The organism is Pseudomonas sp. NPDC077408 (genome assembly GCF_050269105.1).
In the GTDB taxonomy this organism is placed as follows: Bacteria; Pseudomonadota; Gammaproteobacteria; order Pseudomonadales; family Pseudomonadaceae; genus Stutzerimonas.
On sequence record NZ_JBNNHS010000007.1, the window covers coordinates 1 to 115343 of the forward strand.

96 protein-coding genes and 2 pseudogenes are annotated in these 115343 nt (G+C 61.8%); 47 read left to right on the forward strand and 51 right to left on the reverse strand.

Annotated features, from left to right (window positions below):
* The 4 genes and pseudogenes from prpB to ACQKEK_RS17000 form a co-directional block, all read left to right on the forward strand.
* Positions 1–858, forward strand: an 858-nt coding sequence (gene prpB, locus ACQKEK_RS16985; protein WP_499167655.1) for a methylisocitrate lyase, incomplete at its 5' end; no start/stop codon positions are given.
* Positions 859–951: 93 nt separating this feature from the next.
* Positions 952–2079 carry a bifunctional 2-methylcitrate synthase/citrate synthase gene (gene prpC / locus ACQKEK_RS16990; RefSeq protein ID WP_148926106.1) on the forward strand — a complete coding sequence of 376 codons (1128 nt, stop codon included), beginning with the start codon at positions 952–954 and terminating at the stop codon, positions 2077–2079.
* 75 nt (positions 2080–2154) lie between these two features.
* Positions 2155–4758, forward strand: a complete 2604-nt coding sequence (gene acnD, locus ACQKEK_RS16995; protein WP_499143969.1) for a Fe/S-dependent 2-methylisocitrate dehydratase AcnD — start codon at positions 2155–2157, stop codon at positions 4756–4758.
* Positions 4759–4874: 116 nt separating this feature from the next.
* A pseudogene (locus ACQKEK_RS17000) lies at positions 4875–5255 on the forward strand (PrpF domain-containing protein); the annotation flags it as partial.
* Positions 5256–5613: 358 nt separating this feature from the next.
* Here ACQKEK_RS17000 and ACQKEK_RS17005 read toward each other — a convergent pair.
* Both ACQKEK_RS17005 and ACQKEK_RS17010 read right to left on the reverse strand, forming a co-directional pair.
* Positions 5614–6666: a GGDEF domain-containing protein gene (locus ACQKEK_RS17005; RefSeq protein ID WP_128118963.1), complete on the reverse strand. Its 1053-nt coding sequence runs from the start codon at positions 6664–6666 to the stop codon at positions 5614–5616.
* Positions 6667–7301: 635 nt separating this feature from the next.
* Positions 7302–8132, reverse strand: a complete 831-nt coding sequence (locus tag ACQKEK_RS17010) for a DUF1206 domain-containing protein (protein ID WP_499143968.1) — start codon at positions 8130–8132, stop codon at positions 7302–7304.
* Positions 8133–8334: 202 nt separating this feature from the next.
* Here ACQKEK_RS17010 and ACQKEK_RS17015 point away from each other — a divergent pair, with 202 nt between their 5' ends.
* A complete protein-coding gene (locus tag ACQKEK_RS17015) occupies positions 8335–9705 on the forward strand; it encodes a multicopper oxidase family protein (RefSeq protein WP_499143967.1) in 1371 nt (456 codons plus the stop codon).
* Positions 9706–9730: 25 nt separating this feature from the next.
* Positions 9731–10249 carry a tRNA adenosine(34) deaminase TadA gene (tadA, locus tag ACQKEK_RS17020; protein ID WP_499143966.1) on the forward strand — a complete coding sequence of 173 codons (519 nt, stop codon included), beginning with the start codon at positions 9731–9733 and terminating at the stop codon, positions 10247–10249.
* A 19-nt stretch (positions 10250–10268) separates the two neighbouring features.
* On the opposite strand, the gene ACQKEK_RS17025 is transcribed toward tadA, so the two are convergent.
* Together ACQKEK_RS17025 and argF are read right to left on the reverse strand one after the other, a co-directional pair.
* Entirely contained in the window at positions 10269–11378 is a 1110-nt protein-coding gene (locus ACQKEK_RS17025; protein WP_499143965.1) for an ABC transporter ATP-binding protein, read from the reverse strand.
* Positions 11375–12295, reverse strand: a complete 921-nt coding sequence (gene argF, locus ACQKEK_RS17030) for an ornithine carbamoyltransferase (RefSeq protein WP_499143964.1) — start codon at positions 12293–12295, stop codon at positions 11375–11377. Before argF ends, ACQKEK_RS17025 begins: the two co-directional genes overlap by 4 nt.
* Before the next feature lie 270 nt (positions 12296–12565).
* Between argF and grxD the strand changes: the two genes are divergently transcribed.
* Positions 12566–12892: a Grx4 family monothiol glutaredoxin gene (gene grxD, locus ACQKEK_RS17035; protein WP_019341028.1), complete on the forward strand. Its 327-nt coding sequence runs from the start codon at positions 12566–12568 to the stop codon at positions 12890–12892.
* Positions 12893–13048: 156 nt separating this feature from the next.
* Here grxD and bfr read toward each other — a convergent pair whose 3' ends face one another.
* Positions 13049–13519: a bacterioferritin gene (gene bfr, locus ACQKEK_RS17040; protein WP_045425321.1), complete on the reverse strand. Its 471-nt coding sequence runs from the start codon at positions 13517–13519 to the stop codon at positions 13049–13051.
* Positions 13520–13717: 198 nt separating this feature from the next.
* Positions 13718–13936 carry a bacterioferritin-associated ferredoxin gene (locus tag ACQKEK_RS17045; RefSeq protein WP_082082138.1) on the reverse strand — a complete coding sequence of 73 codons (219 nt, stop codon included), beginning with the start codon at positions 13934–13936 and terminating at the stop codon, positions 13718–13720.
* A 175-nt stretch (positions 13937–14111) separates the two neighbouring features.
* Between ACQKEK_RS17045 and ACQKEK_RS17050 the strand changes: the two genes are divergently transcribed.
* On the forward strand, positions 14112–14654 hold the full coding sequence (locus tag ACQKEK_RS17050) for a YaeQ family protein (protein ID WP_499143963.1): 543 nt from the start codon (positions 14112–14114) through the stop codon (positions 14652–14654).
* 107 nt (positions 14655–14761) lie between these two features.
* Here the strand turns inward: ACQKEK_RS17050 and ACQKEK_RS17055 are convergent, their stop codons facing one another.
* From ACQKEK_RS17055 to ACQKEK_RS17065, 3 genes are read right to left on the reverse strand one after another with little or no spacing between them, the layout of a single operon-like run.
* On the reverse strand, positions 14762–15676 hold the full coding sequence (locus ACQKEK_RS17055) for a 5-oxoprolinase subunit C family protein (protein WP_499143962.1): 915 nt from the start codon (positions 15674–15676) through the stop codon (positions 14762–14764).
* Complete coding sequence (gene pxpB / locus ACQKEK_RS17060; RefSeq protein WP_499143961.1) at positions 15673–16377, reverse strand: 5-oxoprolinase subunit PxpB; 705 nt, start codon at positions 16375–16377, stop codon at positions 15673–15675. Before pxpB ends, ACQKEK_RS17055 begins: the two co-directional genes overlap by 4 nt.
* The gene (locus tag ACQKEK_RS17065; protein WP_499143960.1) at positions 16374–17123 is read right to left on the reverse strand and encodes a 5-oxoprolinase subunit PxpA; all 750 of its coding nucleotides are present in this window, start codon (positions 17121–17123) and stop codon (positions 16374–16376) included. The genes pxpB and ACQKEK_RS17065 overlap by 4 nt, the downstream gene beginning before the upstream one ends.
* A gap of 305 nt (positions 17124–17428) precedes the next feature.
* On the opposite strand from ACQKEK_RS17065, the gene recJ reads away from it, so the two are divergent.
* From recJ to ACQKEK_RS17100, 7 genes are all read left to right on the forward strand, one after another.
* The gene (gene recJ / locus ACQKEK_RS17070) at positions 17429–19144 is read left to right on the forward strand and encodes a single-stranded-DNA-specific exonuclease RecJ (protein WP_499143959.1); all 1716 of its coding nucleotides are present in this window, start codon (positions 17429–17431) and stop codon (positions 19142–19144) included.
* A gap of 315 nt (positions 19145–19459) precedes the next feature.
* Entirely contained in the window at positions 19460–21556 is a 2097-nt protein-coding gene (locus ACQKEK_RS17075) for a molybdopterin oxidoreductase family protein (RefSeq protein ID WP_499143958.1), read from the forward strand.
* 291 nt (positions 21557–21847) lie between these two features.
* Positions 21848–22957 carry an NADH:flavin oxidoreductase/NADH oxidase gene (locus ACQKEK_RS17080; protein ID WP_499143957.1) on the forward strand — a complete coding sequence of 370 codons (1110 nt, stop codon included), beginning with the start codon at positions 21848–21850 and terminating at the stop codon, positions 22955–22957.
* 27 nt (positions 22958–22984) lie between these two features.
* Positions 22985–23764 (forward strand): tellurite resistance TerB family protein, encoded by a 780-nt coding sequence (locus tag ACQKEK_RS17085; protein ID WP_499143956.1) that lies wholly within the window; start codon positions 22985–22987, stop codon positions 23762–23764.
* 158 nt (positions 23765–23922) lie between these two features.
* A protein-coding gene (gene prfB, locus ACQKEK_RS17090; RefSeq protein WP_101153256.1) for a peptide chain release factor 2 occupies positions 23923–25018 on the forward strand; the annotation gives its coding sequence in 2 pieces (ribosomal slippage) (positions 23923–23994 and positions 23996–25018; 1095 coding nt in all).
* A 196-nt stretch (positions 25019–25214) separates the two neighbouring features.
* Positions 25215–26717 (forward strand): lysine--tRNA ligase, encoded by a 1503-nt coding sequence (gene lysS, locus ACQKEK_RS17095; RefSeq protein WP_499143955.1) that lies wholly within the window; start codon positions 25215–25217, stop codon positions 26715–26717.
* 283 nt (positions 26718–27000) lie between these two features.
* On the forward strand, positions 27001–28296 hold the full coding sequence (locus ACQKEK_RS17100; RefSeq protein WP_499143954.1) for a flavohemoglobin expression-modulating QEGLA motif protein: 1296 nt from the start codon (positions 27001–27003) through the stop codon (positions 28294–28296).
* A 60-nt stretch (positions 28297–28356) separates the two neighbouring features.
* Here the strand turns inward: ACQKEK_RS17100 and ACQKEK_RS17105 are convergent, their stop codons facing one another.
* The 3 genes from ACQKEK_RS17105 to dctP form a co-directional block, all read right to left on the reverse strand.
* Positions 28357–29667 carry a TRAP transporter large permease gene (locus ACQKEK_RS17105; protein ID WP_045425356.1) on the reverse strand — a complete coding sequence of 437 codons (1311 nt, stop codon included), beginning with the start codon at positions 29665–29667 and terminating at the stop codon, positions 28357–28359.
* Positions 29664–30203 (reverse strand): TRAP transporter small permease subunit, encoded by a 540-nt coding sequence (locus ACQKEK_RS17110; protein ID WP_499143953.1) that lies wholly within the window; start codon positions 30201–30203, stop codon positions 29664–29666. The genes ACQKEK_RS17105 and ACQKEK_RS17110 overlap by 4 nt, the downstream gene beginning before the upstream one ends.
* A 78-nt stretch (positions 30204–30281) precedes the next feature.
* A complete protein-coding gene (gene dctP / locus ACQKEK_RS17115; RefSeq protein WP_499143952.1) occupies positions 30282–31316 on the reverse strand; it encodes a TRAP transporter substrate-binding protein DctP in 1035 nt (344 codons plus the stop codon).
* A 435-nt stretch (positions 31317–31751) separates the two neighbouring features.
* Here dctP and ACQKEK_RS17120 point away from each other — a divergent pair, with 435 nt between their 5' ends.
* From ACQKEK_RS17120 to ACQKEK_RS17155, 8 genes are all read left to right on the forward strand, one after another.
* Positions 31752–32270, forward strand: coding sequence for a PaaI family thioesterase (locus tag ACQKEK_RS17120; protein ID WP_463308582.1), 519 nt, complete (start codon positions 31752–31754; stop codon positions 32268–32270).
* Entirely contained in the window at positions 32263–33474 is a 1212-nt protein-coding gene (locus ACQKEK_RS17125) for an acyl-CoA dehydrogenase family protein (protein WP_499143951.1), read from the forward strand. Before ACQKEK_RS17120 ends, ACQKEK_RS17125 begins: the two co-directional genes overlap by 8 nt.
* Before the next feature lie 34 nt (positions 33475–33508).
* Complete coding sequence (locus ACQKEK_RS17130; RefSeq protein ID WP_499143950.1) at positions 33509–34276, forward strand: SDR family NAD(P)-dependent oxidoreductase; 768 nt, start codon at positions 33509–33511, stop codon at positions 34274–34276.
* Positions 34277–34286: 10 nt separating this feature from the next.
* On the forward strand, positions 34287–35354 hold the full coding sequence (locus ACQKEK_RS17135) for a phosphotransferase (RefSeq protein WP_499143949.1): 1068 nt from the start codon (positions 34287–34289) through the stop codon (positions 35352–35354).
* A complete protein-coding gene (gene surE, locus ACQKEK_RS17140; RefSeq protein WP_499143948.1) occupies positions 35351–36133 on the forward strand; it encodes a 5'/3'-nucleotidase SurE in 783 nt (260 codons plus the stop codon). The genes ACQKEK_RS17135 and surE overlap by 4 nt, the downstream gene beginning before the upstream one ends.
* A gap of 21 nt (positions 36134–36154) precedes the next feature.
* On the forward strand, positions 36155–37837 hold the full coding sequence (locus ACQKEK_RS17145) for a long-chain fatty acid--CoA ligase (protein ID WP_499143947.1): 1683 nt from the start codon (positions 36155–36157) through the stop codon (positions 37835–37837).
* 65 nt (positions 37838–37902) lie between these two features.
* The gene (locus tag ACQKEK_RS17150) at positions 37903–38649 is read left to right on the forward strand and encodes a class II aldolase/adducin family protein (RefSeq protein ID WP_045425379.1); all 747 of its coding nucleotides are present in this window, start codon (positions 37903–37905) and stop codon (positions 38647–38649) included.
* A 51-nt stretch (positions 38650–38700) separates the two neighbouring features.
* Positions 38701–39630, forward strand: a complete 930-nt coding sequence (locus tag ACQKEK_RS17155; protein WP_499143976.1) for a 2-hydroxyacid dehydrogenase — start codon at positions 38701–38703, stop codon at positions 39628–39630.
* 240 nt (positions 39631–39870) lie between these two features.
* Here the strand turns inward: ACQKEK_RS17155 and ACQKEK_RS17160 are convergent, their stop codons facing one another.
* Complete coding sequence (locus ACQKEK_RS17160; RefSeq protein ID WP_499143946.1) at positions 39871–41439, reverse strand: class I adenylate-forming enzyme family protein; 1569 nt, start codon at positions 41437–41439, stop codon at positions 39871–39873.
* A 286-nt stretch (positions 41440–41725) separates the two neighbouring features.
* On the opposite strand from ACQKEK_RS17160, the gene ACQKEK_RS17165 reads away from it, so the two are divergent.
* On the forward strand, positions 41726–42064 hold the full coding sequence (locus ACQKEK_RS17165; RefSeq protein WP_045425387.1) for a PA3694 family proteiin: 339 nt from the start codon (positions 41726–41728) through the stop codon (positions 42062–42064).
* 78 nt (positions 42065–42142) lie between these two features.
* Here ACQKEK_RS17165 and lptF read toward each other — a convergent pair whose 3' ends face one another.
* The 3 genes from lptF to ACQKEK_RS17180 form a co-directional block, all read right to left on the reverse strand.
* The gene (lptF, locus tag ACQKEK_RS17170; RefSeq protein ID WP_499143945.1) at positions 42143–42946 is read right to left on the reverse strand and encodes a lipotoxin F family OmpA-related lipoprotein LptF; all 804 of its coding nucleotides are present in this window, start codon (positions 42944–42946) and stop codon (positions 42143–42145) included.
* 44 nt (positions 42947–42990) lie between these two features.
* Positions 42991–43389: a DUF4398 domain-containing protein gene (locus ACQKEK_RS17175; RefSeq protein WP_128118987.1), complete on the reverse strand. Its 399-nt coding sequence runs from the start codon at positions 43387–43389 to the stop codon at positions 42991–42993.
* Between the two features lie 250 nt (positions 43390–43639).
* Positions 43640–43981 carry a pilin assembly protein gene (locus ACQKEK_RS17180; protein WP_499143944.1) on the reverse strand — a complete coding sequence of 114 codons (342 nt, stop codon included), beginning with the start codon at positions 43979–43981 and terminating at the stop codon, positions 43640–43642.
* A gap of 198 nt (positions 43982–44179) precedes the next feature.
* Here ACQKEK_RS17180 and ppc point away from each other — a divergent pair, with 198 nt between their 5' ends.
* The 11 genes from ppc (at position 44180) to ACQKEK_RS17235 (ending at position 54147) form a co-directional block, all read left to right on the forward strand.
* Positions 44180–46816 carry a phosphoenolpyruvate carboxylase gene (ppc, locus tag ACQKEK_RS17185; RefSeq protein ID WP_499143943.1) on the forward strand — a complete coding sequence of 879 codons (2637 nt, stop codon included), beginning with the start codon at positions 44180–44182 and terminating at the stop codon, positions 46814–46816.
* Positions 46817–47071: 255 nt separating this feature from the next.
* Entirely contained in the window at positions 47072–47719 is a 648-nt protein-coding gene (gene adk / locus ACQKEK_RS17190) for an adenylate kinase (RefSeq protein ID WP_128118990.1), read from the forward strand.
* Positions 47720–47862: 143 nt separating this feature from the next.
* Complete coding sequence (tsaB, locus tag ACQKEK_RS17195; RefSeq protein ID WP_499143942.1) at positions 47863–48540, forward strand: tRNA (adenosine(37)-N6)-threonylcarbamoyltransferase complex dimerization subunit type 1 TsaB; 678 nt, start codon at positions 47863–47865, stop codon at positions 48538–48540.
* Positions 48541–48598: 58 nt separating this feature from the next.
* On the forward strand, positions 48599–48961 hold the full coding sequence (locus ACQKEK_RS17200) for a hypothetical protein (RefSeq protein WP_231107995.1): 363 nt from the start codon (positions 48599–48601) through the stop codon (positions 48959–48961).
* A 207-nt stretch (positions 48962–49168) separates the two neighbouring features.
* The gene (locus tag ACQKEK_RS17205; RefSeq protein WP_499143941.1) at positions 49169–50044 is read left to right on the forward strand and encodes a DUF72 domain-containing protein; all 876 of its coding nucleotides are present in this window, start codon (positions 49169–49171) and stop codon (positions 50042–50044) included.
* A gap of 59 nt (positions 50045–50103) precedes the next feature.
* Entirely contained in the window at positions 50104–50796 is a 693-nt protein-coding gene (locus ACQKEK_RS17210; RefSeq protein ID WP_499143940.1) for an extensin-like domain-containing protein, read from the forward strand.
* 57 nt (positions 50797–50853) lie between these two features.
* The gene (locus ACQKEK_RS17215; RefSeq protein ID WP_499143939.1) at positions 50854–51636 is read left to right on the forward strand and encodes a class I SAM-dependent methyltransferase; all 783 of its coding nucleotides are present in this window, start codon (positions 50854–50856) and stop codon (positions 51634–51636) included.
* Positions 51637–51790: 154 nt separating this feature from the next.
* Positions 51791–52210, forward strand: a complete 420-nt coding sequence (locus ACQKEK_RS17220) for an HPF/RaiA family ribosome-associated protein (RefSeq protein ID WP_499143938.1) — start codon at positions 51791–51793, stop codon at positions 52208–52210.
* A gap of 270 nt (positions 52211–52480) precedes the next feature.
* On the forward strand, positions 52481–52741 hold the full coding sequence (locus ACQKEK_RS17225; protein ID WP_128118994.1) for a hypothetical protein: 261 nt from the start codon (positions 52481–52483) through the stop codon (positions 52739–52741).
* Between the two features lie 189 nt (positions 52742–52930).
* Positions 52931–53182 carry a DUF2789 domain-containing protein gene (locus tag ACQKEK_RS17230; RefSeq protein ID WP_128118995.1) on the forward strand — a complete coding sequence of 84 codons (252 nt, stop codon included), beginning with the start codon at positions 52931–52933 and terminating at the stop codon, positions 53180–53182.
* A 152-nt stretch (positions 53183–53334) separates the two neighbouring features.
* Positions 53335–54147, forward strand: coding sequence for an inositol monophosphatase family protein (locus tag ACQKEK_RS17235; protein ID WP_499143937.1), 813 nt, complete (start codon positions 53335–53337; stop codon positions 54145–54147).
* A 634-nt stretch (positions 54148–54781) separates the two neighbouring features.
* Here the strand turns inward: ACQKEK_RS17235 and ACQKEK_RS17240 are convergent.
* The 7 genes from ACQKEK_RS17240 to ACQKEK_RS17270 form a co-directional block, all read right to left on the reverse strand.
* Positions 54782–55261 (reverse strand): DUF3597 domain-containing protein, encoded by a 480-nt coding sequence (locus tag ACQKEK_RS17240; protein ID WP_499143936.1) that lies wholly within the window; start codon positions 55259–55261, stop codon positions 54782–54784.
* Positions 55262–55356: 95 nt separating this feature from the next.
* Positions 55357–56835, reverse strand: a complete 1479-nt coding sequence (locus tag ACQKEK_RS17245) for an efflux transporter outer membrane subunit (RefSeq protein ID WP_499143935.1) — start codon at positions 56833–56835, stop codon at positions 55357–55359.
* Positions 56828–59995, reverse strand: coding sequence for a multidrug efflux RND transporter permease subunit (locus ACQKEK_RS17250; protein ID WP_499143934.1), 3168 nt, complete (start codon positions 59993–59995; stop codon positions 56828–56830). Before ACQKEK_RS17250 ends, ACQKEK_RS17245 begins: the two co-directional genes overlap by 8 nt.
* Positions 59992–61176, reverse strand: a complete 1185-nt coding sequence (locus ACQKEK_RS17255; RefSeq protein ID WP_499143933.1) for an efflux RND transporter periplasmic adaptor subunit — start codon at positions 61174–61176, stop codon at positions 59992–59994. The genes ACQKEK_RS17250 and ACQKEK_RS17255 overlap by 4 nt, the downstream gene beginning before the upstream one ends.
* A 150-nt stretch (positions 61177–61326) precedes the next feature.
* The gene (locus ACQKEK_RS17260) at positions 61327–62625 is read right to left on the reverse strand and encodes a mechanosensitive ion channel family protein (protein ID WP_499143932.1); all 1299 of its coding nucleotides are present in this window, start codon (positions 62623–62625) and stop codon (positions 61327–61329) included.
* 126 nt (positions 62626–62751) lie between these two features.
* The gene (locus tag ACQKEK_RS17265; protein WP_101153254.1) at positions 62752–62838 is read right to left on the reverse strand and encodes a small membrane protein YohP; all 87 of its coding nucleotides are present in this window, start codon (positions 62836–62838) and stop codon (positions 62752–62754) included.
* A gap of 96 nt (positions 62839–62934) precedes the next feature.
* Positions 62935–63669 (reverse strand): sulfite exporter TauE/SafE family protein, encoded by a 735-nt coding sequence (locus ACQKEK_RS17270; RefSeq protein WP_499143931.1) that lies wholly within the window; start codon positions 63667–63669, stop codon positions 62935–62937.
* Between the two features lie 151 nt (positions 63670–63820).
* Here ACQKEK_RS17270 and ACQKEK_RS17275 point away from each other — a divergent pair, with 151 nt between their 5' ends.
* Positions 63821–64717 carry a CAP domain-containing protein gene (locus tag ACQKEK_RS17275; RefSeq protein WP_499143930.1) on the forward strand — a complete coding sequence of 299 codons (897 nt, stop codon included), beginning with the start codon at positions 63821–63823 and terminating at the stop codon, positions 64715–64717.
* 21 nt (positions 64718–64738) lie between these two features.
* Here ACQKEK_RS17275 and ACQKEK_RS17280 read toward each other — a convergent pair whose 3' ends face one another.
* A complete protein-coding gene (locus ACQKEK_RS17280) occupies positions 64739–65110 on the reverse strand; it encodes a SpoIIAA family protein (protein WP_045425438.1) in 372 nt (123 codons plus the stop codon).
* Positions 65111–65407: 297 nt separating this feature from the next.
* On the opposite strand from ACQKEK_RS17280, the gene ACQKEK_RS17285 reads away from it, so the two are divergent.
* Entirely contained in the window at positions 65408–67003 is a 1596-nt protein-coding gene (locus ACQKEK_RS17285; RefSeq protein ID WP_499143929.1) for a methyl-accepting chemotaxis protein, read from the forward strand.
* 101 nt (positions 67004–67104) lie between these two features.
* Here ACQKEK_RS17285 and ACQKEK_RS17290 read toward each other — a convergent pair whose 3' ends face one another.
* From ACQKEK_RS17290 to ACQKEK_RS17345, 12 genes are all read right to left on the reverse strand, one after another.
* Positions 67105–67386: a peptidylprolyl isomerase gene (locus ACQKEK_RS17290; RefSeq protein WP_003282311.1), complete on the reverse strand. Its 282-nt coding sequence runs from the start codon at positions 67384–67386 to the stop codon at positions 67105–67107.
* Positions 67387–67450: 64 nt separating this feature from the next.
* Positions 67451–68419: a PstS family phosphate ABC transporter substrate-binding protein gene (locus ACQKEK_RS17295; protein WP_499143928.1), complete on the reverse strand. Its 969-nt coding sequence runs from the start codon at positions 68417–68419 to the stop codon at positions 67451–67453.
* Between the two features lie 20 nt (positions 68420–68439).
* Positions 68440–68667: a hypothetical protein gene (locus ACQKEK_RS17300; RefSeq protein ID WP_045425446.1), complete on the reverse strand. Its 228-nt coding sequence runs from the start codon at positions 68665–68667 to the stop codon at positions 68440–68442.
* Between the two features lie 18 nt (positions 68668–68685).
* On the reverse strand, positions 68686–69849 hold the full coding sequence (locus ACQKEK_RS17305) for a Na/Pi symporter (RefSeq protein WP_499143927.1): 1164 nt from the start codon (positions 69847–69849) through the stop codon (positions 68686–68688).
* A 239-nt stretch (positions 69850–70088) separates the two neighbouring features.
* The gene (gene glpD, locus ACQKEK_RS17310; RefSeq protein ID WP_499143926.1) at positions 70089–71639 is read right to left on the reverse strand and encodes a glycerol-3-phosphate dehydrogenase; all 1551 of its coding nucleotides are present in this window, start codon (positions 71637–71639) and stop codon (positions 70089–70091) included.
* Between the two features lie 629 nt (positions 71640–72268).
* Positions 72269–73027 carry a DeoR/GlpR family transcriptional regulator gene (locus ACQKEK_RS17315; protein WP_499143925.1) on the reverse strand — a complete coding sequence of 253 codons (759 nt, stop codon included), beginning with the start codon at positions 73025–73027 and terminating at the stop codon, positions 72269–72271.
* A gap of 143 nt (positions 73028–73170) precedes the next feature.
* Positions 73171–74682 (reverse strand): glycerol kinase GlpK, encoded by a 1512-nt coding sequence (glpK, locus tag ACQKEK_RS17320; protein WP_463307914.1) that lies wholly within the window; start codon positions 74680–74682, stop codon positions 73171–73173.
* A gap of 12 nt (positions 74683–74694) precedes the next feature.
* A complete protein-coding gene (locus ACQKEK_RS17325; RefSeq protein WP_499143924.1) occupies positions 74695–75570 on the reverse strand; it encodes an MIP/aquaporin family protein in 876 nt (291 codons plus the stop codon).
* A 319-nt stretch (positions 75571–75889) separates the two neighbouring features.
* Positions 75890–77545, reverse strand: coding sequence for an FMN-binding glutamate synthase family protein (locus ACQKEK_RS17330; protein ID WP_499143923.1), 1656 nt, complete (start codon positions 77543–77545; stop codon positions 75890–75892).
* A 95-nt stretch (positions 77546–77640) separates the two neighbouring features.
* Positions 77641–78066 (reverse strand): DUF1810 domain-containing protein, encoded by a 426-nt coding sequence (locus ACQKEK_RS17335; protein ID WP_499143922.1) that lies wholly within the window; start codon positions 78064–78066, stop codon positions 77641–77643.
* A 203-nt stretch (positions 78067–78269) separates the two neighbouring features.
* Positions 78270–79301 (reverse strand): ion channel, encoded by a 1032-nt coding sequence (locus tag ACQKEK_RS17340; protein WP_499143921.1) that lies wholly within the window; start codon positions 79299–79301, stop codon positions 78270–78272.
* A gap of 199 nt (positions 79302–79500) precedes the next feature.
* Positions 79501–81936, reverse strand: a complete 2436-nt coding sequence (locus ACQKEK_RS17345; RefSeq protein ID WP_499143920.1) for a helicase-related protein — start codon at positions 81934–81936, stop codon at positions 79501–79503.
* Positions 81937–82100: 164 nt separating this feature from the next.
* Between ACQKEK_RS17345 and ACQKEK_RS17350 the strand changes: the two genes are divergently transcribed.
* The 4 genes from ACQKEK_RS17350 to ACQKEK_RS17365 all read left to right on the forward strand — a co-directional run bounded on the left by ACQKEK_RS17350 (position 82101) and on the right by ACQKEK_RS17365 (position 85806).
* Entirely contained in the window at positions 82101–83246 is a 1146-nt protein-coding gene (locus ACQKEK_RS17350; protein WP_499143919.1) for an alpha/beta hydrolase family protein, read from the forward strand.
* Positions 83247–83284: 38 nt separating this feature from the next.
* Positions 83285–84121: a penicillin-insensitive murein endopeptidase gene (gene mepA / locus ACQKEK_RS17355; protein WP_499143918.1), complete on the forward strand. Its 837-nt coding sequence runs from the start codon at positions 83285–83287 to the stop codon at positions 84119–84121.
* Between the two features lie 35 nt (positions 84122–84156).
* The gene (locus ACQKEK_RS17360; RefSeq protein ID WP_499143917.1) at positions 84157–84909 is read left to right on the forward strand and encodes a DUF72 domain-containing protein; all 753 of its coding nucleotides are present in this window, start codon (positions 84157–84159) and stop codon (positions 84907–84909) included.
* Positions 84910–85059: 150 nt separating this feature from the next.
* A complete protein-coding gene (locus ACQKEK_RS17365) occupies positions 85060–85806 on the forward strand; it encodes a dienelactone hydrolase family protein (RefSeq protein WP_499143975.1) in 747 nt (248 codons plus the stop codon).
* 86 nt (positions 85807–85892) lie between these two features.
* Here ACQKEK_RS17365 and ACQKEK_RS17370 read toward each other — a convergent pair whose 3' ends face one another.
* Together ACQKEK_RS17370 and ACQKEK_RS17375 are read right to left on the reverse strand one after the other, a co-directional pair.
* A complete protein-coding gene (locus ACQKEK_RS17370) occupies positions 85893–86489 on the reverse strand; it encodes a hypothetical protein (protein ID WP_499143916.1) in 597 nt (198 codons plus the stop codon).
* A 207-nt stretch (positions 86490–86696) separates the two neighbouring features.
* The gene (locus tag ACQKEK_RS17375) at positions 86697–87560 is read right to left on the reverse strand and encodes an SDR family oxidoreductase (protein ID WP_499143915.1); all 864 of its coding nucleotides are present in this window, start codon (positions 87558–87560) and stop codon (positions 86697–86699) included.
* Between the two features lie 240 nt (positions 87561–87800).
* On the opposite strand from ACQKEK_RS17375, the gene ACQKEK_RS17380 reads away from it, so the two are divergent.
* Positions 87801–88238 carry a hypothetical protein gene (locus ACQKEK_RS17380; RefSeq protein ID WP_499143914.1) on the forward strand — a complete coding sequence of 146 codons (438 nt, stop codon included), beginning with the start codon at positions 87801–87803 and terminating at the stop codon, positions 88236–88238.
* A 677-nt stretch (positions 88239–88915) separates the two neighbouring features.
* Positions 88916–90106, forward strand: a complete 1191-nt coding sequence (locus ACQKEK_RS17385; protein WP_499143913.1) for a sugar transporter — start codon at positions 88916–88918, stop codon at positions 90104–90106.
* Positions 90107–90257: 151 nt separating this feature from the next.
* Here ACQKEK_RS17385 and ACQKEK_RS17390 read toward each other — a convergent pair whose 3' ends face one another.
* The 5 genes and pseudogenes from ACQKEK_RS17390 to ACQKEK_RS17410 all read right to left on the reverse strand — a co-directional run bounded on the left by ACQKEK_RS17390 (position 90258) and on the right by ACQKEK_RS17410 (position 95211).
* Positions 90258–90815: a methyl-accepting chemotaxis protein gene (locus tag ACQKEK_RS17390; RefSeq protein ID WP_371916883.1), complete on the reverse strand. Its 558-nt coding sequence runs from the start codon at positions 90813–90815 to the stop codon at positions 90258–90260.
* Positions 90795–91571 (reverse strand): annotated as a pseudogene (locus tag ACQKEK_RS17395) (PAS domain-containing protein); the annotation flags it as partial. The pseudogene ACQKEK_RS17395 and the gene ACQKEK_RS17390, both read right to left, overlap by 21 nt.
* Positions 91572–91658: 87 nt before the next feature.
* The gene (locus ACQKEK_RS17400; RefSeq protein WP_499143912.1) at positions 91659–92069 is read right to left on the reverse strand and encodes a septal ring lytic transglycosylase RlpA family protein; all 411 of its coding nucleotides are present in this window, start codon (positions 92067–92069) and stop codon (positions 91659–91661) included.
* A 202-nt stretch (positions 92070–92271) separates the two neighbouring features.
* Complete coding sequence (locus ACQKEK_RS17405) at positions 92272–93048, reverse strand: transporter substrate-binding domain-containing protein (RefSeq protein ID WP_499143911.1); 777 nt, start codon at positions 93046–93048, stop codon at positions 92272–92274.
* Positions 93049–93210: 162 nt separating this feature from the next.
* Positions 93211–95211 (reverse strand): peptidase U32 family protein, encoded by a 2001-nt coding sequence (locus ACQKEK_RS17410; RefSeq protein WP_499143910.1) that lies wholly within the window; start codon positions 95209–95211, stop codon positions 93211–93213.
* A gap of 318 nt (positions 95212–95529) precedes the next feature.
* On the opposite strand from ACQKEK_RS17410, the gene ACQKEK_RS17415 reads away from it, so the two are divergent.
* Entirely contained in the window at positions 95530–97764 is a 2235-nt protein-coding gene (locus tag ACQKEK_RS17415; RefSeq protein ID WP_499143909.1) for a TonB-dependent siderophore receptor, read from the forward strand.
* Positions 97765–97887: 123 nt separating this feature from the next.
* On the opposite strand, the gene ACQKEK_RS17420 is transcribed toward ACQKEK_RS17415, so the two are convergent.
* From ACQKEK_RS17420 to ACQKEK_RS17450, 7 genes are all read right to left on the reverse strand, one after another.
* Complete coding sequence (locus tag ACQKEK_RS17420; RefSeq protein ID WP_499143908.1) at positions 97888–106434, reverse strand: GH36-type glycosyl hydrolase domain-containing protein; 8547 nt, start codon at positions 106432–106434, stop codon at positions 97888–97890.
* A gap of 316 nt (positions 106435–106750) precedes the next feature.
* Positions 106751–107086: a DUF3325 domain-containing protein gene (locus ACQKEK_RS17425; RefSeq protein ID WP_499143907.1), complete on the reverse strand. Its 336-nt coding sequence runs from the start codon at positions 107084–107086 to the stop codon at positions 106751–106753.
* Positions 107083–108639 carry a PepSY-associated TM helix domain-containing protein gene (locus ACQKEK_RS17430; RefSeq protein WP_499143906.1) on the reverse strand — a complete coding sequence of 519 codons (1557 nt, stop codon included), beginning with the start codon at positions 108637–108639 and terminating at the stop codon, positions 107083–107085. Before ACQKEK_RS17430 ends, ACQKEK_RS17425 begins: the two co-directional genes overlap by 4 nt.
* Positions 108636–108938 (reverse strand): iron transporter, encoded by a 303-nt coding sequence (locus ACQKEK_RS17435; RefSeq protein WP_499143905.1) that lies wholly within the window; start codon positions 108936–108938, stop codon positions 108636–108638. The genes ACQKEK_RS17430 and ACQKEK_RS17435 overlap by 4 nt, the downstream gene beginning before the upstream one ends.
* Positions 108939–109117: 179 nt before the next feature.
* Positions 109118–111091 (reverse strand): ligand-gated channel protein, encoded by a 1974-nt coding sequence (locus ACQKEK_RS17440; protein ID WP_499143904.1) that lies wholly within the window; start codon positions 111089–111091, stop codon positions 109118–109120.
* A gap of 137 nt (positions 111092–111228) precedes the next feature.
* Positions 111229–112560 (reverse strand): HAMP domain-containing sensor histidine kinase, encoded by a 1332-nt coding sequence (locus ACQKEK_RS17445; RefSeq protein WP_499143903.1) that lies wholly within the window; start codon positions 112558–112560, stop codon positions 111229–111231.
* Positions 112560–113261 carry a response regulator transcription factor gene (locus tag ACQKEK_RS17450; RefSeq protein WP_499143902.1) on the reverse strand — a complete coding sequence of 234 codons (702 nt, stop codon included), beginning with the start codon at positions 113259–113261 and terminating at the stop codon, positions 112560–112562. Before ACQKEK_RS17450 ends, ACQKEK_RS17445 begins: the two co-directional genes overlap by 1 nt.
* A 158-nt stretch (positions 113262–113419) precedes the next feature.
* Here ACQKEK_RS17450 and ACQKEK_RS17455 point away from each other — a divergent pair, with 158 nt between their 5' ends.
* From ACQKEK_RS17455 to ACQKEK_RS17465, 3 genes are all read left to right on the forward strand, one after another.
* Positions 113420–114268 carry a CAP domain-containing protein gene (locus ACQKEK_RS17455; protein ID WP_499143901.1) on the forward strand — a complete coding sequence of 283 codons (849 nt, stop codon included), beginning with the start codon at positions 113420–113422 and terminating at the stop codon, positions 114266–114268.
* 145 nt (positions 114269–114413) lie between these two features.
* On the forward strand, positions 114414–114563 hold the full coding sequence (locus ACQKEK_RS17460; protein WP_499143900.1) for a hypothetical protein: 150 nt from the start codon (positions 114414–114416) through the stop codon (positions 114561–114563).
* A gap of 150 nt (positions 114564–114713) precedes the next feature.
* Positions 114714–114842, forward strand: coding sequence for a hypothetical protein (locus tag ACQKEK_RS17465; protein WP_256449906.1), 129 nt, complete (start codon positions 114714–114716; stop codon positions 114840–114842).
* A gap of 32 nt (positions 114843–114874) precedes the next feature.
* Here the strand turns inward: ACQKEK_RS17465 and ACQKEK_RS17470 are convergent, their stop codons facing one another.
* On the reverse strand, positions 114875–115153 hold the full coding sequence (locus ACQKEK_RS17470; RefSeq protein ID WP_499143899.1) for a hypothetical protein: 279 nt from the start codon (positions 115151–115153) through the stop codon (positions 114875–114877).
* Positions 115154–115343: the final 190 nt, after the last annotated feature.

The following is a 115343-nucleotide window of genomic DNA, read 5'->3' on the forward strand; positions in this document are numbered from 1 at the left end:
CGTGACGCGGTGGCCAGCGAGCATCCGCTGCAGGTCGTTGGCGCCATCAACGCCAACCACGCCTTGCTGGCCAAGCGCGCCGGCTTCAAGGCCATTTACTTGTCCGGCGGCGGCGTTGCCGCGGGCTCGCTGGGGCTGCCGGACCTCGGTATCACCGGTCTCGACGATGTGCTGACCGATGTGCGTCGCATCACCGATGTCTGCGACCTGCCGCTACTGGTAGATGTCGACACCGGTTTCGGCTCCTCGGCGTTCAACGTGGCGCGTACCGTCAAGTCGATGATCAAGTTCGGCGCGGCGGCGATCCATATCGAGGATCAGGTTGGGGCCAAGCGCTGCGGCCATCGCCCGAACAAGGAAATTGTCACCCAGCAGGAAATGGTCGACCGCATCAAAGCGGCTGTTGATGCACGTACCGACGACAGTTTCGTGATCATGGCGCGTACCGATGCGCTGGCGGTGGAAGGGTTGAATGCCGCACTGGATCGCGCCGCGGCCTGCATCGAAGCGGGTGCCGACATGATCTTCCCCGAGGCCATCACCGAGCTGGCGATGTACAAGACCTTCGCCGACCGCGTGAAGGCGCCAATTCTGGCCAATATCACCGAGTTTGGTGCAACGCCCCTGTACACCACCGAAGAGCTGGCCGGCGTCAATGTGTCCTTGGTGCTCTACCCATTGTCGGCGTTCCGCGCCATGAACAAGGCGGCTGAGAATGTCTACACCGCGCTGCGCCGTGACGGTACTCAGAAAAATGTGATCGACACCATGCAGACGCGCATGGAGCTCTACGATCGCATCAACTACCACGCATTCGAGCAGCACCTCGACTCACTGTTCGCTCAGAAGAAGAGCTGACAGAAAGCCCCCGCTGCGAGCCAGCGGGGGCTGTGCGGTTCATTTTTCAACGTGATTTGCAGTATCCAGAACAAATCCAAGAAGGAGATAGCAATGGCTGAAGCAAAAGTTTTGAGTGGCGCAGGCCTGCGTGGCCAGATCGCCGGCCAGACTGCCCTGTGTACCGTGGGCAAGACCGGTGCCGGGTTGACCTACCGCGGTTACGACGTACGTGAGCTGGCGGCCGAGTGCGATTTCGAAGAGGTGGCCTACTTGCTGTTCTACGGCGAGTTGCCAAACACACAGCAGCTGACCGATTACAAAAGTCGCCTGAAGACCATGCGTGACCTGCCACAGGCACTGAAGGAAGTGCTGGAACGCATCCCGGCGAGCGCCCACCCGATGGATGTCATGCGTACCGGTTCGTCGGTGCTCGGCACGCTGGAGCCGGAGCTCAGCTTCGACCAGCAGCGTGACGTGGCCGAGCGGCTGATGGCGGCTTTCCCGGCGATCATGTGCTACTGGTATCGCTTCACCCACGACGGTGTTCGCATCAACTGCACCAGTGATGAAGAGACCCTGGGCGGCCATTTCCTCGCGCTGCTGCACGACAAGAAGCCGAGCGACCTGCACGTCAAGGTGATGAACGTCTCGCTGATCCTCTACGCCGAGCACGAGTTCAACGCCTCGACCTTTACCGCCCGTGTCTGCGCTTCGACGCTGTCCGATCTCTATTCCTGTGTGACCGGTGCCATCGGTTCGCTGCGCGGCCCGCTGCATGGCGGCGCCAACGAAGCGGCGATGGACATGATCGAGCAGTGGAAGAGTCCGGAAGAAGCCCGCGAGGCGATCCTCGGCATGCTCGAGCGCAAGGACAAGATCATGGGCTTCGGCCACGCGATCTACAGCGTTTCCGACCCGCGCAACGAGGTGATCAAGGTCTGGGCCGAAAAGCTCGCGGATGAAGTGGGCGACACCGTGCTTTATCCGGTCTCGGTTGCTGTCGACGAAACCATGTGGGAGCAGAAGAAGCTCTTCCCGAACGCCGACTTCTACCATGCGTCCGCCTATCACTTCATGGGCATCCCGACCAAGCTGTTCACGCCGATCTTCGTCTGCTCGCGCGTCACCGGCTGGGCGTCCCATGTGTTCGAACAACGCAGCAACAACCGGATCATTCGGCCGAGCGCCGAGTACATCGGTCCGGAGCAGCGCAAGGTTGTCCCGATCGCCCAGCGTTGATCGGAGCGAGGGAGCTCGTCGTCGGGCTCCCCGCACCTTGCCCCACAGAACATTACTGAATTGAGTTCTTCCGGCATGAATACACAACACCGCAAACCTTTGCCAGGTACTGGGCTTGACTACTTCGACACCCGTGAGGCGATCGAAGCCATTCAGTCGGGTGCCTACGACAAGCTGCCCTATACCTCCCGCGTCCTGGCCGAACAGCTGGTGCGTCGCTGTGAGCCCGAAGCGCTGACCGATTCGCTGAAGCAGATCATCGAGCGCAAGCGCGACCTCGATTTTCCGTGGTATCCGGCTCGTGTAGTCTGCCATGACATCCTCGGCCAGACCGCGCTGGTCGATCTCGCCGGCCTGCGCGATGCGATTGCGGAGCAGGGTGGCGACCCGGCGAAGGTCAACCCGGTGGTGCCGACCCAGCTGATCGTCGACCACTCGCTGGCGGTTGAATTTGCAGGCTTCGACCCGGATGCGTTCGAGAAGAACCGTGCCGTCGAGGAGCGCCGCAACGAGGACCGCTTCCACTTCATCGAGTGGACCAAGACCGCGTTCAAGAACGTCGACGTGATCCCGGCCGGCAACGGCATCATGCACCAGATCAATCTGGAGAAGATGTCGCCGGTGATTCAGGCCCGTGGCGGCGTTGCCTTTCCGGATACCTGCGTGGGCACGGACTCGCATACGCCGCACGTCGACGCACTAGGTGTGATCGCCATCGGTGTTGGCGGCCTGGAAGCTGAGACCGTGATGCTCGGTCTGCCGTCGATGATGCGCCTGCCCGACATCGTCGGTGTGCGCCTGACCGGCAAGCGTCAGCCTGGCATCACCGCCACCGATATCGTCCTCGCGCTGACCGAGTTCCTGCGCAAGGAGCGTGTGGTCGGAGCCTGGGTCGAGTTCTTCGGCGAAGGCGCCGACAGCCTGACCATCGGCGATCGCGCGACCATCTCCAACATGTGTCCGGAATACGGCGCCACCGCTTCGATGTTCTACATCGATCAGCAGACCATCGATTACCTCAAGCTGACCGGTCGCGAGCCGGAGCAGGTTGCGCTCGTCGAGCAGTACGCCAAGGAAACGGGCCTGTGGGCGACGGCTCTGGAAGGCGCCGAATACGAGCGCGTGCTCGAATTCGACCTGTCCAGCGTGGTGCGCAACATGGCGGGCCCTTCCAACCCGCACAAGCGTCTGCCGACCTCCGCGCTGCACGAGCGTGGCATCGCCGACGAAGACAAGCTGGCTGCAGCGCGCGCCGAAGAGGCCGAAGGCCTGCTGCCCGATGGTGCGGTGATCATTGCCGCTATCACCAGCTGCACCAATACCTCCAACCCGCGCAACGTGGTGGCCGCCGGCCTACTGGCGAAAAAGGCCAACGAGTTGGGTCTGGTGCGCAAGCCTTGGGTGAAGACGTCCTTCGCGCCCGGTTCCAAGGTCGCCAAGCTGTACCTGGAAGAAGCTGGGCTGCTCAGCGAGCTGGAAAAACTCGGTTTCGGCATCGTCGCCTACGCCTGCACCACCTGTAACGGCATGTCCGGTGCGCTGGACCCGGTGATCCAGCAGGAAATCATCGAGCGCGACCTGTACGCCACTGCAGTTCTCTCCGGTAACCGCAACTTCGATGGCCGTATCCACCCGTATGCCAAGCAGGCCTTCCTTGCCTCGCCGCCGCTGGTGGTCGCGTACGCCATCGCCGGTACCGTGCGTTTCGATATCGAGCAGGACGTGCTGGGCACCGACAAGAACGGCAATCCGATCACCCTGAAGGACCTCTGGCCGTCCGACGAGGAGATCGACGCCATTGTCGCGTCCTCGGTGAAGCCCGAGCAGTTCAAGCAGATCTACATCCCGATGTTCGATCTGGGCACCATCGAGGAAGCCAAGAGCCCGCTATACGACTGGCGTCCGATGTCCACCTACATCCGTCGTCCGCCGTACTGGGAAGGCGCGTTGGCTGGCGAGCGCACACTGAAAGGCATGCGTCCGCTGGCGATCCTGCCGGACAACATCACCACCGATCACCTGTCGCCATCCAACGCCATTCTGCTGAACTCGGCCGCCGGCGAGTACCTGGCGAAAATGGGCCTGCCGGAGGAAGACTTCAACTCCTACGCGACCCATCGTGGCGACCACCTGACGGCGCAGCGGGCGACGTTTGCCAACCCGCAGCTGCTCAATGAAATGGCCGTGGTCGACGGTAAGGTGCAGAAGGGGTCGCTGGCGCGCGTCGAGCCGGAAGGCAAGGTGATGCGCATGTGGGAAGCCATCGAGAGCTACATGACTCGTAAGCAGAACCTCATCATTGTGGCTGGCGCTGACTACGGGCAGGGGTCCTCACGTGACTGGGCTGCCAAGGGCGTGCGCCTGGCGGGTGTCGAGGTAATCGTCGCCGAAGGCTTCGAGCGTATCCACCGTACGAATCTCGTGGGCATGGGCGTGTTACCCGTCGAGTTCAAGGCTGGCACCACCCGCCTGACCCTCGGTCTCGATGGCACCGAAACCTTTGATATTGAAGGTGAACTGTCGCCGCGCTGCGATCTGGCTCTGGTCATTCGCCACAAGAGCGGTGAAGAGGCCCGTGTCCCGGTCACCTGCCGCCTCGACACCGCGGCCGAAGTCGGCGTTTATGAGGCCGGCGGCGTGCTTCAGCGTTTCGCCAAGGACTTCCTCGGACAGGCGTGACCGTCCGACCACGCAGGGTGGATGGCGTTTTTCCATCCACCGCACCGGCTCTAATGGTGGATCGGTGAAACGCGATCCACCCTGCGGCCCATTCATTTTTCAGCCAGGAGTCACTCATGGCTCATCAGCCCCAGATCAAGATTCCCGCGACCTACATGCGCGGTGGCACCAGCAAGGGGGTATTCTTCCGGCTGTAGGACCTGCCGGAAAGCTGCCAAGTGCCGGGCGCTGCGCGCGACAAGCTGTTCATGCGTGTGATCGGCAGCCCCGACCCGTATTCTGCGCACATAGACGGTATGGGCGGGGCCACTTCGAGCACCAGCAAATGCGTCATCCTGTCGAAGAGCAGTCGGCCTGAGCACGACGTCGAGTACCTCTATGTCCAGGTCTCGATCGACAGCGCTTTTGTCGGTTGGAGCGGCAATTGCGGCAACCTCTCCACGGCTGCTGGTGCCTTCGCCTTGCACGCTGGGTTGGTCGATCCGGCGCGGATACCGCGCGCGTCTGGCGCCTTCGAAAATCGGCTGCTGACCGAAATTACCTCTGATGATCGATTACCCGAAGCATGTGACAGTGGCGAATCGAAGAGTCTAAACTACCCGCCGATTGATGACGGTGTCGCTAAAGTCGTTACCCTTGAAATGGCTCCATTCCGCGCTTAATACAAGGCCTCGACGGTGTGACGGTTAAAGCGACGGTAAAGCCTGCATTAATTAGTTATAGGTTCAACAACTATGCGGGCTCAGGCGACTTGTTGATGATTGAGTGGGAATGATCGGGTGTCTGGCGCTGGCCGACACTGATTAGCAGAAAAGCCTGAAGCCCGCGTAACTGCGGGCTTCTGATTGTTTGTCGCTAAACCACAGCGACCTCAACCCTGTTACGCCCAGCGGATTTGCTTTCGTAGAGCGCAACGTCGGCGCGTGCGATCGCATCACTGAGCAACTCGTCTGCACGATACTGGGTGATACCGATCGACAGCGTAATGCAGACTCGTATGTCATCGCTGTAGAGTTCCAGTTCCTCGACACTCTTGCGTATACGCTCGGCGCTGTCGCCCGCATGGCTGAAATCCGTATCCGGCAGAATCGACAGAAACTCTTCGCCGCCCCAACGGCCGATGAAGTCCTGGTCACGCATTGATTGTTTGAGTAGATCGCTCACCGCTTGGAGAACGCGATCGCCCATGTCGTGACCATACTGGTCATTGACCTGCTTGAAGTGGTCAATGTCCATCAGCATCAAGGTGAGGTTGGTGGGGTGGCGCTGGTGTCGCGCCAGGACCTTTTCAGCGAGTTCAATCATGTGTCGACGATTGAATAGACCGGTCAGTGAGTCGGTGGTTGCCATTGACGCCAGCTTCCTGTGTGCCCGGGTCACCGTGGCCACATAGAACAGCGCGAGATAGCTGAACATGCAGAAGACCACGGTAAGGTTGAACACGTGCACGCCCAGCAGCGCACTGGAGGAGATGGGTTGCAGCGGTTCAATGAACCACATCAATACGTCCAGTCCGACGTAGTAGGCCCATAGCCACCCCGCGTATATCCAGGCGGTGCGCGTGGGCATGCTGACGAACAGGGCAGGAATAAACATCAGCAGAAAATAGTGGAAGCCGCTTTCCCAACCAATCAGCACCGTTCCCAGTCCGGCATGAACAAGCACTTCAATGCGTATCAGCATGACCGCGAGCTGATTTCTTCGCTGTTGGAATGCGCGATAGGCATAGATATACATCGCCACGCTGACCACGTTTATCCAGGCCAGAATCGGTGAGCCAAGAATGAGGAAGATGAATAAAAAGGCTACATCGACGCTACCCGCCAACTGACAGCAACGCATTGAAAGCTGCCAGAACTCCGGGCGGGCGTCGCGCTGGCGAAGGTGTTCCGGTTGTGTTCCTTGCATCAATGCTGTTCCTTGAAGTCCGGTTCTATCGCGTCGGCTGTTTGAGTTGACTGCCTAGGAAACACAGTAAAAGAGAAAGGGAAGAGAGCCGTTCGCAGCGCATCTGAAGCACGGTACGAGCCTGGAGGGCGGCTGTCTAGTGGCCACTGGCCCTGTGCTTGATAGCCATATGTTCCAACAGGCTTACGATCCAGTCGCAGCTGGCGCCGACAAGATGCCAATGTCGTACCTGCTTTTTTTCAGCAGTTCAGAGGGGAGTGAATCAACGCGGGACGTTCGTCCATGCTTGTTTTCGTACTCGATTGGCCGCAAAGCTCAAGCGCGCAGGGAAACCACTTATATCACTAAACAGCGGTAGCTTTTCGAAGCGTTGCGCTGCGGGTTTCGAGAGCCTTAGTAACCGCTGGCGATGCTGTATTCACTCGCGTTCGAACAAGACTTTCTTGGTTCGGTCGTGTTCCAGCGAGGACGGTAGGGCGGTCGCGTCTACGTTTTCGACACCGCTCGCGTCCGAGTTCTGCGAACCGCTCTGGTCGAAAACTGCCGTCCGCGTCGAAGGTAACCTAGCCGTACCATTCCCGGACCGCCTTGGCGAGTAGAAGCCCCGACGTGCCGGGGCTTCTACTCGCGTTCAGTCAGTGCATGACGGCCGGCGTATCGATACGGCGCCAGATCGCTTCGGAGAAGCTGTAAATGGCGAAGGCCACCAATCCAAGGCCAACCAGCGATAGCCAGAACGTGCCGAAGGGCAAGTTTTGCAGAGCGTTCAGAGCATCTTCCAGGCCCGGCGGGTTGGTTGGCTCGTAGTGGCGGCCACCTGTGAAGAGCATGCCGGCAACTACGAGAAAGGCGACGCCGCGTGCGATGAGACCTGCGCGGGAAATCGGGCGAACCCATTTCATGACGTGTTCGGGTGCGTAGAAGTACTTTTCGAACTTGGCTTTCCAGCCCTTGATGATGTGGGCAATACCAACGCCCAGCGGTACTAGCGCAACCAGATAGATCAGGTAGTTCGAGTATTTCCAACCAAGCAGGCCCGACAGGAAATCGCCGCCTGACCCGCCGCTGCCGCCTGACCCGCCGATGGAGCTACCAAGCAGCCCAAGGGTGAATAGGGCAAGCAGGGTATAGGCCACGGCACTACCTACGAGACCTGCACGGATCGCTAGGCCCTTGGCATCGGTGCCATGACCTTCCGGATCGGTAATCGCCTGAGTTAAGCGCCACGCCACGTAAGCCACGAGGCCGACAACCATGATCCAGAGCAAGGTCTCCCCGAAAGGCTGCCCTAACAATTGTTGAATGGCGCCTTTGGTACCGACGGTGTTTCCGCTGCCGATGCCGGCCATAAAGGCGAATATGCCGACAATCAGATAGACAACGCCTCGTGCGGCGTAGCCGCTTCGAGCGAGCCAGGTGATGCCTCGGCTGACTTCGCCTTTGGCCTGGGCTGCAGTGGGGTGCATGGCGCCTCCTCGATATGGATGAATGTCTCCTTAAGTAGACGCGGGATTAGGCGCTAGGGTTCGCTGTTATTAATTGAGGGGCTTTCTAGGGGCATTGCTTGCATGCTGCGACATAGCGCACGAAGCTGTAGCATGATGCAAATGCGAGCGATTCCAATCTAGTTGTTTGTGCCACTGCTCGTGCAGTTTTGATGAGAATGAAATGACTTTTACCCGAAGGAAAGTGCTGTCCGGGTTAGCTGGGCTAGCGGCGCTGGGCGTTGCCGGTGGCGGAGCACGCTATTGGCTTGGGCGTCCCGCTGATCCCGTGACCCATGATTACGAGCTGATCGCAGCTCCAGCTGAGATCGAGTTGATCGCCGGCACCAAGACCCCAGCATGGTGCTACGGTGGGCAGGCGCCGGGCGTCGAACTGCGCGCCAGACAGGGGGAGTGGTTGCGGGTGCGCTTCACCAATCATCTGCCGGAGCCCACCACTATCCATTGGCATGGCATCCGCCTGCCGCTGAATATGGATGGGGTTCCTTATGTTTCCCAGCTGCCTGTCTTGCCCGGCGAGTCGTTCGATTATTTGTTTCAAGTGCCGGACGCGGGTAGTTTCTGGTATCACCCACACACGTCGAGCGCCGAGCAGCTGGGGCGTGGCCTGGTAGGGCCGTTGATTGTCGAAGAGCGCGAGCCGAGCGGGTTTCGCCATGAGCGAACGCTTAGCCTTAAGAACTGGCATGTCGACAAGCAGGGACACTTCACCGATTTCAGCGTACCGCGAGAAGCTGCCCGAGGAGGAACACCTGGCGTGTTGTCGACCATCAATGGCGAGCACGCGCCGACCCTTGAACTGCCGGCGGGCCAAGTGGTGCGTTTGCGCATCATCAATCTCACCAACACTGTCACCTATCGTGTGAATCTGCCGGGCGGTAATGCGCGTATCTATGCGGTCGATGGCAACCCGATCGCGCCGCGGCCGCTAGGCAAAACCTATTGGCTGGGGCCGGGCATGCGCATCGACCTGGCGTTGAAAGTGCCGCCTGCTGGCGAGCAGCTATCTTTGCGCAATGGTCCATTGCGGCTGGCGACCCTCTCTTCGATCGCCACGACAGAAGACGAGGGTAACTGGCCGGCACCGCTGCCAGCCAACCCAATCGCTGAACCGGACCTGCAGCGGGCCGAAACGCTGCGCTTCAACTTCGAGTGGGCCGGCACGTTGTCCAGCGACGCGGGGCAGGGCGACGCGTTCACGTTCTGGCAGATCAATGGTCAGGCTTGGGACATCAATGACAAGACCTGTGCGGATCGGCCCATTGCCACCTTGAAGAAAAACGGTCATTACATATTCGAGCTGCGCAACCTCAGCCAATATCAGCACCCGATTCATCTACACGGAATGACCTTCAAGGTCATCTCGTCCAACCGCAAACGAATCGATCCCTGGTATACCGACACCTACTTGCTCGGCAAGAACGAGACGGCCCGAATCGCGCTGGTGGCGGATAATCCAGGTGTCTGGATGTTCCACTGTCATGTGATCGATCACATGGAAACCGGGCTGATGGCGGCGATTGAAGTGGTTTGATGGAAGCGACAGTCGGGTGGAATAGATGAAGAAGCCGGTGATCATTGATCGTTCCCGCGATGATGAGTTCATGCGCGAGGCGTTGTTGCTTGCGGCCGAAGGCGCAAGACTAGGAGAGGTGCCGGTCGGTGCGGTGGTCGTACAGGATGGCAAGGTTATCGGCCGCGGTTTCAATTGTCCGATCTCCACTCACGACCCCAGTGCTCACGCTGAGATGGTCGCTATTCGCGATGCAGCGGCGAGCCTGGAAAACTATCGGTTGCCGGGCAGCACGCTGTACGTGACGCTGGAGCCTTGCAGCATGTGCGCAGGCTTGATCGTCCACTCGCGTATTCAGCGGGTGGTGTATGGCGCCACGGAGCCCAAGGCTGGCGTTGCGGTCAGTCGCGGAGAGTTCTTTTCGCAGCAGTTCCTCAACCACCGCGTGCTGATCGAAGGCGGGGTGAGCGCGGAGGCGTGCAGCCAAGTGCTGAGTGAATTCTTCAAGGGGCGCCGCCTCAAGACACGAGGTGGCGAGGCGGCGCAAGGATCGTTGGAGGGCTAAGGCACAGCGCTGTCAGCGATCAGACGTTGCTGCTGTAGCGACGCACGCCCGCGTCTGGCAGCTTTTCGTGGGCGGCAACGCTGCCCTGCGCGGGAAACACCACCAAATGGTCGGCAGCAATGGCAATACCGACTTCCTGGCCAGTCGGGTAGTCCGCGTGGCTGGGAAATATCCCCTCCAGCTGATTGCCGGTAGGCAGCTGCAGGCGATACAGCGTCGAGGCGCCAAGAAAAGTCTTGCCGACAATGAGCGCCTTGAGTCTGCTTTCCGGCGAATAGACGATGTCGTCCGGACGCAGCAGGACGTCCACCGAGCTCCCAGCCGGCATGGTGTAGGCGCGGTTGCCGCGAATGACGCCCAGTTCGGTCTGGACCGTCTCCGGGTCAATCAGCTGGCCGCGGATGAAATACCCCTGGCCTATGAAACTCGCCACGAAGGGTGTAAGCGGCTCATGGTAGAGGTTGAACGGCGTGTCCCACTGTTCCAGCCGACCATCCTTGAACACACCGACCTGATCGCTGACAGCGAAGGCTTCTTCCTGATCGTGGGTGACGAGAATGGCGCTGGTGCCACGCGCCTTGAGAATTTCGCGAACCTCGTGGCTCAGACGTCGGCGCAGATCGCCATCGAGGTTGGAGAAGGGCTCGTCTAGTAATAGCAGTTCCGGCTCGGGCGCAAGGGCTCGGGCGAGCGCAACACGTTGTTGCTGGCCGCCGGAAAGCTCGTGCGGATAGCGCTTGCCGAGCGGCGACAGGTGCACCAGGTCAAGCATTTCTCGCACGATGCGTTGCGATTGCGGATGCTTGCGGATGCCGAAGCCAATGTTTTCCGTCACGGTCAGATGCGGGAACAGAGCATAGTCCTGAAACACCATGCCGACCCTGCGCTTCTCGGGCGCCAGGGTGAAACCACGGCGCGAAAGCACAGCGTCACCGAGTTGGATCTCGCCATCGTTGACGTGCTCGAACCCGGCGATAGCCCGCAATGTAGTGGTTTTACCGCAACCGGATGGCCCCAGGAGACAGCCGATATCGCCGCGATTCAGGTGCAGATTGAGACTCTGCACAATGCTCTGACCGCCATAGCCGCAGTCGACGCCGCGCAGATGTAGCAGCGGTTCATGGCTCATGCGTGGTGGTATGCCGGCTCGACCAGAAACTCAAGCAGGGCTTTTTGTACATGCAGACGGTTTTCGGCCTGTTGCCAAGCGACTGCTCGCTTGTCGTCGAGCAGGTCGTGGCTGATCTCCTCGCCGCGATGCGCCGGCAGGCAATGCATGAACAGGACGTCTTCGGCTGCCGCGTCGAGCAAGGCGCGGTCGACTTGATAGGGGCGGAAGGTGGCAATGCGAGCGGCGACTTCGTCCTCCTGGCCCATGGAGGCCCAGACGTCTGTGCTGACCAGGTGTGCGCCAGCTACCGCTTCGCGTGGGTCACGGAATACCTGTACCCGGTCTCCGGCCTGCGTGAGCATCTCACTCTTGGGCTCGTAGCCCGCCGGGCAAGCGATACGCAGCTGGAAATCGAACTGAAGCGCGGCCTCCATATAGGAGTTGCACATGTTGTTGCCATCCCCGACCCACGCGACGGTCTTGCCCGCGATGCTGCCGCGCAGCTCATGAAAAGTCTGCATGTCGGCCATCAGCTGGCAGGGGTGTAGATCGTCTGAAAGGCCGTTGATCACTGGCACCGAGGAGTTCGCTGCAAACTCGGTCAGCGTCGAATGAGCGAAAGTGCGGATCATGATGGCGTCGAGCATGCTCGACATAACGATGGCTGAGTCGCTGATCGGTTCGCCGCGGCCCAATTGCGTGTCGCGCGGCGAGAGAAACACGGCTTGGCCGCCGAGCTGAATCATCCCCGCTTCGAAAGACAGTCTCGTGCGGGTCGAGGCTTTTTCGAAAATCATGCCCAGGACGCGGTTTTTCAGCGGCTCGAACAGAATGCCGCGCTCGCGCAGATCCTTCAGCTCGATGCCGCGACGGACCAGGCCTAACAGCTCCTGGGGCGTGCAATCCATCAGTGAGAGAAAATGCCTTGCGCTCATATCAACTACCTTTCATTGCCGCAGTCGAGGCCGGAGATTTCGACGAAAAAGAAGGGCCTACGACAGGGGTCGCATAGATGGCGACGAAACGGGAAAGGCGCGATCTTATCCAGAAAGTCTCAGCCGGCGCAAATCGGCCTCAGCGCGCCAGATTCCTGTGCTGCAGGCGAGCCGTGCCGGATGCGAGCTGATAAAAGCCGAGCACGTGACTCGGCTTTTAGCCTGCTGTTCTGTACAATGCGCGGCAACCGAGACTAGCCGAGGTGCCCCATGGATATCATCGAAACCATCAAAGAGCAGATCGAAAAGAACCCGGTGCTGCTTTATATGAAAGGCTCGCCCAACGCCCCGCAGTGTGGCTTTTCTGCCCGTGCGACCCAGGCTGTGATGGGCTGTGGCGAGAAGTTCGCCTACGTCGACATCCTGCAAAATCCTGAAATCCGCACCAATCTGCCGAAGTATGCCAACTGGCCGACCTTCCCCCAGCTGTGGGTGGATGGCGAGTTGGTCGGTGGCAGCGACATCATCCTGGAAATGTTCGAAAAGGGTGAGCTGCAACCGCTGATCAAGCAAGCCGTTGAGAAAGCTGGCGCCTGATCGCGACTCCAAAAAAGAACCCGCCTGGCCGCGGGTTTTTTTTCGTCTGCATTTCGGCTCGCTCAGGTCAAAAAGCGGCTCGTGTTTACGATGAACTGCTAGGCAATAACGAAGAAACGGGAGCCGAGGCTCCCGTTTCATTACAGCTCGGATGCTTTACTCGTCCATCTGCGACTGCAGATAGTTCTCCATGCCGACCTTGCCGATCAGGCTCAGCTGGGTTTCCAGCCAGTCGATATGTTCTTCTTCGGACTCCAAGATGTCTTCGAGCAATTCGCGGGTGCCGTAGTCACCGACGCTCTCACAGTAGGCGATCGCGACCTTGAGATCCTGGATGCCACCCTGCTCGAGCTTGAGGTCACATTCGAGCATTTCGCGAGTGTTTTCACCGATCAGCAATTTGCCGAGGTCCTGCAGGTTAGGCAGGCCTTCGAGGAACAGAATGCGCTTGATCAGCTTGTCGGCGTGCTTCATCTCATCGATGGATTCTTTGTACTCGTGCTTGCCAAGCTTGCCGAGGCCCCAATCTTCGTACATGCGCGCATGCAGGAAGTACTGGTTAATGGCGACCAGTTCGTTGCCAAGAATCTTGTTGAGATGCTGAATAACTAGCTTGTCGCCTTTCATGTCCGTGCCCTGCGTCGAATCGGATTCGTAATGGGCGCAGTCTGGCCACGAAGATGGGCTCTGTCAAACCTAAGTCATTGAATTAAAAAGGGTAAACCGGAATAAGAATAAGTCTGTTCCGCGACTTGCGGGCAACGTGTTGATTTGCGGGCAGAAAAAAGCCGGGCATGCGCCCGGCTCCGGAAAATCGACAGGGTTTCAGGCGGGCGCAAAACCTGCAGGGTAAGCAAGAGATGTGCTAGCACTCTGTATATCGCTCAGGGTTTCGCGAACAACCTGCTTGGCGACGCACGCGCATTTACCGCATTGGGTAGCAACGCCGGTAGCGTCTCGCACTTCACGATAGCTGCAGCATCCTTCGTAGATGGCTTCACGGATCTGGCCGTCGGTAACGCCCTGGCAAAGACACACGTACATATGAACTACCCGTTGGGTCTGCGAATAGGTGGATGCTAAATATAATGAGAACGATTGTCAAAGAACGCTCGTCGGATTTTGCCTTCTCCGGGCGGCGCGGGAACCCACGCTACGGTCGCCTCTGAGGCTGTGCCAATAGGCTAAACTGCGGCTCCTTTTGCCGCCTGGAGCTGTCATGGCCCTGCAAGCCACACCTTATAAGGTAGAGATCAATCTCACCGATCTTGACCGCCACGTGTATCAGGATCTGCGCTTCACTGTTGCTCGGCATCCCTCGGAAACCGAGGAGCGGCTGGTGGCACGGCTGATCGCCTACGTGCTTTGGTATGACGAAAAGCTCGCGTTCGGTCGGGGGCTGTCGGATGTCGATGAGCCGGCGCTCTGGGAGAAGAGCCTCGATGACCGCGTGCTGCACTGGATCGAAGTTGGCCAGCCGGATGCCGAGCGGATCACCTGGTGCTCGCGGCGCGCCGAACGTTTCAGCCTGGTGGCCTACGGCAATCTGCGGGTATGGCAGACGAAGGTGCTCGACAGCGTGCGCAGCCTGAAAAAGATCAACGTGGTAGCGGTGGGGCAAGACGCGCTGGAAGCCGTCGCGCGCGATCTGCCAAGGTCGGTCAGCTGGAGCGTGATGGTCAGCGAAGGCGCGCTGTTCATCACTGACGAGCGTGGCCAGCACGAAGTGCCGCTGGACTGGCTGATCGGCGAGCGCGGCTGAGCTTTCAGCAACTGACCAGGCTTGCCTCTAGGCCGAGCCAGGTGCGCCCGCCTGCTCGGACACTTGCAGGCTGGTCAGCTGTGCATGGTTTCGCGCCGCTGACGCCGTTAGTGCCACTGGGCGAGCAACAGCCGTTGCTCGCGTTGCGCGGCTTGCAGTGCCACCGGTTTCAATTGCACCTCAGTGCCTGGCAGGCACTGCGCCAGGCGTGCAACCGCAAGTGGTGTCAACGCGCCCAGTCTCGGGTAGCCGCCAATCGTCTGCCGGTCGTTGAGCAATACGATGGGCTGGCCATCTGGTGGGACCTGGATGGCGCCCAGCGGCACGCCTTCTGAAATCATCGTTTGCCGTGAACAGCGCAGCATTGGCCCTAGCAGACGAATGCCCATGCGGTCGGCACGCTGATCCACTGTCCACGAACAGTTGAACGCGTCGAACAGGCTCTGGCCGCTGAAGTCTCCGATCTGCGCCCCTAGCACGACATGCAGCGGAGCGCCGGTAAACAGCGCTGGGGTCTGTTCAGGCCTCAATTCGCGCTTGCTAGTTGGGGCGCCATTCCAGGCCAGTAGGTCGCCTGTAACCAGTGGCTGGCCATTGCCGTGCAAACCACCGAGTCCCTCTCTGCGTACCGTGGCGCAGCTGCCCAGAAGTTGCGGCGCCGTGAATCCGCCGGGGGCGGCGAGATAGGCGCGCACGCCCAGTTGCGGCGTGCCGAAACGCAGGCGCTGGCCCTTGCGGATGTTGAAGCTGCGTCCTGGCGTGATGGGTTGGTCTTCCAGCGTTGCGGCAAGGTCGGCGCCGCACAGCGCCAGGTAGCCGTCCGCTTCGGCAAGCAGAACAAGATTGCCCAGGGTGATTTCCACTGTCGCGGCCTGAAGCGGATTAGCCAGCAGCCAGTTGGCCGATGCTTGCGACACCCAGTCGGCAGCGCCACCCTGGGTGACGCCCAGATGACGGACGCCGAATCGACCGCCGTCCTGCAGACTGGCCAGCGCGCCGCTGCGCTCGATCAACAGGCTCATGGCGCTTCCTCGTAGGGCGTGTCGTCCCCGCCGAGCCGCAGGAATTCGACGCGATCAACGGGCTGGAAACAGACCCGGTCACCGGGTTGCCAGATGCTGTAGCCGTCCAACTGCCGGTCAAACAGGCGAGTCGGGCTGCGTCCGATGAGGTTCCAGCCTCCTGGCGATACCAGAGGGTAAATGGCCGTCTGGCGATCGGCGATCCCCAGGCTGCCGGCTGGCACTCGTTTACGCGGCGTTTGCAGGCGCGGGCTGGCGAGGCATTCTTCAACCAGCCCCATGAAGGCGAAACCCGGCGCAAAGCCCAGCGCAAAGACTTGATAAATGCGCGCGCTATGCCTTTCGATCACGCCTGCCGTGCCGAGCCCGCTGCGTCGGCCCAATGCCTCCAGTTCAGGTCCGACGCTTGGGTCGTACCACACCGGAATATTCAGTTCACGTGCCTGTCCGCCTGTGTCCGGCTGCAGGTCATGCAGCGCTTCAGCCACTCGCTGACGCGCCTGATCATCATCCAGTTGGCTCAGGTCGTAATGCACCAGCAAGGTTGTGTAGGAGGGTACGAGATCTAGCAGCGCCCCACCGAACGCCTCGCGTAGCCGCCGGGCCGCCGCGAGTAGCCACAGCATGTGGGTTTCGTCGATCTCGTCGAACAGGCGCAGCATCAGACAATCGATGCCGACCACTTCGATTCGTGGCTTCATCCTGCCAGGCTCTGGAGTGTCTGGCGTATCCGCTGGACTGCGGCGACGGAGCCGGCGTTGTCTCCATGTACGCAGAGACTGTCGGCATGCAGCACCAGCGCGCTGCCGTCGCTGGCGGTAAGTGCTTCGCCTTTAGCCAGGCGTAAGGCCTGGGAAGCGACTATATCGGCGTCGTGATGAACGGCGCCGGGCTGACTGCGAGAGATCAGCATGCCGTCCGGGTCGTAGGCGCGGTCGGCGAACGCTTCGAACCACAGGGTCACACCAAGCTCGTCGGCTAGCATCTGGGCAGTGCTGTTGTCACGGGTGGACATCAGCATCAAGGGCAGCGCCGGCGAGTAGGCGATGACCGCGTTCATCACCGCGCGGAGCAGTTCGGGCTTGCGCATCATGTCGTTGTAGAGCGCGCCGTGCGGTTTGACGTAGCGAACCTGAGTGCCTTCGGCGCGGCAGATGCCGTCCAGTGCGCCGATCTGATAGAGCAGCATGTTCTCTACTTCGTCCGGGCTGCAGGCCATGGAGCGCCGACCGAAGCCGACCAGATCGGGGTAGGCGGGGTGCGCGCCGATCTTGACCTCATGTTGCGTTGCCAGGGCGACGGTGCGGCGCATGATCTGCGGGTCCGATGCGTGAAAGCCGCAGGCGATGTTGGCGCAATCAATGAAGGGCAAGACCTCGGCGTCCAAGCCCATCGTCCAGGACCCGAAACTCTCGCCGATATCGCAATTGAGTAGCAGGCGCTTCATGACGGTCTCCGGGGTAATGGCGGGTTTCGTATTGGCCTAGTGCGGGCGCCACGATGATAAAGCATTGATCTGCGATTGCTGATCATTGGGCACACGTCGGCGGGCGGCCCGGCAACATTTCGTTCCTGTATGCTTGCGGCCGGTCCAAGCGGCGCAGGTCGCGTCAGCGCTTCCCGCTGCGACTGTCTGGCCATTTGCGCCAATAGCGACCCTGCCGGTCGCGTCTGCCACGTCCTGCGTTTGGCTGCCCGGCCCCGCTCGCTACATCAATGTCACTCACTTCAGTTGCACCGGATAATCAACAGATGCGCATCGAACCCCGTCCTCTTCCCAAACAGCTCCCCGACCTGGGCGACCTGCCGCCACTGCTGACGCGTCTCTACGCAGCCCGTGGTGTGCAGTCGATCAGCGAGCTGGACAAGGGCCTGGCGCGGTTGATCCCCTATGGCCAGCTCAAGGGCATCGATGCCGCCGTGGTATTGCTGGTCGAGGCGCTGGAAGCTCGCCAGCGCATCCTCTTCGTCGGCGACTTCGATGCCGACGGCGCCACCGCCAGTACGGTGGGTGTGCTGGGGCTGCGCCAGCTGGGGGCAGCGCATGTAGATTATCTGGTGCCCAATCGCTTCGAGTATGGCTACGGCCTGACGCCGGAGATCGTTGCCGTGGCGCTCGAGCGTCGGCCTGATCTGCTGGTGACCGTGGACAACGGCATTTCCAGCGTGGACGGCGTCGCGGCGGCCAAAGCGGCGGGGCTCAAGGTGCTGGTGACCGACCATCACCTGCCGGGCGCAGAGCTGCCGGCGGCCGATGCCATCGTCAATCCCAATCAGCCGGAATGTGCCTTCCCGAGCAAGTGCATCGCCGGGGTCGGGGTGATTTTTTATGTGCTGCTGGCCTTGCGCGCCGCGCTACGTGAAAACGGCTGGTTTACCCGCAATGGCTGGGCCGAGCCGAACCTGGCCGAGCTGCTGGACTTGGTTGCGCTCGGCAGCGTTGCCGATGTGGTACCGCTGGACGCGAACAATCGAATCCTCGTTCATCAAGGTTTGGCTCGAATCCGTGCTGGTCGTGCGCGGCCCGGGTTAAGGGCAATTCTGGAGGTCGCCGGGCGCGATCACAGCCGCATCACCTCGACCGATCTTGGCTTCATCCTTGGCCCGCGATTGAACGCGGCGGGGCGGCTGGACGACATGGCGCTGGGTATCGAATGCCTGCTTTGTGAAGACGAAACGCTGGCGCGCGACATGGCCGTTCAGCTCGATCAGCTCAACCAGGACCGAAAGGGCATCGAGCAGGGCATGCAGCGCGAGGCGCTGGCGCAGTTGAAGGACTTGCCGCTCGAAGACATGCCATTCGGCCTCTGCCTGTTCGAACCGGACTGGCACCAGGGCGTAATCGGCATCCTCGCTTCACGGCTCAAGGAACGCTATCACCGTCCGACCATCGCTTTTGCTGACGCTGGGGAGGGCGTGCTGAAAGGCTCCGCGCGTTCGGTGCCGGGCTTTCATATCCGTGATGCACTGGATGCTGTCGCGGCGCGCCATCCCGGCCTGATCAGCAAGTTCGGCGGCCACGCGATGGCGGCTGGTCTGTCGCTGCCGGAGGCGAATTTCGGCGCGTTCGCGGCGGCCTTTGACGCTGAAGTGCGGCGTCAGCTGTGCGAAGACGACCTCACCGGGCGACTGTTAACTGATGGGCGGCTGAGCATCGAGGAGTTCCATCTGGAACTGGCCAAGGCGTTGCGCAATGCCGGGCCCTGGGGGCAGCACTTTCCAGAGCCGGTGTTTCACGGCGTGTTCCAGCTGGTGCAGCAGCGACTGGTCGGCGAGAAGCACCTGAAAATGGTGCTCAAGAGCGAATGCGGCTCGCTGACCCTCGATGGCATCGCCTTCAACATCGATCGCGAGCTGTGGCCCAACCCGACCGTGCGCTGGGCCGATCTGGCCTACAAGTTGGACGTGAACGAGTTTCGCGGTCGGGAAAGCGTGCAGCTACTGGTGGCGCATATAGCGGCGCGCTGACCGATCGAATCTGCCCGCTGGGGATGTAAGGGCTAAGGAGCTTTAGGTGAGTTTCTGCTGCATGGAGGCCTTGATCGCGAGCAAGCTCGCTCCAGCAAGTAGCGGATCGCTCCACATTGATGCTGCCAGCTTGTCGATGGCTCGGTGTTGGGATGTCTCCGGCAGAAAGGCTGCACTAGCTTAAAAGGTAACGGGCTGAGCTGACGAAGATCGGTTATCTGAATCGCCCCCTATACGCCACGACGTGCATGATTGGCGCCGGCCTGGCTCCGGCCTAGAGTGATTGGATTACAAGAACAATCCTCGGAGCCTGCGATGAGCGAAACGACCCAGCACCACCGTGCCTGCCACCTGTGTGAGGCTATCTGTGGCCTGACCATCGAAACCCGCGATGAGCAGATCGTTTCCATCAAGGGCGACGCTCAGGACAGCTTCAGTCGCGGTCACATCTGCCCCAAGGCCGTCGCGTTGCAGGACATCCAGAACGATCCGGACCGCCTGCGCCATCCGATGCGTCGTGTCGGCAACGAGTGGCAGGCGATCGAGTGGGACGAGGCGTTTGCGCTGGTCGCCGAGCGGCTGGCTGAGATCCGCGAGCGGCATGGCAATAACGCCGTGGCGGTCTACCAGGGCAACCCCAGCGTGCACAACTACGGGCTGATGACCCACAGCAACTATTTTCTCGGTCAGCTGAAAACCCGAAATCGCTTCTCCGCCACCTCGGTCGACCAACTGCCGCATCATTTGACCAGCCTGATGATGTACGGCCACGGCCTGCTAATCCCGATTCCCGACATCGACCATACGGATTTCATGCTCATTCTCGGTGGCAATCCGCTGGCCTCCAATGGCAGCATCATGACCGTCCCAGACGTGGAAAAGCGCCTCAAGGCCGTGCAGGCGCGCGGCGGCAAGCTGGTGGTAGTCGATCCGCGCCGTAGTGAAACCGCCGCTATTGCCGATCAGCATGTGTTCGTCCGCCCGGGTGAAGATGCGGCGTTGCTGTTCGGCTTGCTCAATACGTTGTTCGATGAAGGCCTGACACGTGCCAGCCATCTTCCGGTAGAGGGGCTGGATGAACTCCAAGCCGCGGTTGCGCCGTTCACTGCGGAATCGATGGGGCCGCGCTGCGGCGTGCCGGCAGAGCAGATTCGACAACTGGCGCGGGACTTCGCTGCCGCAGACAAAGCGGTCTGCTACGGGCGGATGGGCGTCTCTACTCAGGCGTTCGGGACGCTGTGTCAGTGGCTCGTGCAGTCGATTAATCTGGTGACAGGCAACCTGGATCGTGTGGGCGGCGCGCTTTGCACGGAGCCGGCGGTGGACCTGGTCGCGAGCACCTCAGGTGGGCACTTCAACCGGTGGCAGAGCCGCGTATCGGGCCTGCCGGAATACGGTGGCGAGTTGCCGGTGTCAGCGTTGGCCGAAGAAATGCTCACCGAAGGGGAAGGACAGATTCGGGCGCTGGTCACCGTTGCTGGCAATCCGGTGCTTTCCACGCCGAACGGGCGAAAAATGGAACAGGCGCTGGACGGATTGGAGTTCATGCTCAGCGTCGATTTTTACATCAACGAAACCACCCGCTACGCCGACCTGATCCTGCCGCCGACAGCGCCGCTGGAGCATGATCACTACGACACTACCTTCAACGTCTTCGCCGTGCGCAACGTGACCCGCTTCAATGAGCCGGTCCTCCGCAAGCCGGCGGGTGCGCTGCATGACTGGGAAATCTTCGTCGGTCTGGCCAGGGCCTTCGCAGCGCGTATCGACGCTGAGCTCAAACCCACCATGGCGCCAGAACAGATGATTGACCGTGGCTTGCGCGCCGGTCCGTATGGCGAAAAAAGCGAGCTCAACTTGAGCCTCTCCAAGCTGCGCGACTATCCGCACGGGCTCGATCTCGGTGCGCTGAAGTCGAATCTGGCCAGCCGCTTGAAAACCGAGGGGCAGCGGGTCCAGGCGGCGCCATCGCTGTTCCTCGGTGACCTCGAGCGTTTCGTTGCCGCGACCAGTGTGCCTGCCGGTCAGCTGGTGCTGATTGGACGCCGTCACGTGCGCAGCAATAACTCCTGGATGCACAACTATCATCGTCTGGTGAAGGGTAAGCCGCGCCATCAGCTGCTGATGAATCCGGCAGATTTGAGCCGGCTGGGACTGCTTGATGGTCAGCGCGTGCGGGTGCGCTCGCGGGTTGGCATGATCGAAGTTGAAGTCGCCACCAGCGACGAGATGATGCCCGGTGTGGTCAGCCTGCCGCATGGCTGGGGCCATGGTCGTCCCGGCGTCCAGCTGGAGATCGCCAATCGTCAGCCGGGCGCCAGTGCCAACGACCTTACCGATGAGTGCCAGCTCGATGCTTTGTCTGGAAACGCAGCGCTCAATGGTGTGCCGGTCGAGGTTGAGGCGGCGTAACTGAAGGCGTTGGTTGATCGGTGCGGGCAAGCCGATCTTCTGACGCTCTAACTAGACAAGCTGTGGAGCCCGAAGCCCGCGGCATTAGCCAACGTTGCGCGCGGCGCCGCCCCGGATGCATCTTCACGTAGTGCAGGCGTTGCGCCGCACCGGCGAAGGGATTTGGCTCGCGCACAGCTTGCAACACCCCGACACCGATTCTTCGGCAAACACAGTCCAAGCCGAGCAAAGTCACCGAAACAGTCTGTACTGAAGGATGTCCAAAACGCATCCCATGCAGTCGAGGTTTCCATGACACAGCTCTTCCAGCCGCTCACCCTGCGCCAGTTGACCCTGCCCAATCGTATTGCCGTATCGCCCATGTGCCAGTACTCGGCTAAGGCTGGCATGGCCAACGATTGGCATCTGGTGCACCTGGGCAGTCGTGCGGTGGGTGGCGCGGGGCTGGTGATTATCGAGGCGACTGCTGTTACAGCCAACGGGCGGATTTCACCCGAGGATCTGGGCATATGGTCGGATGAGCACGTGGAGCCGCTGCGGCGTATTACGCGCTTCATCGAGGCTCAGGGGTCGGTCGCGGGCATCCAGCTGGCGCATGCCGGCCGCAAGGCCAGCACCTGGCAGCCGTGGCTCGGACGCCACGGTAGCGTTCCCATCGCCGCTGGAGGCTGGACACCGGTGGGGCCGTCGACCATTGCTTTCGACCCGGAACATGCGGTGCCCACTGCGCTCGATGACGCAGGGATCGCAGACGTCATCCAGGCATTCGTTCGTGCCGCCGAGCGTTCCCTGGCGGCGGGCTTCAAGATCGCAGAGGTACACGCCGCCCACGGCTACTTGCTGCATCAGTTTCTCTCACCGCTTTCCAACCAGCGTCAGGATGGCTATGGCGGTTCGTTTGAAAACCGCATTCGGCTGCTGCTGGAAGTTACCCAGGCGGTGCGCACCGTATGGCCGGAGGAGTTGCCGCTATTCGTTCGGCTGTCGGCAACCGACTGGGTTCAGGACGGATGGAATTCGGAAGAAACCGTCGAACTGGCGCGTCGGCTGAAGACTCTTGGCGTCGACTTGATCGACGTATCGTCCGGCGGTACAGCGGTCAACGCCGAGATTCCCGTTGGGCCGGGTTACCAAACCCAGTTTGCCGAGCAGGTCCGCCGCGAAGCGGGTATCGCCACTGGCACGGTCGGTATGATCACCGAGGCGGTCCAGGCCGAACACATTCTGCGCACCGGTCAGGCGGACCTGATCCTGCTTGCCCGCGAGCTGCTGCGCGACCCTTACTGGCCGCTGCACGCGGCCGAAGATCTGCGTGATAACTCGGTGCCCTGGCCTGCCCAATATGTACGTGCAGCCCATCGTAATACGCCGATCCGGCAGGTCCCCGATTCGCTCGACTAACCCCTCCATTCGTAAGCAGGAAATACCATGAAAGCCTCCGGTTTGCTCGATCAGCTGCTCAAGTCTGGGCAGGACCTTCTACAAAAACAGCAGAACTCCGTTACGCCTCCAGGCGCTCCGAAGGGGAGCAGCAGCGGCTCGCTCGGTGACATGCTTTCCGGCGCAGGCGGACCACTTGGCAGCTTGCTCGGAGGTGCTGGCGGCGGTGGGAAAGGCGCGCTGGCAACCGGCGCGCTTGGCATGTTGCTCGGTAGCCGGCGAGGGCGTCGCATGGGTGGCAAGGCCGTCACTTATGGCGGCCTGGCCGCGCTCGGCATGCTGGCCTACAAAGCCTACGGCAACTGGCAGGCGCAACAGGCGCAACAGGCGCAGCAGGGTGGGGCCGGGGTGACTCATCCGAACCCCGTTCAGACCGAGCCAAAGACAGTCGACCGACTGCCACCCGAGCAAGTGGAAGAGCACAGCCGGGGCATCCTCAAGGCGCTGGTTGCCGCGGCCAAAGCCGACGGGCACGTCGACGAGCAGGAGCGCAAGATGATCGAGGCTGAACTGGCCCAGCTCACTGATGACCCAGCTTTGCAGCATTGGCTTGAAGCCGAGCTGAACAAACCACTCGATCCGGTAGACGTCGCCGCGGCTGCTACCACGCCCGAAATGGCGTCGGAGATGTATATCGCCAGCGTGCTGATGGTGGACGAAGAGCAGTTCATGGAGCGTGCCTACCTGGACGAACTGGCCCGCCAGTTGAAACTCGATGCGGGGCTGAAGGCCGAGCTGGAAAGCCAAGTGCGCGGCGTCTCCGCTTGACCGCATGAGGGGCGGTCACTGGGCCGCCTCCGCTCGTTCCTAAAAACTAAGTCCGCTTGACTTTTGCCGCTCCGGCGGTCCCGTGTGGGCTGTCAGCGGCGGCCTGCTGCGCTATAATCGCCGGCTTTTCGCACCGTCCGATTGAGAGCTGCCGACCTATGGAAATCAACCCGATCCTCAACAGCATCAAGGACCTGTCCGAGCGCACCCAGTCAATTCGGGGGTATCTTTGACTACGATCAGAAGCATGATCGTCTCGTCGAAGTAAACCGCGAACTCGAAGACCCGAACGTCTGGAACAAACCTGAGTACGCCCAGAACCTGGGCCGCGAGCGCGCCACCCTGGCGCAGATCGTCGAGACCATCGACGACCTGGAGGGCGGCCTGGCCGATTCCCGCGACCTGCTCGACATGGCTGTCGAAGAAGACGACCAGAGCGCCGTGGACGATGTCGCCGCCGAACTCGACCGCCTGCGCGGCATCCTCGAAGGGCTGGAATTCCGTCGCATGTTCAGCGGCGAGATGGACCCCAACAACGCCTACCTCGACATCCAGGCCGGTTCCGGCGGCACCGAAGCCCAGGACTGGGCCAACATCCTGCTGCGCATGTACCTGCGCTGGGCCGACAAGCGCGGTTTCAGCGCCGAGATCGTCGAGCTGTCCGAGGGCGAAGTCGCCGGTATCAAGGGGGCCACCGTACACATCAAAGGCGAGTACGCCTTTGGTTGGTTGCGCACCGAGATCGGCGTGCACCGCCTGGTGCGCAAGAGCCCGTTCGACTCTGGCGCCCGCCGCCACACCTCATTCTCGGCAGTGTTCGTCTCGCCCGAGATCGACGACAGGGTCGAGATCGACATCAATCCGGCCGACTTGCGCATCGACACCTACCGCTCTTCCGGTGCCGGTGGTCAGCACGTCAACACCACCGACTCGGCGGTACGTATTACCCACGTACCAACCAACACGGTGGTGGCCTGCCAGAACGAGCGTTCCCAGCACGCCAACAAGGACACCGCCATGAAAATGCTGCGGGCCCGGTTGTACGAGCAGGAAATGCAGAAGCGCAACGCGGCCTCCCAGGCGCTGGAAGACACCAAATCCGATATCGGCTGGGGTCATCAGATTCGCTCCTATGTGCTCGACGATTCGCGCATCAAGGATTTGCGTACCGGCGTGGAACGTAGCGACTGCCAGAAGGTGCTGGACGGCGACATCGACCAGTACCTCGAAGCCAGTTTGAAGCAAGGGCTTTAACGCTACTGAGCTTGGCCAGCGTGGGTGGGCTGAAGCGGAACGCCGCCCGGCCCACCCAACTCGAGTTCCAGTGTCCAGATGTAGGGTGGGCTTCAGCCCACCAAAATAGGTGGCAGGCAGGTGATGGAATGAAGCGAAACGCCTTCCAACACACCCTCCCCGGGATTCATTCATTCGATCCAGGCATTTTTAAACCATGAGCGAACAACCGCTGAACCAGCACGCCATCCACGAGGAAGAAAACAGCCTGATCCTTCAGCGCAAGGAAAAACTGGCTGCCGAACGCGCCAAGGGCAACGTTTTCCCCAACGACTTCCGTCGCGACAGCTATTGCAACGACCTGCAGCAGAAGTACGTCGACAAGACCAAGGAAGAGCTGGCTGAAGCGGCGATCCCGGTAAAGGTTGCCGGGCGCATCATGCTCAACCGGGGCGCGTTCATGGTCCTGCAGGACATGACCGGGCGCATCCAGGTCTACGTCAATCGCAAGACCCTGCCAGCCGAGACGCTGGAAGCGATCAAGCATTGGGACCTGGGCGACATCATTGCCGCCGAAGGCACCCTGGCGCGTTCAGGCAAGGGCGATCTTTATGTCGAGATGACAAACGTTCGCCTGCTGACCAAATCGCTACGCCCGCTGCCGGACAAGCACCACGGCCTGACCGACACCGAGCAGCGCTACCGCCAGCGTTATGTCGACCTGATCGTCAACGAAGAAACCCGCCACACCTTTCGCGTGCGTTCGCAGGTGATCGGTCATATTCGCAAGTTCCTCAACGAGCGCGACTTTCTCGAAGTCGAAACGCCGATGCTGCAGACCATTCCCGGCGGCGCCGCGGCCAAGCCGTTCGAAACTCACCACAATGCGCTGGACCTGCCGATGTTCCTGCGTATCGCGCCGGAGTTGTACCTCAAGCGCCTGGTGGTCGGTGGCTTCGAGCGTGTCTTCGAGATCAACCGCAACTTCCGTAACGAAGGCGTTTCGACCCGGCATAACCCCGAATTCACCATGCTCGAGTTCTACCAGGCCTACGCCGACTACGAAGACAACATGGACCTCACCGAAGAGCTGTTCCGCGAGCTGGCGCAGCTGGTCCTGGGCAGCACCGACGTGCCGTACGGCGACAAGCTGTTCCACTTCGGCGAGCCCTTCGCACGGCTCTCGGTGTTCGACGCCATCCTCAAGTTCAACCCCGAAATCAGCGCTGCCGACCTGCAGAACATCGATACTGCACGTGCTATCGCCAAGAAGGCTGGCGCCAAGGTGCTCGGCTTCGAAGGGCTGGGCAAGCTGCAGGTGATGATTTTCGAGGAGTTGGTCGAGCACAAGCTTGAGCAGCCGACCTTCATCACCCGTTACCCGTTCGAAGTCTCGCCGCTGGCGCGTCGCAGCAACGACGACCCAAGCGTCACCGACCGCTTCGAGCTGTTCATCGGCGGTCGTGAAATTGCCAACGCTTATTCCGAGTTGAACGATGCCGAAGACCAGGCCGAGCGCTTCCACGCGCAGGTCCGCGACAAGGACGCCGGCGACGACGAGGCCATGCATTTCGATGCCGACTTCGTCCGTGCGCTGGAATACGGCATGCCGCCGACGGCGGGCGAGGGCATCGGCATCGACCGACTGGTGATGCTGCTGACCAACTCGCCGTCGATCCGCGACGTGATCCTGTTCCCGCACATGCGTCCCGAAGTCTGACCATGGCGTGCAGCCGCTTGGATGTTCGGCCGAGCGGCCGTCTTACCCACGCTGTGATTTGAGATCGCGGCGCGGGGTGCAGGGTGGCTCCGCCAAGGCCATGCTCAGGCCTAAGCGGCATCGCTGGGGTTACCCAGTTGGCCTCTTCGGCCGGGTTCAGATCGGTCGATGTCCGCCGACACACTTCCATACGCCTAGCGGGCCGTTCGCGAACCGGACACGGATTGCCATGGCCCGCTGGTGTATAACTTGAAGGCGACGGCTCATCACTGACGAGGTACGGATGAATACCCGCAACAACCTGGATGAATACCAACTCACGGTGCGCGGCCTGTCCGATCGCATCGTCGAGGCGCAAACCCCGGTGCGGGTGCTCGATGCAGTGAAGTGGGACGACAGCGTCCGCCAGGGCTTTTTCGCCGCTGGCGGCCGTGAGTTGCCCAAGGTCGACCGCGCCTACTACGAGGGTCGTCCGCTGGGCTTCGATTCCAGCGCCAAGAAGGAAGAGTTCCAGAACATCGAGCGCGACATCACCCGTCAGCTGGGGCAATTCAACCCGGTCGGGCAGATCATGCGGCGCATGTGCAAGGAATACCGCATGGTGATCCGCATGCTCGAGGCCCGCGGCACCGCCGATTTCGGCCTGATTTCCCAAGAGCTTTATGGTGCCGCTTCGGACGCCTTCCATGCCGGTGATCCGACGCTCGCCGACCTCGGGCTGATGCTTTCCGACTACCTGAACAACATCGCCGACCGCGGTGATCTGAAAGACGAAGCCAAAACGCTCAACGCCCCGCAGGCGGTGGACATGCTGCAACGTCGCCTGGACTTGGTGTTCGGTGAAGGCGAGGGCGTGATCCGGGTCTTCGAATCCGACGGCATCCTCGCCGATGCCGCCGCTGGCGCTGACTACATCAAAATCCGCAGCGATGCGATGTTCAACGAACGCGATGTGCGGGCGCTTGAGGTCCACGAGGGACTGGTGCATGTCGGCACCACGCTCAACGGGCAAAACCAGCCGATCTGTACCTTCCTCGCCAAAGGGCCGCCATCATCGACCGTGACGCAGGAAGGCTTGGCGATTCTCATGGAGGTCATCGCCTTTGCGTCTTACCCGACCCGCCTGCGCAAGCTCACCAATCGCACCCGCGCCATTCACATGGCCGAGGAGGGTGCGGATTTTCTCGATGTGTTCGGCTTCTTCCGTGAGCAGGGCTACTCCGACGACGACAGCTACGGTAATGCGAGCCGCGTTTTCCGCGGTTCGACACCCGATGGTTTGCCTTTCACCAAGGACCTGTCCTACCTGAAGGGCTTCATCATGATCTACAACTACATCCAGCTCGCGGTGCGCAAAGGCAAGCTGGAGCAGATCCCGCTGCTGTTCTGTGGCAAGACCACGCTGGAAGACATGCGCACCCTGCGCCAGTTGGTAGAGGAGGGCATGGTCGTACCGCCCAAGTACCTGCCGCAGCAGTTCCAGGATCTCAATGCGCTGTCGGCCTGGATGTGTTTTTCCAACTTCCTCAACCATTTGAGCCTGGATCGCATCGAAGCTGATTACGCCAATATCATCTGACCGGAGCGCACAAAAAAGCCGGAGCTTTCGCTCCGGCTTTTTCGTTTCAGCGACCCGTCGTCAGAACAGCGTATTCGGCAGGTAGGTTGCGATCTCCGGGAATAGCATGATGATGCCCATGCCAATGATATTGACGATCACGAAGGGTATGACCGACCAGTAGATGTCTTTCATGGTGATGCCGGGCGGCACGATGCCTTTCAGGTAGAACAGGTTGAACCCGAACGGCGGCGTCATGTAGCCGATTTCCATGTTGATCACGAACAGCACGCCGAACCAGATCGGATCGAAGCCGAGTGAAGCGACGATCGGCAGGAATACCGGCAGCGTGATCAGCATGATGCCGACGGGATCGAGCAGCATGCCCATGACAAAGACGATCGCCATCATGACGATGATGATGGCCCAGCGGCCCCCAGGCAGATCCATCATCAGCCCTTCGATCAGCGACTGCGCGCCCATACCCTGATAGGCCGAGCTGAACGCGTGGGCGGCGAACAGGATCCAGGCGATCATGCCGGTCAGTTTGAACGTGCGGATGGCGGCTTCCTGCAGGACCGGCCAGTTCAGCTTGCGGTAGACGGCAGCGGAGATCAGCGCGCCGAACACCCCCATGGCGGCTGCCTCGGTCGGAGTCGTCAAGCCGCCAATGATCGAGCCGAGCACCATGACAACGATGCCGATGGGCAGCAGCACTGCACGTATCGCGCGCAGCTTGTCGCCCCAACTGCCTCGCTCTTCCTTCGGCAGTGCGGGTGCCAGATGGGGCTGCAGGAACGAACGCACCAGCACGTAGGTAACGGTCAGCGCGACCAGTAGTAGACCGGGCAAGACGCCCGCCGCGAACATCTTGCCGACCGACTGGCCGCTGATCATCGCGTAAAGGATCATCATGATGCTTGGTGGAATCAGGATGCCCCAGCCGCCGCCGGTGTTGATGCAGCCGAGCACCATTCGTTTGTCGTAGCCGCGTTCGAGCATCGCAGGCAAGGCAATAGTGCCCATCGCCACGACCGCCGCGCCGCTGATGCCGACCATGGCACCAAACACCGCGCAGATCCCCAGCGTGCCGATTGCCAGCCCGCCACGCATGCCGCCGCACCACAGGTGCATCATGCGATAGAGGTCGCGTGCTACGCCGGTTCGTTCCAGCAGCATGGCCATGAATACGAAGAGCGGAATGGCGACCAGCGTGAAGCTTTCCATGGTGCCCCACATTTGCGAGGCGACCATATAAAAGGCATCAACGCCCCAAGTGAAGTAAAGGAACAGCACCGAGACACCGCCCAACACAAAGGCCAGCGGCAAGCCGAGTACCAGAAAGAAGACCAGCGTCAGGAAGAACAGCAGCGTGGTGATTTCGATGCTCATTGCGCATCCCCCGCGTGACTGGTGTCGCTGGGTGATTCATGTCCTAGTGCAATAAGGATGTCCTGCAGCAGCTTGGCGATGCCCTGCAGCAACAACAGCAGGGTGCCGAGCGGAATCATTGCCTTGATTGGCCAGATCGGTGGGTTCCAGGCGGAGTAGGAGGTTTCCATGCCTTGAACCGACTCCCAGGCCATGGAGCTGCCGAAATACAGTAGTGCGGCCATAAACAGAAAGAACATGCTCGAGGTGAAGATATCGACCCAGGCGCGTGTGCGCGGGCTAAGGGAGGCGTACAGCAGGTCGACGTTGACGTGGTCGCGGTGCGCCATCACGTAGCCGCCGGACAGCACCACATAGGCGCCGAACAGCATCTGTCCGAGTTCGTTGGTCCAGGACGTTGGGCTTGAGAACAGATAGCGCATGAACACTTCGAGCAGCAGCAGCGCGAAGATAAGAAAGATCAGGTAGGCCACCCAGCGGCCAATGAATTCGTTGAGCCGGGTGATGCCGTTGATGTAGGCATGAATCAGGCGCATGACAGGCCCCACGAGCAAGGATTGAGCGAATCGCACCCCCGGCGCGTGATCGCGTCGAGGGTGGGTCAGGCGAGGGGTTTACTGGTAGCCGAGGTCACTGAGGAAAGTCTTGAGCTTTTGCAGGGCTTCGGCCGACTTGTCACTGCGTTTGCCTTCTTCTTCCCAGGTCTTCTTCGCCACTTCGCGGAGCCGAGCCTGAACGTCTTCCGGCAATATGTTGACCGTTACGCCCTGTTCCTTGATGGCTTTCTGCAAGGCGATCTGTTCCTGATACAGGTACTCGTTGGTGCGATACCAGAACTGCTCATCAAGGATCTGTTTGACGATCTCCTGGTCGCGCTCGGACAGCTTGTCCAGCGCTTTCTGGCTGATGATGATCACATCGGTGCCGGCGATGTTCAGTGCTGGCCGCACGTGATTCTTCGCCACCTCGTAGAAGCTCATGCTGGCGGCACCTTGCACGGCACCCCAATGGGCACCATCAACTACGCCGGTATCGAGCGCCGGGTACAGTTCGCCGCCAGGCAGATAGGTGGTCGAAGCACCAGCCTCGTCGAGAAACTTCTGCAGCGCACCGGATGAACGAATCTTCAGCTTGGTGAAATCTTCCCAGCTGTTGATCGGCTTCTTTACCACCATTTCAGTTGGGTAAACCTTGTCGGTCGACCAGTACACGCCGTGTTGCGCGGCTTCTTCACGAAGCATGTCCTCGAAGCCCATCTGCTTATGGAAGTACGCGGCCTCCCAGACATTCTGGAAAGCGAAGGGCAGGCCGGAGGCGATACCGGCGAGGGTCATCTTGTCCTGTGCGTAACCGGGAGAGATGGTGCCCATCTGGACGATACCGCGGCTGACGGCATTGAAGGTTTCCTGCGGCTTGAACAGCGCGCCGGACTCGAACAGCTGCAACTCCAGACGACCGTCGGTGCGCCGCTCGATTTCGTTTTTGAGTCTGACGAGGCTGTCTTGATAGGAACTACTGGCACTCGGCCAATGCGATTGCACGCGCCATTTGGTGACGTCCTGTGCGGCAGCCATCTGCGGAGCCATGGCGGAAACCGCCAGTGCTACCAGGCCGGCGGGAACGAGTAGCTTTTTGAGCATGGATTTCATAACGCGTCCTCTTGTTGTAATTGTCTGGCTGAGGCCATCTTTGTATCACGTGCGTCGCATGCTTGTTTCGCACAGCAGAACTGACTTTTGCAGGGCTGATCGAAAGCTAACATAGCGCGGGGCTTTTTCAAGCGCTAGCAGAAGGCTATCGCGGCCTTTCTCGATAATGAGTTCGGCGTCCTGCGACTGGCTAAACGTTGCCTGTCCAGCAAAGGTTGAGCTTAGACGGTTCTGTTTGTGGGGCATCATAATTCTGCCTGATGGAACTGGATTCCGAATTGACGCAGTGTTTCAAGCATGCCAGCTTCAAAAAGAAGAGGACTCCCCACAAAAACAATCGAGAGGACTCGCCATGCGCCTCGACGCAAGAAACATCCAGACGCAATGTCCAGGCTCCGGTTCTGTCGCTGTTAGCGCCTACGCGGCAGTGGCGCGATGAAAGGGCAGGAGACGGAGCTGCCGGTTGACGACAGCCGGACGAATCATTTGCCGATCAGCGGAGGCAGCGACCTGCCTGGCTTTCACCAAGTGCTTGGCTATCGTCAGGTGTCCTGGACTGAAGACGAAGCCGTGATCGAGCTCGATGTGCAGGCCTGCCACCTGAATATGGCCGGCGTGCTTCATGGCGGCGTGATAACTGCGCTGCTGGATGTGGTGCTCGCGGAAGCTGGCACCTATTGCCCTTATCCGGGACGCGTTCGCAAGGCCATCACCCTGGTGCTCAACACCACCTTTACCGGTCAATGCTCGGGCGGTGTGATACGCGCCATTGGTCGGCGACGTGCCGGTGGGACCCGCATTTTCAACAGCTCTGGTGAGGTGCGCGACGCAGATGATCGCCTGCTGGCGATTGGTGAGGCGACCTTCCGACTGCGCTCCGGCAGCGAGCAGGCGCAAGGCGTGCCGATGGATTTCCTCGCACCTAACAACAAGAAGGAAGATGGCAATGTATGAACTGACCGGCAAGGCGCTGGAACTCCAGCAGCAACTCACGGCGTTCATGGATGAACATATCTACCCGAACGAACATGTCTTTCACGAGCAGGTTGCCACCGCCGGCAATCGCTGGGCACCGCCACCTATTCTCGAAACACTCAAGGCTAAAGCCCGAGCGCAGGGACTGTGGAATCTGTTCCTTCCGGAAAGCGAACACGGCGCCGGGCTGACCAATTTCGAGTATGCCCACCTCTGCGAAATCATGGGCCGCTCCCATGTCGCCGCCGAAGTCTTCAACTGCTCCGCACCGGATACCGGGAACATGGAAGTGCTGGCGCGCTACGGCACGCCAGAGCAGCAGGAACAGTGGCTCAAGCCGCTGCTCAACGGCGAGATTCGCTCCTGCTTTTCCATGACCGAACCCGAGGTTGCGTCATCCGACGCGACCAACATCGCCTGTGAGATCCGCCGTGAAGGTGACGAATATGTGATCAATGGGCAGAAGTGGTGGTCGTCAGGCGCAATGACCACCACCTGCAAGATCGCCATCGTCATGGGCAAAACCGATCCCTCGGCCGAGCGGCATCGGCAACAGTCGATGATCCTCGTGCCGCTGGATGCACCCGGCGTCGAGATCGTCCGTGCGCTCCACGTGTTCGGTTACGACCACGCGCCTCATGGTCATGCCGAAATCCATTACAACAATGTCCGGGTGCCTGCCAGCAACATGCTGCTCGGTGAAGGCCGCGGCTTCGAAATTGCCCAAGGGCGACTCGGCCCAGGCCGCATCCACCATTGCATGCGCACCATCGGCGTAGCCGAGCGGGCGTTGCAAGCCATGTGCGAGCGGGTGCATTCGCGTGTCGCGTTTGGTAAGCCGCTGGCTGACTTCGACTCGATCCGCAAGGACATCGCCCGTTCGCGCATCGAGATCGAACAGACCCGCCTGCTGACGCTGAAAGCGGCACGCATGATGGACACCGTCGGCAACAAGGTGGCGCGTCAGGAGATCGCGATGATCAAGGCCGCCGCACCGAGCATGGCGCTGCGGGTGCTGGACCGCGCGATTCAGGTCCACGGCGCCAAGGGTGTCAGCCAGGACAGCTTCCTTGCAGCGGCCTGGGCGCACCAGCGCACCCTGCGTTTGGCCGACGGCCCGGACGAGGTACACCTGGACACCATCGCCAAGCTGGAACTGAAGAACTACGCCAGCAAGCGCTGAGCCTCCGACAAAACCAACAAAAGGATGCCGTCCGATGACCAACCCATTATTCGACCTGTCCGGAAAGGTGGCGCTGATCACGGGTTCCACTCGCGGTATCGGTCGCTCCATCGCCGAAGAAATGGCCCGTTGCGGCGCGCGCGTGGTGATTTCCAGTCGTAAGGCTGACGCCTGCGAAGCGGTGGCTGCCGAGCTGAACGCGGCTGGCCACGAGGCCATCGCAATCCCATGCCATGTCGGTCGCAAGGAAGACCTGCAACGGCTGGTCGACACCACGCTGCAGGCTTGGGGACGCATCGACGTGTTGGTCTGCAATGCCGCCACCAATCCGGTTTATGGACCGACCAGCGAGCTGACCGACGACGCCTGGGACAAGATTATGGACACCAACGTCAAGGGTACCTTCTGGCTCTCGAACATGGTGTTGCCAAAGATGGCCGAGCGAGGGGAGGGTGCGGTGATCATGCTCTCCAGCATCGCCGGGCTGCGCGGCAATACGGTGATCGGCACCTACGGCGTATCCAAGGCCGCCGAGGCGGCGCTGGCGCGCAATCTGGCGGCGGAGTGGGGGCCCAAAGGCATCCGCGTCAACGCCATCGCCCCGGGGCTTGTACGTACCGATTTCGCCAAGGCCTTGCTCGATGATCCAGAGCGGGTCCGCCGTGCTGCCGAGAAAACGCCACTGCGCCGTATCGGCGAACCGGTGGACATCGCCGGGCTGGCAGTCTTTCTCGCGGCGCCCGCCAGTGCCTACATTACCGGGCAGGTGATCGTCGCGGATGGCGGCGAAACCGCATGCTGAGGGCGCAGCGATGAACGAACCCGAACTGATCGACGTGCTTCCCGCGCATCGTTTTGATGAGGCGGCGCTGGCTCAATACTTTCGACAGCAGCTGCCCGAATTGGGCCCCGAGCTAAAGGTTCGGCAGTTCCAGGGCGGTCAGTCCAACCCCACCTATCTTCTGGAAAGTGCCGGTCGCCGCTACGTATTGCGCAAGAAACCGCCGGGCAAGGTGCTGCCGTCTGCGCATATGGTCGAGCGCGAATACAAGGTGATCCGTGCACTGTCCGAGCACACCACTGTCCCGGTCCCACGCGTACACCTGCTGTGCGAGGACGAAACCATCATCGGCACCCCCTTTTACGTCATGGATCACATAGAGGGACGAATCTTCGGCCATCCAGCGTTGAACGAACTGACTGCCGCCGAACGCCAGCCGATCCATCTGGCCGCCATCGATACGATGGCCGAGCTCCATCAAGTTGACGTCGAAAAGGTGGGCCTGGGTGATTTTGGCAAGGCTCAGGGCTACTTCGCGCGCCAGGTGAAGCGCTGGGCTGGCCAGTATCAGGCGTCCCGGACCGGCGACATGCCTGCGATGGAACAGCTGATGCGCTGGTTGCCTGATCAGGCGCCGCAGCGCAACGAGTGCGCCATTGCCCACGGTGACTACCGGCTCGGCAATCTGATTTTCGATCCGAGTGAGGCGAAGGTGGCGGCAATTCTCGACTGGGAACTGTCGACCCTCGGCCATCCGCTCGCAGACCTCGCCTACTTCTGCTTGCCGTATCACCTGCCGGCGGGTGTCGACGGACTGCGTGGATTGATCGGCATCGACCTGCAGGAGCAGGGCATTCCGTCCGAGCAAGAGGTACTGCAACGGTATTGCCTGAGCAGCGGGCGCGACGCCATCGACGACTGGCATGTGTTCGTGGCGTTTTCACTGTTCCGGCTCGCGGCGATCCTGCAGGGCGTCTATGCGCGGGCGTTGCAGGGCAATGCCAGCAATGCTGATGCGTTGCAGGTTGGCCAGCGCGCCGGCCTGCTGGCTGAAGCAGGCTGGCGGATCGCCCAGAATGGCAGAGGGGTGACCCTATGAGCGCTCCGTTGCTACGCCGCGTTTTATTGACCAATGATGACGGTATCGCTGCGCCGGGGCTGGCGTTGCTCGAGCGGATCGCCGCGCAACTGGCCGAAGAGGTCTGGGTGGTGGCGCCCGAGCACGACCAGAGCGGTACCGGTCAGGGCATTTCCGTGCACGCGCCGCTGCGGGTGTATCACCATGGTGAGCGGCGTTTCGCCGTCTCGGGAACGCCATCGGATTGCGTAATGTTCGCCATGGCCGAATGGCTGCAGGACTCGCCGCCTGATCTGGTGCTGTCCGGCGTCAACAGCGGGGCGAACATCGGCGATTCGGTGCCTTATTCGGGCACCCTCGGCGCGGTGCTCAGCGCCGACCTGCTGGGCATTCCGGCCACCGGCCTGAGCCAGGCCTTTCTTGATCGCACAGGAATCGATTGGTCCTGTGTCGAGACCTACGCTGAAACCACAATCCGTGCGCTCTGGGCACGTCGTGAAGAAAACGGCTGTTGCTGGAACGTGAATTTCCCGGCTTGTTCGGCTGACCTCGTCAGCCATCTGCGAATGACCCAGCAATCGCGCGGCTCGATCACCCGGCCGCGTTTGCAGGCAGGGCGTGACGGGCGCGGCTTGCCGTACTGGTGGCTTGGCTTCGAGCATTCGTCTGCACATATCGTCGCCCCTGAGGCCGACGTCGCTGCGCTGCGTGAAAAGCGCATCGCGATCACACCTTTGCGCGACACCCGGGGCTGGCTCGAGTGGGGCGAAGAAAGGGCCATGGCCGATCTGGCCCTTTAACAGCGATTCAGGAGTTCAGAAATGTTCACTCGCCATCATGCGGTCTGGCCCGAGGATCTGCCTAAGCACCTGAGCGTGCCGGAAACCAGCCTGTTCACCAATCTCGAGATTTCCACGCGCCGCTTTCCGGACAAGACGGCGATCGTTTTCTACGACACCTTGATCACCTACGCTGAACTGCTGCGCGAAGTCGAAGCGATGGCCGGTTACCTGCAGCAGTTGGGCGTCGCCAAGGGCGATCGGGTGCTGCTGTATATGCAGAACTCGCCGCAATTCACCATCGCCTACTACGCAATCCTGCGCGCGGACGCGGTGGTGGTACCGGTTAACCCGATGAACCACAGCGCCGAGCTGGAGCACTACCTGCACGACACGGGCGCGGCCGTATGTATTTGCGGACAGGAGCTGACCGGCTTCATCGCACCGCTGGTCGGCACGGCGCAGCTGCGTCAGGTAATCGTTGCGGCCTACTCAGAGTATGTCCGCCAGCCCACCGATCTGGCGCTGCCGTCCGAAGTGCAGGCGCCCGTCGCCGCGCCGACGTTCTCAGGCGGCACCGCCTGGCGCGAGGCTATCGCGGCCGGCCACGCGCCCGGTCCGCACACGGCCGGTCCGGACGATCTCTGTGTGTTCCCTTACAGCTCCGGCACCACCGGCGCGCCCAAGGGCTGCATGCATACCCATCGTTCGGCGATGGCGACCATCATCCATCGCATCATCTGGACCAACAGCACAAGCGAATCGGTAATCCTGGCGACACTGCCTTACTTTCATGTCACGGGCATGCAGGGCGCCATGAGCGGGCCGATCTACAACGGCGGCACCGCCGTGATCATGACCCGCTGGGACCGCAAGGTTGCGGCGCAACTGATCGAGCGCCACGCCGTGACCGGCTGGGTGAATATCGCCACGATGGCCATCGACTTTCTCTCCGATCCGGACCTGGAGCGCTACAACCTGTCCAGCCTGGTCAGCGTCGGCGGCGGTGGCGCAGCAATGCCCAAGGCGGTTGAGGAAAAGCTGCATCGGCTTACCGGCCTGCGTTACATCGAAGGCTATGGGCTTTCCGAAACCATCGCGGCCACCCATATCAACCCGGTGCCGCGACCCAAGGCGCAGTGCCTCGGGATTCCGGTGTTCGATGTCGACAGCCGCGTCATCGATCTGAATACCGGGCAGGAGCTTGGCCCCAATGAAGTAGGCGAAATCATCAGCCGTGGGCCGCAGCTGTTCCAAGGTTACTGGAACCGCCCGGAAGAGACCGAGCGCGCATTCATCGAACTGGACGGCCACAGGTTTTTCCGCACCGGCGACATGGGCTACTACGATGAAGAGGGCTATTTCTTCCTGGTAGACCGGGTCAAGCGGATGATCAATGCGTCCGGCTTCAAAGTCTGGCCGTCGGAAGTGGAAAGCCTGATGTACCGCCACCCGGCGATCCAGGAGTGCTGCGTGATCTCGCGGCCGGACCCCAAGCGCGGTGAGACGGTCAAGGCATGCGTCGTGCTGTGCGATGGGCAGGCCGGGCTGGTCAGCGAGCAGGACATCATCGACTGGTGCAAGGCCGAAATGGCCGCTTACAAGGCGCCGGTCTACGTGGAGTTCGTCGCGTCGTTGCCGCGGTCCTCCACCGGCAAGCTGATGTGGCGTGCACTGCAGGAAGAAGAAAACCGCAAACACGCCGCCAGCACCGAGCAGGCCTGACGGCAGCGAAGCCGTTGCAAGGCCACGCGCCGGCTGGCGCCTTCGAAATCAACGGAGCAGATGCTATGCAAGATTCAACCGCTACGAACCGGGAAGCCGAATGGCAGGTGCGCAAGGACCTGGCGGCGGCCTATCGACTGGTCGCGCATTTCGGCTGGGATGACCTGGTGTTCACCCATCTCTCCGCCCGCGTACCCGGACCGGAACACCATTTTCTGATCAACCCCTACGGCCTGTTGTTTCAGGAGATCACCGCCTCGTCGCTGGTCAAGGTCGATCAGGAGGGGCAGATCGTTCAGAGCGGCAGCCTGCACCGGGTCAACCCGGCCGGTTTCACTATCCACAGCGCGGTACACATGGGCCGCGAAGATGCCGGTGCGGTCATGCACCTACATGCTGCTGACGGCGTTGCGGTTTCGGCGCATCGCGATGGGCTCCTGCCGCTTAGCCAGACGGCGATGCTCTGCCTCGATCACCTCTGCTATCACGAGTACGAAGGCGTCGCGCTGGACCTGAGCGAACGTGAGCGGCTGATCCGGGACCTTGGTGACAAGCGAATGATGATGCTGCGCAACCACGGCGTGCTGACGGCAGGCGGCACGGTCGCCGAAGCCTTCACCTACCTCTATTTCCTGATGAAGGCCTGCGAGATTCAGGTGCGCGCTCAGGCCTGCGGCCCGACCCATATGCCTTCAGCGGCTGCCATCGAGACGACTCGCCAGCAATCGGCCGAACTGGGCAGCGCCGCCAAACTGACCTGGCCCGCATTGTTGCGTCTGCTGGAAGCCAATGGTCATGTCTATGCGATATAGCGCTACCCTAGCGCGTTCCGGATGTCTTCCAAGGAATAAAGCTGAGTGACTATGAAAATCCTCTTCGTCGCCGCCGACCCCAAGCCCGAGCGTTGGACCAGCCTGATCCAGCAACACCTGCCAGACGTCGAAATCCAGGTCTGGCATTCGGACATGCCGAGCTGCGGGGCCGACTACGCCATCGTCTGGCATCCGCCGGCCGCGCTGTTCGACAAGGAGCCGCAGCTCAAGGCGGTGTTCAACCTGGGCGCAGGCGTGGATGCGCTGGTGCGGATACCTAACCTGCCGCGCGATATCCCGATCGTGCGCCTGGAAGATGCCGGTATGGCGGTGCAGATGGCGGAGTACGTCGCCTATCACGTGATTGGCATCAGTCGCGATATGGACGCCTATCGTGAGCAGCAAGCGGCCGGACAGTGGAAGTTACGGCGGCCCATCGAGCGCAGCGAGTGGCCGATCGGTGTGCTCGGGCTCGGGCATATCGGCCAGCGGGTCGCCAAGACGCTGGCGACGCTGGATTACCCGGTTATGGGATGGTCGCGTTCCGCACATGGCATAGACGGGGTGCGCAGTTTTGCTGGCGAGGTGGAGCTCGATGACTTTCTGGCTGAAACGCGCGTGCTGGTCAACACGCTGCCGCTGACTGACAGCACGCGCGATCTGATCGACTACTCACTGCTGTCGCGGCTAAGGCCTGACGCGGTAATCATCAACGTTGGGCGCGGCGAGCATCTGGTCGACGAGGATCTTTGCCGTGCCATCGAAGAGGGCAAGGTGACCCGAGCAGTGCTCGACGTGTTCCGGGAAGAACCGCTGCCGTCGTCGCATCCGTTCTGGCAGATGCCACAGGTCACTATCACTCCGCATGTTTCGGCGCGAACCTTGCGCGAGGCCACCATTGCTCAGATCGCCGACAAGATCCTCGCGCTGGAAAAGGGCCAGCCCATCAGCGGTGTTATCGATATCCAGCGAGGCTATTGAAGCGCTGGTAAGCGCCGCCTGAACTGACTTGCCTGCTTTCGGAAGTCAAAAGCTTCGCCCCGAGGCAGGCGTCCCATGAAGCAGCGTGCGCACAACGAGGCCTATCGGAGCGTTTCCGCGGCGAACGCAAGCCGAAGGCCTGCTTTAAAGTGCTCCCTGCCGGCCGTCGACATGATCGGACCATCACTCTTGCGCAGCGAGCCTCGTGCCGAACGGTACGGGCTCCCTTGCGACCGGTTTTCAATCTACAGCGTCGTGCTCCGTCAGATACCGATCCCGTAACTCGCGCTTGAGTACCTTGCCAATGGCGCTGCGAGGCAACTCATCGATCAATTGCAGTCGTGCCAGGCGCTGGGTCTTGCCGACGCGTTCGTTGAACCAGCTCAGCAGCGTCTCAGGCGTGTCGGTCGCATTCGCCGCGCGGACGACGAAGGCGACCGGCGTTTCACCCCAGCGCGTTGAAGGCACGCCTACCACGGCCACATCCGCGATGGCCGGGTTCTCACGCAGGATTGCTTCGAGATCGCTTGGATAGAGATTGAAGCCGCCGGAAATGATCATGTCTTTCTTGCGGTCGACCAGCGTCAGGAAGCCTTCAGTATCGAAGCGGCCGATGTCGCCGGTGCGGATGAATCGCTTGCCGCTGGGGTCGAACCACTCGGCTTCGGCGGTCTTCTCGGGTTTGTTCAGGTAGCCGGTCATCATCGCCGGCGAATGCCCGACGATCTCGCCGATGGCGCCCTCCGGCAGTTCGTTACCCGCGTCGTCGATCACTCGAATGTCGTGACCTTCGGCAGGTTTGCCGACGGTGTGCAATTTGTCCGGATGCTCATGGGCTGCAAGGATGCAGGTGCCGCCGCCTTCGGTCATGCCATAGGTGTCGATCAGCCCGCCCGGCCAGCGCGCCAGAACATCCGCCTTCAGCACTGCACTGAACGGGGCGCTCGTGCACATCTTGTAGCGGAAGCGGCCGAGGTCGTATTGATCGAAGTCCTCGCGGGCCATGATCCGCTGGTACTGCACCGGCACCAGCATGGTGTGCGTGACCGCGTGCCGCTGCGCCAGGCTCAGGTATTCCCCGGCGTCGAACTTGGGCATCAGCACCACGGTGCCGCCCAGGGCCAGCGTCGGCAGAAAGGCCACCAGCGTGGTGTTGGAGTACAGCGGTGTGGAGATAAGCGTTGTGGCGTCATCGCCGTATCCGTAGGCGGCACTGCGGCGTACATGGGCCCAACGCATGGCATGTGATTGCACGATGCCCTTGGGCTCGCCGGTGGTGCCGGAGGAATAGATGATGTTGAACGCCCATCCCGGCTGGATCGCTACGGGCTCCGGCGGTGCATCACTCAGCCAGGCGGACAGGCCGCCCTCAGTTGTCTGCTCCAGGCGCAGGGCTGGGCAAGGAAGGCGAGTTGCCACCGGCTCCAGATGCTGGGCCGCATCGGTGTCAATGAACAGCAGGCGGGGCGCGGCGTCAGCGAGCATGGTCAGCAGGCTTTCAGCGCTGGCAGAGGGCGCCAAAGGGGCTACTGCCACGCCGGCGCGCAACGCACCGAGAAACACGACGGCGTATTCGATGGAGTTGTATGCACAGATCGCCAACACATCGCCGGCGTGCATCCCATCACGCTGCAGGGCCGCAGCAACGCTGCTCATCAGTGCGTCGAGTTCGGCGTAACTCACGCTGCGCTCATCCTGTTTCAACGCGGCGCGGTCGGGCCGATGCCGGGCCCAATAGGCGATAAGGTCTGGGACCGCAGCGAATGGTTGGTTCAGATCGAGAGCGTCGGGGCTGGCGGAAAGATCCATTGCGGACTCGTTCTATAGAAGGCAAGAGGACGCTTGCATGCAACGGCAAGCATGGCAGCACAGCAGATCGATCAACCTTCGGCAATTAGCGCGTGCGCGGGAAGCGCTATTCGCCTCGGCAATGACAGGTGATTACTGATATCCACGATTGCTGGCATTCGCATGGCAAACCCGCGTTGCCGGACGTGCGCTTAACTTGGTCGATTGGTGTCAGGAGGTCAGCGGATTTCGCGCTGAGGCCGTTATTTTTGCGACAATGTCGGCTCTTTGATCAGGCGAACACGTCATGTCCGAACGCAACCCCATCCCGCTGATTCTCACCGCTATCGGCAGCGTCATCGGCACCGTTGCGGTGCTGTCCTACTACGGTTATGTGCACATCGCCAAGCCGGAGGACGCCCTGTTGCTGGCCGACTACACGATGCTTAAAACCGTTCCCGGCGAAGACTATCGGGTCTCGCTCAAACCCGCGCCACAGGTCGCAGAATGCATTGACGGTGTGTTGGTGCTCTTCGATACCGAGCAGAAGGGCTTGACTGGCGTGCTGGTTGACAATCGCAAGCGGGCGATCCGCTGTATGGGCCAGCAGGTGCCGACCGAGAGGGCACCGGCAAACAAGCCATAGCGTCGCTGTTTAAAGCTGCAAAACAAGAAGCCCGCCATAACGGCGGGCTTCGGTGTCACGGTGCGGTTGGAGACGCCGTCACTCCATCGAAGAGCGCGGTGCTACACGCTTGTCGTCGTTGGAGATCGTCACTTCAACGCGGCGGTTCCTCGCCCGGCTGGCAGGCGAGTCGTTGCTCGCAACCGGATACGCTTCACCGTAACCGACGGTCTGGATTCGATCGATTTCTACACCGGAGCGGACGAGGGCGCGGCGCACCGCTTCAGCTCGACGCTCGGATAGCTGCTGGTTGTACGAATCGGAGCCTGTGCTATCGGTATAGCCTTCGACCATGACCTTGCGCTCTGGATTCTCGTTGAGAAACTCGGCGAGCTTCTGAACGTCGCGCATACCGGCAGCCTTGAGGTCAGCCTTGTTCAGGTCGAACAGCACGTCGCCGAAGGTCACCAGGGTGCCGCGTTCCGTTTGCTTGGCCTGCAAATCCTGCTGTAGCTGGCGGATCTCGTTCTGCTGACGCTTGAGCATCGCTTCACGGGATTCCAGCCGCGCTTGTGCGCGCTGCGTGGAAGCCTGCTCGATCGCTTGCTCGGCCTTGCGCAGTTCGATGGTCTGTTCGGCCAGGTCAATCCGACGGTTGGCCAGGTAGGCTAGCTGGTTGACGCGCTCTTCATCCGCGTCGTTCAGGTAGGCCTTGTTGGCTTCGTCGAGTTGCTTGGAGGCGTCCTGGGTTTCCAGCGCAGCGTATTTCTGTGACAGCGGATTGCTCTGCAGTGACGAGAACTCGCTGCGTGCCGTTTCCAGATTCTGGTTTGGCTGCGACGAGCAAGCAGCAAGGCCGATGCTCATGGCGATCGCTGTGGGGATGGCTACTAGCTTATGCATGTCGATTCATCCTCTGCTAAATGAGAGTGCGGAAGGGAAGGGGGTTATTGCTGAAGGCCGCGCATGCTTTCTTCGCGCAGCTCCTGAATCCCCTTCTGAGCGTCCTCAACGGCCTTCTGGGCCTTGGCGGCTTGTGCCTTGCGCTCTGCAACCCGGGCGTCCCACTCGGCCTGCTGGGCGAGTCGACGGGCTTCCTCATAGTTTTCTTTCTGCATCGCGAGTTCGGCCTGCTTCCACTTTTCCTGAGCGGCGCGCATGTCCACAGGGGCGTATTCGGTGGCCCCAGCGCTCATCGCGCCACGCACGGCCGATTCGGTCACGGCGAACTGCTCGTTTGGTGGATTGCCGGCACAACCAACCAGCAACAGGCCCCCAAGTGCAACGGCTGCCAGCTTGGGCAGCTGAAATCGCGATAGAGGGCTTTCGATGGTGTTCATTTTCATGGCCAGTCTCCAGTGGGATATCGGATGGGATATCGAGAACAGTGCCCGTTAGGCTGTGCTTTGAACGCGTCAGGAGCGGTCAGCAATAAAACGGGCATGGTTTTGTGAGGCCGGCTGGGCGTAATCGTTCCAGTAAAAACAAGCCCAACGATTAGAAAAGGGCTGCCTAGAGCCATTTAGCAGGCGCGAGGGGGCGATGGCACGCCGCCTCGTACGCCCATTCGACGTTGGTGCCAACGTTCAAAATCGATCAGGCTTGCTCAGCGCGCTCGGCAAGCAGGCGCTCAAGATGCTTGCGTGACAAGGCCAGGAAGCGCGGCGTTGGCCCGACGTCTTCATAGATCGGGTCGCCTTGCTCGTCCGTCGAGATCACCTTGGAGCCCTGCTCGTAGGGGAGGCTAGTCTCGATCCCTTCGAGCGCTGCACCCACCAGTTCGCCTAACAGTTCCTCAGTGCTGCGCTTCGGATACATCTCGGCAAGCGCTGCCAGCCTTGCCGCGCTTTCGACATCCAGCGGAATGGTGTACTGCACGGCGCTCATGCGGCCGGTGGCGCTGCTTTCCCATTCCCGGACCAGTTCTGAAATTTTCATCTAGCTCCATCCTTAGCTCGCTTGGCGAGCAATATTGGCGGGTATTACGAGCCAGCATCGACAGGCTTGTTCTGCTATGCCTTGTCTTCGTCGTAGACGCTGTGCACTCTGTTTGGACGGTTCATACAGCGTAGCCGTTCAGCATGGGCAGCATTGTTTACGTGCTTCCGATGCGGCGGCCTGTAAAGAGAGGCGAACATGGCGAAGATCGACGCGCGTTTGCGCGAAAACGTTCATCTGCTCGGCGAGCTCCTGGGCAATGCAATTCGCGAGCAACACGGCGATGCCTTCTTCGACAAGATCGAGCGCATCCGCAAGGGCGCCAAGGGCGCGCGCCGTGGCTCGGCTGATGGGGCTCGGCTGTTGCAGGACACGCTCGACGGGTTGGGCGATGACGAGCTGCTGCCGATGACCCGCGCCTTCAGCCAGTTTCTCAACCTGGCCAATATCGCCGAGCAATATCATCAGGTGCGCAGGCGTGGACCTGACGAAGCGGCCCCGACCGAAGCTGGTGCATTAGGTGACCTGCTCGAGCGCCTGAAGGGCGAAGGCTTCGGCCAGGAGTTTCTGGCGCGCCAGGTTGGCCGCCTGGACATCGAGCTGGTGTTGACCGCGCACCCGACTGAAGTCTCACGACGGACCCTGATCCAGAAATACGACGCCATCGCCGCGCAATTGGCGGCGCGGGACCACACCGATCTTGGCCAGGGCGAACTGGCCAAGATCGAGCTGCGTCTGCAGCGGCTCGTTGCCGAGGCCTGGCACACCGAGGAGATTCGTCGCAGCCGACCGACACCGGTAGAAGAGGCGAAGTGGGGCTTTGCCGTTATCGAAAATTCATTGTGGCAAGCGCTGCCGAACGTGCTGCGCCAGGCGGACGAGGCGCTGCAACGCAGCACCGGTTTGCATCTGCCGCTGGACGTCGCGCCGATCCGTTTCGCGTCCTGGATGGGCGGCGATCGTGACGGCAACCCCAATGTGACGGCGAAGGTAACCCGTGAGGTCTTGCTGCTGGCGCGCGGTGTCGCGGCGGATCTGTTCCTGCGCGATATCGACGGTCTGATCACGGCGTTGTCGATGCAGACCGCCAGCGATGAACTGCTCAGCCGCAGCGGGCAGTCGGCCGAGCCCTACCGGACCTTGCTCAAGACCCTGCGCGAGCGCCTACAAGCCACGCGTGACTGGGCGAACGGTGCTATCGAGCATGACCAGCCGGCACCAGCGCAAGTGTTGCTCAATAATCAGGACCTGTGCGAGCCGTTGGAGCTCTGTTACCACTCGCTGCATGCCTGCGGCATGGGCATGATCGCCGATGGCGACTTACTCGATACGTTGCGCCGGGCTGCTGCCTTCGGTCTGTTTCTGGTGCGCCTGGATGTCCGCCAGGACTCGTCCCGGCATGTTGCCGCGTTGGCCGAAATTACCGACTACCTGGGTATCGGCCATTACGATCAGTGGGACGAGCAGCAGCGTCTCGACTTCCTGCAATCGGAGTTGAATAACCGTCGGCCCTTGCTACCTCCGAACTTCCAACCCTCGGCCGAAACGGCTGAAGTGCTGGACACCTGCCGCGTGGTGGCGCAGGCGCCAGCTGCATCGCTCGGCTCCTATGTCATCTCCATGGCAAGGGGCGCCTCGGATGTACTCGCCGTACAGCTGCTACTCAAGGAAGCTGGGCTGCAACGGCCGATGCGGGTCGTGCCGCTCTTCGAGACGCTGGCCGATCTCGACAATGCCGGGCCGACCATCGACAAACTGCTCGGGTTGCCGGGGTATCGTCAGCGGCTCCACGGTCCGCAAGAGGTAATGATCGGCTACTCGGATTCGGCCAAGGATGCCGGCACCACTGCGGCGGCCTGGGCGCAATACCGTGCGCAGGAAAGCCTGGTCGAGATCTGCCGCGCTCATCAGGTGGAATTGCTGCTGTTCCATGGCCGTGGCGGCACGGTTGGGCGTGGCGGCGGACCGGCGCATGCGGCGATTCTTTCGCAGCCACCCGGATCGGTAGCGGGGCGATTCCGCACCACCGAGCAGGGCGAGATGATCCGCTTCAAGTTCGGCCTGCCGGATATTGCCGAGCAGAACCTCAGCCTGTATCTGGCTGCCGTGCTTGAAGCGACCCTGCTACCGCCGCCGATGCCCGAGCCGGACTGGCGCGAAACCATGGAGCAGCTTGCCGCGGACGGCGTGTCGACCTACCGCAGCGTGGTGCGCGATCACCCGCAGTTCGTCGAGTATTTCCGCCAGGCGACGCCCGAACAGGAGCTTGGGCGTCTGCCGCTGGGTAGCCGCCCATCGAAGCGCCGAGAGGGGGGGGTTGAGAGCCTGCGAGCGATTCCCTGGATCTTCGCCTGGACCCAGACGCGACTGATGCTGCCCGCCTGGCTGGGCTGGGAGCAGGCGCTGCGCGGGGCGCTGGAGCGAGGCGAAAGTGAACGCCTCAAGACAATGCGCCAGCACTGGCCGTTTTTCAGCACCCGCATCGACATGCTCGAAATGGTCCTGGCCAAGGCTGACGCGGAAATAGCCGAACGCTACGACGCGCGACTGGTCAGCGCAGAGCTACAACCGTTGGGGCGCGATTTACGTGACAGATTGTCGCAGGCTGTAGCGGCGGTGCTTGAGTTGACCGGGCAGTCAGAGCTGCTGGCGCACAGCCCTACAACGTTGGAGGCGTTCAGTCTGCGCAACACCTATCTCGATCCGCTGCATCTGATGCAGACCGAACTGCTGGCGCGTTCACGGCAACAGCAAAGCCCGGCGGAAAGCCCTCTGGAGCAGGCCTTGCTGGTCAGCGTCGCGGGTATTGCCGCAGGGCTGCGCAACACTGGCTGATCCTTCGCAGTCTCGCTCAGGTGGCGTCTGGCAACCGCCACCATGGGCAGTAAGCGGCATTTTATCGGCACCGCACGCTACGCGGGATCGGCATGCCAAGACGCAATGGGCGCCGCTTGTCTGCATTCTGTGCGCTGTGTATCGTGTTCAACCTTTTGTCGCATGGCGGCAAACCAGAATTTTTGATTCGCCAGAGGTGAGGGTGCGTTGCATCGATCCTGGCGGCATCCCTTTGCAAACTTGAGGACTCACTCCATGCGCGTCATTCTGCTGGGAGCGCCGGGTGCCGGGAAAGGCACACAGGCACGCTTCATCACCGAGAAGTTCGCCGTCCCGCAAATCTCCACCGGCGACATGTTGCGTGCAGCGGTCAAGGCCGGCACGCCCCTGGGCCTGCAGGTCAAGGACGTGATGGATAGTGGTGGTCTGGTTTCCGACGAGATCATCATCGCGCTGATCCAGGAGCGTCTGCAGCAGCCCGATTGTGCCAACGGATTCCTCTTCGATGGCTTCCCGCGCACCATTCCACAGGCCGAAGCGCTGCGTGATGCCGGCGTCAAGCTGGACCATGTGCTGGAAATCGCAGTAGACGATGAAGAAATCGTGGGTCGCCTGTCCGGTCGCCGTGTGCATCCGGCTTCAGGTCGTGTCTATCACACCGAGCACAATCCGCCAAAGGTGGCTGGCGTCGATGACCTGACAGGCGAAGAGCTGATTCAGCGCAAGGACGATCTGGAAGAAACCATCCGCCATCGCCTGAGCCTTTATCATTCCCAGACCAAGCCGCTGGTTGCGTTCTATCAGAACCTCGAAGCGGCCCAAGGCACGCCGAAGTGCAGCCGCGTCGAAGGCGTCGGTTCCGTGGAAGAGATCACCTCGAAGGTGATGGCAGCGCTCAGCTGATATCGCCTGATTCCCAAAACGGCCCGCTTGCGGGCCGTTTTGGTTTCTCCCAGATTTGCAGGACGGCGGCGCCGTCATTGTTCAATCGGCACAAGCGCAACTGCTACAATCGCCGCCCTTTTTCCTGCTGACCGGAACATCTGATGACCACGCTGCTGGCCCTGGATACCGCCACCGAAGCCTGCTCCGTCGCGCTGCTGCATGACGGTCAGGTGCTGAGCCATTACGAGGTGATTCCGCGGCTGCATGCCCAGCGTCTTCTGCCCATGATCCAGACGCTCCTGAGCGAGGCGGGCATCGCGCTGTCGGCAGTAGACGCCCTGGCATTCGGCCGTGGTCCCGGCGCTTTTACCGGGGTGCGTATTGCCGTTGGTGTGGTGCAGGGCCTGGCGTTCGCCCTGGAGCGGCCGGTGCTGCCAGTCTCGACCCTGGCAACCATCGCCCAGCGCGCTTACCGCGAACAGCGTGCGGAGCAGGTGGCGGTGGCGATCGACGCCCGCATGGACGAGGTCTACTGGGGTTGCTATCGGGCGCAGCAGGGTGAAATGCGGCTGGCCGGCAGCGAAGCGGTGTTGCCACCGGAACAGGTCAGCCTTCCCCGTGGAAGCGAAGGGCAATGGTTCGGTGCGGGTACGGGCTGGGGTTATGGCGCGCGTCTCGCCGTTCAGCCTTCCGCGAGCGACGCTACCCTGCTACCGCATGCTTTGGATCTGCTTACGTTGGCCGGCTTTGCCTGGCAGCGTGGGGAAGCGGTGGAGGCCGATCAGGCCCAGCCGATCTACCTGCGTGATAATGTCGCCACTCCCAAGATCCCTCGGTGACAAGCGGCATTGCCAATTGCGGGTCGGCTCGCTAGAGTCGGCAAACTTGAACAGGTGAATGATGCGCCTTAACGGTCTCGCCCCCTCTGCCTACCCCATTGAACGTCCTGCCCAGCCTGGCAGTGCGCCGGTCCCTTATCGTGAAAGCGAAAGGGCTGCGGAGCAGGCACGCGAGTCCATCGTTACACCGGCTAGCCAAGCCGATGCCACCTACGAACACCTCGCACGACGCAATAAAAGCGAGTCGACTGACTACGGTTCGGTTATCTCCGGTGATTTTATGCCGGCGCGCTTCGAAGCCATGATGGAGCGACCGCTTACCAGCCGCGCCACCCAGGCGCTGCAGAGCTATGGCACCACCGCCAGCTTCACGGCTGACCTCGACGCTCACGAAGTGCTAGGTCTGGATCTCTATGCCTGAGGCGTAGCAGGCTGTTGAAAAACTACCTGCGTTGCCATTGCTGCGTTAAAAACAGGCTCGTGCGCGAGTCCGATCAAAATGCTCATTTACAACTCGTAAAGTCGAGCGCGACTCCGACCGCTTTTCGCCTGTTTTTGCGGGGCCGCCTTCGGTGTTGCACTGGCTGCCTCGCCCACGTTTTTTCAACGGCCTGCTAGTGAACCGCGTTTGAATCTTCCCTATTTTCTCGGCTGCCCCTCCTGGAACGATGCCGCCTGGCGTGGCTCGCTCTACCCGCCGGGCTTGCCCGCCAGTGAATACCTTGCGCGCTATTGCTCCGTATTCAACACGGTCGAGGGTAATACCACGCTTTATGCTTGGCCTTCGGTGCAGAAGATCGAGCGGTGGGCAGCGCTGATGCCAGAAAGTTTTCGCTTCTGCGCCAAACTGCCTCGAGAGATCAGCCAGGCGCCGAACCTGTACGAAGTCGAAGATCTGATCCGGTCGTTCCGCACCTTGTTGGCACCGCTTGGCGCGCGGGTGACGCCATTCTGGCTGCAGTTGCCTGCGTCGTTCGGCCCTGCTCGGCTGGCAGAGCTGGCGCAGCTGATCGAGACGCTAGACAGACCGCTTGCCGTGGAGGTACGCCATAACGCCTTTTTTGCCAAGGGTGAGGAGGAGCGGGCGCTGAATCGGTTAATGCATGAGTGGGGTGTCGAACGAATTTGCATGGACACGCGCGCGCTGTTCAGCTGCCAGTCCAGCGATCCGGCGCTGCTGCATGCCCAGAGCAAGAAGCCACGGCTGCCGGTGCGGCCAGCGGCGTTCAGCGAGTCTCCGCAGCTCCGCTTCGTCGGGCATCCGGCATTGGAAGCCAATGACCGCTTCATGGCGCCTTGGCTAGGTAAGGTCGCGGACTGGATCGAAGCAGGGAAGCGTCCGCACGTTTACTTGCATACCCCAGACAATCGCCTGGCGCCCGAGCTGGCCATGCGCTTCCATGAGCAGCTCAGCGAGCGCCTACCCGGCTTGCCACCGCTGGCCGCGCCGCCCATGCAAACCGAGTCGCAGCTCTCCCTGCTCGGCGCGGCTGGGGAAGGCTGACAGCACAGGCGCAATCGCCAGCGCTGCAACCTTCATGTCCCAACGTTGCCGAAACGGCTATGACATTTGGCCGTTTCTTTCTGCTGCTGCTCGTCGCACTGGCTGGGTTTGCCTACGCGGTGTGGCGCGGGCACGTCGATGTTCCGGCGAAGTGGGACCCCTGGGCACCGCTGGACATCCGCGAGGCGCCGAACCTGCTGACCTCGTTCAAACTGCAGCGCTTGCAGCAGGATCGTGCGCTGTGTGAACAGGCTTTGAAGACGTCCGACTTGGACTATGTGGCCGTGCCCGACAGCACGCCGCAGCCTGGCTGCCCGATCGAGAACGCCGTTCGCGTCAACGGTTCAGCGGTACGCTTCAACGGCGCGTTTCTGGCCACCTGTCCTCTGGCGGCAGCTTATGCGATGTTCGAACGGCATGGTCTGCAGCCTGCGGCCCAGCGGATATTCGGTCAGCCGGTTGCTCGAATCGATCACTTCGGCAGTTTCGCCTGCCGCAATATTGCGCGAAGCAACAGGCGCAGTCAGCACGCCTCGGCCAATGCGCTGGATCTGGCCGGCTTCCGCCTGGAAGACGGCACGCGTATCACCGTTGCGCGCGACTGGAACGGCGATGACGATAAGGCGCGCTTTCTCCGTGAGGTCAAGGCAGCCGCCTGTAATGCGTTCAAGATCACCCTGAGCCCTGAGTACAACGCTGCCCATCACGATCATTTTCATGTGGATATGGGCGGTTTCGGCATGTGCCGCTGAGGCGGCCCGGCGTCGCCTCTGGCAAAATGCGGCGTTTTTCCGATTCCGAGTTTTCCTATGACCGCCTCTTCTCCGTTGGTTCGCGTCGAAGCCCTCGCTCCTCGATTCGCCGAACAGGCTGACGCGTGGGCGATGCGGCTGGGCTTGCCGATGCGAGCGGACGACGCGGAGTTCGCGCTCCAGCTTGGGGAAGACGGTCTGCAGCTGCAGTTGCTCGGGCCGAACGCGCCAGGGCCGGTGCGGGTGGATTTTGTCGAAGGCGGTGCTGCGCACCGTCGGCAGTTCGGCGGGGGCAGCGGGCAGATGATCGCCAAGGCGGTTGGCATCCAGTCCGGCATCCGTCCCAGCATCTTGGACGCGACGGCTGGCCTGGGGCGCGATGCGTTCGTGCTGGCGACATTGGGCTGCGAAATGGTGCTATTCGAGCGGCAGCCGCTGATTGCTGCACTGTTGGAAGACGGTCTGAGGCGTGGTCGCGATGATGTCGAGGTGCGCCCCATCGTTGAACGCATGGGTTTGCAGCAGGGCAACGCCATCGAATTGATGGATCACTGGCAGGGCGAACCGCCGCAGGTCATCTATCTTGATCCAATGTTTCCGCACCGGGAGAAAAGCGCCCTGGTGAAAAAGGAGATGCGGCTGTTCCGGCCTTTTGTTGGTGATGATCTGGATGCGGGCGTGTTGCTCGAACAGGCGCTGGCGCTGGCCAGCCACAGGGTGGTGGTGAAGCGGCCACGCAAGGCGCCGGCCATCGACGGGCGAAATCCGGGCTACAGCCTGGAGGGCAAATCCAGTCGTTACGATATCTATCCAAAGAAGAAGCTGGCACCCGGAAGCTGATTTACGTCTCGTAACGATCCGGTTGCATCAGGCCGGTGATCACAAGCGAAACGCGACTTTCTTGGTCTTGCTTATTACGCGCAATAGTGGCATTCCTAGATCAGGCCGTTTGTGGCTGAACGGTGGTTACCCGATCGCGTAGAAGGAAGAGCATATGCAGATCCAAGTTCATAGCGATAACCACATCGAAGGCAGCGCCCGTCTCGTAGAGTGGGTCAGTGGCAGTGTTGCCGACAAGCTGGATCGATTCGACGATGAAGTCACCCGCGTCGTGGTGCACCTGAACGACGAGAACGGCGTGAAGGCCGGCGCGCAGGACAAGCGCTGCCAGATCGAGGCACGGCCGAAGGGCCAACAACCCGTTTCCGTTACGCACAAAGCAGCCTCGCTTGAGCTGGCGGTCGATGGCGCCATCGACAAGCTTAACAACGCGCTGAGTCACCAGTTCGGTAAGCTGCGCAGCAAGCGCGCCTCAGCGCCGACTCCCCTGGAAGGCGAGACCCTGGAAGTGGAAGGTCGCGACGCCTTGCTGGAAGAAGACTTCCTTGCCGACGAGCAGCTGCGCAGCTCCTGATACCTGACGTCCTTTCGCATCAGGCAGGCATCGCCCCGCGAAGCCTGCCCCCGCTACACCTCGCCATCATCTGTTCTCACAGGACCCTGTCGATCCGATGGCCGGGCCTCTGAGCGTTCGTGCCTGTGCTATACCCCATGGAGCTGCATTGGATGCCGGGCCGTAGCGCGCTCGGGAATATGCGGCAATTGGATGACGAAAAGGGGGATCATCAGGCACGTGGGCGAGCTCCAGCGGCTAACCCGTGCCACCAGCAGGCGAGGTGACACCATGACCATGATGCAGTGTGAATACCGTGACCACGTCATTACCGCGGAGGTAATGGAACATCCCGGCACACCGACCCCTTGGGCCGGCGGATGCCGTATCAGCAATCCCCAGGGGCAGACAACCCGGCGCATGGCGCTTCCGGTTGGGCACGCCTTCATGGCGGAACTCGAACAGGCACAGCGGGCATCCATCGCCCATGGCAAGTGGCTGGTCGATCAGTGCCTCGATCAGGGACGGCAGCTGTTCGACAGGGCTGCCTGACCCTTTCTAACCTGTCGCAGCCCATTGGCTGCGGCGGGTTTTTTGACTCCCTCGTGATCCCTACAAAGCGCTGGCATTGGCTCCTTGCCGGCTTCGGGTTGAACTGTGCGGTGCTCCATCGTCTCTATCTAGAACAAGGATCGCCAGCGAGGCGGTCGAATTTTCTGCATAGCCTGATGGAGCCCGCACATGGAATTACCTAACAAAGACCTCGGCACACTTTTCGAACAGCTCGGCCTGCCGTCGGACCCGGCGAGCATCGATGCGTTCATCGCCAGCCACCGCCCGATTCCCAACCATGTGAAAGTCTCCGAGGCGCCATTCTGGAGCGAAGCGCAGGGCTCCTTTCTCAAGGAGCTGTTGATGGACGACGCTGAATGGGCACCAGTAGTCGATGAACTCAATGTGCGCCTGCACGAGCAGGGCGAAGAATTGCCCTGAGTCAGAACGGGCGGCTCCGCCTGGCCGGTCAGGTCAGGTGGACAACGCCTTGGCGCGCCAGTGAGCCATGGCGCTCTGTATGCCCATCGCGATCGATTGACTAGAATCCGCCTTTCCGCGCGACTACCGCGCAGCCGCTTCACAGGACGGACATGACTTCCCAGCAATTGCTCGATATCGACGCGCGCTATGCCAGCGCCAAAGCCCTTGCCCTCGAGGCCGCTCAGCTTGGCATGGACTTCTACCGCAAGCGCGAGGCACTGACCATCGAACACAAAGGCGACGACCTGCAGGATGTGGTCAGCATTGCCGACAAGCAGATCGAAGCCTTTATCCGCGAGCAACTGACCCAGCTTTTTCCCGAGGACGGGTTCCTGGGAGAAGAAAGCGGTTCGGCCGATCTGGGCGCCCGCTGCGTCTGGGTCATCGACCCGATCGATGGCACTGCCTGCTTCGTCAACGGCCTGCATAACTGGTGCGTGTCGATCGGCCTGCTGATTGACGGTGAGCCGCACCTCGGTGCGATTGCCGACCCCAACCACAATGAACTGTTTCATGGTTGCCTGGGCAAGGGTGCCTTCGTCAATGACACCCCATTGAAAGTTAGCGCGGCGACCCACGTCGGCCAAGGCGTGACCGCGACTGGCACCTTTCATCCACGCGGGAAAGAGCACTTCATTCCGTTCATGGAAAAGCTGTTGGCCGAAGGCGGTATGTTTTTCCGCAATGGCTCCGGCGCCCTGATGACCGCCTATGTGGCAGCGGGGCGGCTGCTTGGTTACTACGAGACCGAGCTGAAAAGCTGGGATTGCATGGCGGGGCTGGTGCTGGTGAAAGAGGCGGGCGGTCGGGTCAACGACTTCTTCCGCAACGACGGGCTGCTGCTTGGCAATCCGTATCTCGTCGCCTGCCCGGGCGTGTATCCACAGTTGGCGGAGATGATCGGGCCATCGCTCGACGATTGAGTGTGCCGTTAGCTGTTCTCGCATTGGCAGCTTGGCTATTGGCGAAACCTGGGGCGTGTGGGCTATCGGTGCTACGAGGTGCCTGGGGCTGTTCGCGAGCAAGCTCGCTCCTACGGGTATGCGCGGTGTTCTTGTAGGAGCCAGCTTGCTGGCGATCCGGGTATGCGGGCTAACGTTGCTACGAGGTGCCTGGGGCTGTTCGCGAGCAAGCTCGCTCCTACGGGTATGCGCGGTGTTCTTGTAGGAGCCAAGCTTGCTGGCGATCCGGCTTTGCGGGCTGACGATGCTACGAGTGCCTGGGGCTGTTCGCGAGCAAGCTCGCGCTCCTACGGGTATGCGCGGTGTTCTTGTAGGAGCCAAGCTTGCTGGCGATCCGGCTTTGCGGGCTGACGATGCTACGAGGTGCCTGGGGCTGTTCGCGAGCAAGCTCGCGCTCCTACGGGTGTGCGTGTGTTCTTGTAGGAGCCAGCTTGCTGGCGATCCGGGTTTGCGGACTGACGATGCTACGAGGTGCCTGGGGCTTGTCGCGAGCAAGCTCGCGCCTACCGGCGTTCGCGGTCTTCTTGTAGGAGCCCAGTTTGCTGGCGATCAGCGCCCGCCGAGTGACCAGCACCCGGCCAGACCCAGACCTTTATCAGGTACGTAGTTCAGGTGGAACGGTGCCGCCATGTTCGGCGAGCTTATGCATCACGGTTCGATGCAGCCAGCTGTTCATCTGGGCCGAATCGCCCATCTTGTCTGACGGGCAGCCCAATTCGGTGGCGAGTTCCTTGCGCGACTCCAGGCTGCTGTCCAGCCCCAACAGCTTGAGCAGATCAACGATGGAGGTGCGCCAGTTCAACGGCTCTGTATGGTTAGCAGCCATTGCGTCGAGCTTTGCTGGAACATCCACAGCACTGGTTGATTGGCCCGTCGAGTGAGCCACCCCTTCAGGGCTTGGCGCCACGCCGGGCGGCGTCGTGGTGGCGTTGTGTGCAGCGGTTGGCCGCTCCGAATCGACCACGGAGTCCGGCGCATGCTGGTTCGGCGTGTTGTTCGGATCGACCGGCTTGTGCGCTTCGTTGCTCACGCCGCCCATGCCGAGTTTGTCTTTGATCGTGTCGAACAGGCCCATTTCAATTCCTCTAGTCATTACGTGGTGATTTTTTGGACCACCATGACAGGTCGAGTATTCGGCGCCGCAGGTCGGGAAGCGCGCTGCTCCGGGCCTTAGCGACCAGAGGTCGCGGCCCGCTGCGTCGTATCGGTTGGTGCTGCGGGCGACGGACCCTCGGTACCGCCGCCCAGCGCGATGTACAGGCTCACCAGGTTCTGAATCTGAGCACGCTTTACCTGGATGAACGCCTGTTCGGCGTCGAACAGGTTGCGCTCTGCATCGAGCACCTGAAGGTAGTTCACCACGCCTTCGGCGTAGCGTTCGCGGGCGAGGTCGGCGATACGGCGCAGCGTGGCGACGTTCTCCGCTTGCGCGGCAACCTGCTCTGCGAGCCAGCGGCGGCCTGCCAGTGCATCGGCTACCTCGCGAAAGGCGGTTTCGATGGCGCTTTCGTACTGCGCCACCGCCGCGTTCTCGCGGGCCTCGGCGACGGTCAGGTTGCCGCGATTGCGGCCAAAGTCGAACAGCGGGAGGTAGAGGCTCGGGCCGATGCTCCAGGTGCGGTTGTCGCGGCTGACCAGGTTGTCCAGCTCATTGGAGATATAGCCGAAGCTGCCGGTCAGCGAGATCTGCGGGAAGAACGCAGCTCTCGCCACGCCGATGTTGGCGCGGGCCGCACGCAGGTCCAGTTCGGCGCCGAGAATGTCCGGGCGTACCAGCAACAGCTCCGAGGGCAGCCCCGCATCCAGGCGCAGTGGTTCGATCTGTTCGTTCAGCGGCAGCGGCGCTGGCAACGGCTGTTGCAGCGGCCCCCCGATCAGCTGGGTGAGGTAGTTGACCTGCTCGGCTCGGACCAGGTGCAGGTTGGCCAACTCGGTCTTGGCCTGGGTCAGCAGCGCCTGTGCCTGGTTCAGATCCAAGGCCGAGGTGATCCCGGCCTCGAAGCGCACGCGGGCAATGCGCAGGCCGTCGCGGCGGCTTTGCAGGGTCGCTTCGGCCAGTTCGATGCGCGCCTCAGCGCCCCGCACAGCGAGGTAGGTCAAGGCCACATCGGCTATCAACGACAGTCGGAAGGCCCGCTGTGCCTCGATGGTCGACAGGTATTGCGCCCGCGCAGCCTCGGTAAGGTTGCGCACCCGTCCCCAGAAATCGAGTTCGAACGCTGAGATACCGAGCCCTACGGAGAATTGCTCAGTGATCTGGCCACTCGATGTTCCCGAGGTCGCACCGCCTGTGGAACCGCGACCGGCACTACCGGTTGGAAAGCGGCCACGGCTGGCATCGGCCGTAGCCGCCAGCGTCGGGTAGCGGTCGGCGCCTTGGACACCGAACTGGCCGCGGGCCTCTTCAATTCGGGCCACGGCGATCTGCAGGTCTCGATTTCGCTGCAGGGCCGTTTCGATGTACAGCTCGAGGCGTGGATCTTCAAGAAACTCGCGCCAGCCGATCTCGTTGGCCAACACCTCGCCGTCCATGGGCTTATAGTCTGCCGGGTAGTGCGCAGCGGTGGGCGAGGGCGGTGGCTCATGGGACGGCGCAAGCTGGCAGCCCGTTAGGGCGCTGATCAGCAGCAAGGGCGCAAACCTAGGCATTGTCTGGCGCCTCCTCGTCATCGGCTGGGTGCGCCTTGTCTTCTGCAGTCGGCGGGCGACGCTTGGTCAGCCAGCGACGTACGGAGAGATAGAACAGCGGGATGTAGAACAGGCCCAGCAGCGTGGCGACGATCATGCCGCCCATGACGCCAGTACCGACCGCGACGCGGCCAGCCGCGCCGGCACCGGTGGACAATACCAGCGGCAGCATGCCGAGGATGAAGGTCAGCGACGTCATCAGGATCGGGCGGAAACGCAGACGCACCGCGTTCATCACGGCATCGGTCAGGCTCTTGCCGTGGCCTTCCTCTTCGATGGCGAACTCGACGATGAGAATTGCGTTTTTGGCCGACAGGCCGATGATGGTCACCAGGCCGACATTGAAATAGACGTCCGCCGGCAGGTCACGAAACATCGCGAACAGCACGGCGCCCAGCGCGCCGAAGGGCACCACCAGCAATACCGCGATGGGCACTGTCCAGCTTTCATAGAGCGCTGCCAATACCATCAGCACCACCAGCAATGACAGCCCCAGCAGCATACCGACCTGCCCGGACGCCTGCTGTTCCTCCAGCGAGGCGCCGGTCCATTCGTAGCTGAATCCGCCGGGCAGCTCGCTCGCCAGTCGTTCCATTTCGGTCATGGCTTCACCGGTGGTCGAACCAGGCGCGGCGCTGCCGGACAAGGTCAGGGCAGGGTAACCGTTGTAGCGCTGCAACTGAGTCGGCCCTTCGGTCCACTCCACGGTGGTAAAGGCGCCGAATGGCACGCTTTCGCCCTCGTCGTTGATCACCTTCAGGTCGAGCACATCCTGAGGCGTCATTCGATAGGGCGCATCTGCCTGCAACAGCACCTGCAGGACGCGACCGTCACGGTTGAAGTCGTTGGCGTAAGCGCTGCCGAAAGCGATCGCCAGTGTCGCGTTGACCTCACTGATCGAAAGACCCAGCGCACGGGCCTTGATACGGTCGATGTTGACCCGCAGGCGCGGAGCGTCGTCAGCACCTTCTGGCCGGACGCTCTGCAACACCGGGCTTTCGCTCGCCTTACCCAGCAACTGGTTGCGTGCATCGAGCAGTGCCTGGTAGCCCAGACCACCGCGGTCCTCGAGCTTGAAGGTGAATCCGCCGGCCACGCCCAGTCCGGGAATCGAGGGCGGGTTTAGGGCGAACACGCGGGCTTCGTTGATCTGCGAGAAACGGCCCATGGCTTCGCGTACCAGTGCCTGGGCAGAGCTGCCCTCTTCGGTGCGTTGCTCCCACGGGATCAGCCGCACGAACGACATCGCATGGGCCTGGCCCTGGCCGAAGAAGCTGAAACCGTAGACCGTAATGGCGTCGTCGACCATCGGATGATCGGCGTAGAACGCCTTGACCTGTTCAATTGCCTCTTCGGTGCGCTCGACCGTCGCGCCGGCGGGGGCCTGGATGACCGTCATCAACGACCCTTGGTCTTCGTCCGGTAGGAAGGCACTGGGCATTCGCAGGTAGAGAAAGGCCGTCAGCGCCAGCAAGCCGACAAAGGCCAGTAGAAACCAGATCGGCCGCGCGAGCATGCCGCCGACCGCATGGTGATAGTGGTCAGTGGTGCGCTCCATCCAGCGGTTGAATGGACCGAAGATACGCTGGCCCAGCCCAGGCTTGCCATCGTCCGGCTGGCTGGGTTTCAGCAACGCTGCGCAGAGCGCGGGTGTCAGCACCAGCGCCAGAACCGTCGAGGTGGCAACGGCAATCGACAGTGTCACGGCAAACTGCCGATAGATGCCGCCGGTCGAGCCCGGGAAAAACGCCAGCGGCACGAACACCGCGATCAACGCCAGGGTGGTGCCGATGATGGGCGCGGTCACCTGCTCCATGGCTTTGACCGTCGCCTGATAGGGCGGCAGCTGCTCTTCGTCCATGATCCGTTTGACGTTCTCCACCACCACGATGGCATCGTCCACGAGGGTGCCGATCGCCAGGACCATGCCGAACAGGCTTAAAAGATTGATCGAGAACCCGGCGATCCACAGGCCGAGGCAGGTACCGGCCAGGGTGATCGGGATGACGATGGTGGGAATGACCGTGGTGCGCCAGTTCTGCAGGAACAGCAGCATGACCAGCACCACCAATGCCATTGCCTGGAGCAGCGTGACGACCACCTGCTGGATCGACGAGGCGATAAAAGGGGTCGAGTCGAACGGTACCGTCCAGGAGACGTCCTCCGGGAAGCCCTCAGCCAGCTCTCGCATTCGCTGTTTGACGGCAGCCGCCGTATCCAGGGCATTGGCACCCGGCGACAGCTGCACGGCCAGGCCCGCTGCCGGCTGGCCGTTGAGTTCGCTGCGTGATGTGTAATTCTGCGCGCCAAGCTCCACCCGTGCGACGTCGCGCAGGCGTATTGCCGAACCGTCCGGGCCGGCTCGCAAGATGATCGAGGCGAACTCTTCCGGGGTGCTGAAGCGACCGCGGGTTTCCAGCGGCGCGTTGATCTCGATGCCCTCGGCCAGCGGCAGGGCGCCTAGTGCACCGCCTGCGGACTGGCTGTTCTGCTCTTGCACCGCGGCCAGCACGTCGGCAGCGGAAAGGCCGAAGCTGGCCAGCCGATCCGGGTTAAGCCAGATCCGCATGGCATAGGCGGTATAGAACTCACGGATGTCACCCACGCCCTGCACGCGGCGCAGCTCGTCGAGGACGCGGGTGGTCGCGAAATGGCCGAGCTCCAGCGTGCTCATGGTGCCGTTTTCGGAGAATAGCGAGATGATCAGCAGGAAATCCTGCGAGGCCTGGAAGACTTGGATGCCCTGCCGGCGGACTTCCTCCGGCAGGCGTTGCTCGACCCGGCTCAGGCGGTTCTGCACCTCCATCTGGGCAATGTCGATGTCGGTGCCGGCCTCGAACGTCAGCTCGATCGACGCACTGCCGTTGGAGCGGCTCGACGAATCCATATAGAGGAAGCCTTCGACGCCATTGAGCTCCTGCTCGATTACCTGGGTGACGTTGGTTTCGAGCACCGATGCGTCTGCGCCGGGGTAGGTCACGCTGATGCGCAGCGTCGGCGGGGCAATACTCGGGTATTGCTCGACGGGCAATGAACGCAGGGCCAACACGCCACCCAGCAGGATGCCCAGTGCAATGACCCAGGCAAAGACCGGACGCCGGATGAAGAACGCCGGCGTCATTGGCTGGACTCGGTCGCCATGGAGGACTCTGGCGCTTCCGGTGGGCCTTCAGGCTGGTAAGGGGTGGTCCGTACCGCAGCACCGCTGCGGACGCTGCCGCCGCCTTCGACGATCACTACTTCGCCTGCCTTCAGCCCCTCACGAATGACCCATTTGCTGCCTTGGAGCTCGCCGAGCTCGATTTCACGCGAGATGACCTTGTCGTCCTCGTCCACAAGCAGCACGCGCGCGGCCTGGTCGTTGACCATGACGGCGCGCTGCGGAATCAGCACGCCATCAGGTCGAATGCCTGCATTGATGCGCCCGCGAACGAACTGGCCGGGCAGGAGCAGCCTGTCCGGGTTGGGGAACTCGGCGCGCAAGGCCACGGTGCCAGTGTTCTCATCAATGCTCATGGCGTAGAAGTTGACGTAGCCGGGATGCAGGTATTCGTGGCCGTTCTCCAGGATCAGCTTGACCTCCACACGGCCACCCTCCGGCAGCTCGAGGGCGCCTGAAGCGAGCTGTGCACGGATCTGCAGGAGATCGGAGCTGGATTGGGCGAAGTTCACATAGACCGGGTCGAATTTCTCCACGGTGGTCAGCAGGGTGCCCTCGCTGGCGCTGACCAGCGCGCCTTCGGTGACCTGCGCGCGCCCGGCCCGGCCTTCGATGGGGGACTCGACTGTGGTGTATTCCAACTCGAGCTCGGCCGATTGCACGTTGGCCTCGGCTTGCGATACGTCCGCTTTGGCGGTGCGCAAGGTGGCCAGAGCGGTGTCGTATTCCTGCTGGCTGATGGCCTGTTTGGCAACCAGGCCTTTGTAGCGTTTCACATCCTGCGCTGCATTCAACGCGGTGGCTTCGGCACGCTCTAGGGCTGCCTTGGCTGCCTTGAGGTTGGCGCGCATCTCTCGTGGGTCGATCTGGAACAGTGGCGTGCCAACCTCGACGTCGGTGCCTTCTTCGTAAAGCCGTTCCTGGATGATGCCGTTGACCCGCGCGCGGATTTCGGCGATGCGAATGGCCTGGACACGCCCTGGAAGCTCGATGATGTTGGGGATCGGCATGGGATCTACCGTGACGACCTCCACTTCGGGCGGTGGCGGTGCGGCTTGCTCGGCTTTTTTGTCGTCGGAGCAGGCCGCCATGAGCAGCGCCGTGGCGCTGATCAGCACAGCGTTTTGCAGTAACTGCCTCATTCAGTCGGACCTTTTGTCTCGTACTGTCTTCGCCGCGGTATAGCGCGCTGACCTACACTCGACCGCGGGTGGCGGGCACGGTTCCGGTTAATCCCCCCGTCTGGGCTCGATAGCGGCCACGCTGCGGCCAGTGCTCGACGCGCTGGGCGGTCAGCTTTTTGGCGTATGCACCACGATGTGCTGTCGCGCCTGGTCCGGCAGCGTGACGCCGGCCGAGATCAGCGCGGCGATCAGTGCCTTGCGCACCTCCGACGCGGTGGTAACGAAATCCGAGCGACGGGAGTCGCACCAGAACAGGACGTCGAACACCAGCTGACTCTCGCCGAGATCGTTGAGCAGCACCTCGGCGTGCGGAGTGGCCAACACCCCGGGCGTCTGCTGGGCGGCGTCGCGCATGACCGCGCTGATAGCGTCGATGTCGATGCCGTAATACAGCATGCAGACCACCTTTCCGCGGCGGATCGGCGCCGCTGTGTTGTTGGTGACGCGCGAGGTGAAGGTCTCGGCGTTGGGCACCAGTACCCGGCGCCCGTCATAGGTGCGGATCTGGGTGGCGCGCAGTTCGATGCGCTCCACGCTGCCTTCGGTTTCGCCGATGATGATCTGGTCGCCCAGCTGGAACGGCCGCAGCGTCAGGATCAGCAGGCCGCTGACGAAGTTGGAGAGGATGTCCTTGAGCGCAAAACCCAGCGCCAGGCTGGTCAGGCCAAGCCCGGTAGCGAGGGTGCTCGGTTCCAAGCCAAAGGCACTTGCGGCGACGATGATGCCGAGCACCCATATCGCGTAATAGCTCACCTGCCGGACCAGATTTTCGACGGTCAGGTCGTTGGCCAGGCGGCTCACAATCTTCTTCATGAGCGCGCGTACAGCAGTAGCCAGCCCCCAGAACAGCAGCAGGACCAGCAGGGCGGCCAATACCCGTGGAATGATATTGATCGCTGATTCAAGCAGGCGCGCAAAGGCATTTTCGACGCTCGACTGTACCGAGGTTATAAACCGTCCACGGTCCGAATCGCGGCGTTTGGCCGCCGTCGCCAGGGCCCGGTCGAGTATCGCTGCCCAGTCCCGGGCGAGCCGGTCGAGCGGTTGTCCATTGGCTTCGGCATCAGCTGGTGTGACCACCATCAGTGGGCGGCCGGCCACGCTGATCTGCAGGCCGTCGTCGTCCTCAGCCTCGGTGGGCTCGATGCGTGCCCTCGTGATGCCCTTCGGCGTTTCCAGCACAGCCGCCAATTGTCGTTCGATCTGCCGTGCTCGCGGGCGCGCTTCAAGCTCTTCGTGGGGGCCGATGCGAAACAGTGCGCGGCCGTCCAGGCGCACGGTCGCGACGCCTTCCTGAGCCCAGGCGTGTGGTGTCGGCAGCATTGCGACGCAGAGCAGGGCCAGCAGGCCAAGCGTTCGTAGCAGGGCGGGAAAAGCAGTCACGAGGCGAGGAGACAGGGTCGTCATGGTTGATATGCCGTAGCCGTAAACAAACAGGCCGCCGGGTTGGCGGCGGCCTGTTGATGAAACTTGCAACCTGCGGTTGTGCGTACCGATGGACTGTGGCTGCAATGCGATCGTCTTCCGTTGGCGTTAGAAAATCAGCGCGAACAAGCCGATCACTACCAACAAACCGATCAGAAAGATGATGCCTACTGTGCTGCCCAGAAACTTCAGCATGAGGATGACTCCTTTGCATTGGGTTCACTGAATCCGACTGGGCATGCGTACGAAACGTTCAGAAAACCGGGCGGCCGGTCGTAGCCGCTGCAGATTTCAGAGGCTTTTCCAGATCAGCTGCAGCCCGGCCAGCAGCATGCCCACGCGGGCAATTCGGTAAAACAGTTTGTGGTCGATGCGTTTGTGGAGCCAGAGCCCGGCCCAGACGCCGAACGGCACCACCGGTGCCAGCGTCAGGCTGATCAACAGGTTTTCGCGACTGAACTGGCCGAGCGCGGCATAGGGAATCAGCTTGATCGCGTTAGTCATCAGGAAGAACAGGTTGATGGTCGCCACATAGCGCAGCTTGTCCAGCTGCTGCGGCAGCAGGTGCATCATGATTGGCGGCCCGCCGGCGTGGGCGACGAAACTGGTGAAACCGGCAATCGAGGAAAGCAACGTACCGCGACCCCGCTGCAGCGGTCTCGGTTTGTCGTTGTTGGTGAACAGGCCCAATAGCACGAAGCCGACCGCAATCGCGCCCATCATCAGCCCGATCATGCGCTCGTCGAGCATGCCGAAGGTCAGCGAACCCAGCGCGATGCCGATCAACGCACCGGGCATCATCACTTTCAGGTTCGCCTTGTCCCAGTGACCGACATAGGCCTTGAGACCCACCGCATCGGCCAGACAGAGAATCGGCAACATTACCGCGGCGGCCTGTTTTGGCGAGATCGCCAACGCCAACAACGGTACGGCGATCCCGCCCAGGGCGCCGCCGAAGCCACCTTTGGACAGGCCGGTCAGAAAGATCGCGGGCAGGGCGAACAGCAGAAAGTCAGAAAGCGTCATGAGTGTGATCAGGCGTGCAGGGTCACGGGTTGGCTTCGTTGTGCATCATCGCATCTTCGCCAGGTGCCTGGCCGCGCGGCAATGTGCGAGAGAGAGGATCGCTTGCAGTGGATCGTGGTCAGCATCTTTAACGCAGACTGACAGGTGACCCATGAGCCCATTTAACGCGATTCCATTTCACGCCTCCGCATGCATGGAGCCGTCCCGCGCGGCAGCTGGCGTTCTGCTGGTACTGGCGACAAGCCTGGCGTGCCAGGCGCAAGCTCAGGAGCCTCACCCATTGATTGGCTTGATAAACGAATTCCGTGAGGCGGAAGAAAGTTGCGGGGATGGCAAGGGCCAAACTGTCGGGCCTCTGGCGCCGAATGAGGCACTGAATGTGCAGCCGGCCGCCAGCGGCGCTCAGTTGCAGAAAGCGCTGCAAGCCGCGGATTATCGACCGGCCAAGCTGCAGGCCATGTCCGTTGCAGGCCCAGCGGACGCGAAAACAGCCATGCAAGCGTTGAAGCAGCGTTATTGCGCGCCGCTGCGTAGCCACGAGTTCGCTGAGATCGGCGTGTCACGCAAGGGCAACTCTTGGCAGGTGCTACTGGCCCAACCGCTGCTGTCGCCTGACCTAGGAGACTGGCAGCAGGTGGGCAAGAACATTCTGCAACGGGTCAACGAAGCGCGGTCCAAGCCGCGAACCTGCGGCAGCCGTTCGTTCAAGGCTGCTCCCGCACTGACCTGGGATGCCAAGCTGGGCGATGCTGCGCTCGCCCACAGCCGTGACATGGCAGCGCAGAATTACTTCAGCCATCGGGCTCCGGATGGCAGTCAGGTCAGCGACCGCGCCAGCCGTACCGGCTATAGCTGGCAGCGGATCGGCGAGAACATTGCGGCTGGGCAAGGCTCGGAGGAGCAGGTGATGGCCGGCTGGCTGGCCAGCCCTGGGCACTGCAGCAACATCATGAACCCGGATTTCACCGAGATGGGCGCGGCCTATGCGATCGATAAGTCCAGCGCCGCCGGCAGCTACTGGACACAGGTGTTTGGCACGCCTCGCTAGGCTGCTGGTGAAGGCGTGCGTTCAGTTCTGGCTCTCCAGCCAGTTGTGCGCTTCGGTGTTCTGGTTTTCGTCGAAGGCCTTGATCGACAGGCCGGGAAACAGTGCGCCCTCGATCTCGCTGGCCTTGCGTAGCCACTCCTTGCTGGACACCACTGCGCAGCGATCGAAACGGCGGATGAAGCGAAACAGTTGAGGAATTCGTGCCAGTTCGACACCCATCGCGCCCAGCGTCGGAACATCGAAGTCGCCGATGCGATAGAGCATCTGGCCGTGACTGATGCCTTCTGATTTTCGCAGCAGCTCGTCCAAGGCAAAGCGCATTTCGCTGCTGTCGAGTTTGCCGGAGAAATCCACGTCGATGCGTTTATCACCAATGCGGGTTACATGAAACATGACGAATCCTCAATGAAATGGGTGGCAGCCAAGTAGCCCTGCCATTACCTGACCATAGTCGTTATGTGGCGTTCGGTTGAGCTAAAAAACCACTTTTACCAGCCTCTTTAGTGATCTGGATCAAGGCGCCGACCGGCTGGTCATGAGCGATTAAAATCGGCTCAAACCCTTGTGTGGCGGGCTTTTGCGAAATTTTGTCTATGGCTATCAAGTTGCCTCGGCTGCAGCCGAGAAGTGTGTAATCGCGATCCTTTCTGTCGACTGTGTCGCATCCTCTCCTGCAGTTGGATATCTTCCATGACCAGCACCCTGGCGAACGTCATTCAATCTCTCTTGCGCGGGCTGGGCCTGCGTACCATCAATCAGCAATTCTTCTTTTCCTACAGCCTGATCTTTCTCTGCGCGGCGCTAACGGCCGGCGTGCTGTTCATGTCCAGTAAGGACGCCAGCCAGATCGACATGGCCGGTGCCCAGCGCATGCTCAGCCAGAAGATGATGAAAGAGGCGTTGTTGGCCGCACAGGGCATCGGTGGCCCGGCTGAGGTGGATAAAACCATCCAGCGCTTCGAGCAGTCCCATCGTCTCCTGCTCAATGGCGATGGTAGCCAGGGCATCGCTCCGGTGAAGCTGGCCAGCGCTAAGCCTCATCTGCAGCGCGTCGACCAGATATGGCAGCGCTATCGGCCCGCCGTACAGTTGTTGGCGGCTGGCCAGCAGGCGGATCTCAAAACGGTCGCCGCGGATGCCAACGAGCTTCTCGCGGCGTCCAACGAAGTGGTATCGCTGATTTCCGCTGAGGCCAACCGCAGTGCATCGCAGCAGCTCTGGGTCGCCATGGGCTCGACGCTGTGCATTCTGCTACTGGTCATTCTCGGACGGATCGCCGGCATGAACTGGCTCATGCTGCAGGTCGATGAACTGCGAAGCCGGCTGGAAAGGGTCAGTCAGGGCGATTTTTCCGCACCGTTGCAGGTGCGTCATGCCGATGACGAGATGGGCATGATCACTCTCGCGTACAACCGTCTGCTGGGAGAGGTTGGCGAGATGATCCGTGGCGTGCGCCAGGCCGCCGATGACGCTGATGCTCAGTGCGTGCGCATGGCAAGTCTGGCGGGCGACAGTGCGCGCAACGTTGAAAGTCAGCAGGCCGAGATCGATCAGGTAGCCACTGCCATGAACGAGATGCTCGCCACCTCGCAGGAAGTCGCGCGGAGCACTGTCGAAGCGGCCAGCGCCGCCGACGTCGCCGAGCAGGAAACCAGCGCTGGTAACGCGGTGATGAACCAATCGGTTACGGCTATTCGCGCCTTGACTGGGCATGTCGATGGCTTGGCCGGCGTGATGCAGCAGCTGGTGCAGGACAGTCACGAAATCGGCAAGGTCCTCAACGTCATCAGTGGCATCGCCGAGCAGACCAACCTGTTGGCGCTGAACGCCGCCATCGAGGCTGCACGCGCGGGCGAGCAGGGCCGCGGCTTTGCCGTGGTGGCAGATGAGGTCCGCAGCCTGGCCAGCCGCACGCAGGATTCAGCCAAGGAAGTGGGTGTGCTGGTCGAGCGTCTCCAGAGCCAGGCTACACGTGCCGGCGAAGCCATGGATGCTTCACGGCAGAGCAGCACGACGACGCTCACGCAGATCGAAGCGGCGCAACATGCATTGGGACAGATTGTCGGCGCGGTGCAGACCATTCGCGGCATGACCAACCAGATTGCGACGGCGGCGGAGGAGCAGTCGCATGTTGCCGAGGACATGAACCAGTCGCTGACCCGTATCGCCCAGGTGGCCGATCAGGCGGCCAGCGCCACGCACGACACGGCGGCGTCAGGCAACACCATCATGCAGAGCATGAACGGGCTCAAGGCGTTGACGGGGCGTTTCCGTCTGCAGGCGTGATTATCAAGGTGGAGCGGGGAGGTGCTGCTTGGGATAGGGCGCTTCTTTGCATCGACAGCAAAGAGCGGCGCCCCCGCATTTGAGGTGCGGGGGCCGAGGGATCAGTCCTGGCGGCTGGTCACTTCCAGCAGGTGATAACCGAACTGGGTTTTCACTGGGCCCTGGACTTCATTGAGCGGGGCGCTGAAGACCACGGTGTCGAATTCCTTGACCATCTGACCGGGGCCGAACGAGCCCAGGTCGCCGCCCTGACGGCTGGACGGGCAGGTGGAATTGTCCTTGGCAACCTGAGCGAAATCGGCACCGCCTTCGATGGCAGCCTTCAGCTCGTTGCACTTTTCTTCGGTGGGAACCAGGATGTGGCGGGCGGTGGCTCGTGCCATGTGGGTCTACTCCAGTGGGAAAGGTGCGAGCCTACCGGATTTGCTCAGCGATTCAAGCATCGGCTCAGTTCAGCTCGGGCGAGGGCTGTTCCGGTGAGTTCTGCAGAGTCGCCAGGCTGCGCTCGTATTGCTCGGCACTGAGCGGCATGTAGCCGGTGAAGTGAATCCAGCTGGGCAACCCCTGCAGATAATGTTCGACGAATGCGCGGGTGATCGGTTTGCGCTGCAGGCTCTGTTCGTTCAGGTATAAAAACAGCGGGCGCGTCAGTGGCTGATAGCGTCCTTCGCTGACCGTGGCGAGCGTCGGGTAAACCGGTCCGTTGCCGTTGTCCACGGCGAGTAACTTCAGTTCGTCCCAGTGCCGATGGTACGCACCGATGCCAAAGAAGCCGAGCGCATCGGGCTCTGCCGCAATCCCGTTGGCCAACTGTTCCTCGTCTTCGCTGGCTGTGTAGTCCTGACGGCTGCGGTGCGTCGCGCCGACGATCTCGCGGGTAAAGACGTCGTAGGTGCCCGAATCCTGGCCTCGTCCGAACAGCTTCACGGGGCGGTCCGGCCATTCGGGGCGGATCTGGTTCCAGCGCGTCACCCGACCTTCTGCCTCCGGTGCCCATACGGCCTTGAGTTCATCTACCGTGATGGCTTTCGCCCAGTGGTTGCTGGGATGTGCTACTACCGCGATGGAGTCCATGGCCAGGGGGATCTGGCGGTAGCGGACGTCATTCTTGGCGCACTCTGCCTGTTCTTCGGCGTTCATTTCGCGCGACGCATCATTGATATCCGTCTCACCGGCGCAGAAGCGACGAAAACCTGCAGTGGTCCCGGAGAACTCAACGTTGATCGGATGACCGGGGCGGGCACGCTGAAACCGTTTTATCGCTTCACGGGTCAGCGGGTAAACCGTGCTCGATCCGTCAATGAGCAGCCCTTCGGATGCCGCTGCCTTCGTTGCTCCCTCGGCTGATGCGAGTGTGGTGTGCAGGGCAAGCAATAGGCTGATCAGCAGTAAAGCGCTGGATTTGGCGATGTGCATGAAGAGTTCCCTCTACTGGCTCAGGATTTCGGTTTTAGCCAGTCAGCCTTGAGCGTGGTCCAGAACAACTGAAGGCTGTTGAAGCGCGTGTCCACCGCATTGATGTAGTCATCCAGATGGTCGATTTCACGGTGTTGCGCTTGTTGTTCCTGCCCGTCGATGCGTTCGAGCTGGGCCTCGAGTTCGTTCAGCGATTCACGGAGTTCGCGGATGCGGTTCTCGGTCTGGATGCGGCGTTCGCTTTGCATGATTGACTCCAGGCAGGGTCAGAGTTGGCTGCCGCCAATAAGCAGCAACGGAAGGCCGAAGAACACGCCGCCAATATAGGCCCCGACATACAGCTTGTTGCGCTGAGCCAGGTCCGCGAGGAAGTTGGCAATCGCCGGGGGCACGCCGCGCAGGAACGGCAGCACGTAGATGATGGAGATCCCCAGGAGGTTGAACATCAGATGCACCAGCGCGATCTGCATCGCCAGTTCTGCCGTGGGGCCGGCGATCGCCGTGGCGGCCAGCAGGGCGGTGACGCAGGTGCCAATGTTTGTACCCAGGGTGAATGGATAGACCTGCCTGAGCGTGAACACGCCCGTGCCGGCCAGCGGCACAATCAGTGCTGTTGTGGTGGATGACGATTGCACCAGTATGGTGATGACCGTTCCAGAGGCAATGCCGGACACCGGTCCGCGTCCGACGCTTGCATGCATGATGTCTTTGGCGCGACCCACCATCACCTTGCGCAGCACCTTGCCAATCGCCTGGACCACGAAGAGGATCAGCCCGATCCCGATGATGATCAGCCCGACGCCGGCCCACACCGTGCTCGGCAGCCAGGACACGCTGGCTTCGAGCAGCTCGCTGGCAGGGGTCAGTATGGTCTTCATGAAATTCATGCTCTTCATGTCGACGCCGGCACTGTCATGCACCAGCAGGCCCGCAAGCGCCTGTGACGTGCGCTCCAGTGGATGAAAGAGCAACTCCAGCGGCAGCAGGATGGTCACCGCTGTGATGTTGAAGGCGTCATGCACTGTGGCCGCCGCGAAGGCTCGGTGAAACTCTTCTCCACTGCGGATATGGCCGAGGCTGACAATGGTGCTGGTCAGCGATGTGCCGATGTTTGCGCCCATGATCAACGGAATCGCGATAGGGATCGGCAGGCCACCGGCGACCATGCCGACTATGATCGAGGTCACCGTGCTGGAACTCTGGATCAGCGCTGTGGCAGCCAGGCCGATCATCAGCCCGACAAAGGGGTTGGTGGCGAAAGCGAACAATTCTTTTGCGTTGTCACCCACCGCGGCCTTGAAGCCGTCGCCAATCGCGCCGACCGCAGCCAGCAGTAGATAGATCAGCGTGACCACTAGCAGCCAGGACAGCCATTGACGCGTAATCGGAGTGGAGGATTTTGCCGCCAGGGCACCGGCGTTCATCGTCATCAGGCAACTCCCGTAAGCGTGTCAGTGGCTCGACGGTGTGCCTCGGCTGTGAATACTTGATGACCGCAACGGCAGAAGGAGACTAACGGTTAGCGGTCTCAGCGATAGGAAGGCTATCTGCGCCCGCGCAGCGTCATTTCGTGCGGATTGCAGGCCGTAGGCGGTGCGTTGCTGATGGAAAAGGGGAGGCAGGAGCCTGCCGCTAACAGGCTCCGTTTGCTACCGCTCGTGAGCCATACTCAGGCGGCGTTGCTGCTGCGTGTGACTTCGGCTGTAGAGCGCTCGGCCAGATACCGTTCCAGGCGTGATTTGTCAGCCTCATCGAATGCCAGACCGAGCTTGGTCCGGCGCCAGAGGATATCGTCGAGCTGCGTCGCCCATTCTTCACGACGAAGGTAGTCGACTTCCAGGGCATACAGGTGCTGGCCGAGGTCTTCACCCAGTGCATCGATCGAGCGGGCATCGCCGAGCATGCGCCAAACGCGATTGCCGTAGAGGGTCGCCCAGCGTTTGGCCAGCGGTTGGTCGATGCCTTTCACCTCGGCCATCAGCTCATCAGCCAGCGCCTCGGCGGTGGTCATGCCTTCCCCACCAGGCAACGTATCCTTGGCGGTCCAACTTGGGCCCATTTTCGGGAAAAAGGGCTTGAGCTGAGCCATCGCCGATTCGGCGAGTTTGCGGTAGGTGGTCAGCTTGCCGCCGAACACTGAAAGCAAGGGCGCCTGCTTCTGTTCGGCAGCCAGAGACAAGGTGTAATCGCGCGTCACCGCTGAGGGATTATCCGACTCGTCGTCACACAACGGCCGAACACCGGCAAACGTATGAACGATGTCATCCGCTTTCAGCTGCTTGCGGAAATGGCTATTGGCGACGCCCAGGACATAGGCGATCTCTTCTTCACTGATGCTGACCGTGGCCGGGTCGCCGCGGTATTCGCGGTCGGTGGTCCCGATCATGGTGTAGCGGTCCAGATAGGGGATGGCGAAGACGATGCGCCGATCCTCGTTCTGCATGATGTAGGCCTGCTCACCTTCGTACAGTTTCGGCACGATGATGTGGCTGCCCTGAATCAGGCGGATGCCGTAAGGCGAGCGCTGCTGCAGGTTCTCACCGATGAACTGCGCCACCCAAGGCCCGGCCGCGTTGACCAGCGCCTTGGCGCGTAGGGAGAAACGGCTGCCATCCTGACGCTGCAGTTCGACATGCCAGATGCCGCCGGCGCGCTTGGCGCTCAGGCATTGGGTACGGGTGTGGATGTGCGCGCCTTTTTCCCGCGCAGCCATGGCGTTAAGCACGACCAGTCGCGCATCGTCGACCCAGCAATCGGAATATTCGAAACCGCGCTTGATCGCTGGCTTCAAGGGGCTTTCATCGCCGAAGCGCAGGCCGCGTGAAGCGGGCAGCTTTTCACGCTTGCCGAGGTTGTCGTAGAGAAACAGCCCGGCGCGAATCATCCAGGCGGGGCGCAGGTGCGGACGATGCGGCAGGACGAAACGCATGGGTTTAACGATATGCGGCGCCTTGGCCAGCAGCACTTCACGCTCGGCCAGGGCTTCACGCACGAGGCGGAATTCGTAGTGCTCCAGATAGCGAAGGCCACCATGAATCAGTTTGCTGCTGGCCGACGACGTGTGGCTGGCCAGGTCATCACGCTCGCACAGGAACACCGACAGGCCGCGTCCGGCTGCATCAGCAGCGATGCCTACACCATTGATGCCACCGCCAATCACGGCGATGTCGTACAGCTCGGAGACGGTCTCAGTCACGGGATTCTCCTCAAGAACGAACATTAATTTTCGAATGTGAACATCCTAGCGCACATATGAATGGCTCTCTAGAGCTGATGTTCATTTTTTATATCAAAAGAAAATAATCGAACCTATACGAACTGATAATTGGTGCTTAGCCGGGCATTCAGATAATGCCGGTCAGCGAATGCGCGCCGTCAGTGTGGGCGTGAGAGGTTATGGCAATGCTATTGGTGGGCTGAAGCCCACCCTACTGCTGCGGCGGGCTGACGATCACCGACACGAACGTATCGGCAGTTCGAGGGTAGGCTGCGGCCGAGTAGGGTGGCCTTCAGCACCACCGGTGCCGCCACTGCAAGGTCAGGTATTAGCCACCGTCAAATCAAGAGTCGGCGCGAGGTGCTCCATTAGACGCATGGTGCAGCGGAGGGCGCGTCGGTGTTGGTCTTGCCGCGGGCTGACGTACACCGACACGAACGTATCGGCGGTTAGAGGGTAGGCTGCGGCCGAGTAGGGTGGGCTTCAGCCCACCGGTGCCGCCACTGCAAGGTCAGGTATTAGCCACCGTCAAATCAGGAGTCGGCGCGTGGTGTGCCATCAGGCGCATGGTGCAGCTGAGGGAGAGTCAGTGGTGGTCTTGCCGCGGGCTGACGAACACCGACACGAACGCTTCAGTCAGTCACTTCCAGTTTGACCTTGTGCCGGCTGAGCAATTCGAGAAAGGCCTCGGGTGGCTGGGCCTCGGTAAACAACATATCGATCTGTTCAAGCGAGCCGAGGCGGGTCATGGCGTTGCGGCCGAATTTGCTCGAGTCGGCAGCGAGAAAGACCTGGCGGGCGTTGTTGATGATGGCCTGCGAGACGCGCACTTCCTGGTAGTCGAAATCAAGCAGTGTGCCGTCCTCATCGATCCCGCTGATGCCGATCAGTGCGAAATCCACCTTGAACTGACCGATGAAATCCGCCGTGGCCTGACCGACCACACCGCCATCGCTGCGCACGTTGCCGCCTGCGATCAGCACGTCGAAATCTTCCTTGGGGCTGAGGATGCTTGCCACGTGCAGGTTGTTGGTGATGACTTTGAGATCGCGATGGTTGAGCAGAGCGTGGGCGATGGCTTCGGTGGTGGTGCCGATGTTGATGAACAGCGACGCCTGATCGGGAATGTGTGCGGCCATGGCGTCGGCGATGCGGCGCTTCTCGTCGCGCATCTGCCGGGCGCGTTGGGTATAGGCGGTGTTCTGTACGCTGGAATCGTGGGCGGCGCCGCCATGGTAGCGGCGAAGCAGGCCGGCTTCGCCTAGCTGATTGATATCACGACGGATGGTCTGGGGCGTGACTGCAAACTGCTGCGCCAGCTCTTCGATGCTGACGTAGCCGCGTTCGCGGACCAGTTCGAGAATGCTTTGCTGTCGTGGGGCCAGACTCATGGAGGCTTCCTTCTTATCGATATGCCGTGAAGGATGCCGCAGTCTGGAGTTTGATTAAAGAATTGTTCGTATGCGAATAAGCGCGCCCGGCGCGGTTAAGACCCGGGCCGGGCGCGAGGTGTAGCGCGTTTGGACGTCGAGGCTTATTCCTCTTCCCAGTCGCGGGTGCGGCCAACCGCCTTCTTCCAGCCTTTATAGAGTGCTTCGCGCTTCTCATCGTCGCAGGCCGGTTCGAACACGCGCTCGATGGTGGCCTTGCCGCGTAACTCGTCCAGGCTGCTCCAGAAGCCGGTCGCCAGGCCTGCCAGGTAGGCAGCGCCGAGAGCGGTGGTTTCCTTCATTTCCGGGCGTTCGACTTGGGTTCCGAGCAGGTCGGCCTGGAACTGCATGAGGAAGTTATTCGCCACCGCACCGCCATCCACGCGCAGTGAACGCAGGCGCTCGCCGGCGTCCTGCTGCATGGCGTCGAGCACGTCGCGGGTCTGGTAGGCGATGGATTCCAGCGCGGCGCGAATGATGTGGTCGACCTTTACACCCCGCGTCAGACCGAACAAAGCGCCGCGGGCACGCGGGTCCCAGTACGGCGCGCCGAGTCCGGTGAAGGCCGGGACCAGGTAAACACCATTGCTGTCCTTGACCTTGGTGGCGAAATATTCGGAGTCCAGCGAATCGTTGATCACCTTCAGCTCGTCGCGCAGCCACTGCACGGTCGAACCGCCGTTAAAGATCGCGCCTTCCAGCGCATAGTTGACCTCACCCTTAGGGCCGCAGGCGATGGTGGTCAGCAGGCCATGTTCGGACTGCACGGCCTTGGTGCCGGTATTCATCAGCAGGAAGCAACCGGTTCCGTAGGTGTTCTTCGCCTGACCGGGTTCAACGCACATCTGGCCAAACAGCGCCGCCTGCTGATCGCCCGCAATGCCGGCGATGGGAATGCCGGTGCTCTGCCCGGAGCCCAGGTAGGCGTGGCCGTAGACTTCTGAGGAGGAACGCACCTCCGGCAGCATTTCGCGCGGAATATCCAGCGTCTCCAGCATCACCGGGTCCCAGTCCAGCTTGTGGATGTCGAAGAGCATGGTGCGCGAAGCGTTGGTGTAGTCGGTGACGTGGGCCTTGCCCTGGGTCATTTTCCAGATCAGCCAACAATCGACGGTGCCGAACAGCAGCTCGCCACGACGGGCGCGCTCACGGCTGCCTTCGACGTGGTCGAGAATCCACTTGATCTTGGTGCCGGAGAAATAGGGGTCGATGACCAGGCCAGTGGTCTTGCGAATATGGTCTTGCATACCGTCGCGTTTGAGCTGATCGCAGATCGGCGTGCTCTGGCGGCTCTGCCAGACGATGGCGTTGTAGATGGGCCGGCCAGTGTTCTTGTCCCAGACAATGGTGGTTTCGCGCTGGTTGGTAATGCCGATCGCGGCCACCTGTTCATTGGTGATGCCGGCCTGTGCCAGCGCCTCGACGAATACGCCGCTCTGAGTGGCCCAGATTTCCATAGGGTCATGCTCGACCCAGCTCGGTTGCGGGTAGATCTGTGCGAACTCGCGCTGTGCGATGGTGATCACGTTGGCGTTGCGGTCGAGCACGATGGCCCGCGAGCTGGTGGTGCCCTGGTCGAGGGCGACGATGAATTGCTTGTTGTTCTGATTGCTCATGGTGTCGATTCCTTAACGAGCTTCTTGGGCAGTGACATCGTGTTTGGAGTAGCGGTCGGCCTCTGGTTCCGCTTCCGGAACAGCGCAAGCACCGCCAACGCCGGGCAGATGCTTGCAGATCAGTGCCTTGTAACCAGCGGCCCCGAGGCAGGCGCCAATGACCGGGGCGATCAGCGGGACCAGGAAGTAGGGGATATCCCGGCCGCCGGTGAATGCGACTTGACCCCACCCAGCGAAAAAGGTCATCAGCTTGGGTCCGAAGTCGCGTGCCGGGTTCATCGCGAACCCGGTCAGCGGCCCCATCGCGCCGCCGATCACCGCAATCAGCAGGCCGATCAACAAGGGCGCCAGCGGCCCGCGGGGCAGGCCGTTACCGTCATCGGTCAGGGCCATGATCATCCCCAGCAGGATAGCGGTAATCACCACTTCCACCAGAAACGCCTGGCCTATCGAAAGCGACGGGTGCGGGTAGGTGGAGAACACCGATGCGAGCTCGAGGCTGGCCACACTGCCGCGAGTCATCTGCTGGGCCTGTTCGAAATCGAAAAACAGGCTGCTGTAAAGTCCATAAACCAACGCAGCGGCACAGAAGGCACCGGCGGTCTGGGCGAGGATATAGGCCGGCACCTTGTTACGCTCGAATGTACCGAACAGCCAGAGCGCAATGGATACCGCAGGGTTCAGGTGGGCACCGGAAACACCGGCCGCGAGGTAAACGCCCATGCTGACGCCAATACCCCAAATAACGCTTATTTCCCAAAGACCTAGATCTGCGCCGCCGAGCTTGAGTGCCGCCACGCAGCCGGTACCGAAGAAGATCAACAGGGCGGTGCCGAGAAACTCGGCGATGCATTGCCCCCGAAGTGTCGGGGTGGACGGGTTACTCATGCGCAGAACCTCTTTGTGAGACTGTTGTTTTTATGATCCGAATACTGCGAGGGTTCGGAAATGTTCGGAAGTGAAAACTTAAAGTCAAAAGTACGGGCTGTCAAAGTAAAAAGCTGAACATTTCAACGGAAAGCTGACGAAATAGCGGTGTGCCTGTCGAGAGTGGCAAAATTCCGGCGCGCAAATGATGGCCTGAGCGGCTGTCAGCCAGGTTTCAACGCGGTAGCCACAGGACCTGCTGGCCGGCAAAAGCGCGGCCATTGACGCAGTCGGATCGCAACGACCTCGGAGGCTGGCTGCGATCCGCTGGTTGGAGAGGTTAACTGATCAGTGGTTCCTCGACCTGCGCGGCCCCACGCTCAGTTTTCTGCGGCATGGCTTCGAAGCTGTCTGCCTGGGCCATGCTCCAGATCCTGGCGAAGAACTCGCTGTCGATCTTTGGCCTCAACAGCGCACCGGGCTGGACGAAATAGTAGAGCTGCGAGAACAGCTTGATTTCCGTTGAGCTGACGCGCCGGATCAGGTGATGCGGGCCCAATTCGGCAGGATGTGACAAGCCGGCAGCTGCAAGCAGTTCGGCCAGCGCGTGCACGGTGTTGCGGTGAAAGCTGAACACTCGGTCGGCCTTGTCCGGCACCACCAGTGCGCGTTGGCGCAGCGGGTCCTGGGTGGCAACGCCGGTGGGGCAGCGATTGGTGTGGCAATGCTGCGACTGAATGCAGCCGATCGCGAACATGAACCCACGAGCCGAGTTCACCCAGTCTGCGCCCATGGCCAGGACGCTGGCGATGTCGAAGGCGCTGACGATCTTGCCGCTGGCACCGATGCGAATGTGCTCGCGCAGATTGCAGCCGACCAGCACGTTATGCACGAACAGCAGGCTCTCGCGCAGTGGCATGCCTATGTGGTTGGTGAACTCGACGGGCGCCGCGCCCGTGCCGCCTTCCTTGCCATCGACCACGATGAAATCCGGATAGATACCGCTCTGCAGCATCGACTTGACGATGCCGACGAACTCCCACGGATGGCCGATGCACAGCTTGAAACCGACCGGCTTGCCGCCGGACAGTTCGCGCAGGCTGGCGATGAAATTCATCAGCTCCAACGGTGTGCTGAAGGCGCTATGGCTCGCGGGGGAAATGCAGTCCACGCCCTCCGGCACGCCGCGGGTGGACGCGATTTCCGCGTTGACCTTGCGCCCCGGCAAGATGCCGCCGTGTCCTGGTTTGGCGCCTTGGCTCAGCTTGATCTCGATCATCTTGACCTGGGGATCCCGTGCCTGAACGGCGAAGCGATCCGGATCGAATGCACCGCTTTCGGTTCGACAACCGAAGTAACCGCTGCCCAGTTCCCAGACCAGATCCCCGCCGTGCTGGCGATGGTAGCTGCTGATGCTGCCTTCGCCTGTGTCGTGGTAGAAGCCACCGAGCTTGGCGCCTCGGTTCAACGCCTGGATCGCATTGCCACTGAGCGAGCCGAAGCTCATCGCTGAAATGTTGAATACCGAAGCGGAGTAGGGCTGCTCACACTGCGGCCCGCCGATCGACACGCGGAAGGTTTCGGGATCGCTGACCGCTGCGGTGCGGATCGAATGGCCGATGCATTCGTATCCCGGTTCGTATACGTCGATAAGGGTGCCGAAGGGTTTGTCATCCACCTCGTTTTTCGCCCGTGCATAGACGAGCGAGCGCTGTGCCCGGGAAAACGGTACGCGCTCCTGATCGCTTTCAAGCAGGTACTGACGAATCTCCGGACGGATGCCTTCGACCAGGTATCGGATGTTGCCGAGGATCGGATAATTGCGCCGAACGGCGTGTTCGCACTGGCGAAGATCACGAATACCGATAAGGGTCAGCAACGCCGTGACGACGAACAACGGCCACACCCAAGGGTGGCTCAGGAAAGGGAGGCACAGCACGGCAGTGGCAGCGCACAGGACGAAAAAAGCGTAACGGCTGAGCAGCGAGAGATTCATCTGTGCACCTGTGTGAGGGGCGGCGGACCTGCCATAAAGCGAGAAGCCTATCGTACCGGCCTCGGTCCGCCTATCAGAGGTCTGTGCCGAGCTGCTTAACGATCCAGGCGCGATAGCGTCGCCGGGTCGGGATCGGCCGCGAAGAACGCATCCAGCACCGTTTGAAACGTCGACCGTTCAGGCGCAACGGCAGCGAACAGCGTCATGCTCGAGCGCAGCTTCATGTCGTCGGGCGAACCCAGAATCTGCCGTGCCGGACGCTCGGCATGGGCGAGCAGAGCTTGCGCGCATTGCTCCAGGCGAGGCCCGAGCAGCGGGTGCTCTAGATAGGCCGTCGCTTCGTCCGCATCCTTGATGGCGTAGCGACGCGCCATGTCGCTGTGGCCGAGGCCTGCTATCTGCGGAAAGATGAACCACATCCAGTGGCTTTGCTTGTGGCCGGCTTCGAGTTCCGCCAGCGCGCGGTCGTAGATCGAGTGCTGGGCGTCAACGAATCGCTGCAGGTCGTGTGGGTCGCTCATGGTGCCTCCCGATTGCTCAGACTGTCCTAATCAGAGCCGGGATGGCGGGGTTGATTCCCGAGATGGAGGGAGCGAGAGCCGGGTGTCGTCGATGGCAGGCCAGGTGAGTCAGCGTCCGCGGGGCTTCATTGGGCTCATCGGCGATCTTAGGGCCGAATACATTCGGCCCTACAGGGGCATGTCCGCTCGGCGCAGCGTCATGCTCAGCTGGCGTCACCCAGGCCGGCAAGGCGTGTGTTGGCGATATAGAACAGCTCGCCGCCGCGCACTGCGATTTCGTTGCCCGGGTTGATGATTGGTTGGGTCTGGTCCTTGGCGCGGTAGCCGATCAGCGTCGCGTTGTGCCGGTCTTTCAATTGCTTGTACAACGCGCCGACCGTGCTTTCGTAGCTCTCGGGCAGTAGCAGGCGGTATTGGGTCGCGCCCTGGCCGACGCTCAGCAACTCATTGATGATCACCGAGGAGCCCGGGTCCTGCGATGAGCGCACCAGCATCTCGATGGCCATGCTGGAGGTGCATTCCAGTTTGGGCGCATAGCTGCGCGCCAGTCGGGCGGTCTCGCTGCTGCTGAAATGGGCAACCACATGGCCGATCGGATTGAGCTGGTTGATGGTCAGCACGACCGCGAGCGTCAGGTCGTCCGAGCCGGTGCGCACCAGCGTGCGTTCGGCCCCTTTCACCCCGGCGCGCTGCAGCAATGCCAGGGACGACAGGCTCTCGCCATGGATGAACTCGGTCTTGCCTGGCATCGGGTTTTCTTCGAGCACCGTGTCGCAGATGACGATCAGGTGGTCATTGGAGGTTTCGTCTTCATGCAGCAGCTCGACGACACGCTCGCTGATTTCGCCTTCCCAACCGATCACAACGGTATGGCCCGTACAGGTGGCGAACGTTCCTTTGCCTTTCATGCCTTTCCTCCAGACTGCAATTATGGAATTGGTGGTTTTGCCGATGACGGCGGTCAGCAGCGCGATGCCGCCGACCATCAGCCAGGTGGAAACAAAGATGCGACCGCCAGCGGTCTGCGGTGAGAAGTCACCGTAGCCGACGGTCAGTGCGGTGGTCAGATAGAAGTAGACGAAGGTCTTCAGCTCGGTGAGTGGCGCCTCGGCGAACAGGCGCAGGCCGAGATAGGACACGCCGGCGTGCACCGCGAGCGCGAATAAAAGTGCGGCCCAGCCAAATCGGCTGGTAACCGCAGCCAGTTGCCTGCGCAACTGAATAATGATCGACATCGGCCCTGACTCCATGGCTTTCGGTAATGGCCATCGCAACGAGGCTCTGAATGGCCCCGGTCACGCTATAGACCTGCCGCATCCTAAGGGCCGAAGCCGCAGCTTGCCAGCCTCGCTGCCCGCCATGGGCTAGCAGCGGAAACTGAGTGGCGTAGTGGTGGGCGTCTGAGCGGCGGTTTAGTCGATCGTGCGAACTGTCCTAGCGCTGCTCACGAAAACAGCTCTGGCACAGCCGAAACTTGCGTGCGGCCATCGGCATGGCCTTGCCACAGCCCTTGCAACTGCGCGTTTCGCCTGACATGCGTCGGCGATCCGAGCTGCGTGGCTTGCGCTGGCGTGAAAGCTCGCGCGTGATGGCACCGTTGAGCAGGCTGCGGTGCTCTTCGGCCTGCTCCAGCGCCGGGAAGTGTGCCGGCAGCGTGCGCGCCAGATGCAGGTAGGTTTCGATGACGTGCAGCGAGCTTTCCAAAGTGGCCAGGTCGGCATCGATGATCAGCCGCGGCAATGGAATCTCTTTGTCCTGCGCGACCTTCTTCAGCCATTGCTGGGCGAAGATGCTGGCCGGGCTGTCCAGCCCGCCGCGAATCGGCGTGCAAGCGAAGATCCAGCGCAACGGCAGGTCGATGGTCGGGTCGTCGATCAGCTTGATCCATTCCGCCAGCTCGTCGGGCAGGATCGATATGAATTCGTCGCCGTAGTTGATGTTGCGGTTGAACGTCAGCCAGGCCCGCAACAGGCTCGGCTCGTTCATCAGTTCGGAGATGGCTTGCAGGTGCTCGATGGAGGGCCTTACCTGGAACTGCGTCAGGTCCACTGGCAGATCCGCGCTGTGAAAAAGGCGCTTGATCGACTGCAGCGTCTGCCCGTCCAGCGCGGTGATGAGGCCGCTGTCGTGATGACCGAAGCGCCCGGCGCGGCCGCCGATCTGCTTGACCTCCTGCACCTTCAGCTGGCGGTTCTGGATGCCGTCGTACTTCTCGTCGGTATAGAAGCACAGCGTATGGGCTGGCATGTTCAGGCCCATGCCTACCGCATCTGTGGCGACCATGAGGTCCGCCTCGCCCTCACGAAAGCGGCGTGCCTGCTCGCGGCGTACTTCCGGTGACAGCGCGCCGTAGACCACCGAGACGCTCTTGCCGGTCATTTCCAGCATCGCCTTGAGCTCGAGGACCGTTCTGCGGCTGAAGGCAACGAGCATGGAGCCGGCATCGAGCTGCTTGAGGTTGGTCGAGCGGCGCGCCACGTCCACGGGTGAAAGTCGTTTGGTGTGCTTGACTACCAGTTGGTCTTCGCAGAGATCGCAAAGGGTTTTCAGCGACGGCTGGATCAGCTCCGGGCCAGTCATGATCAGGTCCTGAGTGTAGGCGCTGACCAGCGCATCGACCCAGGCCCAGCCGCGTTGCGAGTCGGCCATCATCTGCACTTCGTCGATCACCACCACGTCCCAGGACTCGTGACGGAAGCGGGCGAATTCCTCGACGGTGCAACAATAGTGGGTGGCACCTTCGCGGATGATTTCCTCTTCACCGGTGACCAACGAGCAGGGCACGCCCATGGATTCGATGCGTTCCTGGTTTTCCAGGGCCATCAGGCGCAGCGGCGACAGGTAGATAGCGTGAGTCACGCCGGTCATGGCCTGGATCGCCTGGTAGGTCTTGCCGCTGTTGGTCGGGCCGAGCAGGGCGGTCCAGGTGCGAGTGATGCGCCGCGCGGCGTAGAGCTTGTGGTAATGGACGAAGCGCGGGTTGTTCTCCAGCAGCACGGCGAAGGCCATTTTTTCGCGATTGTCCTCGCGGGCGAAACGGATGGTCCGGCGCAGCTTTTTCGGCTCCATCATGAAGACTTCGGTCAGGCGCTTCTCGCCGAGCAGCTGCAGATCGAAGTCCTGCGCTTCCTCGATCATCATCTCGAACTTGGCATTCATCGCCTGACGGTCTTCGTCTTTGAGCTGCGCGACTTCGTGCTCGCTGAGCACATGGCCCTGGCCGCCCGGAATGCGCCTTTGCATGTCCAGGGCGACGTCCCCGTGGCGCAGCTCGACCACATAGCGCAGCTCGTGCTTGACCTCGTTGACGATGTCGACGGCGCGCCCCGCAAAATCGTCGAGGCGTGAAAGCCGCACGGGCAGACGCTCCAGGCATTGGGCTTTCTGTTCTTCGCTGAGGCTGGTGAACGGCTTCTCCAGGACATGCAGGCGATCCCGGACCAGGGCCTGCACCGCAGCGCAGACGTTGCGTTCAAAGTCATCGGTCGACTGGCTATCGTCGATGCGTAGCGCAAATTCGGGTTCCAGCAGGTTCTGCACCGGACCGCAATCCAGCGACTTCTCAATACCGAAGATGTCGACGGTACAACTGAAATCGTTCACGTCCCGGTTCAGCAGTCGGGCGATCAGGCCAGTCGATTCGGCGTCCTCAAGTTCCGCCTCGACCGTGGGCTCGTCCAGCCCAAGCCAGAACAACCGCGCTGCGCGGCCGATTTCGGGTGGCTGATGGCCGAGGTAGGTGCTGAACCATTTCTCCTGGTGATTTTTCTTCGGCGCGAAATCGGGATGGCGCTCGCTGGCCCAGTCCAAAAAGCGCTGAAGTCTTTCGAGTTTGTGGGTCTGGCGGTGTTTGGCTTCGGCCTTGCGCATGATCGACGCCTCTCTGATCAGGGGTGCTGCCAGTTTGGACAATCGGGCCGCGCAATACGAGCGGCACGGCAGGCGGCCATGCGTCGGCTCGCAGACGAACGTATGGGGATGCTCGGAGTCGCAAATTCTATACGTCCGAAACCGACTCGCGGGAGACAACGGCTATGGTGCTTCGCAACGGAGAAAGCAGCTGCTCACTACAGGCCGTTTCAGTGGGCGATGGTCCGTCATGGCGCGCCAACGATCTGGTCGGGCGGGCCATCCGTGCGGTCATGCTCGGAATATTGATGCTGGCCGCTGCTGGCGTCGGGAGCGTTCAGGCTGAGGATCTGAAGCACCCCAGCGATCTCCTGCGGGTCACCAATTATCCTGGGGGTCTGGCGATAGCCGAACTCTCGCGCTGGCGTGAAGCAACGCCGGAAATAAAAGACATCAAGATCCCATCCAGTGCCGACGATAGTGAGCAGGCAGCCCTGTTCTACGACTCAGGTTCAGACAAGGAAAAGCCGCTGCTCATGGTGCTGCACAGCTGGAGCACCGATTACCTGCAGAACATCGACATTCCGCTGGGCCAGTTCGCGATTGCAAACGACTGGGTGTTCATTCACCCGAACTTCCGAGGTCAGAACGATGGTCGTCCCGAATCGACCGCCTCCGATCTGGCGATTTCTGACATGCAGGATGCGCTCGAATATGCGCGAGAACATGCTGAAATTGACGAGTCGCGAATCTACCTGCTCGGCTATTCGGGCGGCGCGATGAACGCACTGCACCTGGCGAGTCGTAATCCCGACGTGTTTGCTGGCGTTGCAGCTTGGGTGCCGGTTTATGACCTGGTGACCTGGCACCAGTGGAACAAAGCGCGCGGCGAAAAGTACGCCGGTGAAATCGAGCAGGCCTGTGGCGGCGAGCCGACCCAGGGCTCCAGCGCCTTTGATGAATGCCGCAAGCGCAGCCCGAGCAGCTATGTGCCGGAGGTGGCGGGCGATATTCGCGTGCTGATCGCTCACGGCATCGATGACACCACCGTTCCGCCTGAGCAGGCGCTTCATGCCTTCAACGACCTGGCGAAGGAAGGGGATCGAATTCCTCAGGAGCAGATCGACCAGCTGATGGAGACTCGCCAGGTCCCGGATGCATTGCGCCAACGATCGGCCAAGGGCAGCGAGCAATTCCCGCAGTTCGCCGAGGCGGATGCTGATGTGTTGCTGTACCTGAAGTCGGGTCCGACCGAGCTGGTGCTGTTCGAAGGCGAGCACGACATGCTTTACCGGCCTGGGCTGGAATGGCTTTCGCGTCAGCAGCGGTGATGCAAGATTCAGTTCGATACAAGGACTCCGAAGTCGCTATGAGCAGTCAACACCTCAGCATGTCGAGTCACCTTTGCAGGCGGGTACTGGCGGCCTGCGGTCTGGTCGGATGGATGGTTTCTGCGGTCAACGCGGCGGACCGGGACTGGTCCAGCGTCACCGAGCCGCTACCCGGCGAGCCGCGAATCTTCGGTAAGCATGGCGCGGCGTGTCTGGCTGGCGCGGTCCAGCTGCCGCCCGAAGGTGAGGGTTACCAGGCCGTCGATATGCAGCGTAACCGTCACTACGGGCATCCCGCGCTGCTTGATTACATCCAGGACCTTGGCCGCCGGCTGGATGGGGCTGGCATCGGGCCCATGCTCGTCGGCGATATGGCGCAGCCGCGCGGCGGCCCGATGTCCTACGGGCACGTTAGCCACCAGAGCGGTCTGGACGTCGACATCTGGTTCCGTCTGGATCTGCCGCCGCTTGCCCGCAGCGAGCGCGAGGGCCTCGAACAACCCATCCTGGTCGACGAAACCACCGGGGAACTGGACAGCAAACGATGGACCGATCAGCACGCCGAGCTGATCCGCCTTGCCGCGCAAGATCCACGGGTGACGCGCATCTTCGTCGATGCCGCGGTCAAACGAGACCTCTGTGAGCGTGAATGGGACGAGCGCGCCTGGCTGCAACGCATCCGCCCATGGCCGTTTCATGACGAACATCTGCATGTTCGTCTGCGCTGTCCGGAGGGCTCGACAGAGTGTGTCGACCAGCCACCGCCGCCACCGGGCGAGGGCTGTAAAGCGATCCTCCCGACCCCGCGCCCCGAGGCAATGGCCAGCCCGAGTCGCCGGCTGCCCGCTGCCTGCGCCGCTGTGTTCAGTCAGTAGACGGCTGGGATGCGAAACGTAACGGGAGCGGTCCGGTGAGCATCGCCAGCGAAACATCCTCCGTTCTGCTCGGCACCGCCGGTTGGAGCTTGCCGCGCGAGCAATGGCCGGCGTTTACAGCGGAGGGCACGCACCTGCAGCGCTACGCGGCTCGTTTACCCGCTGTCGAGATCAACAGCTCGTTTTATCGTGCCCATCGGCCCACGACCTACGCCAAGTGGGCGGAAAGCGTGCCGGTCGGGTTTCGTTTCAGCGTCAAGGTACCCAAGCAGATCACCCATGAACGGCGGCTGAATGGCTGCGATCAACTGATCGAACAGTTTCTGCACGAGTGCGACCATTTGGCTGACAAGCTAGGCTGCCTGCTGGTGCAGCTACCCCCTTCGCTGGTTTACGAACCGAGCGTCGCCCGTGCATTCATCGACTCGTTGAGAGCACGTTATGACGGGCTGGTGGCAATCGAGCCTCGCCATCCGAGCTGGCTCGATGCCGAGCCAGTGCTTCAGGACGCTCGAATAGCACGGGTCGCGGCTGACCCGGCGCCTTTTCCGGCGGCGGCCGAGCCGGGCGGTTGGGATGGCTTCGGTTATTACCGTCTGCATGGCTCGCCGCGCATCTACTACTCCTCGTATGGTGATGATTGGCTCGACTGCTTGACCGATCGGCTGGCCGAGCGAAGCGCTACGCAACCAGCGGACACAGCCAGCTGGTGCATTTTCGACAACACCGCCAGCGGGGCGGCGACTGCTAATGCGCTAGCACTGCAGCATCGCCTCAAGCAGATTTGACCCTGCTCGCAAGGTGCCGACACAAACCGAAATGGTCTGAAGGTAAGGCCAGCCGGTACGGTCTGGGTTTTCCGCTACCGTTGAACAGTCGTCTCACTGAGCAGGAACGCCTCCATGAACAAGACGTGTATTGCCCTGGCGCTGGCCGGGATGGTCGGTGCCGCCGAAGCGGCGGTGGTGGTCAAGCCACATGCCTATGAGATCGCCGGTGAAACCTATGAGGGGCTGCTCGTCTATGACGATTCGGTCACCACGCCGCGGCCCGGCTTGCTGATGGTGCCCAACTGGCTGGGCGTCACCGAGCGCTCCGCTGAAAAGGCGGCGCGCGCGGCGGGGGATAAGTACGTCGTATTCATGGCCGACCTCTACGGCAAGGCGGTGCGCCCATCCAATCCGGACGAAGCCAAGGCAGCGGCTACATCGGTACGTGGCGATCGTCCGCTGATGCGCAAACGGGCCCAGGCTGCGGTCGAGGCGTTCAGGTCGCAGCAGGTGGTGGCGCTGGATACCGGCAAGATGGCGGCGATCGGTTTCTGCTTTGGCGGCGGTGCAGTGCTTGAGTTGGCCCGGTCCGGCTCCGATCTGGACGCCTTTGTCTCGTTCCATGGAAACCTCGATACGCCGACCCCGGACGACGCCAAGCAGATCAAGTCACCAGTGCTGGTGCTGCACGGTGCCGACGACCCGGCGGTGCCGAAAGAACAGGTCGATGCGTTCATCGCCGAGATGAAAGCCACCGATGTCGACTGGCAGATGAATATCTATGGCAACGCCGTGCATTCCTTCACCGACCCTTACGCCAACGTGCCTGGGCGCAACGAGTTCAATCCGGAAGTGGCCGAGCGGGCATTTCAGGCCATGAACAGTCTGCTCGATGAGGTGTTTGTCTCGCAGTGATGCGACCGGAGGTTGCGGTCGGTTGCGTCAGGTCAGCCGCTATCCAAAAAAGATGGAGGCTGACCTGCGCGGGTCGGCAAATGATCTCAGCGCGGAACGATCCGCACACGCCCAGCCGTGTTGTCACGCCGCCCAGCCTTGTCGTTCTCGGCACGCCCGGGAATCGAGCCCTCGGCGGCGCCGCGATCTCCGCTGGCCGTTCCGTCCAGTTCGCGTTCGTCGACACTGAGTGAGGTGGCATCGGGATAGCCAGTGGTCAACGTTTCGGTGCTGGCGGTGACAGGGGTCGCTTCCTCTTCACCCCAGCTGGCGCTGCGCTCGTCGATATCGATCGCGCCGTTGCGCTCCATCAACGCTTCGACCATGGCGACTTCATCATCGGTATCCAGCGTGACGGTCACGATGGTCGAGCCGCGCCGGGCGGCCTCCGGATAACGACCGGCGTGCTGGCTGGAATCATTGCCGAAGACCTTGTGAAAGAAGCTGCCAAGCTTTTCGGCGACCGTGGCGTCATCGTTCGGCTCTTCGCCGATTACCTCCACGCGGCTGCTATCCACAGTGTCCGGGTTGAAGGATGCGGAAATCTGGATGGCGTCGCTGGTTATCCCTTTGCTCAGGAGCTCGGTTTTGACTTGCTCGGCTTGGGCGTAACGATCAAACGCCGCTAGGAGGATCTGGGGCATGACTTCACCTTGGGTATGCAGACCAGGCTGCGGTTCATATATGCGGCGAGCGTCTCGACCGGTCAGGTGAGTGCGTGCCGTCCTGATTGTTGGGCGGGTGAGCCAGGTGGATGGTTCCGTAGCGGGTCATTACCCAATGATTCGGACGCCGGGTACCTGAGCGGGCCGCGCCGGTAACTGGCGCGGCCCGATGGGCATATGGCCGGCTCAGCCATTCACCACCTTGCCGCCGTTGATGTGGATGGTCTGGCCGCTGACATAGGACGAGTCCTCGCATGCCAGATAGACGTAGGCCGGGCCTAGCTCGGATGGCTGGCCGCAGCGTCCCATGGGCATCTGGCTGCCGAAGTCTTCGAGCAGTTCCGGGTCGTGCTTGCCCAGCGATGGCGGTTGTAGCGGCGTCCAGATCGGGCCAGGGGCGATCTGGTTGACGCGAACGTCGCGCTCGATCAGCTGCTGCGACAGGGCGCGTGTGAAGCCGTCGATGGCGCCCTTGGTCGAGGTGTAATCGACCAGCATCGGGTTGCCGATAAAGGAATTGATCGACGTAGTGTTGATGATCGAGGCGCCAGCCTTGAGGTGAGGCAGTGCAGCACGGGTGAGATAGAAGTAGCCATGAATGTTCGTGGCGAAGGTCTTCTCCCACTGCTCATCGGTGATGTCCTCGAGCCGCGTCTGGACTTCCTGGCGTCCGGCATTGTTCACCAGCACGTCCAATTGGCCGAACGTCTTCACCGTTTGCTCCACCGCGTCGTTGCAGTGGCTGCTGTCGCGGATGTCGCCTGGCAGCAGCAGGCAGCGCTGCCCCTCGGCTTCGATCATGCGCTTGGCGTCTTCGGCATCCTGATGCTCATCGAGGTACATGATCGCTACGTCGGCGCCTTCTCGGGCGAAGTGCACCGCTGCCGCGCGGCCGATGCCGCTGTCGCCACCGCTGACCAGCGCGACCTTGCCAGCGAGCTTTCCGCTGCCCTTGTAACTGTCGCGAATGAACTCGGCCGGTGGCTGCAGCTCGCGTTCCAGACCGGGCAAGCGGTCCTGTTTCTGTGCGTGGATCTTCGGATAAGCCATAGGTACTCCAGACATGAAAGTGGGTTCTGTACGTACGGCTGGTGCCTGGCGGGAAAGTTTCGGCGGAGTGCCGAGTGGGCGTCCGGTGGTGACCGATGATCGGGAAAGGCGCTGTATAGCTAGATGGCGCTTGGCCATGTATTTGCGCTGGCCTATAGTGCCGCCCGCCACGGACGGCCGCAGCACCCCAGCGTAGGGATGTCATGGCCGTTCACGCCTACCATCTGCAAGGGAATGACCATGAAAACCAAGCAACTCCTGACACTGCCGCTGCTCGCTGCGCTGTTGTCCGCCTGTACTGCCACCACTTCGCTGCGCTCCAGCGACCCGAGCCTCGCTGTCAAGATCAACGACGATGCTCCGCTGGTACTGAAAAACCCCGTAAACAAGACCTACAAGGCGACCAGCTTCGGTCAGTACCGCTTCCGCGCTACGCAGGACGGCATGGAACCGATGTACGGGATCGTCCCGCTCAAGTTCAACAGTGGCTATCTTGTCGCTGACATCCTGTTCTTCGCGCCGGCCGCGTTCTACAACCTGCGTGAGGTCTATCCGTTCTACGAGTTCGACGTGGCGCAAGGCGTGATTCGCTACAAGAAGAAAGAGCAGGATCAGTGGACCAGCTACAAGCCGACGGCTGCCGAGGTCGAGCGCGCCCGCGCTTACTTCAATCGATAACGCTCACGCCTGAACGCCCCTAGCAGCGCCACGACTACCTTCGCTGGCGTTGCCCCTGTAGGAGCCAGCTTGCTGGCGATCTTTTCGACACCGAAGAGGCGTGGATCGCCAGCAAGCTGGCTCCTACAACAGCGTGATGTCGTAAGGGTTCGCGCAGTTCGCTACAGGTACGGTGCTGCAGGTCTGTTATCGGTCGCGAGATGCCTGCTCGGCCTAACAGCGACCGACTGCAGGATTCCGCACCTCGCAGCGCCACGACTACCTTCGCTGGCGTTGTCCCGTGTAGGAGCCAGCTTGCTGGCGATCTTTTCGGCACCGCGCAGGCGCGGATCGCCAGCAAGCTGGCTCCTACAGCAGCGTGATCCGCGACTTGTCCATGTCGTACCGGTGCGGACAGTTCGCTGCAGGTGCGCTGCAGGTCTGCCACCGGTCGCCAGATACTTTTCCGGCCTGACATCGACCGACTGCAGGCGTAGAATCCGCGCCGCTCCAGCTGTCCCTCTTCGCACCTCCAACGCTTACGCTGCCATCCTGCGTGCATTACCTGCGCCGCGGGCGATCTGCGTGGTGGCAGGTGATGGAACGGCCATCCCTTACACCTTCTTCGTCACACTGCACTGTGCCGTCCTGGCGCGTTGCGGTTGCCGAGTGAACAGCAGTTTTCAGACGTCGCCCACATGAACGAATCGCAAAGCTCCTACGGCGGGAGTTGGCTCAGCGTTATCGCGCTGGCCCTGGCCGCTTTTATTTTCAACACGACGGAATTCGTCCCGGTCGCCTTGTTGAGCGACATCGGTCGGTCGTTCGATATGCCGCCGTCTCAGGTCGGGCTGATGTTGACCATCTACGCTTGGGTGGTCGCGCTGATGTCGCTGCCGATGATGCTGCTGACCCGCAATGTCGAGCGACGAACCCTGCTTATCTTCGTGTTCGTGGTGTTCATCGGCAGCCATCTGGTGTCCAGCGTGGCGTCGAGTTTCGGCATGCTGATGGTCAGCCGCATCGGCATCGCACTGTCCCACGCGGTGTTCTGGTCGATTACCGCCTCGCTGGCCGTGCGCGTCGCCCCGGCTGGCAAACAGGCGCAGGCGCTGGGACTGCTGGCTACCGGCAGCGCACTGGCCATGGTGCTGGGCATTCCGCTGGGCCGTGTCGTCGGCGAGGCGCTGGGTTGGCGCACCACCTTTCTGGCGATTGCCGGGGTCGCCGCGCTGGTTGTGCTGGTTCTCGCGCGGACCTTGCCGCTGCTGCCAAGCCAAAATTCCGGCTCGCTGCGCAGCCTGCCGGTGCTGTTCAAGCGCCCGGCACTGGTGGCGACCTATATGCTGACGGCGCTGGTGATTACCGCCCAGTTCACGGCTTACACCTACATCGAGCCCTTCGCGCAGACCATCGCGCATTTGAGCGGGGACATGACCACCGTGTTGCTGCTGCTGTTCGGTGGTGCCGGCATCCTCGGCTCCTTCCTCTTCAGCCGCTACAGCGGGCGCTATCCCAAGGGCTTCATGATCGCGGCGATCTCGGTCATGGCGACCTGCTTGCTGCTGTTGCTGCCGGCGGCACGCGACAGCTCGTTGCTGGGCATGTTGGTCGTTGTCTGGGGGATTGCCGGGATGTGCTTTGGTCTGGCGTTGCAAACCAAGGTCTTGAACCTGGCTTCCGACGCAACTGATGTCGCCATGGCCTTGTTCTCGGGCATCTACAACATCGGCATTGGTGGCGGTGCGCTGCTGGGCAGCCTGGTCACCGTTCATCTCGGCCTTAGCAATGTTGGCATCGTTGGCGGCCTGTTGGCACTGAGCGGCGTCGTGCTGTGCTGCTTTGCGACCTATCGCTTCGCCAGACCGGTGGGCAGCGCTGCGCTCTGACGCGTTGGGGCAGGGGCAGCGGGGCAGTGATCCCTCGTTGCTGCGAGGGCTAGGCTTGGCCGAGAAGCTGAGTGCTCCGTTGACGAAGTCCCTGGCGACGTCGATTCCGGTATCAGCCGTCAATGGTGGGGGAGCGTAGCCAGCCATCCCGTCAATGCAGTTCGTTGGCGAAGCGACCCACCGCGCTAACGACCTGTTTGGCACCGTCCTGGATTTCGACGATCACCTCGCCCGCCTGGTTGGCCAGCGACAGCCCTTGAGCTGCTTGCTCGCGGCTGTTGGCCATTTCCCGTACGGCTTCGTCGACCAGCGCCTGGTTCTTCTGCACCACACTGACGATCTCTTCAGTAGCGGCGCTGGTGCGGCCGGCCAGTTGGCGAACTTCGTCGGCGACTACGGCAAACCCGCGACCCTGTTCGCCGGCGCGTGCGGCTTCGATGGCGGCGTTGAGTGCGAGCAGGTTGGTTTGTGCAGCGATGCCCCCAATGGTCTGGACGATGGAGCTGATCAGGTGCGATTGCTGGCCCAGCGCCTCGATACCCTGGGTGGCTGATTCGACCTCCTCGGCGATGCGTTTCATGGTCGCAACTGTATCCTTGACCACCACGGCGCCGCGCTCGGCGCTGGTGTCGGTCTTGCGCGACACGTCATAGGCGATGCTCGCCGCCTCCCGGACCTCTTCCTCACGTGCGACCTGATCGCTGACCACACTGGCGAACTTGACCACTTTGCACAGCTTGCCTTCGGTGTCATAGACGGGGTTGTAAGTCGCTTCCAGCCAGACGTCCCGGCCCATGCTGTCGATGCGCTTGAAGCGGTTCGCAACGAATTCGCCGCGATTTAGCGTTTGCCAGAAGGTCTTGTACTGCTGGGAAGACGCTTCTTCCGGGGTGCAGAACATGCTGTGGTGCTTGCCCACGATCTGCTTGAGCGAATAGCCCATGCCTTGCAGGAACTGGTCGTTGGCCGAGACTATGGTGCCGTCCAGATTGAACTGAATGACCGCGGTAGAACGCAGCAGCGCCTTAATGAACGCTTCGTTCTCCTTTGCCAGCTGCAGCTCTTTCGTCACTTCACGGGCGTACCCGCTCATGTGCAGCAACTTGCCTTGGGCGTTCAGGACCGGATACCAATCGATGTGCAGCCAGGCAAGGCTGCCGTCGGTGCGCAGAAAACGATAGTCGTCGCTGACGGGTTCGAGCTTGGACACGGCCGCTCGGAAATTATGAAAGCAGGGCAGGCTTTTTACATAGGCCGGGACGATATCCGCCATGGCGCGGCCTTGCAGTTGCTCGACCTTGTAGCCGAGCGTCTGCGCGAATTTCTGGTTGACGGCCACCATTCGAAACTCGGTGTCGAGGGTGATCGACAGCATCGTTGCGTTCATTTGATCGCGAAGCTGCCGGAGCAGCGACAGTTCTACAGCCTGGTCTTCGACTTGTTTTTTGAGGTGGCTGTTGAACATGAAAGCACCGGAAGCTGAGTGGACGTAACCGCTCTATCGGCACGCCACTTCCATACTTGATGACCAACGTCGTTCGGTGCGTGTGCGTCAGTCGACCCGCTCCAAGCGCACCCGGATTACGCCGGCGCGAGCGCTGGCGATGCGCTCAAACGCCGCTTTCGATAGGTCGATAATCCGTCCTCGGACGAATGGCCCGCGGTCGTTAATACGCACCACGACGCTTTGGCCGTTACGGGTGTTGGTGACTTGTACCCGAGTGCCGAACGGCAGCGTGCGATGAGCCGCTGTCAGCGCGTTTTGGTCGAAGCGCTCGCCGCTGGCGGTCAGTTTGTTGTGGTGCTGGTTGCCGTAATATGAGGCCTTGCCTGAACCGATCAGCGCGCCCGTCTCGGTGGGCACTTCCTGCGGCGAGGGGGTCTTCGGTCGCGGAGTGGTACAGCCTGCAAGTGCTACGACCATGAGCAGGGTGAACAACCAAACGGCTGGCCTTATGAGCATCGTCGATCCTTGTCTTCGTCATGAGAGATCCGGGCAGCGCCGTACGGAACGGCAAGGCGCGGTGCCATTAAGAGTGTATCGGTGCCAGTAAGTTTTCGAGGTCAATCGTGCTTCAGTGATCAGCGCTCGCGCACCGGGGATGTTGCAAGCCGAGCGGTGTAATGCACAGCGGACCCGATCGCCTGGGTCCGCCCCGGCGCGCTTACTCGCTCGGTTTGGCGAGCCAGGCGTCAGCGATGCGTTGGTATTCTCCAGTGGCCTTGGTCAAGTGCAGCCACTGATCGACGTAGGCCTTGAAGGCCACATCACCGCGGGGCAGCAGGAAGGCCTTTTCGCTGTACTGCAGGGGTTTGTCGGGGTTAACCGCGCACAGAGTCGGGTAGTTGCGCTGTTGATACTGCGCCTCCGACGAGTCGGTGATCATCACGTCGGCCTTGTTATCGGCGACGGATTTGAAGATCACGGTGTTGTCGTGGAACAGCTCCAGCTGCGCCTTGGGCAGCTCGCGACGCACGAAGGCTTCGTTGGTGCCGCCTGGCGGCTCGATCAGGCGCACCGAGGGCTGGTTGAGCTGCTCGATGGTCTGGTACTTCTCGACCTCATCACAGCGGACGAAGGGGATCTTGCCGTCCACGGTGATCGGATTGCTGAAGAAGGCCTTCTTTTGCCGCTCGAGTGAAATGGAAACGCCGCCCACGGCCATGTCGCATTGAGCGAGGAAGTCTGGCATCAACGTCTTCCAGGTGGTCGGTACCCACTCGATCTTGACGTCCAAGGACTTCGCCAGCGACTCAGCGAGTGCGATGTCGATGCCCTCGTAGCGCTTGTCGTCGCGCAGAAAGGTGTAGGGCTTGTAGTCGCCAGTCGTGCAGACCTTCAGCGTACCGCGCTGTTGGGCTTCATCGAGCACCGAGGAGGAGGGCGCGGCGAAGGCCGCGCCGCTGGCCAGCAAGATGCCAGCCGCAATCAGAGATCTCATGGTGTTTCCTTGCAAGGGCATGCCTGGGCGGCCGCGGTTATTGTTCTGGCCCGTCAGTTGGAGCGGGCATGTCGAACGTACCGGACTGCGGACCGGCCTCACAAGGTTTAACTGAGTGGAGAGTTGCCACGGCTGCACGTCGGCAGCCGCGGATTATCTATCTCAGGCGTGCGGCTTGCTACGAATGGTCTTCATCAAATCGGCCGGGGTGATGTGGCCGACCACGCTGCTGGCGCTGCCCGGCTGCGGCAGGTTGAGGATGTTGCCCTTGATCTTGCCGATCACGTGCATCTCGCAGGGCTTGCAGTCGAACTTCAGGGTCAGCACCTCATCGCCGTGCACCAGCTGCATGGGCGCAACCTTGGTGCGCACGCCGGTCACGCCCTTGGCCTGTTTCGGGCAGAGGTTGAAGGAGAAACGCAGGCAGTGCTTGGTGATCATCACCGGCACTTCGCCGGTTTCTTCATGGGCCTCGTAGGCCGCATCGATCAGTTGCACGCCGTAACGGTGATAGAAGGCGCGGGCTTTCTCGTTGTAGACGTTATAGAGGAACGACAGGTGCGCTTCCGGGTAGACCGGCGGCGGTACGCTGACGGCCTTGCGACTGCCTAACGGCCGAATCGCTTCGCGGGCTTCGGTCAGCGCCTCAATGGTTTCGCGGCGCAGGGCCTTGAGTTGCGAGTTGGGGATGAAGAAGGCCTGCGGCGCATCCACGTCCACTTCTTCGGCGTGGTAGATCGTGGTGCCCAGCTGGCTCAGCAGGTCGGCGATCTGGCCAGGCACTTGTTCCGGCTTCTTCGCTTCGCCGAATGGGCCGGCCAGCGAGACGCTGGCATAGGCGCCTTCTTCGCTGGTGACGTGCAGCTCCAGCTCATCGGCACGCAGCTTGGCCAGCCAACGCACGCCGATGCGGCGCTCGGCGGACGTCTTGAGCAGCGCGTTCTGCCAGTTGTGGTCCAGGTTGCGGTTGAGCGGATGGTTCGGACGTAGCTGGCGGATCGCGTCGGGCATCTCGTTAGGCTTCACGCGGTATTGCCAGAGCGACTGACCGTCCTCTTCAAGCTGACCAAGCGGCTCGACCACACTGGCACGAAAACCCACCACTTCGCGCTTGATCAGCACGTTCAAACCATCGCCATTGGACAGCGGCTCACGGGTCTGCACCGTCAGGTCGTGCTTGCCAACCTTGAGCACTTCGCCCACGGCGAGACCGGTGAAGGTCGGCGAGTCGAAGGCGCCAATGTCGATCTTGCGGTCGGTCACGAAGTAATCGGTGCTGCCGCGGTGGAAGGTCTTGTCCGGGTCCGGTACGAAGAAATGGTCGGTGCGGCCGCTGGAGGCGCGGGCAAGGTCGGTGCGGTCTTCGAGAATCTCGTCGAGTCGCTGACGGTAGTAAGCGGTGATGTTTTTCACGTAGCTCACATCCTTGTAGCGCCCCTCGATCTTGAACGAGCGCACGCCGGCGTCGACCAGCGCGCGCAGGTTGGCGCTCTGGTTGTTGTCCTTCATCGACAGCAGATGCTTGTCGAAGGCAACGACGCGGCCCTGGTCATCCTTGAGCGTGTAGGGCAGGCGGCAGGCCTGAGAGCAATCGCCACGGTTGGCGCTGCGGCCGTTTTGCGCATGGGAAATGTTGCACTGACCGGAGAACGCCACGCACAGCGCGCCGTGGATGAAGAACTCGATCGTCGCATCGGTGGCATCGCTGATCGCACGGATTTCCTGCAGATTCAGCTCGCGGGCCAGCACCAGCTGTGAGAACCCGGCCTTGTCGAGGAATTTGGCGCGCTCCAGGGTGCGGATGTCGGTCTGGGTGCTGGCGTGCAGCTCGATTGGCGGGATGTCCATTTCCATCACGCCCATGTCCTGCACGATCAGCGCATCGACACCAATCTCGTACAGCTGCCAGATCAGCGCCCGCGCCGCTTCCAACTCGTCGTCATGGAGGATGGTGTTGATCGTGACGAATACCCGTGCGTGGAACAGATGCGCAAATTTCACCAGCTCGGCAATGTCCGCCACGCTGTTCTCGGCGTTGTGCCGCGCCCCAAAACTCGGCCCGCCGATGTACACCGCATCGGCGCCATGCAGGATGGCTTCGCGAGCAATGGTCGTGTCCCGGGCAGGGGAGAGCAGTTCGAGATGATGTTGGGGCAAGGACATGAGCGCGGACCGGGTGCAGATGGAAGCCGCGCATTGTAAAGACTTACGGGCCATTTGGGACTGGCCGCTGGGCGAGTAGACCAAGGACCTTAAACACGCTGGATAGAGCTGACCCGCGTCAGCCTCTCTACGTCGCCAATTGCGAGCAGCCTGGCTTGGTTTCAATGGTTATCAGACGCTCGTCTGCGGCTTCTAAAAATCTGCGGTTCAGTTTGCCGGCCTGCTCGCATGTGTAATCAAGGGCTTCCAGCAAGGCAAGATGCGAACATATAATGCGAACGATTCGTAGAATCAATCATATTCCATGGAAGCTGACAGATGCCGACCAACACGCTTGCCCAGCTAGCTCCAGCCGCTGGATGCCCGAAGCTCGCCCTCCGACCGCTCGCACTGGTCGTTCACCTACTCGCAGCTGGTGCCGTCCTGGCAAGCATGCCTGCATACGCACAGGAGACCGCTGCAACTGAAGCGGACGACGCAACCACCCTTGACGCTGTCACTGTCACCGGTGAGGCGGTGCGAGACGTGACGGAAGGGACCGGGTCCTACACTACGGGTGCTGCACGCACGTCCACGCCACTCAGCATGTCTCTTCGCGAAACGCCGCAGTCTGTCAGCGTAATAACGCAGCAGCGGATGGAAGATCAGGACATGCAAACCATCCTTGATGTGGTCAACAACACCACTGGCGTGTCGGTCAATCGCTACGAAACCGATCGGGCGCAGTTCAACGCGCGCGGTTTCGAGATCAACTCCTTGATGATCGATGGTGTGCCGACGATCTGGGAGCAGCCATGGAGCTCGGGCGAGATGTTCAGCAGCCTGGCAATGTATGACCGCGTGGAAGTGGTGCGCGGTGCAAACGGCCTGATGGCGGGGGCGGGCGAGCCGTCCGCTTCGCTCAACTTGGTTCGCAAACGCGCGAACAGCCGCGAGTTGACCGGCTCGGTCGAGGTGAGCGCTGGAAGTTGGGATACCTACGGCACGCAAGGAGATATCTCCTTTGCCGTGAACGAAGCCGGCACAGTGCGTGCGCGGTTGGTTGGGGAATATAACGAAGGTGATAGCTGGATCGATCTGAAATCGAAAGAACGCGAAACCTTCTACGGCACCATTGACGTCGACCTCACCCCGGATACCACACTGTGGTTCGGCTTGAGCCGCCAGCAAAACGATTCCGACTCGCCTATGTGGGGCGGGTTGCCGATCTGGTACGCAGACGGCAGCCGCACGAACTGGAGCCGCTCCAAAACCACTTCCGCCAAGTGGAGCAAATGGGACAGCACATACGAAACCTACTTCGTCAACCTGGACCACCGCTTCGCCAACGACTGGGAGATGAACCTGAGCTACAACCGCGGCGAACGCGATTCCGACTCCTACCTTCTGTATCTTTCTGGAAACCCAGGGCGGGACGGCAGCTCGCCGATGTTTTCATTTCCTGGCTCCTATAAGACTGAGACCGTGCAGGACGACTACAGCATCCGCCTTGGCGGGCCTGTGATGCTGTTCGGGCGTGAGCATGAGGTCGCCTTCGGCTACATCTATAGCCAGCAGGACTTCAATGCCGATTCTCGCGCCGCGCAGAGCGGCTTTGGTGGTGTCGCCAATTTCGATGCCTATGAAGGAAACTTTCAGGCGCCGATTTGGGGAGGGTTGACGCCCTACAGTTACGGCGACCTGACACAAAAAGGGTTGTACGGTGTAACCCGTCTGAGCGTGACAGACGACCTGAAAGTGATCCTTGGCGCGCGCGACAACCGCTACGAGAAGACCAGCGACGACACTCCGTTCACATCGCCCTCCCGTCTGGATGAGCACGAACTGACACCGTACGCCGGTATCGTTTACGACCTCACCGAGAACCTCTCGGCCTACGCCAGCTATACCGATATCTTCCAGCCTCAAGCTCGGCGTGACATCACCGGGCAGCAGCTGGCGTCCATTATTGGTGAAAGCTACGAGACGGGCTTGAAGGCCGAGTTCTTCGAAGGCCGGTTGAATGCGTCTGCGGCGATATTCAAGATCAAGCAGGATGGCCTGGGCGAGAGCACGGGTGTGCCCGTTCCGGGTGGCATGGCCGGTGAGTTTGCCTATCAGGCCATCGATGTGACCAGCGAGGGCTTCGAGCTGGAAGTTTCCGGCGAGCTGTCACCGGGCTGGAATCTCATGGCCGGCTACACCCAGTTCGAGGTTAAAGACCCGGACGGTAACGCCCGCAGCACGCGTTTCCCGACCAAGCTGCTGCGCACCTTCACGACCTATCGCCTGCCGGGCGCCTTCAACAAGCTCACCGTCGGCGGCGGGGTGAATTGGCAGGAAAGCATCTACACCTACGCCACCAGCCCAGCCGGCAACCGCGAGAAGATCGAGCAGGAAGCCTATGCGCTGGTTAACCTGATGGCTCGCTACGAGGTGACGGACAACCTCACCGCCCAGCTGAACGTCGACAACCTGACCGACGAGGAGTACTTCGATATGTTCGAAGCCTACGGTGCCCTGACGTACGGAGCTCCCCGTAGCGTCACTGCATCTGCTAAGTACCGCTTCTGACCGAAGCGATTTTGAGCGCCGGCCCGTTAGGCCATCCGTGGAGCGCTAAAGGAAAGCCCCGACCGAAAGGCCGGGGCTTTTTCGTTACTGCTAGGCCTAGCATTAAGCCACTGCAGTCTCTGCCTACAGACTCAACACCACGCGATGCTCCCTCCCATCCAGCGCGAGCCGTACATACCCGTCTGCACACTCGAGTGCCTCTTCATCCAACTGCGCATGCTTGATGCCGTGATTGCCCTGAGCAGGGTTTTCCACGCGAATGGCATAGCGGGTTTCACCCAGGGTGATGGTGGCTTCGAATCCGGGCCACTGACTGCTGATGCACGGGTCGACGATCAACCATTCTCCTTCACGACGAATACCGAGGATGCCTTCGACGCCCGCGCGGTGCATCCAGCCGGCCGCACCGGTGTACCAGGTCCAGCCGCCGCGGCCGTTGTGCGGAGCAACGCCGTAGACGTCCGCTGCCACCACATAGGGTTCGACCTTGTAGCGTCGGCTCTCTTCAGGTGTCAGCGCGTGATTGATCGGGTTGAGCAGCCTGAACATGCGGCACGCTGCATCACCGTCGCCGAGCTTGGCAAAGGCGAGCATGGCCCACATCGCGGCATGGCTGTACTGCCCGCCGTTTTCTCTCAGACCCGCCGGATAACCCTTGATGTAGCCGGGCTCCTTCTCCGTCTTGTCGAATGGCGGGGTGAACAGCAGCGCCAGCCCGTCGTCCTCGCGGATCAGGTGCTTGCGCACCGAAGCCATGGCCTGCTTTGCACGGGCGGGGTCTGCCGCGCCTGACAACACCGCCCAGGACTGGGCAATGGAATCGATGCGGCACTCGTCGCTGTCCTTTGATCCCAGCCAGGTGCCGTCGTCAAAGGTTGCGCGGCGATACCATTCGCCATCCCAGGCCTTTTCTTCCAGCGAATCGGTGAGCGCCACGGCGTGTTCACGCCAGCGCGTTGCGCGTTGCGCGTCCGCCACGGTGCCTCGCTGATCGGCCAGCGGCGCGAAGAGCTCGATGGTGCGCAGGAGCAGCCAGCCGAGCCAGACGCTTTCGCCCTTGCCGTGTTCGCCAACGCGGTTCATGCCGTCGTTCCAGTCACCGCCGCCAATCAGCGGCAGGCCGAGTTCGCCGTGCAGTTCCAGGCACTGATCCAGGCCACGCGCGCAGTGCTCGAACAGCGGCGCGGCATCGCCGGCCATCATCGGTTGGAAGAAGGCGTCGTGTTCGCCGGGCTTGAGCAGCGGCCCTTCGAGAAAGGTCACCGGCTCGTCGAGGATCGCCGCGTCGCCGGAAACTTGAATATAGGTCGCGGTGGCGAACGACAGCCAGACACGGTCATCGGAGATGCGCGTACGCACGCCCTGACCGGAGTGCGGCAGCCACCAATGCTGTACGTCGCCCTCGGGGAACTGGCGACTCGCCGCGCGCAGGATATGGCTGCGAGTAGCCTCGGGCCGCGAGAAGGTCAGTGCCATTCCGTCCTGCAGCTGGTCGCGGAAGCCATAAGCGCCGCTGGCCTGGTAGAACGCCGAGCGCGCCCAGATGCGGCAGGCAAGGGTCTGATAGAGCAGCCAGCCGTTGAGCATGATGTCCATCGTGCGGTCCGGGGTTTTCACCTGAATGGCACCCAGTGCGGTGCGCCAGTGCTCGGTGACTTCCAAAAGCACCGCGTTCAGATCCGACTGGCGATAGCGTTCGACCAGTGCTCGGGCTGCCTCTGCCGACGAGCATTGGCCGATAAAGGCGACGATCTCGATGCTTTCGCCGGCAGCCAGTTCGATGCTTGTCTGCAAGGCCGAGCAAGGGTCCATGCCGGCGCCCGTGATTCCCGACAGGGGCGCACCCGCGAGAAGCGCCGCTGGCGTAGCGGGGCCGCTGTTGCGGCCGAGGAATTCGCGGCGATTGGCGGTCCAGCCGGTTTGACTACCGCCAAGGTCGGCAAAGGCCACGCGGCCGGGGAAGGCGCTGCTCCAGGGATTGCGCGCCAGCAGCATGCCGCAACTCTCGTCGCGCTCGGTGATGATGTAGGGCGCATTGGCGCCGCGTGCCGTGCCGAGCACCCATTCGCTGTAGCGGGTGACCGACAGCCTGCGCGGCACGGCCGATAGGTTGCGCAAGGTCAGGCGGGAGATCTTGATGGGATCGGCCAGCGGCACATATTCGAGCAGGTCCATGGCGATGCCGTCGGCCTGGTGCTCGAAGCGGCTGTAGCCGTGCCCGTGCCGCGCGATGTAGAGCCCGCCGTCACGGATCGGCTGAGCGGTGGGGCTGAATAGCGCGCCGCTGTCCATATCGCGGATGTAAAAAGCTTCGCCACAAGGGTCGGTAACCGGGTCGTTGGACCAAGGCGTGAGTTGGTTCTCCCGGCTGTTTTCAGCCCAGGTATAGCCACTGCCTTGCGCTGAAACCTGGAAGCCGAACTGCGGGTTGGCGATCACGTTGATCCAAGGCGCGGGTGTGTTGGCGTCCGCTTCCAGCAGGGTTACGTACTCGCGGCCATCCTTGTCGAAACCGCCCAGGCCGTTGAAACATTCAAGGTGCCGGGAGATCTCGGCAGCCGATGGCTGTGCGATAGCCGAAGTGGCAATTGCTGTCGATTGCCTACCGGCCAGGCGTGGCAAATCAGCTGGCGCTTGCGAAGCGATCAACTGATTGGCCAGCTGATTGGCAATCGGACCGCGGCGAGCGATTAGCGATAGACGAGCCACGCTGCGCAGTAGCGCACGCGCCTCGGTGCTCAGCAGGTCAGCGCGCAGCATGTACACCGTGCCTTGAGCGAGTTCGGCGCCGAAGCGCGGACGCGACTGACTGCTGCGCACGGCGGTTTCGATGGCGATCTGCAAGTCCTGCAGGTAGGAACTGGCGTGCTCGTTGAGGATCACCAGATCCACCGCCAGGCGCTTCATGCGCCAGTATTCGTGGGCGCGTAGCAGCTGACGTACCTGGGCGATGTCCTGAACGTCGTCGATGCGCAGCAGCACGATGGGCAGGTCACCGGAGATCGAATGCGGCCAGAGGCCGGACTGTGCACCGGCGCCCTGGATGATTGCCGCCGATGGCGCGCGGAATTGCGGGTCGGCATAGAGGATGGGGGCGGCCAGGCGCTGGAAGTCGGCCGCTTCAGCCGGCTTGATGTCCAGGTGGCGCAGCTGCACCTGCGCCTGGGTCCAGGCCAGGGTCTTGGCGCGGTCGTAGGCGCTGCGGTCGTGATGTTTCTCGATCAGGTTCAGCAGCTCTTCCCGCGAGCCGGCGATCAGGGTCCAGAAGGCGACGCGGGCAACCTTGCCCGGTGCGACCTTGACCCGGTATTTGAGCGAGAAGATGGGGTCGAGGACCGTGCCCACCGTATTCGACAGCGCCAGCCCTTCGGCAACGACCGCAGCGGCGGCAACGCTTGGCCGCTGGCCAATGAAACGGGCACGGTCGGTTTCATACTGCGGATCGGCTACGACTTCGCCTTCAGCCACCGCGAAATGCGCCGCCCAGATCGGGCGCTCGCCCTCGCTGCGCAGGCGTCGAGTGGCCAGCAGCGCGCCGAACTCGGGCAGGTATTCGGTGACTACGAAGAGCTTGGCAAAGGCCGGGTGCGCGTTGTCGGTGGATGGCGTCGTAAGCACCACTTCGCTGTAGGAGGTTAGCTCGATCTCGCGAGCGTCAGGGCCGCTGTTGGCGAGGGAGACGCGGCGTACTTCGCCGTCATCCTCACCGGACACCAGCACATCCAGGGTGGTGGACAGGTCCTTGTCGTGACGAATGAACTCGGCCCGATCCTCGCCAAATATCACCTCATGGCTCAGAGCATCGCTGCCGAAGGGCTGCCCGCCCGCCGGCCAGACGCGGCCGTCTGCCGTATCACGGAGGAAGATGAACGAGCCGTAGTCATCACGGCTGGCATCTTCACGCCAGCGGGTCACCGCGATATCACGCCAGCGGCTGTAACCTGCGCCGGCGGCGGTGATCATCACGGCGTAACGGCCGTTGCTGAGCAGGTGGGTGACAGGGGCGGCCCCGGCGGCGGCCGCGTTGAGCCGGCGCAGGGCTTGCGGATCGCCGCTGCCCTCGACAGCACGGATCTTCACTTCTTCGGCGCGCGGATGGGCGATGGCCACGTCACGCGGCATGCGCTCCTGCAGGAGCAGTTCACAGGCCTGGATCATCGGCTCGCGATGGAAGCGGGCGCGCATCGGCCCGTCCAGCAGGGTGTTGGCGATGGCGACGATGGTCATGCCCTGATGGTGAGCCATGTAGTTGCGCACGATGACGAACGATTGGCCGTCCGGCAGTCGCGCCGGGGTGAAGTCCAGTGCCTCGTAGAAACCGTAGCGGCCGACTGCGCCCATCGCTGCCATGCGGCGGAAGTTCGCTTGCGCGCCCGGGGCATCGACCATGGTGGCAAGGCCGGTGGCGTAGGGCGCGATGACCAGGTTCTCCGCCAGCCCGCGCTTGAGGCCCAAGCCCGGCACGCCGAAGTTGGAATACTGGTAGGTGAATTCCATATCACGTGCGTGGTAGGCCGACTCCGATACGCCCCAAGGGACGTTGCGGTCGTTGCCATAACCTTGCTGACGTTGCACCACAAGGCTGTTGGTCTGCTCCAGCAGACTGCCTGCCGGCGCACGCATGACTAGCGAGGGCATCAGGTATTCGAACATCGAGCCCGACCAGGAAATCAGCGCCGAGCCATTACCCAGCGGCGTCGCGGTGCGGCCCAGGCGGAACCAGTGGCGCGTGGTCACGTCGCCTTTGGCGATGGCGAACAGGCTGGCCAGACGCGCTTCGGAAGCCAGCAGGTCGTAGCAACTCGGGTCGAGGCTGTTCTCGGCCAGTCCGTAGCCGATCGACAACAGCTTGCGTTCGGGGTCGAGCAGAAAGGCGAAATCCATGTCCAGCGCCATCTGCCGGGTCACGCGGGAAAGCTCGCGCAGGCGTGCCTGCGCATCGCTCAGCGTCTGGCCTAGTAGCTGGCGGTCGCGAGCATGCTCGGCCAGGGTCTGGCCCAATGCGTCGATCCAGAATCGCAGGTCGGACGACGCGTCGTCTTCACCCGGCGGGCAGAGTTCCAGGCCCAGGCGAGCGGCCTTTTCGGCCCGTTGCTGGAGCGTCGCGGACAGCGTGTCGAGCGCCTGCTCTTCGCCGAGCTGCGCGCTGATCTCGTCGAGCAGTTCGGCCAGAGGTCGACCACGCTCGCCACTGGCGGACGGCAGCGCGGTCATAGCCTGGCGAATCAATACCAGGGTGTCCTGCAGGCCCGCGCGTGCATTCGGTGCGGTGGGTGCGTCGAGCCATTCCTCGCAGGCATTGGCGAGGGCGATCAGGTGGCCGGCAAGGTTGCCGCTGTCCACGGCCGACACATAAGGCGGCTCAAGCGCCCGCATGTCTTCGGTGGCGTACCAGTTGAAGAAGTGGCCGCGGTGGCGCTGCAGACGGCTCATGCTGTCCAGCGTTGCTTCCAGACGGTCGAGGGTCTGTAGGGTGCCGGCCCAGCCGAAATCACGCGCGGTGATGGCCGAGAGCAGGTAAAGGCCCATGTTGGTGGGCGAGGTCCGGCGGGCGACGACTGGCTTGGGGTCTTCCTGGAAATTGTCCGGCGGCAGCATGTTGTCGGCCGGCGTGACGAAGGTTTCGAAGAAGCGCCAGGTGCGTCGGGCGATCAGGCGCAGCTCCTCGGCGTCCGGTTCGGCGAGTTTCTGGCTCGGAGCGATGCGCGGTGAGCGGCTCGCCCACAGGGCGATGGCGGGTGCACCCAGCCAAAGCAGGGCAAAGGGCAGCACCACGGGCCAGGAGCCGGGAGCGATCAGCAGCGCGAAGAGCGCAGCGCCGACGCCCAAGGCCGTGCCGCCGGCCATGCCGCGATAGAAACCGCTGAGCTTGAGGCGCGGGCTGATCGCCGATTGGGCGGCAGTGGTCCATTCCAGCAGATTGCGTCGGGACGATAGGCGAGACAGCGTGCGCACGATGGCATCGACCATGCGCCAGGCCTGGTCCGGTAGAAAGACCAGGTTCAACCCTGTTTGCGAGGCGGCCAGGCGCAGGTCGTCGCGCAGCCTTCGCAGGTGGCTTTGCATGCAAATGCCGCTGCGAGCGGGCAACAGTGCGAAGCAGATCGGCAGTACGGCGGGAATGGCCATCGTCGCGAGTATGAGTAAGGTGCCGACAAGCGCGGCCGGGAGAGGCAGCAGCCAGCACAGCGTCAATGCGAGCAGGGTGAGCGGTGCGACCAATGAACGGCGCAGGTTGTCGAGCATCTTGAAGCGGCCAATATCCGGCAGCGCCTGAGTGCCGCTGCGGGCGCCGAATATCCACGGCAATAGCTGCCAGTCGCCACGGGTCCAGCGGTGCTGACGCTTACCGGAGACGTCATAGCGCGACGGAAACTCCTCGACCACCTCCACATCCGTTGCCAGCCCTGCACGAGCAAAGACGCCCTCGAACAGGTCGTGGCTGAGCATGGTGTTTTCCGGTACCCGACCGGCGAGTGCCGCCTCGAACGCATCGATGTCATAGATGCCCTTGCCGGTGTACGAGCCTTCGCCGAACAGGTCCTGATAGACATCAGAGACAGCCGCGGCGTAGGGGTCCATGCCGCCCGGGCTGGAGAACACGCGCTGATAGAACGAGCCTTCGCGGCCCACTGGCAGTGAAGGGGTCACGCGTGGCTGGAGAATCGCGTAGCCGTTGATAACCCGTTGTTCGGGCACGCTGAAGCGCGGTCGGTTGAGCGGATGCGCCATCTTGCCGATCAGGCGCATGGCGGCATCGCGCGGCAGCCGGGTGTCGGCGTCCAACGTGATCACGTAGCGCACATCGGCGGGCACTTGCTGTGTGCAACCGGCCAACGGCATATAGCTGGTGTCGGTGGCGCCGCGCAGCAGCTGGTTCAGCTCATGCAGCTTGCCGCGCTTGCGCTCCCAGCCCATCCAGCGTCCCTCGCTGGGATTGAACTGGCGCCGGCGGTGCAGAATCAGGAATCGGCTGCCGCCAGGTGCCGGGCCATAACGTTCGTTGAGGGCGGCAATGGCGCCAACGGCGACGGCGAGCAAATGCGCATCGCCAGGCATGGTTTCCGACTCGGCATCCAGCCCATCGGTCAGCAGCGCGAAGGTGAGGTCACCACCAGCGCCCGCCAGGTGATGCACTTCGATACGCTCGATCTGTTCCAGCAGGTCCGCTTCATTGGTGAGCAAGGTGGGCACGGCGACCAGGGTGCGTAGCGATTGCGGCACGCCGGTGGTCAGGTCCAGGCCGGGCAGGGTCATGGCTCCGAAGCGCCAGGTCACCAGGCGGTTGACCAGCGTGGTGGCCACATCGGTAATCGGCAGGAATGCGACCACGGCCAGTAGTGCGAGCCATCCGGCACCAACGCCGACGCTGGTTAGCGCTTGGAGGCCGACCGACAGCAGCAGCGCGGTCACCAGCAGAATCGAGCCGACATAGCCGACGATCCCGAGCTGAATATGGAATCGGCTCAGGCGCAATCCCAGCGGCGGGCTGAAACCGATGCTGCGTTCTAGGGCCAGGCGGCCCTCGCCGATCAGGTGATAGCCCGGATCGCCCACGCGCTCGTCCTGCGCGAGATCGTGCGTGGGGGCAGCCGCTGCGGCGCTGAGTGCGGCGCTGGCGACGTCCAGCTCGGTCGCGCTGGAGCCGCGCGCCAGTTGTTCGATGGCGCTGCGGTACAGGTTGCGAGTAGGGAAGTCCATGATGGCGAAGGCGCTGCTGGCACGCAGTCGCGCGTCGACCAGGCTGACGCTCTCGAACAGTTCAGTCCAGTCGATATCCGAGATCAGGCGCATGCTGGTCATCACATTGCGCACACTGACGTTGGACGCGCCCTGGCGTTGCTGCGAATGCTGCACCACCTGATCGATGGAGCTGTCCTGCTGACCCAGTAACTCTTCCAGCCAACCCAGAGCAGGTGTGGTATTCGGGTCCTGGTCGCGTAGCCGTTTGGCCAGCTCCGCCGCGAACACTTCGGACATCGGCGCGTTACCACGCGAGGCAATTTCGTCCTCCAGCGCTTTTTTCGCAGAGACGGCCGACAGCAACCGGCTGGCCATGTCATCGGCCGCAGCACGGGTAGCACGTCCGTCGGTGATCTGATCGCTCAGGCGCCGCAGATTCTCGATCAGCACGATGCGCAGGGTGATCGCCACCGCCCACAACTCACCGATGCTTAACGGCTGGACCTGCTGGTAGGCGCTGATGAAGCGGCGCAGCGTCTCAGGATCGAAATGGCTGTCGGTATGGGCGACGAACGCCCAGGCGATGCCGAACACGCGCGGATAACCGGTGAAGGGGCCTTCGGCCAACTTCGGTAACTGGCGGTAGAAGCCCGGTGGCAAGTCGTCACGAATCTCGCGGATCTGCGCTTCGACCAGGTGATAGTTGTCCAGCAACCATTCTGCGGCGGGCACCACGCTGCGCCCACTTTCCAGCTCCGCGGCGCTGGCGCGATAAGCTGCCAGCAATACCGCCGCGTTGTCGTTCAGCCGCGCATGCAGTGGCATGACGGCGGGTGGGGTGTCGGTGACGGGCTGGGCCGCGGCCAGGCTACGGGCATGGTGTTCCAGCCGTTCGATACCGAACAGCTCGTCGCGCACGGGCGCACGGTCGTTCCAGAGGGGCGAGCGCTGGTGGCGTCCGAGAATGTGACGGAAAACTGAGGTCATGTGCGCCTGTCCGACTAGCGGATATAGGGGAGCAGGCGTAGAGGCGCCGGATCCTGTCGAGAGGAACCACGGCGGCAAGCTTTCGGAACAACGGGAAACCGATTGCCGGTTTCTGCCAAATCGCCGCACGGCCTCGTGAATACGCCACACCGCATGGCGGTGTGGCAGAGGCGTCAAGATTCGGCGAGCCATGTAAGCGGAAGGGCGTAAAGGCCGCCCCGCTTGCAGGAAGAATGCTGTCGCAGCAATGGGCTCACGATACAGCAACGTCGGCTTTATTGTCGGTGCTTGGTTGAGAGGCGTTTTTGCCCGGTGGTCAGGTGAGGGCAGCGGCTGCCCAAACCAGTCCTCCCAATAGCGGCAGGCTCACGGCCAGACGCGGCGCGTAGGGAAGTAATAACAGCAAGGCAAAGCCAGCCAGTGAGATAAGGCCGAACCAGCCAACCACCGCCATGCCGCCGGGCCAGACCTGGCAGGACGCGTATATCGCGAGCCCGAGCAGGAGCCCGCCCAACGGGGCACATAGGCGACGAAGCCAGGTTGGCACGCGCGGATTGACCAACTGCTTCCAATGACGCTCTTTACCCAGGCAAAAGCCAAGCATGCCGGCGTAAGCGAGCAGGAGGCTGGCGGACAGCGCGGAAGCGTTCATGAGGAGGCTCCGGCAGCGGGGCGACCAAGGCGAGCCGAACGGGCATTTCGGGCGGCGATGACCGTCGGGATTTTCCAAACGGTCCAGCCCAGCAGCAGGCCCATCGAAGCCACGCTTGCCAGCAGGGACAGTCGCATGACGTCCAGCGTGCCCTGGGCGCTCCACAGGTCCAGCGCCGGCAGAGTTAAAGCCAGCAATGCAGCCGCCATGAGCTGTTCCCGCCAGGCCAACAGCGGTCTGCGCAGCCAGGCGTGCAGCCAGCTGAGCGCCCAGACGCCGAAGAACAGCCGCAGCTCCCAGTCCTGACGTGCAGCCAGTTCTGCCGGTAGCAGGCGGTTGCCCCATAGAAGCGTGATGCAGGCCAGCAGAAGCCCGGCGACCACCGCTACGTTGAGGCTTTCCACTACGCGCAGGAAATGCAGGTTGGCCTTGGCCTGCTTGCGCTGCTTGACCGCATAGAGCACCAGCCCCGTGCCGATCATCGCGCAGCTGATCAGGCCGCAGATGAAGTACAGCCAGCGCATCGGATAGCCGCCAAACTGCGCGAAGTGCAGGCCCGCCAACACACGTTGGGTCAGCTGGCTGGTGCGTGAAGGCTCAGGCGCCTGGATCAGTTTGCCGCTGACGCCGTCGAACAGCATGCCTTCGCCCTTGGTCAGTTCGATGCGGTTGCCCAGCACGGGGCGCGCCGTGACCTGGGCATTGGCTCGCCCGGGATTGCTCACCGCCAGGCTGCCGATCATGCCTTGACCGTAGTGGGCCTCGGCCTGGCTGACAATCTCGCTCAGCGGGCGCAGCGGCGCCGAGACGGCCTTGCTGCCACGGCCTTCGCCTCGCGGCGTCTGCTCGACTGCTTGGCCCGATTGCCCATCGCGGAAATAGGCTTGGCGATCACCGTCGTACAGGGCGTTCACCGCCGCTGGCATATAGAGCAGAAAGAAGATCGCCAGCCCCGTGTAGGTGATCATCAGGTGAAACGGCAACAGCAGGACGGCGCTGGCGTTATGCGCGTCGAGCCAGGATCGCTGACCTTTGGCGGGGCGGAAGGTGAAGAACTCCTTGAAGATCTTCTTGTGAATGATGATGCCGCTGATCAGCGCCACCAGCATCGCCATGGCCGCGAACCCCACCACCCATACGCCCAGCGTGCGCGGCAGGTGCAAGGTGTAATGGAAATGGAAGAAGAAGTTGCCGCCGATGGTTTCCCGCGGCTCGATCTTCTCCCCGCTCAACGGGTCGAGATGAGTGACACCGCCACCGCCGCGGCGCCGTTCACCGACCGAGACGGCCAGATCAGGCGCGCGCGCGGTGGGCAGGCTGATGTTCCAGTTCGTTTCGCCGGGGTGACGCTCTGCCAGCCAGCGCTGCGCCACATTGGCCGCCGCGGCAGGTGACAGCGCCTGGTCGGTCAGCTCCGGCTGCATCCACCAGTTGATCTCCTTGTCGAACACCGCCAGGGTGCCGGTGAGAAAGATGGCGAACAGCATCCAACCAAGCAGCAGCCCGCACCAGGTGTGCAGCCAGGACATCGATTGCGTCAGGCTGCCTTTCATCTCAGCACCTCCATCAGCTGCGGCCAGAAACCGATGGCGGCCAGCGGCAAAGTCAAACCGACACCGACCAGCACCCGCCGCAACGACGCTGCAGCGAAAACCCAAAGCATGAACACCAGATACACCACGAACGACAGCAGCGAAGCAGCGGTGACGGCGTCCACCGGGTCGAGCGGCAGTAGCCGCGCCAGCGCGGCAGTAAAGGCATAGGTGAAGGCGTAACCGCCGAGAAGGGCCAGTGCGGTGCGGGCCGCGATGGCAGGCCAGGCGCTTCGCGATTGAATGGCAGAACGGGTCACGACGGGCTTCCCAGTGAGAGTCTTACGAAAAATGCCCAACCGTCGTAAACGCCGGCTGGGCATCGGTCTTGTGATGATCCGGGGGACGCCCATGCGCCCCGTCCAAACTGATGCTCGCTACGCCAGTCTTAGGGATCGAAGCGAGACGCCAGTTGGCAAGGCGCCTCCCTCACGACTCCTCAGAACGAAGCGCTCACCCCCAGGGTGTAGCGACGCCCGTCGAGCACGGTTTCGTAGCTGTCGTATTCAATCTGCTCGTTGAAAATGTTGTAGACGCCAGCAAGCAGCTTGACGTTGCGGTTCACGTCATAGGTACCGCCCAGGTCAACCAGCGTGTAGGAAGGGGTGCTTTCCGCCATGCTGGTGCGCGACAGGTACTCGGAGGTTTCGCTGCGGTAATTGAGTCGCGCCCAGGTGCCGAGGCGGTCGCTGGCTTGCCAGTCCAGCATGGTGTTGAACATGTGCTTGGGCATCTTGTTCAGCGGCTCGCCGCGGAAGTCGCCACTGCGCTGCTCCGATTCGGTATAGGTGTAGTTGGCGCCCAGGGATATGGTTTCGGTGATCGCCCAGTCGAAAGTCGCCTCGACACCGCGCATGCGTGCTTCGTCGACGTTTACGCGATCGCTGATAAAGCGGTAAGCCTCGCCATTGACGACGCATTGGCCCGACGCATTGCCGGTGGTGTCCGAGCAGCGGCGCAGCTCGGTGATCTTGTCTTCGAAGTCGGTGTTGAACACTGTCACGCCCGCCGAGACACCGTTCAGGCTGTCCCACAGCACGCCGATTTCCTGGCTCAGGCTTTCCTCTGGCTTGAGCGCCGAGTTGCCCACGATCACGGCCGGGTCGCCCCGACCACCACCGGTGATCTGCCCCCAGTTATCCACCGCGGCGCGAATATCCGGCGAGCGATAGCCACTGGATACGCCGCCTTTTACTGTCCATTGCTCGGCCGCTTGCCATACGCCATAAACGCGCGGCGACCAATGAGTCCCGTAGTTTTCATCGCGATCCATACGCAGGCCGGTGGTGAGTGCGAAGCTGTCGGTCAGGCTCCACTCGTCTTCGGCAAAGAGCGCCCAGGACCAGCGCGTCAGTTGGGTCACGTCTTCGGCGCCAGCCAACTGGTTGCCCTTGTCCGAAAGATCTTCGTATTTGTACTGGCCGCCGAGCGTGGCGATGTGGTCACCCAGGAAGAGCGAGGTCTGGGTATTGAAGACGCTGTTCTCCAGCTCCATCTCGCGACCCGGGTTCTCGATGCGCTCCTGCTGCACGTAGCTTTCCGACTGGCCCGAATCCCAGCGCCCGGTATGGCTGATCGAGTAATGAGTACGCTCGTAATCCGACAGCGAATCGCTGTTACCCGTACCGGACCGGCCCACGCTGGCGTTGCGTTCCTGCTCGGTCTTGCCCACTTCCAGAACGATGTCGTTGGCCTCGTTCGGCGTGAACGACAATTTGGCCGTTGCGCTGTCGGTTTTCTGCTCGTTGAACCCGCGAGGGATGTCATCTTCGTCCCGGCGAGACGTCTGTCCATAGAGCTGGAGCCCTAGCAGGCCGTCGACCAGGGGGCCGGAGAGATAGCCGTTAAGGGTGTGGTAATCACCGGAATCGGAGCGGTCCTGGAAGGTCTTTTCGGTCCGCACGCCGCCGCGCCAGGTGTCGGCCACCTTGCGCGTGATGATGTTGATCACGCCGCCCATGGCGTCGGAGCCATACAGGGAGGACATCGGCCCACGCACGACCTCGATGCGCTCGATGGCTTCCAGGGGAGGCGTCCAACCTTGCTCGATGCCAGGGCCATCGCTGTTGGGACGCGTCGCGCGCGACTCCATACGCTTGCCGTCGATGAGGATCAGGGTGTACTTGGAGGCCATGCCGCGAATGCTGATATCGCTGGAGCTGGCGCCGCCAGTGACCACAACGCCCGGAATGTCCCGCAGGGCATCGGTGACGTCGCGGTAGGATTTGTTTTCCAGCTCCTCTCGAGTGACCACGGAGATGGAGGCGGGGGCCTGCTTGATCTGTTGCTCGAAACCTGACGCGGTCACGACGACGTTCGATAATTCGACTGGTTCTGCAGCGTTGGCTGGCAAGCTCGTCCAGGTTGCTACCGCGATCGCGCAAGCCAGCCGATGCCGATTGAAAGTCACCATGTACTGCCATCTCCCTGAGAATACTTACGTCATCTGCGGCCATGAACGACATGGCGCATGCCTGTGAGCCGCGGTGCGAGCCGCCAGCCGACCGCAATGCTAAGTATTCTCATTTGAGAGTAAAGCGCATTTACAATCTATACAGTTTTCAACCGAATGGTCAGGCGCAGGCCGGGTTGGCTGTTCTCGGCCCAGATCGCACCGCCTTGCATCACCACCATGCTGCGGGCGATGGCAAGACCCAGCCCGAAGCCATCACCTCCCGGGCGGGCTGCGCTGAGCCGTGCGAAGGGCCTGAAGATGACGGCCAGTTTCGCCTCTGGCACGCCCGGGCCCTGGTCTTGAATGCGCAGAAGCCAGCTGTCCCCGTCTCGAGCGGCCGTGAGGCCAACCACGCCGTGCGCGGGGGAATAGCGAATGGCATTGCGCAGGATGTTTTCCATGGCTTGCGCCAATGCGTTGAGGTTGCCGAGCACCTGGCAGCCTTCCGGTATCTGCGCCTGGATGCGTTCACGCGGCCAGCCGGCCTCGAAACAAGCGTTCTCGCATAGCAGGTCCCAGAGCGCCGCCACATCCACAGGCTCGCACTCGAAGCGGGGCTGCTCGCTGTCCAGCCAGGCGAATTCCAGGGTGTTATCGACCAGTTGCTGCATGCTGTTGATTTCACGCTCGGTGCGGTTGCGCATGTCTTCGGCGCTCAGCTCGCTCTCGCAGGCGACACGCAGCCGGCTCAATGGCGTGCGCAGCTCATGGGACAGATCGCGTAACAGCTGTTGCTGCTGGGCGACCGAATCGCGCAGACGCTGCGTGAGGTACTCCAGTGAACGGCCCAGCTCCCCCAGCTCATCGTTGCGCCGCGCAATGGAGGGCGGAAGCAGCGAGTCGAGGCGGTTACCGCGTAATGCGTTGGCCTGTCGGCGCAGGCGGTCCAGCGGTGAAACCAGCATCCGATAAAGCAGCCAACAGAACAGCAGTGACAGCAACACCAGTGGCAGATACACACCGCCCGCAGTCAGCAACGCATGGTTACGCCAGGGGCGGAATCGTTCCGGCAGTTGGATGATCAACTGGGCACCGGTGCTCTCCAGCGGTACGGACACCAGGGGCAGGCCGTCATAGCGTCTGCTCATAGGCCAGTCGTAGTGCCGCACAAACGTGAGCCTCTGCCGTTCCTCGTCGCTCAAGGACTGGCCGCCGAGAGGTTGCAGCTGTTCGTCCACCACCACCAGCCAAGTCGGCTCACGCTCCTTCATCACTGTCAGCCATTGCGCCATCGCCTCTGGGCCCGCTTGCAGAGCGGCTTGAGCTTCGCTCGCATAGCCGGTGAGGGTATCGCGCGCCTGTTCAGACAGAAATGAACTGGTCCTGTCGATATAACGGCTCACGTAGCCGCTGGCCCAGATCATCGACAGACAGAACCCAGCAACCAGCACCACCAGGCGCCAGAACAACGAATGACGATTGGGCATCAGCTCGCCTGCAGTTCTAGCACGTAGCCTTTGCCCCACACGGACTCCAGGCGCAGGGTTGCCACCTGTTCGCGCGCCAGCTTGCGGCGGATATTGCTGATATGCATGTCCAGGCTGCGATCATGCTGTGAATAGCCGCGACGCAGCGCCTGTTGGTAGAGAAACGGCTTGCTCAGCACTTCGCCAGCGGCGTCGTGCAGGACCTTCATCAGTCGATATTCGGTGGCTGTCAGGCCGACCCATCGCCCCTCGTACTGCAGGTCGCTGCGTTGGTCATCGAAGCGCACCGCATCCTGATTCGGCGCTGCCGGTACGCTGCGCTCATAGGCCACCCGCCGCAGGATCGCCGCGATGCGCACCTGCAACTCCTCGATGCTGAAGGGCTTGGGCAGATAGTCGTCGGCGCCGCTGTCGAAGCCCTGGATGCGGTGCGCCTCGTTGCCCAACGCGGACATCATCAGCACAGGTGTGCGGCGTTGCTCGCGTAGTCGGGTCAGCAGCTCCATGCCGCTGAGTTCAGGCAGCATCACATCCAGCAGGATCAGGTCGTACGTCGCTTCGCTGGCCAATGCCAGACCGGTCGGGCCGTCATCGGCGAGGGTGACGTGAAAGCCACGCTGTTCCAGAGAGATTTTCAGGTGAGGACCGAGGATCGGGTCGTCTTCGATGGCCAGTATCTGACGAGCTGCGCAGGAGGACATGCAAGGTTCCGGTGCAAATAAGAACGATTATAGATTGCGGGAGGTGCGGAACGGCAAGCGTGGTCCTTGGTTCAAGGTTGGTTCGCCACATGGGCTCGACTTCCGGGGCGTGCCCGGTGCATCTTCAGCGTTCGCATCCGTGCTATCTGGAGATCTTCATGCGCCTGCTTTCCCTCTCACTGCTTCTGGTAACGCTCACCGGCAGCGCTATTGCGATTGCGGCCAGCGCAGCGGAGGAGGCGCAATTGATCGAGACGATCAACGCCTACCGCAGCGAAGTGCAGCGTTGCGAAGACCGGGCGAGTGAAGAGCTGACGGCCCTTTCGTCCGACCCGCGCCTGGTGTTGCCTGCCACCGGCGCCGGTGATCTGCAGGGCTCATTGGCCCGCAACGGTTATCCGATGGCCAATGTACAGGCCGTCAGCCTGTCCGGGCCGCGTGATGTACAAGCCGCGATGCAGGCGCTGCGCGAAAGCTTCTGTCGCGTGGTGCTCGATCCGCAATACGCCGACATCGGCGTCAGTCGCGAGGGGCGCGACTGGCGCATCGTGCTGGCGCGGCCGATGCTCGGCGGGCATTTGAAAAACGCGCAGGCAGAAGGGCAGGCGCTGCTCGACGAAATCAATCGCGTGCGTGCCAGCGCGCGCCAGTGTGCTGGCAAACCCTTCGCTGCAGCCGCTCCGCTTAATTGGAACACAACGCTTGCCGGCCTCTCCGAGGCCCACAGCCGAGCCATGGCCAACGGCAACTTCTTCAGCCATCTGGATGGGGATGGACGAACGCCGGGCGACAGGGCGGAGCTGGCCGGGTATCCCGGTGCGCCGGTCGCCCAGAACATCGCAGCCGCGCTGGATCGACCGCGGCAGATCGTTGAAGGCTGGCTGGCGAACCCAGGACACTGCGCCAATCTGATGAATCCGCAATTCAGCGAGCTGGGTGCAGCCTATGCGGTGGATCCCCAGAGCGATGCGGGCATCTACTGGGTCGCACTCTTCGGCGCGCCCTAACCGGTGCCGCACGAACGCAACGCCTGACCTTCACGATGGCGAGTATTTTTTCGGTCCTGTTCGATCGCCTGCGAACATTTCGTTGAGAGGAGCGTTCGAACAACTGAGCTGTTCATCTTTCACGTAACAGATCAGGACCACTGACATGACCGACCCTAACGATCCACTCAAGGATGGCCTGACCCCACCGGACTATGACGAATATGGCGACGCGCCTGATTCGGGCGAAAACGACCCGGATGAAACGGTAGAGCCCAAAGACGAGCCGAATGCTGGAGAGAGCCCGCTCGGATAGCCGCCGGCACCTGTTCCATTGGTCGCAGAGGGCCCTTCGCCAAGCAGCGTACTGGACAATTCGATCGGCCCAGCCTAAAAAGACGCGCCTCAAGCTCGGTAGCGCAACGTGCTAGTCAGCAGTCGTGTTTTTTTCAAAAGCAGGTAGATCGTGAGAAAGAAAAAGCCAGTAGACCCTGTTCGGCAAGCAGAAAAGAACCGTGCGCATCGGATCGGCTGGGCAATCGCCGTGGCGGGTATCGTGGTGGGCTTCATCGTGATAATGATGAAGCCAGCTTGATGCAGCCGTAGCCGTGTGCCCAGGTTAGTTCGTCAACGGGTGGCGCGACCGGCCGGCCTCTCCGTCATCATCAGCAGCACGGGCATGGCCCCGGCGGGTTTGGCTATCGCCGCCTGTTCTTGCTTACTGGACACCTCAGCTGTCATGCCGGCAACCGTTAACAGCAGCAACAATGCCAGCATTGTCAGCGGGACGCGCCGAGCGTTTGCCAAGAGTGCGCCCCAACCCTGGACTCCAGCTGGAATTGGGTAATCGGTTCGCTCCGGTTGGCTGCCTGCATCGTTCTGCACCTGCTTAAGCCCAACAGACATGTCCAATCCTCAAAAAGAACCCGCAGCCATCGAGCTTGTATAAGCGTCGTTCTGTCCTTGGCAGGCAGAGGCGACTGTATAGGGGGGCCGTAACATCCATCAATCGCCCGAATGATGGATGTTACGGCCAGGATTAAGCATCGATGCGTTGTTGTATCGGTATGGGTGCTGTTTAGCGCGAATTGCCTGA

Bases quoted from the DNA above. Each gene is read 5' to 3' on its own strand.
- prpC (WP_148926106.1), top strand. From the start codon at position 952: ATGGCTGAAGCAAAAGTTTTGAGTGGCGCAGGCCTGCGTGGCCAGATC.
- acnD (WP_499143969.1), top strand. From the start codon at position 2,155: ATGAATACACAACACCGCAAACCTTTGCCAGGTACTGGGCTTGACTAC.
- ACQKEK_RS17005 (WP_128118963.1), bottom strand. From the start codon at position 6,666: ATGCAAGGAACACAACCGGAACACCTTCGCCAGCGCGACGCCCGCCCG.
- ACQKEK_RS17010 (WP_499143968.1), bottom strand. From the start codon at position 8,132: ATGCACCCCACTGCAGCCCAGGCCAAAGGCGAAGTCAGCCGAGGCATC.
- ACQKEK_RS17015 (WP_499143967.1), top strand. From the start codon at position 8,335: ATGACTTTTACCCGAAGGAAAGTGCTGTCCGGGTTAGCTGGGCTAGCG.
- tadA (WP_499143966.1), top strand. From the start codon at position 9,731: ATGAAGAAGCCGGTGATCATTGATCGTTCCCGCGATGATGAGTTCATG.
- ACQKEK_RS17025 (WP_499143965.1), bottom strand. From the start codon at position 11,378: ATGAGCCATGAACCGCTGCTACATCTGCGCGGCGTCGACTGCGGCTAT.
- argF (WP_499143964.1), bottom strand. From the start codon at position 12,295: ATGAGCGCAAGGCATTTTCTCTCACTGATGGATTGCACGCCCCAGGAG.
- grxD (WP_019341028.1), top strand. From the start codon at position 12,566: ATGGATATCATCGAAACCATCAAAGAGCAGATCGAAAAGAACCCGGTG.
- bfr (WP_045425321.1), bottom strand. From the start codon at position 13,519: ATGAAAGGCGACAAGCTAGTTATTCAGCATCTCAACAAGATTCTTGGC.
- ACQKEK_RS17045 (WP_082082138.1), bottom strand. From the start codon at position 13,936: ATGTACGTGTGTCTTTGCCAGGGCGTTACCGACGGCCAGATCCGTGAA.
- ACQKEK_RS17050 (WP_499143963.1), top strand. From the start codon at position 14,112: ATGGCCCTGCAAGCCACACCTTATAAGGTAGAGATCAATCTCACCGAT.
- ACQKEK_RS17055 (WP_499143962.1), bottom strand. From the start codon at position 15,676: ATGAGCCTGTTGATCGAGCGCAGCGGCGCGCTGGCCAGTCTGCAGGAC.
- pxpB (WP_499143961.1), bottom strand. From the start codon at position 16,377: ATGAAGCCACGAATCGAAGTGGTCGGCATCGATTGTCTGATGCTGCGC.
- ACQKEK_RS17065 (WP_499143960.1), bottom strand. From the start codon at position 17,123: ATGAAGCGCCTGCTACTCAATTGCGATATCGGCGAGAGTTTCGGGTCC.
- recJ (WP_499143959.1), top strand. From the start codon at position 17,429: ATGCGCATCGAACCCCGTCCTCTTCCCAAACAGCTCCCCGACCTGGGC.
- ACQKEK_RS17075 (WP_499143958.1), top strand. From the start codon at position 19,460: ATGAGCGAAACGACCCAGCACCACCGTGCCTGCCACCTGTGTGAGGCT.
- ACQKEK_RS17080 (WP_499143957.1), top strand. From the start codon at position 21,848: ATGACACAGCTCTTCCAGCCGCTCACCCTGCGCCAGTTGACCCTGCCC.
- ACQKEK_RS17085 (WP_499143956.1), top strand. From the start codon at position 22,985: ATGAAAGCCTCCGGTTTGCTCGATCAGCTGCTCAAGTCTGGGCAGGAC.
- lysS (WP_499143955.1), top strand. From the start codon at position 25,215: ATGAGCGAACAACCGCTGAACCAGCACGCCATCCACGAGGAAGAAAAC.
- ACQKEK_RS17100 (WP_499143954.1), top strand. From the start codon at position 27,001: ATGAATACCCGCAACAACCTGGATGAATACCAACTCACGGTGCGCGGC.
- ACQKEK_RS17105 (WP_045425356.1), bottom strand. From the start codon at position 29,667: ATGAGCATCGAAATCACCACGCTGCTGTTCTTCCTGACGCTGGTCTTC.
- ACQKEK_RS17110 (WP_499143953.1), bottom strand. From the start codon at position 30,203: ATGCGCCTGATTCATGCCTACATCAACGGCATCACCCGGCTCAACGAA.
- dctP (WP_499143952.1), bottom strand. From the start codon at position 31,316: ATGAAATCCATGCTCAAAAAGCTACTCGTTCCCGCCGGCCTGGTAGCA.
- ACQKEK_RS17120 (WP_463308582.1), top strand. From the start codon at position 31,752: ATGAAAGGGCAGGAGACGGAGCTGCCGGTTGACGACAGCCGGACGAAT.
- ACQKEK_RS17125 (WP_499143951.1), top strand. From the start codon at position 32,263: ATGTATGAACTGACCGGCAAGGCGCTGGAACTCCAGCAGCAACTCACG.
- ACQKEK_RS17130 (WP_499143950.1), top strand. From the start codon at position 33,509: ATGACCAACCCATTATTCGACCTGTCCGGAAAGGTGGCGCTGATCACG.
- ACQKEK_RS17135 (WP_499143949.1), top strand. From the start codon at position 34,287: ATGAACGAACCCGAACTGATCGACGTGCTTCCCGCGCATCGTTTTGAT.
- surE (WP_499143948.1), top strand. From the start codon at position 35,351: ATGAGCGCTCCGTTGCTACGCCGCGTTTTATTGACCAATGATGACGGT.
- ACQKEK_RS17145 (WP_499143947.1), top strand. From the start codon at position 36,155: ATGTTCACTCGCCATCATGCGGTCTGGCCCGAGGATCTGCCTAAGCAC.
- ACQKEK_RS17150 (WP_045425379.1), top strand. From the start codon at position 37,903: ATGCAAGATTCAACCGCTACGAACCGGGAAGCCGAATGGCAGGTGCGC.
- ACQKEK_RS17155 (WP_499143976.1), top strand. From the start codon at position 38,701: ATGAAAATCCTCTTCGTCGCCGCCGACCCCAAGCCCGAGCGTTGGACC.
- ACQKEK_RS17160 (WP_499143946.1), bottom strand. From the start codon at position 41,439: ATGGATCTTTCCGCCAGCCCCGACGCTCTCGATCTGAACCAACCATTC.
- ACQKEK_RS17165 (WP_045425387.1), top strand. From the start codon at position 41,726: ATGTCCGAACGCAACCCCATCCCGCTGATTCTCACCGCTATCGGCAGC.
- lptF (WP_499143945.1), bottom strand. From the start codon at position 42,946: ATGCATAAGCTAGTAGCCATCCCCACAGCGATCGCCATGAGCATCGGC.
- ACQKEK_RS17175 (WP_128118987.1), bottom strand. From the start codon at position 43,389: ATGAAAATGAACACCATCGAAAGCCCTCTATCGCGATTTCAGCTGCCC.
- ACQKEK_RS17180 (WP_499143944.1), bottom strand. From the start codon at position 43,981: ATGAAAATTTCAGAACTGGTCCGGGAATGGGAAAGCAGCGCCACCGGC.
- ppc (WP_499143943.1), top strand. From the start codon at position 44,180: ATGGCGAAGATCGACGCGCGTTTGCGCGAAAACGTTCATCTGCTCGGC.
- adk (WP_128118990.1), top strand. From the start codon at position 47,072: ATGCGCGTCATTCTGCTGGGAGCGCCGGGTGCCGGGAAAGGCACACAG.
- tsaB (WP_499143942.1), top strand. From the start codon at position 47,863: ATGACCACGCTGCTGGCCCTGGATACCGCCACCGAAGCCTGCTCCGTC.
- ACQKEK_RS17200 (WP_231107995.1), top strand. From the start codon at position 48,599: ATGATGCGCCTTAACGGTCTCGCCCCCTCTGCCTACCCCATTGAACGT.
- ACQKEK_RS17210 (WP_499143940.1), top strand. From the start codon at position 50,104: ATGACATTTGGCCGTTTCTTTCTGCTGCTGCTCGTCGCACTGGCTGGG.
- ACQKEK_RS17215 (WP_499143939.1), top strand. From the start codon at position 50,854: ATGACCGCCTCTTCTCCGTTGGTTCGCGTCGAAGCCCTCGCTCCTCGA.
- ACQKEK_RS17220 (WP_499143938.1), top strand. From the start codon at position 51,791: ATGCAGATCCAAGTTCATAGCGATAACCACATCGAAGGCAGCGCCCGT.
- ACQKEK_RS17225 (WP_128118994.1), top strand. From the start codon at position 52,481: ATGACCATGATGCAGTGTGAATACCGTGACCACGTCATTACCGCGGAG.
- ACQKEK_RS17230 (WP_128118995.1), top strand. From the start codon at position 52,931: ATGGAATTACCTAACAAAGACCTCGGCACACTTTTCGAACAGCTCGGC.
- ACQKEK_RS17235 (WP_499143937.1), top strand. From the start codon at position 53,335: ATGACTTCCCAGCAATTGCTCGATATCGACGCGCGCTATGCCAGCGCC.
- ACQKEK_RS17240 (WP_499143936.1), bottom strand. From the start codon at position 55,261: ATGGGCCTGTTCGACACGATCAAAGACAAACTCGGCATGGGCGGCGTG.
- ACQKEK_RS17245 (WP_499143935.1), bottom strand. From the start codon at position 56,835: ATGCCTAGGTTTGCGCCCTTGCTGCTGATCAGCGCCCTAACGGGCTGC.
- ACQKEK_RS17250 (WP_499143934.1), bottom strand. From the start codon at position 59,995: ATGACGCCGGCGTTCTTCATCCGGCGTCCGGTCTTTGCCTGGGTCATT.
- ACQKEK_RS17255 (WP_499143933.1), bottom strand. From the start codon at position 61,176: ATGAGGCAGTTACTGCAAAACGCTGTGCTGATCAGCGCCACGGCGCTG.
- ACQKEK_RS17260 (WP_499143932.1), bottom strand. From the start codon at position 62,625: ATGACGACCCTGTCTCCTCGCCTCGTGACTGCTTTTCCCGCCCTGCTA.
- ACQKEK_RS17265 (WP_101153254.1), bottom strand. From the start codon at position 62,838: ATGCTGAAGTTTCTGGGCAGCACAGTAGGCATCATCTTTCTGATCGGT.
- ACQKEK_RS17270 (WP_499143931.1), bottom strand. From the start codon at position 63,669: ATGACGCTTTCTGACTTTCTGCTGTTCGCCCTGCCCGCGATCTTTCTG.
- ACQKEK_RS17275 (WP_499143930.1), top strand. From the start codon at position 63,821: ATGAGCCCATTTAACGCGATTCCATTTCACGCCTCCGCATGCATGGAG.
- ACQKEK_RS17280 (WP_045425438.1), bottom strand. From the start codon at position 65,110: ATGTTTCATGTAACCCGCATTGGTGATAAACGCATCGACGTGGATTTC.
- ACQKEK_RS17285 (WP_499143929.1), top strand. From the start codon at position 65,408: ATGACCAGCACCCTGGCGAACGTCATTCAATCTCTCTTGCGCGGGCTG.
- ACQKEK_RS17290 (WP_003282311.1), bottom strand. From the start codon at position 67,386: ATGGCACGAGCCACCGCCCGCCACATCCTGGTTCCCACCGAAGAAAAG.
- ACQKEK_RS17295 (WP_499143928.1), bottom strand. From the start codon at position 68,419: ATGCACATCGCCAAATCCAGCGCTTTACTGCTGATCAGCCTATTGCTT.
- ACQKEK_RS17300 (WP_045425446.1), bottom strand. From the start codon at position 68,667: ATGCAAAGCGAACGCCGCATCCAGACCGAGAACCGCATCCGCGAACTC.
- ACQKEK_RS17305 (WP_499143927.1), bottom strand. From the start codon at position 69,849: ATGACGATGAACGCCGGTGCCCTGGCGGCAAAATCCTCCACTCCGATT.
- glpD (WP_499143926.1), bottom strand. From the start codon at position 71,639: ATGTTCGTTCTTGAGGAGAATCCCGTGACTGAGACCGTCTCCGAGCTG.
- ACQKEK_RS17315 (WP_499143925.1), bottom strand. From the start codon at position 73,027: ATGAGTCTGGCCCCACGACAGCAAAGCATTCTCGAACTGGTCCGCGAA.
- glpK (WP_463307914.1), bottom strand. From the start codon at position 74,682: ATGAGCAATCAGAACAACAAGCAATTCATCGTCGCCCTCGACCAGGGC.
- ACQKEK_RS17325 (WP_499143924.1), bottom strand. From the start codon at position 75,570: ATGAGTAACCCGTCCACCCCGACACTTCGGGGGCAATGCATCGCCGAG.
- ACQKEK_RS17330 (WP_499143923.1), bottom strand. From the start codon at position 77,545: ATGAATCTCTCGCTGCTCAGCCGTTACGCTTTTTTCGTCCTGTGCGCT.
- ACQKEK_RS17335 (WP_499143922.1), bottom strand. From the start codon at position 78,066: ATGAGCGACCCACACGACCTGCAGCGATTCGTTGACGCCCAGCACTCG.
- ACQKEK_RS17340 (WP_499143921.1), bottom strand. From the start codon at position 79,301: ATGTCGATCATTATTCAGTTGCGCAGGCAACTGGCTGCGGTTACCAGC.
- ACQKEK_RS17345 (WP_499143920.1), bottom strand. From the start codon at position 81,936: ATGCGCAAGGCCGAAGCCAAACACCGCCAGACCCACAAACTCGAAAGA.
- ACQKEK_RS17350 (WP_499143919.1), top strand. From the start codon at position 82,101: ATGGTGCTTCGCAACGGAGAAAGCAGCTGCTCACTACAGGCCGTTTCA.
- mepA (WP_499143918.1), top strand. From the start codon at position 83,285: ATGAGCAGTCAACACCTCAGCATGTCGAGTCACCTTTGCAGGCGGGTA.
- ACQKEK_RS17365 (WP_499143975.1), top strand. From the start codon at position 85,060: ATGGTCGGTGCCGCCGAAGCGGCGGTGGTGGTCAAGCCACATGCCTAT.
- ACQKEK_RS17370 (WP_499143916.1), bottom strand. From the start codon at position 86,489: ATGCCCCAGATCCTCCTAGCGGCGTTTGATCGTTACGCCCAAGCCGAG.
- ACQKEK_RS17375 (WP_499143915.1), bottom strand. From the start codon at position 87,560: ATGGCTTATCCGAAGATCCACGCACAGAAACAGGACCGCTTGCCCGGT.
- ACQKEK_RS17380 (WP_499143914.1), top strand. From the start codon at position 87,801: ATGAAAACCAAGCAACTCCTGACACTGCCGCTGCTCGCTGCGCTGTTG.
- ACQKEK_RS17385 (WP_499143913.1), top strand. From the start codon at position 88,916: ATGAACGAATCGCAAAGCTCCTACGGCGGGAGTTGGCTCAGCGTTATC.
- ACQKEK_RS17400 (WP_499143912.1), bottom strand. From the start codon at position 92,069: ATGCTCATAAGGCCAGCCGTTTGGTTGTTCACCCTGCTCATGGTCGTA.
- ACQKEK_RS17405 (WP_499143911.1), bottom strand. From the start codon at position 93,048: ATGAGATCTCTGATTGCGGCTGGCATCTTGCTGGCCAGCGGCGCGGCC.
- ACQKEK_RS17410 (WP_499143910.1), bottom strand. From the start codon at position 95,211: ATGTCCTTGCCCCAACATCATCTCGAACTGCTCTCCCCTGCCCGGGAC.
- ACQKEK_RS17415 (WP_499143909.1), top strand. From the start codon at position 95,530: ATGCCGACCAACACGCTTGCCCAGCTAGCTCCAGCCGCTGGATGCCCG.
- ACQKEK_RS17420 (WP_499143908.1), bottom strand. From the start codon at position 106,434: ATGACCTCAGTTTTCCGTCACATTCTCGGACGCCACCAGCGCTCGCCC.
- ACQKEK_RS17425 (WP_499143907.1), bottom strand. From the start codon at position 107,086: ATGAACGCTTCCGCGCTGTCCGCCAGCCTCCTGCTCGCTTACGCCGGC.
- ACQKEK_RS17430 (WP_499143906.1), bottom strand. From the start codon at position 108,639: ATGAAAGGCAGCCTGACGCAATCGATGTCCTGGCTGCACACCTGGTGC.
- ACQKEK_RS17440 (WP_499143904.1), bottom strand. From the start codon at position 111,091: ATGGTGACTTTCAATCGGCATCGGCTGGCTTGCGCGATCGCGGTAGCA.
- ACQKEK_RS17445 (WP_499143903.1), bottom strand. From the start codon at position 112,560: ATGCCCAATCGTCATTCGTTGTTCTGGCGCCTGGTGGTGCTGGTTGCT.
- ACQKEK_RS17450 (WP_499143902.1), bottom strand. From the start codon at position 113,261: ATGTCCTCCTGCGCAGCTCGTCAGATACTGGCCATCGAAGACGACCCG.
- ACQKEK_RS17455 (WP_499143901.1), top strand. From the start codon at position 113,420: ATGCGCCTGCTTTCCCTCTCACTGCTTCTGGTAACGCTCACCGGCAGC.
- ACQKEK_RS17460 (WP_499143900.1), top strand. From the start codon at position 114,414: ATGACCGACCCTAACGATCCACTCAAGGATGGCCTGACCCCACCGGAC.
- ACQKEK_RS17470 (WP_499143899.1), bottom strand. From the start codon at position 115,153: ATGTCTGTTGGGCTTAAGCAGGTGCAGAACGATGCAGGCAGCCAACCG.